This window comes from Streptomyces sp. DH24 (assembly GCF_029813775.1).
GTDB lineage: Bacteria > Actinomycetota > Actinomycetes > Streptomycetales > Streptomycetaceae > Streptomyces.
Map to the genome: position 1 here is coordinate 1 of NZ_JARVKW010000014.1, position 113,735 is coordinate 113,735.

The following is a 113,735-nucleotide window of genomic DNA, read 5'->3' on the forward strand; positions in this document are numbered from 1 at the left end:
ACCCGCTGGAATAGCTCCCACAGCTCATCCGGCACCAGCCGCTCAACAATCCCCACGACCTGTCGCACCTACGACTCGCTCGAGCAGTCGGCCTCGATCCAGGTCGCCTGGAGGTCACGGCAGATAAAGGTGAGTGTGCCGTCCCAGCAGGCGATCTCGTGGCTGCAGCCGTCCCTGTGCGGCAGGACCTCGTCGAGGATCACAGTCCCGAGGCCCGTTCCTCGGTCCTCGTCGGCGGGATCGATGATGAAGCCGGACACCCCTGCGTAGCGGATCAGCAGGTCTTGATCGTGCTTCCAGCAGTTGTGCTGGAACTCGACCTCCATCTCCTCACTGCCGGCGGCCCGGACGGCCCGGAGTGTCAGGTCCTTCACACATCGCCTGCTGCTGAAGTCGTAGTGGCCCGAATCAGTGGCGAAGGCTCTGGCGCCCGGCGGCAGGTCACCGGAGATCGAGGATAGGTGGCTCAGGTAGGGGGCCGGGTCCAAGACCCCTGACAGGTCGCCGACCTGCGCATCAAGATTGATGTACTCCATCGACCTTCGCCCCCACTCATGACTTTCCACTGGCCGACGAATCGTCGCACAGACTCACCAAATGAGATGCCGTCTTAACAGGTCAAGGCCCTGCTGGAGTCCAACGCCGACCTTGGTCGTCGTGTCCGGCGCCGCCGCCTCGAGCAGGTCGGCTCCAGGACGCTGTCCCTGGCAGCTGTCCGGGAGCACGACCTGCTGACGGGCGCCTGAGCAGTTGCTCCGGACCCGCGCGCCTACGACGTACCGGGCGGGTCGCGCAGGATGTCCGTGGTGATGTCCGGCAATGACCTGCCGGTGCGGAGGGCCTCGGCGCGCATGAGGGCGAGGGCGTCCTCAGGGCTGATCCGCCGTCGGGCCGCCAGGGCTCCGACGGCACGCCAGGTGTCGAACCAGTGGGCACGGACCACCTGCTCCGGCTCCCACGCCGGGGCGTCGTTCCCCGTGAGCAGCATCTCGCGGGTGGGCATGAGCGTTGCCGTCACCGCGTCGGCCACGTGGGGCGCCTGCTCCAGGGCGTCCTCATCGAGAGCGCGGGGCCGTGTCGACAGCAGGTCTACCGATCCGAGGACGTAGTCGCCGAAGAACAGGGGGAGCGCGTACACCGAGCCCACTTCCGGGAGCTTCTCGCGCGCCATCGCCCCGAACAGCGGCCAGGGCGTCAGTTCCTGCCGCAGGTCGTCCACGGCCACGGGCTCGCCGGTCTGCGCGGCACTGATGCAGGGCCCCTCCAGCACCGTGAACTGGATCTCCTCCAGCAGCAGGGCGGCATCGTCCGACGCGGCGAGCAGCTGGCGGGAAGGGGTGTCGGTGAGCAACGACAAGGTGGCACCGTCCACGCCGAGTCCCTCGCACACCGCCGCGCACACCCGCCGGGGAACCTCCTCGCCGGGGGTGCCCGCCGCGGCTTCCGCGACCAGCCGCACCGCCTTCGTCGCCTCGGCCGTCATCCGGCCCTCCGCAGCCCTGACGCATGTGCCCCGATGCCCACCGTCACGTGTCTCCCTGTGTCATCCGAGCGGACGGCCACCGCCGCCGACTCACCGCCCCTGTGCCCGCGGCGGACGCCGATCCGCGCATGTCGGGTGCCCTGTGTCGCCGCATGCAAGCCACGTACGGCACATGAGACCTGGTCGACTCGGGGGAGGGCAAGCGGCGGGGCCGCCGCTCCCACGGCTGCCGCAGCCGCAGCAGATGCGGGGGGAAGTAAACGAGCTTGCCAGCTGGTGGTGCCGAAAAGAGGCAGTTGAACGACTCGCCTGCTCACCGGCCCCTGACACCCCGGCACGACCGGACCTCCGGGATCTCCCGGACGAGTCTCCCGCTGGTGTTCCCGATGTGGACTGCTCAGGTCGCTACTGGGGCGGCTCCCGACGACCCGGACCGCCTTGGTCGGGACGGTGACGTCATGGGCTGCGAGGCCAAGTGATCCACCCTGTATTCCACCACTCCGCTGGCAGACGGCCGGCCCCGCCCGCGGTCGGTGCCGCGGCCTTGGCTTCGCCGGCCGGGACGTGACGGCTCTGCGGGCCTCGCTGCTCGGAGCCCAACGCCTCTTCGGCGCCACCTTCGCCTTCTCCTCCCTGGCCACGCCCTTCTTCCTGGGCACCGTGGCGGGCGCGGTGGCCTCCGACCGGGTCCCCGCAGGCATCACCCAAGACGACACCGTCTCCAGCTGGCTCAACCCCACCTCCCTGATCAGCGGGGCTCTCGCGGTGGGAACCGCCGCCCGCCTCGCCGCGGTCTATCTCACCCGAGACGCCTTCACCGCTGCGACCGCGTGGGCCGTCGGTACGGCAACGGCTTGGCGCGCGGGGGGCACCCGGCCCTCGCCGGACGATCCGGCCTTCGCCGTGCTCAACAGCGTGAGCCCGGCTGCGGTGATCGCCCACCTGACGGGCTGGCCGCGCAGGCGGACGCGGCTTGGTCTTCCGTGGCTCACGGACTGCGAAGGGCTTGGCCCGCGGCTTGTGCCGTACTACAACCCGATCCTCTACGTCTCCGGTACCGCGGCCGTGGCAGCCTTGCTCCTGGAGAACGACTCCGCTCCGCGACGCCTGCCGCTGCTGACTACTGCGCTGTTCCCGTCCTCGTCGCCGCCCAGCGTGCGGAACACCGCCGGCTGAAGGCGATCGCGGCGGCCCGCCCCGGCTGGTGGAACCGCCGTCTTGTTGAAGCCGGACATTTCGCTCGACACCACGGCTGATCAACGCCGTGTGGCGCCGATGCCTGGCTGATGAGGCGCTGGCTCGTTGTCGGCCTGCGCGGGGCCGTCGCCGCAGAGCTCCCCGAGCGGCGAAGCCGGCCGGGACTCCCGCCTCAGCGACCTGCACAGCGAGCTGGAGCGAGCACACCTTGCTCTGCCTGCTTCAGCGACCGCCCGGCACGGCCGTGACTTTGCTCATCCCCGGGGTCCTTACAGTTTGCGTGGCTCAGCGTTTCTGGCCGGGTCAGTGATGTCGATGCCCGCCGGAATGAAGCCGCGCTGCCCCTTGGCGGCCAGTTCCTCGAGGTGCTGTTGATAGCGGTCAGGGGTGACGACTTTGACGTTGAACAGCATCCGGGCGTGGTCGACGCCGCAAAGTTCGGCGCACTTCCCCCGGAAGGTGCCTTCGCGGTTGGGGGTCACCTCGAAGGCATTGACATTGTGGCCCGGGAAAACGTCCTGCTTCATCAGGAACGGCAACACCCAGAAAGAATGGATGACGTCACGCGAGGACAGGACGAACCGGACCTCCTCGCCCACCGGTAGCCACAGCGTCGGGCCGGGATTACCGGTCTGCGGGTTGCGGGTGCTGGGGACGCCCACGTCGTAGACACCTTCGGCGCCTTCGGGGAAATCCTTGCTGTACCTGTCCGGAACGATCCTCAGGTCGGGATCGGCGTTCGCGTTGCCCGTATCTGCCTTGCCGTCCACGTTCTCGATGTAGTTGAAGCCCCAGCTCCACTGGAAGCCGACCACGCCGATCGTGTGGGCCGGCCGTTCGGAGAGTGCGAGGAGCTCGGACTCGTCGCGGGCGGTGAAGTAGAAGAGGACCGAGACGGTGATCAGCGGAACCGTGGTGTACAGCGCCTCGATCGGCATGTTGTACCGGGTCTGCGGGGGAACCTCGACCTTCGTCCTGCTGCGCCGGTGGAAGATCGCCGCCCACAGGATCAGCCCCCAGACCACCACTCCCACGGCCAGCGCAGCCGCCCAGGACCCCTGCCACAGGGGAAAGGATCCGCGGAGCCTCCTCCGTTACCGGGGTGGGCATCCCCAGGCGGGGGAAGTCCTTGTACGCACAACTGGTGGCGGTCGCCAGGACCAGGCCCGCAGTCAGTGTCGCTCTCGAGCCTGCATCTCCTCGTCCAAGACTTGGGGTGACAAGCGGCCGGCTGTCATTCCACCCGGATGGCTGCCCTCCAGGAGGTCGTCAAAGCCGTCGCCGATGCATGGAGCTGTTGAGGGAGCTGCTGCGGTAGCGATGATCATCGACCACGACACCGGCTGTAGGCCCGTCAGAGTGGGCGCCCAGCGGGCGGCGGTGCCCTGCTTCCGTTTCGTGGCCTCGCGTTCCTCACGCAGCCGTTCCTCAACCACCTTCTCGCCGCCCGGCCCTGCCAGGCGGGTGAAGGGATGGATCATCTCCTCCTCGGCCGTCTCGTGCACGGCGAGCAGGCGGACGAGGCGGCGAAAGGCGGCCCGCCGCTCGTCCCCGGTGGTCTTCTCCACCTCGTCGAGCAGATTGCGGATGTCGCCGTACTGGCGCCCTGCCGACGGTCACCGAGTGCCCCGGCTGCACTGGTCAACCTCTGTTTGGAGCCGGTCGGGGCAGCTCCACGTCGGGTGCGACGGGCACGGGCACGTCCGCCGGCCGTGTACCAGCCCACCCCCAGCACCACCGCCAGGGCAGCGTCCACCACGTCGCCGCCGTAGTACATCCATTGGGCGCCGCTGTGTAGGTCGGCAGGAGTGAAGTCGGTGCCGGGCGGCGGCAGCGCGTACAGGGTCTTGGCGAGCACCGCGTGCGCGGCGCCGGCGGCCAGCAAGGTGGCACCGCGTACGGCGACACTCCAGCGACGGCGCACCGGATCGAGCTGGCACACGGCGAAGGTGAACACGAGCCCTGCCGCCAGCATGTGCGCGTGCACCACGCCGTGCAGCAACGGCTGGTGCCGCATGGCCGCGAACAGCTCCGTCCGATACAGCAACCAGAGGCCGCCCACGTTCAGCAGAGCCGCCAGCGGTGGGAGGACGAGCCAGTCGACGGGACGGGATCGCGCGAGGACCCGCAGGCGTCTTCGTAACCGGCCGGGCCTGAGGGCTCGCAGGGCGAGGGTGAGGGGGCGGGCCGCGACGAACAGCAGCGGGGCGGCCATGCCGACGACGAGGTGCTGGATCATGTGCCCGGTGAACGGTCCTCCCGGCGCAGCTCCCCCCGACGCCCAGGCCGTACCGACGCCCCCGGCGGTGAACGACACATCCCGCCACCGGGGCCAGGCATCACCACGGCGCCGCAGACGCCCCGCGGCCAGCAGATACGCCACCGCCACCAGCAGCGCGGCCACGACGGTGAGCAGCTGGCCCGTCCCGGGTCCGGTGGCCGGGCCGGGGTGGACGTGCGCGAGTGTCACGACGCCGGCCCGGCCCCGCTGCGGCGGGCCGCACGCAGGGCCAGGATCACGCCGATGAGCAGCAGGACCAGGCCGGCGATGTTCCACGCCCAGTCGTACGGGGTGACGTCCACCCCGTAGCGGATCTGGTGCAGGCGCAGCAGTTTGTGGTCCACGATCCCGTCGAACAGCTGGAAGACGCCCAGTCCGAGGAAGAAGCCCGGCCAGGCGTGGGCCGGCACCAGGGCCCCGCGGCGGCGCAGATCGGCGTAGAGGAAGAACCCCGCGACCAGAGCAAGCAGTTCGGCGGTGTGCAGCAGTCCGTCGGACAGCAGGCCCACGCCGGAGGTGGAACGATCGTAGAAGTGGTGCCACCCCAGGATCTGATGGAAGATGATCTCGTCGACCGAGGCCATGACCGCCGCACCGATCAGCGCGCAGACGGCCATGGACCTGCGGGTCGCGGAGCCGGTGTCCGGTGCGGTGTCGGACCGGGCGGAGTCGCTCATGGCTCTTCCTTCCCGCTGTACGACGACGTCGGCTGGGGATGCCCGGCGCCGGGTACCCGCCAGGACAGGGCCAAGCACAAGTGCACCGGCCCTCAAGGGAGAGGAGAACACGCTTCAGGACAGGGACGGGGAACGCCGCCCATGCCCGATGTCGCAGGAGTTGGAGGCCGGTTCCCGCGCCAACCGGCATCGCAGCGGTCACTCGGCCGGCGGCACAGCGAGGACATGGGTGGATTCGGCACGCGGACGGCCAGTCGTCCGGCCGGGACGCCTGCTGGGCGATCACCGATGCCGGGCGGTGTCTTCCCTACGTCGATGTCGTGGTCTCGTCGCCCTCTCCGGTGTCCGGTTCGGCGCGCTTTTCGGCGCCCGTCTCCAGGTAGCCGGGGTCGTCGCCCGCGACCCGGCCCACGAAGACGTCGTTGGGCGTCGTCCCCGTCGTGCTGTGCCGGTCCGCCGCCTCGGTGTCCGGCTTACCGCCGGTGTCCTCCGGCCGACCCGAACGGACCTCTGCGGAGGGCTCGTTCGTGCGACCCCCCAGGTGTTCGCGGACCCATGACCACGCGGACATGATGCCTCCCGATCAGAAGATGCGTGCGACGTCGACGGCGTGCCCGTGGTGCCCTCGGCACCCAGCGCCGCAGGGTGCCCTCGGCACCCAGCGCCGCACCGGGTTGGTTCACCGTCGTTTGCGGCGCATCGCGACGGCCGCGGCCAGCACCAGAACCCCGGCGAGCCCGGTGAAGACCTTCTTGGCAGTGGCCATGGGCGTGCTCAGTCCGAAGGCGTCGCGCATCCGGTCGTAGAGACCGAGCGGCACCCCCAGGACCGCGTTGCCGGGCGGGCGCCGCGGGATGACGGGGTGGGGATGGGTGGGCGCGCTGCGTCGCACCGTGTCCCATGCCGTGCCGAGCCGGCGCAGCTGCGCGGCGGGCAGCGCTTCCTGCAGCCGGGGCAGCACGAGGTCCTCCTCGTCGCGGATGTCCTGCCGTATCAGCGCGAAGACCCGCCGTACCTTCTCCTCACGCTCGGAAGAACCCGGACTCAGGCGTTCGATGTCGGCGACAAGATCGTTGATCTGCTGGTGTTCCTCCTCGACCCGCAAGGTCAACTCGTGCCCGTCCTCGACCGAGCGCCGGACGGCCGGCCACAGCACGGTCTCCTCGGCGAAGGCATGGCTGAAGACCAGCTGGACGGTCTCCTGCAGGACCGGTTCGCGGTCCTCGCCGTCCGCCAGGGTCTGATAGCGGTCCATCAACCTGTCCATCTCGACATGATCACGGCGTTGCCGGGCCAGCACGCTGCTCGGGCCGCCCAGTTGCTCAACCGTCTGCTCTTTGATCGTCTCGGGCATGGATCTCTCCTCTGCGCAGACCGGCCGCGACGCCCGTCCGCCCCAGCGGCTGTTGACAGTGTCCAGTAGCGGGTACCCCGACGCGGTGTAGCGCACCTTTTGTGGTGTTTCAACACGCTGCTCGGCCCGGCCCGGTCGCCGGGCACGTCAGGTGCCGGTCAGCAGGTCGCCCTCCTGTACTGCTGTCAGGGACAGCGTCTTGTAGCCGACCTGCTCGAACAGCACGACGAGGCGGTCCTCCTCCGTGCGCATCACGGTGCCCGCACCCCACTCCGCGTGGCGCACCCGGTCGTTCGTCTCATAGGGCCCGCCGTGCCCGGGCGGGGGAGCGGCGTCCCGGTGCCCGGCCCCGGCGGCGGGGTGCTCGGCCTCGCGGTCGCACACGTCGCACCGCCCGCACGGTTCGTCGAGCTGCTCGCCGAAGTAGCCCAGAAGGTACTGACGGCGGCAGGTGGGCGTCTCGGCGTAGCCGCGCATCATCTCGATGCGCGAGCGGTCGACGCGCCGCCGCCGCTCGAACTCCCGCGCCGCTCCTTCCGCGGCCTCGTCCGCCGTGCGGCCGGGCAGAGCCCGGACCGCGCGGCGCCTGCCCTCGACGGTCACCGCTCCTGCCTCTTCCAGCAGGTTCAGCAGATCGCTGGTCTTCCGGCGCGACAGGCCGCACAGCCGCGCTGTCCGGCTACGGCTCTGCGGGACGTCCTGGCCGAGCAGCGTGGCCATGATCCGGCGCAGTGCGTCGGCGTCCAGGGCCCGGGCCGTGAGGAACTTCTGCAGGCCCAGGTCCTCGGGGCGGTAGAACAGCACCGCCTCTGCCGGCTCCCCGTCCCGGCCGGCGCGTCCGATCTCCTGGTAGTAGGAGTCCAGTGACTCCGGGACGGACGCGTGGGCGACGAACCGTACGTCGGGCTTGTCGATGCCCATCCCGAAAGCGGAGGTGGCCACCACCACGGCGGGAGCGCCGGCCATGAAGCCGTCGTGGATCCGGCAGCGGTCGGCCGCCTTCATGCCCGCGTGGTACGCCTCGGCGTCCACCCCGTCCTGCCGAAGTCGCCCCGCGTACGTCTCGGCGTCCTTGCGGGTGGCGGTGTAGAGGATGCCCGGAGCGCACGCCTTGGCCGTCCAGCGAGAGACGGCCTCACGTTCGGCGGGGTCGTCGGTGAAGGTGCGCACCGCCAGGTGGATGGTGGGCCGGTCGGTCCCGGTCGTCACGACGTGAGCCTCGCGCATGTGCAGGTGCTCGACGATGTCCGCCCTGACCGGGGCCGCGGCCGTCGCCGTCAGAGCGAGTACCGGCGGGCGGCCCAGTCGTTCGGCGGCCTCGCCCAGGTTCAGGTAGTCGGGACGGAAATCGTGTCCCCAGGCGGAGACGCAGTGGGCCTCGTCCACGACGAACAGCGAGGGGCCCAGTTCCCTCAGCTGTTCCACGACACTGTCTTTGGTCAACTGCTCGGGGGACAGGAACAGGTACTCGGCATCACCGTCCCGGATCGCCCGCCAGCCCCTCTCCGTGTCCGACTCGGGCTGTGCGGAGTTCACGGCCACGGCGTCCGGTGCCGCGCTCTCCCGCAGGCCGGCGACCTGGTCGCGCTGCAGCGCGATCAGCGGCGACACCACGACCGCGGGACCACCGAGCACGACGGTCGGCACCTGATAGATCGCCGACTTGCCGGAACCGGTGGGCATGACGACCAGCACGTCGCGGCCCTCGAGCAGTGCCTCCATCGCCTCCGTCTGCTCGGCGGCCAGGTCGCTCCACCCGAACCGTTCCCGGGCGACCGTCCGCGGACTGCAGGCTCACCTCCAGGACGCCGATGCAGTCGCCGCGGTTGGTGACCGGCGTGATGGCGCGCCGTCCGCCCTGGCCGCCCGGTTCCACCTTCTGGCGCTGGCTCTGCAGGACGCTGTCGTAGACGCTGCCCTGCAGGTCGATCGGCTCGCCAGGGGCCGCGGGCTCATCGCCGGTCAGGCGTACCAGCCGCTGGCCGATGAGGTGGACGAACAGGAAGGACACGGCCTCGGCACCGAACCGCTTCTGCAGGTCGTGTGCCACCACGCCGACGGACTCACCGGGCGGGGCCGCTTCCGCAGCGGCCAGCAACTCGCCCAATTCCAAGATCTCCACCCTTCACAGCAACCTCCTGTCGGTTGCCGCACCTTCTTCCCCGAGTCTGCGCAACCTCGCATATTTTGCCCATTTTGCCTGGTCGGAGCGGCGCTCCAGATCGGTGCGAGCACGTCCCGCCTCCGTCAGGCGGCGTTCGTGGGTGCTCGTGCGGCCGGTGCGTCGGCGGACATGGGATGCAGAGGAAACAGCATGTCGACTGCATGGCGAGCGAACCGGGAACGGGCGGATGCCGCTCCGGTCCACGGTGATTGCTCGACGCGGTGCCGGTGCGGCCCTCGGCCAGGTTTGGTTGCCAGTGGAGGGGGCGACGTCCGATCCCAAAAACTGGCGCCCACGTGCTCGACGAAAGATCATACGGGAACAAGCCTTGGCTCCGCCCAGGTCGATGGAAGGCGGGATGGAAGCTCCCCGTGCACGCCACTTCCGGTCCGTGTCCGGGACGGCGTCCCGGGCGCCTCGCAGTCTGAGCGCCCGAGGGAGGCCGCGTCATCGGATCCGACGCCGCAGCGAGACCCTCATAACTGGCAAGCCGCTGTGAAGGCCACCTCCTGCAGTGGCGTCCTGAGGGTGCAGGCAGGTCTGCGATGGTTACCCCGCCCCTGAGGGGTACCCGCCTTCACGTAATGCACATAACGGGCAAATCGGAGGTCGGAATGGCAACGCATCCCCGGTCGGACATGGAAACGCACCCCGACATCCTCGCCATGCGCAGTCGACATGAGATGGCCGAGCGTGTCGCGAGTACTCCGAGGGCGCAGGCCGTCGAGGCGATGGCCCTGATCACGGGCCTCTACCTGGCGGCCTCACCGTGGATCGCGGGTTTCAACGGCTTTTCCACCCTGGCCGTCAACAACTTGATCGTCGGTATCGCATACGCCGTGATCATGAGCGGTGGCTTTGGTCGGGCATACGAGCGCTCGCACAGCATGGCGTGGGCCGCTTGCGCACTCAGCGTGTGGACGATCTTTGCGCCCTGGGTTGTAGCAGGAGACGTCAGTACCACCAGGACCATAGTCAACAACATCATCGTCGGCGTGATCGCGCTCCTGCTGGCCCTTATGGCCGCCGCAGCCGCCCGCCCGGTGGATCGGTCGTCCGGCGATCACTCATCCCCGCCCAGGTGATCGAGCTGGATCCGAAGGTCGTGGCACCTACCGCTACCGCGCTACCGGGAGCCGCCTGTTGTCGGTGCTTTGGCCCCCGTCAGGCCGCTCCTGGCGGAGGCGGGCTTGCCCGGTCGTCAGCTCCGTAAACAGCGACGAGTTCCGCGTAATCAATCAGCGTCCAGGGCGCCCCGGAGGCTCGGACTGCCACGGCCGGCCGAGCCGTGGTCGGCAAGCTACCTTGAAGCCACCTCTGGCCCTCGCGGGCCACCGAACTTACGGCCCTGCTTCGGTGTGAGTTTCCGACGCCCGCGCGTACGCCCCGGCGCCGGCCTTATGGAACTGCGCATCACCACCGACAGTGTCGGCGTCACTGTGTGGGACAGCGACCTCACGGTCCCCACCGACCGGGGCCGGCCGACCTCGGCAGGATCGGTCAGTACGGCCTCGAGATCGTCATGGCCTTCACAGTGCTTGTCAATCAGCAGGAGCCGGTCGGCAAACGCATCACGCCTTGTCACCATTTTCTCCTGTGCACACCAAGCAGCGCCCTACTGGCGAAAGATCCACGAACACTCGAGCGGCTGGAGCTGCTTCATGACGCGGCAACCCGCATCAGCGGCTCCCTGGACCTCACCCGCAATGCCGAGCAGTTCGCTGTAGCGGCGGCCAGTGGGTGCTGGCCCCGAGAGGGCCATCCGGTCGGTGCGACCTTCCGGATTGGCCACGAAGAAGCCGAGCACCTGCGCAAAGGCACGCCCGGTCTCCTGCCGGATCTGCATCTAATCCGGGCGGAGCTGATGGACGACGCGGAAGGAGCCCCGCTCATGCTGCCCCCGGCCGCCACAGCCCTGACGGTGCTGCCGCCGCTGGTCAGAGGTGGTGTACTGGGGGCGGTAGGACTCTGGCGCCCCGGGGAACGGGCCCCATTCGATCCGGCGGATGAGATCGGCGCTCGGGCCTCGCTGAGCCTCGACAGAGGACTCCGCGGTCAAGGCCCGCACCCAGGCGATCAATCAGCTCGAGGCCGTCCTGGTCATGGCCGACCCCGCTCTACGGGAACGCTTGTCTGGTCTGGGTAACCGCGAGCTGTTCCGCACATGCGCGCGCCTCGGCCTGCGCGACGGCGGGGGCGACGAGGACGCGGTGGCCCGGGCCACCCATATGACCCTGAGCATGCTCGCCGAGCGCATTGAGCAGCTCACCGGGCAGATCGACGAGCTGAACCGACGCCTGACCCGGCGCAACTGCTCGTACCGGTGGGCATCGGCCCGGACAGTGCCGTCACCTTGCTGATCGCCATGGGAGACAATCCCGAGCGGCTGAGCACTGAGGCTTCCTTCGCCGCTTTGTGCGCGGTCAGTCCCATCGAGTACTCCTCGGGCCGCCGGACCTCGCGTCGCCTCAACCATGGCGGCGACCGGCAGGCGAACGCCGCCGTGCACCGCATCGTGTTCACCCGGCTGCGCTTCGATCCCTGCACCCAGGCGTACTACGAACGCCGCACGGACGAGGGCAAGACCCGACGTGAGATCATTCGATGCCTCAAGCGATATGCCGCCCGAGAGGTCTTCAACCTGGTCAGGACGGTATCCACCAAACCCCGTTATAGGGGCGTCCGTGATACGTGAGAGGGTCTGGGGCGTGAGTGAGACAGTGCCGAACACCCTGCAATACCGCTTTGACGGGCCAGAAGACGCTCCCGTCCTGATCCTGGGTCCCTCACTGGGTACCACATGGCACAGGTTGTAGAGACCGTCCAGGGCCGTCTACGCCAGTCCACTACGGGCATGAAATTGCAGGTCGGAGCGTCTTGGTCCGAGAGCGTCTGCCCAGTTGGTGATGGCTGTGTGATACGCGGGTGATATGGCGATGCCCTGCCGAGGCGCGTCCTGGCGGGGAGTCTGCCCGGATCCGTGAGGCATCGAAGCCGCACCGGAGCGCTCCGGTGCGGCTTCGCCGTGAGGTCGAACGTGCTGGCGCGCACGATGCGGTCGGTGCCGCTAAGGAGTCCGCGTGCCTGTGCCACTCTCGGGTGCCTGATTTGCGATCGCACCCGCTCATCCGTCCGTACCGGGGTGCGTTTTTCCCCAGCGCGACCGGGACGCGTGAGTGCGGGAGCGGTTACGGCCGGATCGACTGACTGGCCACCGGCACAGCTGAACTGGCCATCTCGGCCTGTGGCCAGGCCACGGCTGCTTCGCTGTCGCGTGTGAGGTCCATGTGGACGTCGATCCGTGCTCCCGGAACTGTTACGAACGCCGCATCGGGAACCCGCGCGAGAGGGTCCTTGACGTTCATCCAGCCGACGTCGAATGGATGAGCAACAACACCGAAAGCTGGACGGTCACCGTCGAGAAGCAGGACGGGGCTGCCTCCCTGGCGGAGGCGCTGCACGCCCTGATCGCAGAGGATTCCGACCAAGGCGTGCGTATGGGACGGCTTCACTCCAGTTTGCAGCGCGCGGCAGGCGGCGCGCCCGGCTACGTCAGGCTTTACGAGCTCCACGTTTCTCCCGAGTTCCGACAAAGGGGAGTGGCACGAGCTTTGGTCGATGAGTTGTTTGCTCGGGTGCCCGCTCGGATTTTCATACGTTCCTGGACCCGACGAAATTGCTCGCACCGGTGGCCACCGGCCCGGACGGCGCCGTCACCTTGCTGGTCATCATGGGAGACAATCCCGAGCGGCTGAACATGGAGGCGTCCTTCGCCACCCTTCGCGCAGTCGGGCCCAGCTGGAACGCGAGTCCGCTACTTCTGGTGCCGTCTTGGCCCGGTCGGGTGCACGGCGGGGGCGTCCGCCCGCAGCGGGGTACGGCTGTGTCATGAAGGCACTGGTGATCAATTGCACGCTCAAGAAGTCCCCCGAGCCGTCCAACACTGCCGCGCTGGCCGAGGTCGTCGGCGACTGGCTGGCGGAGAACGCTGACGTCGAGGTCGAGTACGTCCGAGCCGTTGATCTCGACATCCACCCCGGCGTGGTCAGTGAAGCCGTCGCCGCAGGCGATGACTGGCCCGCGGTGCATGCCAAGCTGCTGCGGGCGCAGATTCTCGTCATCGCCTCGCCGACCTGGCTCGGCCGGCCGTCCTCGGTCGCCCAGCGCGTCCTGGAACGCATGGACGCCATGCTGTCCGAGACGGACGACGAGGACCGCCCCGTCGCCTACAACCGCGTCGCGGGAGTCGTCGTCACCGGGAACGAGGACGGGGCGCACCACGTGATCAGCGAGATCAACGGCGCTCTGTGCGACATCGGCTACACCGTCCCCGGCCAGTCGTGGACCTACTGGCACCTGGGCCCCGGGCCGGGCCCGGACTACCTCGACGACCGACGCGGTCACGACTGGTCCCACAAGACCGGCCGCGCGATGGCCGCCAACCTGTGCGGCACCGCGCGTGCGCTGGCCGCGAGCCCACTGGGCGCTCCGCCTCAGTGAGCCTTGCCCCGTGGCCCGGGAAGGACGGTGCTGGTCACTGTTTTGAGCCGGGCAGGAAGGAAACTCCGGGAGCAGTCGCGCATATCGGCCCTTGTGGCCGGGTGCCTTCCGTCGGCCGGTCGCCGCGGACGTGAGGAACGGAGGGACGCATGAAGGCTGTCGTGTGGCACGGACTGGGGGAAATTCGCCTGGACGACGTGCCGGAGCCGAAGATCGAAGACGCCCACGACGCGATCGTGCGCATCACGACGTCCGCGATCTGCGGCACGGACCTCCACTTCATCCGCGGCACCATGCCCGGCATGCAGGAGGGCCGGATCCTCGGCCACGAGGCGGTCGGCGTTGTGGAGGAGGTCGGACCGCAGGTGCGCAACCTCCGTCCCGGTGACCGCGTGGTGGTGCCGTCCACCGTCGCGTGCGGCACGTGCAGCTACTGCCGCGCCGGCTACTACGCGCAGTGCGACAACGCCAACCCCGGCGGTTCGCGGGCCGGCACCGTCTTCTTCGGCGGTCCACAGGCCGCCGGGGGCCTGGACGGGCTCCAGGCCGAGTACGCGCGGATCCCGTACGCCCACGTCGGACTGGTCCCGCTGCCGGACACCGTCGACGACGCCCAGGCCATCCTGCTCTCCGACATCTATCCCACCGCCTGGTTCGGGGCGCGGCTCGCTGAGATCGGCGCCGGGGACACCGTGGCGATCGTCGGGGCCGGACCGATCGGACAGGCCGCCATCGCCTGCGCCCGCCTCCAGGGCGCAGGGCGCATCATCGTCGTCGACGGTGTGGGCGACCGGCTGGAGCTGGCCCGCGACCAGCACGCCGAGACGGTCGACTTCAACGCCGAGGACCCGGTCGAGGCCGTGGTGCAGCTGACTGGCGGCATCGGGGCGGACCGGGTGGTCGACGCCGTGGGCGTGGACGCCCAGCGCCCGTCCCACGGGCCGGCGGCCGAAGCCCTGCGCAGTCAGGGCGAGCAGTTCGACCACGAACGGGACGAGGCGGCTCCGGAGCAGAACCCGGACGGAAAGACGTGGTTGCCCGGCGACGCGCCGTCGCTGGCGGCCCGCTGGGCGGTGCAGATGGCGGCCAAGGCCGGCACGATCGGCACCGTGGGGGTCTATCCGCCGCAGGTGCAGCACTATCCGTTCGGCGAGGCGTTCATGAAGAACCTCACGCTCAAGATGGGCAACTGCAACCACCGCCGCTACGTGCCCGAGCTGGTGTCGATGGTCGCCGCAGGCCGGCTCGACCCCACGCCACTGATCACCCGCTGGGTCGGAACCGAGGACGCGCTCGACGCCTACCGGACTTTCGACCGGCGCGAGTCCGGCTGGACGAAGGTGGCCCTCGGGGTCGCGGGCGACGGTTCCGTCGCACCCGGCCTCGGTGAAGCGGCAGGAACGGGAGCGGCGACCACAGCGGGCACGCAGGCCCGGGTGGCGACGGACCACGAGGGCGGGGGTGACCGGTCGTGACGGCGAAAGCGGGCGAGAAGGCACAGAAGACGGGCGACTTCTACTGCGCCAGTTGCAGCGAGAAGGTCCATGTCGAGGAAGGTGACAAGATCCCCTCCTGCCCGAACGGACACAAGGAGTTCGGGACCCGCCGCAACGAACCGGGCAACAAGTCCTGACCGGGCGGAGCGCTGCCGGTGGCCGAGCCACGTCAAGGGCTCCCACCCGGTGACGAGTCCCGGCCGCCCAGTGCCCCGGAGTGCTACACCACCGGCGCCGTCATGGCCCTGGGCGCTTTGACCGGTCGGCTCCTCGACGGGCAGGCCGCTCAGTGCGTACGGGGCCGGTCGTCGTGGCTGCTGGTTCCCGTGTCGCTGTGCCCCTGCGGGATGCCGGGGTCCGGCCGATGCTGTGGGTTTCCGTCGTCGTCGGGGAGGCCGATCAGTTTCTCGACGTCGAAGATCCGTGCGATCGGTACGTCCGTGCTGCTGTGGGCGACGATCGAGAAGGCGATGGTGACGGCGATCAGGGTGAACGCCTCCTCGCCCTGCGGGATGCCGGCCTGCAGCACCAGCAGTCCGTAGACCACCGAGGCGAATCCCTTGGGACCGAACCACGCCGCGGTGACTTTCTCCTTGCGGTTGAAGTCGGTGCCCACCAGGGACAGCAGCAGCGAGGCCGGGCGGATGAGGAAGATGGACAGGACCGCCACCGCGTAGCCGCCGATCGACAGCTCGCCGAAGAGGTGAGGGGTGAGCAGCGCGCCGAAGACCAGCAGCGCCGCGAACTTGGCCAGCTCGGCCAGGGCTCCTCCCAGCGGATCGAAGGCGTCCTTGGCCTGCGGCGCGAGTGCGGCGATCATCGCGCCGGCGGAGAAGGCGGCCAGGTAGGGGTTGGCGTGGGTGAGGTGGCAGGCCGCGTACAGGATGACTCCGACCGCCAGCGGCAGCAGGGGCTGGAGCGCGGGTTCCGCGCCCAACAGGCGGAACCGGACCAGCCAGTGCACGACCAGCGGCAGGGTCACGCCGAAGAGGAGTCCGAGGAGGAGTTCGCCGGCGATCGAGGCGAGACCGACGTCCTCGGCGTGGCCGGCGGGTGCGGCGGCCGCGATGAGGACGAGGACGAACGGCAGCGCGAGACCGTCGTTGACGCCGCTTTCGATGTTGAGCAGTTGCCGCAGCCGGGCGGGGACCTCCTCGCGGCCCACGATGGCCGAGGCGAACACCGGGTCGGTGGGTGCCAGCACCGCGCCGACCAGGAAGGACGTCGTCCAGTCCAGGCCCACCAGAAAGTGCGTCAGCAGCGCGACCCCGAGGAAGGCCAGCGGCATGCCCAGGCCGAGCGCGCGGGCCGGATTGCGCCAGGATCGGCGCAGGGCCGGGAAGGAGACGTGCATGCCGTCGGTGAAGAGCACCGCGAAGAGCGCCAGATCCGCGGTGACCCGGACGATGTCGCTGTCGGGGGTGATGTGGATCAGGCCGAGGAAGCCGTCGCTGACGAGCGCGCCGCCCACCAGGAACAGCAGCGAGGTAGAGAGCACCGACCGGGCGGCCAGCCCGGACAGCAGTACCGCCACCAGCAGCGCCACTCCGAAGACGATGACGAGTACCACCTGAAACGCTCCCCGCTGTCGACCGGCCTGTGTGACGTCGCCCTGGGACAGTAGGTGTCCCTGCCATGGCCTGAGCCTGGTACGCGTACCCGTCGGGGGCTTGCTCATTGCACAGTGCCGTCCGGATCAGCTGTGCCCGGAACGTGGTGACCGCAGGAGCGCGGACCCGGCCCGCAAGGGTCCGTGCCGCGGCGCGCTGACCGGTCCCTTGTTCAGACCGGACGCGGCTCCGAGCGCCGGCCGCGCAGGACGTTCCAACAGAACCGGATGCCTCGGAAGCAGAGAAGCAGCACCGCCAACTGGACGACACAGCCAGCGGCCGCCAGCGCGCCGTTGCCGACGGCGCGCAGGACCGAGCCGGCGAAGGCATTTCCACCCTCTTGTGTCGCGGCCGCCGCCGTACTGATAGGAATCGCCGTCTCCAGCATCCTGGCAAGCAGTGCCGCCGCCGCCAGTCCGGCACCGCCTTGAAGGAGCCTGCCCACGAGACCTCGTTTCGTCGACGGTCCGTGCACAGTGCCCTCCCTGTGTGCGTGCTCAACCACTGTCTCACCTCACCACACGCTGTGCTCCGCAGAACGCCGGGGCGGCTCGGCCCTGATCTGCTGCACGCGCAAGGCGGAACCGCGAGTTCGACCGTGGAGGACCAGCGACGACGTTGCATCCACACGCGGCTCCGCACGCACAGTCCTGCGGTCAGCTGACGAGGACTTGGGTGGAGGACTCTTTCAGCTTCGCGTTCGCCCACCGCATCTGGCGCAGGGTGTCGGGGTGGCAGGACTGGACGGTTGCGAGCAGTTCGGTGTCCTTCAGCCCTTGTGCGGCCTGGGCGAGCATCTCCCAGTCCACCGAGAGCCCGGCTGCCTTGATGTAGACCTCCCGGAGGTCCCTCAGCAGGAGCAGGGCCACTTGCGGTTTCCGGCCGACGAGCTCGCTGGCTTTGTCCCGCAGGCGTTCGGCTGTCTTCAGTTCGTCCACGGGGTCGGGATCGAGCCGGGCGCCGAATCGTTCGCCGATGTCCGCGAGGGTGCGGACATGCCGCTGCGACCAGCGGGCCAGATCCCGGGCGACGTGGTAGATCTCATGGTCGACCTTGTGGCGTTCGGAGACGCGCAGCAGCTCGTGTGCGAGGTCGTTCTCGTCGCGGTGCAGTTCGTGGAGCAGCAGTCCGATCTTCATCGCCCGCCTCCTTCGCCCGATGCAGGCAGATCTTCTTCGGCGCGTGCGTGGTCCCCGCCGGTGGTCACGGGCACGCGTGCGGCTACCGGTGTGGAGGCCGTCGTCGTCGGAGCGGGTGAAGGCCCGTCGGTCGTGGCGACGCGGTGGAGGGCGGCCGCCGCGGTCTTGAAGATGGGCTGCTTGGACGCGGGGTCCCAGTCGGTGAGGGTGAGCTCGTTGGCCGCCCGGCCCGCCCGGCCGGGTTCGTGTCCGGCGTCCGTGTCCCAGTAGCCGTAATGGAAGGGGAGGAACAGCACGCCCTCGCGGATGCCGCTGATGCGCAGCCTGGCCCGGACGCTGCCGCGGGGTGTGGTGACCTCCATCAGGTCCCCCTCGTTCAGTCCTTCCGCGCTCGCGTCTGGGGCTGAGATCTCCACCCACACCTCCGGGGCGGCGGCCTGCAGTTGGGGGGCGCGGGCGGTCTTGGTGCGGGTGTGGAAGTGGTAGAGCGTGCGGCCGGTGATCAGTACGTACGGGAAGTCCTCGCCGGGCTGCTCGTGGGGCGGAAGGAAGGCGGCCGCCTTGAGCATGGCCTTGCCGTCGGGGTTCAGTGCCTTGTACTCGGCGGGTTCGGGCGGGGCGCCGGTGAGCAGGTCCCGGCCGTAGCTCTCGCAGTACTCGGGGTCGCTGAAGAACGCGCCGTCGGCGTAGAGGCGTTCGGTGCCGTCCGGGTGCTCCTCAGAGCACGGCCATTGGATGCCGCCGCGCTCGCGCAGCTTGTCGTAGGTGAGGCCGGTGTAGTCGCACGGCCGGCCGCGGCTGCATTCCTTCCACGCTTCGAAGGCCGATTCCGCGTCGTGCCACTTCACCAGCGGCCGGCCGTCCTTGTCGCGCAGGTCCAGGCGCCGTGCGTAGTCGATGAAGATGTCCAGGTCCGCACGTGCCTGGCCGGGAGGGTCGACGGCCTTCTCCGACAGGTGGACCGTGCGGTCGGCGTTGGTGAAGGTGCCGGTCTTCTCGCCCCAGGTGGCGGCGGGCAGCACCACGTCCGCCAGCTGTGCCGTCTCGGTCAGGAAGAGGTCCTGGACCACCAGGAACAGCCGCTCCTGGGAGAGCACGGAACGGATGCGGCCCAGTTCGGGCAGGGAGACCGCGGGGTTGGTGGCGCTGACCCACAGCATGCGCAGGGAGCCGTCCTCCGCGTACCGCATCATCTGCATGACGTGGGTGGGTGGAGAGTAGTGCGGGATCTGCATCGGGTCGACGTTCCACACGCGGGCCAGGTCGGTCACATGCGCGTCGTTGGACCAGTTGCGGAAGCCCGCGAGATCGCCGTCCGCGCCGCACTCGCGGGTGTTCTCCGCCGAGGGCTGTCCGTTCATCTGCAGCAGGCCGCAACCGGGCCGGCCCAGCATGCCGCGGACCAGGTGCAGGTTGTTGACCTGGACGGCGGCGGCGGTGGCCTGGTGGGACTGGTAGAAGCCCTGGAGCACCGTGGACATCAGCCGCTGCGCGGTGCCCAGCACGCGGGCGGCCTCACGGATCCGGTCGGCGGGCACGTCGCAGATTCCCGCCACGCGCTCGGGCGGGTAGTCCTCGACGCGTTTGCTCAGCTCGTCGAAGCCCACGACGTGGGCGTCGATGTAGTCGTGGTCGATCCAGCCGTTGGCGATGATCTCGTGCAGCAGGCCGTTCATCAACGCCACGTTCGTCCCCGGGCGGGGTGCCAGGTGCACGGTGGCCGCCCGTGCCACCTGCGTCATCCGGGGGTCGACGCAGACCAGGGCGGGCGGGTTGGGCCCTGCCAGCCGGTCCAGCACTCGCGCCCACAGCACGCTCTGCGTCTCGGCCATGTTGTGGCCGAACAGGGCGATGACGTCCGCGTGGTCGATGTCGGCGTAGGAGCCGGGCTGCCCGTCACAGCCGAACGACTCCTTCAAGGCCGCCGCCGCGGTCGCCGTGCACAACCGGGTGTTGCCGTCCACGTGGTTGGTGCCCAGCCCGCCGTGGGCGATCACCCCCAGCGTGTAGTACTCCTCGGCGAACAACTGCCCGGTGGTGTAGAAGCCGATCGCACTCGGTCCCTGCTCCTCCAGGAGTTCCCGGGTCCGTGCCACGACGCGGTCCATCGCGGTGTCCCAGTCGGTCTCCACCAGCCGGCCGTTCTCCCGCACCAGCGGCCGCGTCAGCCGGTCGGCGGAGGCGTTCGCCTGCCACCCGAACAGGTCCTTCGGGCCCAGTCGGCCGTGGTTGACCCGGTCGTGCGCCCGGCCGCGCACCCCGACGATCCGGCCGTCCTTCACCGCGATGTCCATCGCGTCCCCGTTCGAATGCAGGATGGACGCCGACGGCACCCACCGGTCCACCTGCTCAGGGCTCACGCCTTCCGCCAGATGGGTGTCCACCCGCACCGGCCAGGGCATGCCCGGCCCGTATGGCGTCCGGCTTCCCCACGGCTCGGCGATCGCGTCCCTGCGGCCCACGGCCACCATCCCCTTTCACACGTACTGCGCGTCATGCCGGCGCGGCGATGACACGGACGATGGGTACCCGGACCGGACGGGACGATTTCCCGCCAGGAAGAGCTCCCCGGCCCGACGGCCGATGCCGTCACAGCTCCCGGCGCACTCCGGCTTCCTTGATGACGTCGGCGAACTGGTGCCCGGAGGTACCGTCGAAGGCTCCGGCTCCCGAGCCTCGCCGCAACGTCGGCAGTACCGCACGGTGCCTGACGTCCTCGACTTCGAAAGCCAGCGCGGCGTACAGCGCGACAGCGGTGAGCACCAGGCCCGTGACGCCGGCCGCCTCCTTCCACGCCGTGCCGCCGGACAGGTGGTAGGCCCCGGTGAGGAAGAAGCGCAGGGACGACGTGGCCAGGACCACGGAGGCGACGAGTTTGTCGGACCCGCTGGCCGTGACCGGAATCAGCAGCGCGAGCCCGGCCAGCAGGAGCAGCAACCCGGCAGCTTCGCTGGTGGCGCCCGGCGGACCGCTCGCCATGATCGCACCCATCGCCAGCCAGGTGCCGGCCAGCACACCCATACCTGTGGCCGCGACGGCGTCACGGCACAGGAACCCCAGCACGCTCGCCAGCGCCTGCACCGGGAAGACGAAGGCCAGCAGCACCAGCGCGACCGCAGGCGACTGAGCTGCCGGAACCCAGCCGAGTTGCAGCCCCGCCAGTACGAAGGTGCCACCGGACAGCCCCACGAATCCCAAGGGCAGAGGACTGCCCACGGGACGCACGACAACGCGCGAATAAGGCTCTCTCGCCTCCTCCCGCGCACTGTCGGGCCGTTCCCCACCGATACCTTCGGGCCGGGCACCGGGGTGCGCGCCCCCGTTCGCGTCATTGACCATGTCGGGCTCCACGGCGTTGATTCCTGGACTCGTCCTTTCCTACCCTGGATCGACTTATTGCGCCTTATGGGGTTTTTCGGCGGATGGCTCATGCGGTGCCGAGCCGCTTGCCCAGCCGTGGGAGTACCTGGGAAGACGCCGGACCTGTCCGATGGCCCGGAGCGGTGGTCTGCGGCGGGGCTGGTCCATCGGGCGGGTTGCCGGGCTGAAAGGACATGTTCCTTGGACGGCCGGGCAAGCAGACGGGCATGCTGAACGTCCTGCTGACGGTGGTCGGTGCCCTGGAACTTGTGGTGGCGGCGCTCTCCGGGCCTCTCCGGCGCGTTCCGCTGAGCGCGCCGCTCCTGGCCCTGCTGACAGGAATGGTCCTCGGCCCGGAGGTGCTGGGAGCCGTTGATCTGCCCACAGTGGTGGAGGGACACAAGGAACTGCACGAGGTGTCCCGTCTGCTCCTGGCGGTCTCGGTCATGGCCGTGGCCCTGCGCTATCCGTTCCGTGAGGTGCGAGCGCGGGCGAGACCGCTGCTCGTCCTGCTGCTCGTGGCCATGGCCGGGATGGCACTGCTCACCACGGTGGTGTCGGCTGCCGTACTCGGACTCGGACTCGGTACGGCGGCGCTTCTCGGAGCGGCTCTGTGCCCGACCGACCCGGTGCTCGCCTCCAGCGTCGTCACCGGCGAGCCCGCCGAAAAGGGGATTGCCGCCCGCACCCGGCAGTTGCTCTCCTTGGAGTCGGGCGCCAACGACGGGCTCGCGCTGCCCCTGGTGCTCGCCGCTGTGGCGATCGCCGGACCGCTGACGGGGACACGAGCGCTGACCGACTCCCTGTGGCAGGTGCTGGGCGCGCTCGTCCTCGGAGTGGCGGCGGGCTGGCTGGGAGGGAGAGTACTGCGCGTGGCGGAGAGGAGCGGAAGCATCTCATCCGGCCCGCTGCTGGTGTACACCTTGCTGCTGGCCCTCTTCGTGCTGGGCGCGTCCGGGCTGCTGCGCTTCGACGGCGTCCTGGCCGTCTTCGTCAGCGGCCTGACCTTCAATGCGGTCAGTTCGGTGGACGAACGAGCGAGTGAGAACAAGATCGACGAAGCGGTCAACCGCTTCCTCGTGCTGCCGCTGTTCGTACTGCTCGGAGCCATGATCCCCTGGCGTGAGTGGGGGGAACTGGGCTGGTGGCGCGGCATCCTGCTCGTTCTCGGTGTGCTGTTGGTACGCCGTCTGCCGGTCCTGATCGCCCTCAAGCGTCCCCTGTCCCTGTCCTGGCGGGACGCCGTCTTCCTGGGCTGGTTCGGCCCCATCGGGGTCTCGGCCCTGTTCTACCTGACGATGGAAGCCCACCGGCTCGGCGCCGACCCCGGGGTTCTGGCGGCCGGGACACTGGTCATCGTGGCCAGCACCGCCGTGCACGGCGTCACCACAGCTCCCGGCCTGGTCCTTTACCGTAGAACGGCCACCGGAGAAACCGAGAAGATCGTGAGATGAATCCGCACAGGCGTCCCCACGAGTCCACCGCGGGGCCGCAGCGCGTGTCCGGTCCGGCACGACGGCACACGCCTCACCGTCGGCCTCCACGCCCAGACCGGTCGAACCGGCGGCTGGCGAGCCGGACCACGCAGCCGGCCGTGTCTTCCCGGCGACAGGCACGAGGCCGAAAAGCGTTCGAGGCTCGGCCGGGCGGCGCCGGGACGGCTGCCGGCCTGACGGACCGGTCTTCGGACCTTGGTCCTTGTGGAAGGGGCCCTCGTGCCGGGTACCAGAGGATTCGTGTTCTTCGATTCCTGGAACGAGATCTTCCGCGTGTCCTGGAACGAGATCTTCCGCGTGCTCGTCATGGCGGGGCTGGCTTACCCGATCCTCATCGCCGCGGTACGCGCGTCGGGCAAGCGGACCCTGTCGAAGATGAACGCCTTCGACCTGGTGGTCACGGTCGCACTGGGATCGACCCTGGCCACCATCCTGCTCAACCGTCAGGTGGCCCTCTGGGAAGGGGCCCTGGCACTCGGCTCGCTGGTGACGCTGCAGTTCGTCACCGCCTGGGCATCGGTCCGCTTCCGGGGCCTTCGCCGGCTGGTGAAGGCCGAGCCGACCCTGCTGCTGCACGAGGGCCGCTTGCTCCATGAGGCGATGCGACGCCAACGGGTCACACCGGACGAGGTGCGTCAGGCGATCCGCGCCCAAGGGACCGGAGCGCTGGAGCTGGTACACGCGGTGGTCCTGGAGACGGACGGCAGTTTCAGCGTGATCTCCCGCTCGCAACACGGCTCGGGAAGCGCCATGGACGGCGTGCCGCAGCGGCAAACGCGCCACCTCGACGTCGGACAGCAGCCCGCCCATGAGCATGGCGACCGGCATGGACCTGCCTGAACGGGCTCGCCCTGGACGCCGCGGCTCTCCGGAGGGACCTGCGTAGGCAGTACCAACCAGCGGCGCGCGAGCCGCGACCGCGTCGGACGCACCGCGACCGCGGCCGGCCTCGCCGGGACGGGGTACGCGCTGTTTCGTCGCGTCAGGTCCTGAACCGCACGCATCGCTGGTGCTTTATCCCGGGGTATGGGTGCCAGCCGACCGCATGACCGCCGGCCCAGGGAGATGATCAAAGCGTTGGCGCCTGTTCACAGCGTTGGCGCGCCCCCGGTTCCGGGACGCGACGTGAGGGAGCCGATCGCCGCGAACCTTCGGCGCATCGTCTCCACGCCCTCCTCGCCGCCGCCCAGCCCTGCCCCCACGTCTGCGGCCGCCGCCGTTGCCTCCGCTCGCGCCAGGTGCAACGCACCGCGACCGCGATCAGGGCCGAGCGGTGCTGACGGAGCACTCGGAGGTTTGCGGCGTCCGGCGTGGTGTCACCCCTACGTGGACGGAATCAGCCGTCGCTGCACACCACTGGAGGGTTCTTCTATGACCACTGCGGTCAAGGACATGCTCGATACCTATCCTGCCGATCTGGGCGGGGTGGACCGGGAGAAGCTCGCCCGGTGCATCGAGGAATGCATCGCTTGTGCACAGGCGTGTACCGCCTGCGCGGACGCATGCCTGTCGGAGGAGATGATCAGTGAGCTGACCAAGTGCATCCGCACGAACGCCGACTGTGCCGACATCTGCAATGCCACTGCCGCGGTACTGTCCCGCCACACCGGCTACGACGCCAACATCACCCGCGCGGTCCTCCAGGCATGCGCCACCGTCTGCAAAGCCTGTGCCGACGAGTGCGGGCGCCACGCCGACCAGCATGACCACTGCCGCGTGTGCGCCGAAGCCTGCCGCCGCTGCGAACAGGCGTGCAACGACCTGATCGATTCCCTGGGCTGACGTACTCCCCGTCCACTCCGCCGCTGCACCGGGCGGCCGGGGGCCGACTTCGGAGGGCGGCAGCCTGCGCGTCCCCAGGTCCGCCCGGTCGCGTCCGCGCGGACCGCATGCGAGCCGGTCGTAAGTGGCCGGAGGGTCTGAAGGAAGATCCGCGCGACGCGGCGGATGTCCTCGGCCGGGACACGGCAGATCGCGGCCGCGTGCTCGGGCGCGTAGGGCTCGACGACGGCTTCAGTTCGTCGAAGCCGAGGGTGCGCGCCGCGATGTAGTCCTCGTCCAGCCAGCCGTTGCGGATGACCTCGCGGGTCAGGACGTTCATCAGCGCCTGGTTGGTGCCCGGCAACGGCGCCAGGTGGACCCCACCGGTTGCCCGGGCGGCTTTGGCGACCTTGGTCATGCGCGGGTCGACGGCGACGATCTTCGGCGGGTTCGGGCCGTCGACGCGATCCAGGACGCGCATCCACAGCACGGTCTGGGTCTCGGCCATGTTGTGCCCGAACAGGAACACGGCATCGGTGGCCTCGATGTCGCTGTAGCTGCCCGGCTGCCCGGCTGCCCGTCCGAGCCGAAGCTCTCCTTCAGCGCGGCCGCCGCGGTCGCGGTGCACAGGCGGGTGTTGCCGTCCATGTGGGGCGTGCCCGGACTGGCCTTCCCGATCACACCGAGGGTGTAGTACTCCTCCAGGAAGAGCTGGCCGGAGGTGTAGAAGGCGTGGCTGAGTGCTCCCGCGTCGGTGGCCAGCAGTTGCCGGGAACGCTCGACGATCCGGTCCATCGCCGTGTCCCAGTCGCACTCGACCAGCTCACCGTCGGCGTCGCGGATCAGTGGCCGGGTGAGCCGGTCGGTGCGGCTCCACCGCCACGAGCCGTACAAGCCTTTGGGCCCAAGCCGGCCGTGGTTGACGGTGTCGGCGGCGCGGCCCCGGATGCCGACCATGCGGCCGTCCTTGACCGCGATGTCGCAGCCGCAGCCGTTGCTGCACAGCACGCATGCGGACTGCACCCACCGGTCCACGTCCTGCTCGTCCAGCGACGCGTCCAGGTGGGTGTCGACGCGCACCGGCCAGGGCGTGTCCCTTGCGTGCGGGGTGCGTACGCCCCAGACATCGGCGATCCGGTCATTCACAAGCGATCTCTCCCGGCTGGCAGGGAACCTACGGGCGGTCCACAGGTATCCGTTCGTCCACCTCGGCAACTCGCGAGGCTGGCAAAGACCATCGCAACAGCTGTACACGGGATGCCTGACGGACGGCACGCTCCGTCCAGTGCCCGCGCAGTCGGGGAGAGCCGAAATTCCCGCTGTCGGTACACCGTCGGCTCCTTTGCGCTGGCGGAGCGACGGCGGCCGTTTCACGGTGTCACCAAGGGAAACCCACCTTGCACCGATCGAGCCGACGTGCTTCCTGCAGCGGTTCGGCCCGCCGATACCAAAAAGGAGACTGATCATGCCCGCAGGGTCCAGTTCCAAGCGTGAGCGCCAGTACGAGCACATCAAGGACAGTGCCGAGGACCGCGGCGCGTCCAAGGGGCGGGCCAAGGAGCTCGCTGCCCGTACGGTGAACAAGCAGCGTGCCCGCTCCGGCGAGGCGAAGTCGGCGAGCAGCAGCTCGACGAAGGGCAAGTCCCCGTCGCAGCGCGGCGGAGAGAGGTCGGGCAAGTCCGGAAGCGGACCCACCCGGGAGCAGCTCTATCAGGAGGCGAAGAAGAAGGGTATCGAGGGCCGGTCCTCGATGAACAAGGACCAGCTCGCCAAGGCTCTCGGTCGCTGATCGTTCCCTTCGCCGCGCGAAAGCGTGGAGGCGTTTGGTCGGCGTTCGTTGTCGAGTGGCCGCGCGACATACGACATACGGCATACGACGGAAGCTGGGGGCTCTCGAAGCGGCCCAACCGATCATCGGTTCTGCCCTCCCCCGCTCCGGCTAAGGGCGTGAAGTACCGGCTGGGCAGGCGTACTGCCGGAGGGGTGGGTACCCCTCGTTCATGCGTCTCGGGGTTGTGGATGTGGGTTCCAATACGGTGCGGCTGGTCATCGCGGAGCGGGGCGGTGAGAGGCCGCTGCCTGTATACAGCAGTAAGCGGCGGCTGCGTCTGGCCGAACGGGCCGCGGCCGACGGCCGCCTCGGGCGGGATGCGGTCGATGATCTGGCCAAGGCCGTCGGCAAAGCCAAGCAGGAGGCGGCCGACCGGGGCGTGAGCGAGCCCTTCGTGTTCGCCACCGCTGCCGTTCGTGAGGCACCCAATCGGCAGCAGGTGCTGGCCGAGGTGCATGCCCGCACCGGCGTGCACCTGCACGTCATGCCCGGCGTGCGGGAGGCGGAGCTGGCGTTTACGGCCGCCCGGCACTGGATGGGCTGGCGGGCCGGGCCGATGGTCCTCCTCGACATCGGAGGAGGATCCCTGGAGATCGCCGTCGGCCGCGGCCGGATGCCCGACTACGCCGTCTCACTGCCGCTGGGAGCCGGTCGGCTCACGCGAGAACATCTGAATCAGGATGTGCTCCCCGACCCGGCAGCGCTGCGGCTGGTGCGGCGGCGCATCCGCCACGAACTGCGCGATGTGGCCGCCCGCATCCAGTGGGAGGGCCCGCGAACCGCCGTGGCCACATCCCGCACCTTCCACCAACTCGCACGCCTGTGCGCAGCCGGCCTCGACAACATGGCACCCAAGAACGCACCTGGCCGGCTGACCCGCCGCGGTCTGAAGGCCGCAGTGGGCACCCTGGCCGGCCTGACCGCACCCGAGCGGGCCCAGCTGCCCGGCATCTCCCCGGCACGCGCACACCAATCCCTGGCCGGAGCACTCATCGCCCACACCACCATGCGCTTGCTGCACCTGGACCAGGCCGTGCTCTGCCCCTGGGCAGTACGAGAGGGCGTCCTGCTCACTGCCCTCAACGGCAACGGCTCCACTCAGTTGCGCCCGACCGCGCCTCTGCCGCAGCCTGCTGCAGAGCCGGCCGCCTTGCCCGCCTCAGTCGGCTGAAGCCCACAATCAGGCAGATCCACTTGGGTGAGCGCGGCCTGCTTCGAGCGGTCGCCGTGCACTGAGCGGCGCCGTCGCGGCCCTTCCACCGGTGTCGGCCCGAACTCCGCTGTGCCGGCCGGACGACCCGCACCGCGCCGTCGGCCGGCGCGGCCCGCCCGGCAGCTGACGGACGGGCCGCGGCAAGGAGCGCCGTAGAGATCTGTCAGCCCTCCACTCCCGTGGCGGAGTGGGACGCGCCGACCGGCTTGGACTCCGGTGACCCGCGCTGCCTGAGGTAGATCGCGAGGATCGCCATCGAGGCGACCGCCAGCAACTCGGACTGCCAGTTCTGCAGGGTCCGACTCCAGAAATCCGCGGAAGACAGGTACTGGCTCCAGCTGACCGGAGCTTGCAGCTGGCGCAGCTGCTGCTCGTTGTAGGCGGCGACGCCGGCGATGGACTGGGCCAGCCAGGACAGCAGGAAGATGCTGCCCATGACCAGGCCGAGGGAACGGGAGTAGATCACCTGACGCCAGCCCTTGGCGGCGGCCCAGCGCGGGGAGTCATCCCGTGCGTGCTCGCCGACCATCTGGTCCCGGTCGGATTCGGTGCCGGACCGGTCGAGTTCCTTGGACTCCGGTGAGCCCCGCTGCAGCAGGTAGACGGTGGCGAAGATGTAGAGGAAGAACTGCAGGTACTCCGACTGCCAGTTCTCAGTGACGTCGACGGCGAAATCCGATGTGGTGAGGTAGGCGCCGAAGGTCAGGGGCGCCATGCCGTCGGTCCTGAGCTGGTTGTTGAACTCCGCATGTCCTGCGACGGCCTGGCCTGCCAGGCAGATCAAGAATGCCGCCATGAACAGCAGGCCCAGACTGTTGTGGCGGACAAAGCGACGCGCCCGACGCGCGGCCGACGCCGTGTTCTGCCCGGGGACCGGTGCCTTGTCACTCATCGGCGCATCAGCCCCAGCGCCATGAAATACGCCAATCCGGCCGCAATCACCAAAACCGTTCCTGCAAACAACGTCTTCATGGCCTTCTCACCCGCCCTTGATTTCGCACTGGTACGGCTGGTCGGCACGTGGCCGGCAACCTGCCGCGGTCACCTTCCAGCCCGCGGGGAATCGCGCCAGGAAAACAGTGTCGTGCTCCAGGACCACCCGGGCCTGGCCGCCGTAGACGTCCACCGTCCGTACCGCTCCGGCCTGTGGCAGCTGCTGCTCGCTCATGGCCCGCTCACATCGGCTTCTGGCCGACTGCTCCAGCTCCTGGCGGGTGGAGGGGGCGAGAGCGGCACACGCGCGGCCGTTCCGGCCGGCCTGCAGCGCGGTCTCGAAGCGGGTGACTTCCTCGGTGACCTGGTCCCGCCGCTCGGAGGAAGCTGCGCAGGAGGTGAGAACAGCAATCGCCAGTATCCCCGCGGCGATACCCGAGCCATACCGTCGTCTCGGCATCCCGTCTCCTTCGTGCCCCCAACCGGTCGGACCACCCGGTTGATCATGTGCCGAGCGTGTACCCGCGTCGTGGGCGCGCATCCGGCCACCGGCAGGGAAATGAGCCAGCAGGCCGGCGCAACCCCGAGCCGGTCAGGTCCGGCTTCCTCCCGGCCGAGCCGGAAGGCACATCTCAGCAAGGAGGCCGAAATGGTCGCTCGCCCACACGCCTTCCACCGGTTGCGTGAACATCCGCTCGCATCGCTCGACCTCAAGCGTCGGGCCGTGGTCATCGCAGCGCACCATCACATAGTCGATCCGCCGCCCCTCCTCCCTGGGCATGTCGCCTTGCTGGACGAGTGGATTGTCCGGGGAGAAGGTGTGACCGGGATCGTCCGGGTGCGCGGCCTCCCACGCGTCGCGGTAGCAGACGCTCATCTGGTCCAGTGACTGCCGGCCCTGCCAGAACCGCACGCTGGCACTGTCGGGTGCGGCATCGAAGTCCCCCAACACCACCGCATGGCGGCATCCCCCACCGATCATGCTTTCCACCAGGCGGGCGGCCGTCACCGCCTGTCTCTCCCGCTCATGCTCATGACCACGCGGCCAGCTGGGCTTGTGATGCGCCACCACGAGCGGGCCGAAGGGAGCGGGGACAGCCACCTGCGCGACGACGACACCGCACCACGGCGCCGCCTCGATCCGTCCCGTCTCCCGGAAGGCGTCCTTCTTGACCGTGCCGAACGGCCAGCGACTGGCCAGCACGGCGCCGACGCCGCCGCGCGACCAGCGTGGGTGCGCAACGACGTGCCAGCCCTCGCCCAGCACGTCCCGCACGCCGTCGTACTCGGCCGATCTCACGATCTCCTGCACAGCGATGACGTCCGGCCGCGCCTGGGCGATGCCTGCGGCCAGCACCCGCCTGCGGTCTCCCCAGTCGGCGTGGCCGGCATCCAGGACGTTCACCGTCATCATCCGCACCCGGCGTGACGTCGACGACTCAGCCACCGCCGTCGGCCGGTGATCCATTCCGGCCGCCTCCTTCCGCCAGCCATCGCCGCAGTCCAGTCCTTGTCACCGGCACGTCAGCTGCTCCAGGCCGGTCGAAGCTCGCGCAGCGACGGCCCGGACAGCGGAGAAGCCGGCCAACACGTCATCCGGCTGCCAGCAGCCAGCACAAGCGGGACCGGTTACGACAGCCGCCCCGCTATCACAGCGCCCGGCCTCAAGACCTCACCACGCCGTGATGACCGCAGCTCTACGCAGCCAGCGTCTTGTCCTTCACGCAGCCGCCGACACGGCCGGCACTGTACTGCTCCATCAGCGCATCCGCGGCGAGCAGAGCCTCCTCGACGGTTCGGGACCCGGTCATCACACACAACGTGTAGGTGGCGTCGTCGAGTGCCTGGCTGGTCACACCGGTGGGGCGCACATCGTGTTCGATACGCGCGGAAGCGAACTGGGCCAGTGCAGCGCGCAGCTGCGGCTCGGTCGGAGTGATCATGGTGACGCCTCTCCCCTCAAGGCCCATCCCCCAGTTCGGCTGACCGCGCTGCGCGAGGACCTGGCTGTACGGCCGGTTACATGGGTTGCCTCAGCTGACTACCGGGCACCTCAAGCCACCTACAGGTCCCCCGCATCGGGCCAGTCATGCCACCGAGCCTGCCGGGCCAGCGGGGCGCCAGGGGTCGCGGGGCGCCGGACGAGAGGGTCGCTGGAAGACAGAGGGCGCTGGACGCTCAAGCCTGCTGGTGCCGGGCACCGTCCCCGCCTGGAGATGAATGGCGACACGTCTGCTGTCGGCCCTGGCAAGCGGGTCAATGTCCGGTGGCCGCACTGTGATGAACCTCAGGGTGCGCCGCTCGCCACCGTTACTGCGGCGGGGCCCCAGAGGATGGGCGGCCAGGGCTCGGGCCGTGCCGTACAGATTCGCCGCTATGGCCCGGCCGGTCTTGTGGGCCCAGTCGTGCCCCCCTGATCGTCGATGTATTCCGGCCCGGGGCCGGGACCGGGGTGCCAGTACGTCCACGACTGTCCCGGGACCGTGTAGCCGATGTCGCACAGGGCGCCGTTGATCTCACTGATCACATGGCCCGCAGCGTCCCTGCGGCCCACGGCCACCATCCGGCTTTCACACGTACTGCGCGTCATGGCTCTCTCGCCTCCTCCCGCGCGCTGTCGGGCCGTTCCCCACCGGCAGGGCAGGGGTACGTCGGATCCGCAATCCGTGCCCGCGTCCAGTCTGCGGGGTCGGGTGGGCAAGACCACGCCGATCTGTGGCATCAGGCCGCCGGGGCAGGGGTACGACGGGTACGGCGTCAGGAAGCGGCAGCCCGCTAGCCAGGCATGCATTCGAGGAGTCCGTGTTGCTGTTTCCGTGCCACCGCCTCACCGAAGACCAGATCGTGATTCAGATCGACGACGCCATCGATTTCAACACGGAGGACGTCGCCCACGGGCACCTCTGCGGGGAGATTTCGCGGTCGGCCGCCCGCACCGTGATCATCGATGTGCAAACGCCCTTGGTCACCGCCACGGCTGTCAGTGTCCTGCTGCGTACCCGGCGATTCGCCCAGAGCCGTGGAGCCGTGTTGTGTGTGGTGGCGCGTCGATCGCTGGCCCGCAGGGTCTTCCGCGCAACTGGTGTCTGCCGATACCTGCGTGTGGCAGCCACACTGCCCGGCGCCGTGAGACTCGCCCGCGGGTGCCGGCCCCTCTCGGAACCGCCGACCCGGCAGGGTGACGGTGCCCTGACTTGAGATGCTCGCCGTGTGCGCCGGCTTGCGGACCGGCGAGGGACGGTTTCGGCTGCTGAACGTGCTCGACGGTCTGACGGTCGACGCGGCGGCCCTCAACGCGGGTGTGGGGCGGAGCCTCGGGGGACACCGACCTGGCCGAGGACCAGTAGGTCATCGATCTCAACGTCGGCGCGACAGTGCGGCTGGCCTGACCAAACTGTTGCTGCGAGCCATGGTGACGCGCGGGGCGGGCGACTTCTTCGAGCGGGCGGACATGGCGGACGACACCCTGAGCCACCGGGGACTCGCTGTACTGGGAGATGCTCGCCCAGGCCGCCCAGGCCGCCCAGGCCGCCCAGGCCGCCCAGGCCGCCCAGGCCGCCCAGGCCGCCCAGGCCGCCCAGGCCGCCCAGGCCGCCCAGGCCGCCCGAGCCACCCGGGACGACTGGCTTCTCACCCTTGCCGGGTACTGCCGCCCGCAGACCCTCCGATAGACGCGCTGGACCAACACCATGATCAAGAACCTTGGCCCGCAGATCTCCTGACCAGCCTGTAGCTGCATTGATCACGAGCGTTGTGACCGCTGGCCGGGACACCGTCGACTCCACCCGGTGCGTTCCATCGGCACGCTGCCGGGCTTCTGGGGGTCCGACCCCGTCGGGGTGTCCGTGCTCCTCGGACGTCAGCCCACGTAACGGCGGGCGGACGAGCGCCGCTGCGCCTTTTCCAGCACCCGCATCCGTGTCTCGACCTGCGCCGGCAGCACCCGCCGCTCGCGCAGTACCCACGGCCACGCGGCCGCAGCCTGTGCGAAGGCACGCAGCGACACGGTGTCGCGGGGCACCGTACGGGCCAGGTGCAGGGTGCGGCGCAACGCGGGACCGGCCGGGCGGCGCAGCCAGGTGAACCACAGCGTGTTGCGGATGCCGTGCGCCCGGCGCAGTGTCGCGTCCCTCATCCGGGACGGCTGATGGTGGATCGTCAGGTGATCGGCGTACGTCAGCCACCACCCCTGGGCGGCCAGGTCGACGGCGAGCAGCTCCTCCTCGCCGCCCAGCCACAACCGGGGGTGGAAGCCGCCCGCGGCCCGGAAGGCGTCGGCGCGCAGCACGGTCGCGGCGGCCAGGAAGGAACCGAGCGCCGGACCGGGCAGCCACTCGGGACCGGGTACGGGCGAGTCGCGCAACTCCTCGACGATCGGGTCCTCCACGCCTTCGGGCTCGACCAGGATGCGGGCCGTGACGGTGGCGAGCGCCGGATGCCGGTCGAGCAGGTCGGCCGCACCGGCCAGGGAGCCGGGCGCCCACCACGAGTCGTCGTCGCAGAACGCCACGTAGGGCGTACGCACCTCGCGGACCGCGAGGTTGCGGCCGACGGCGCCGAGGTTGCGGCCGGGGCACAGCAGCCGTACCCACGCGTGGTGGCGGGCGACCGCGTCGGCTGTGCCGTCGGTGGAGGCGTTGTCCACGACGATCACCGGTGGCCGCTCGGGCAGTCCGGCCAGTCGTTCGAGAGTGCGCAGCAACTCGGTGCGGCGGTTGTGGGTGATGACGACGACGGTGGTGCGGGGGTCGGTCATGCATGTGCTCCGTCCAGCGTGCGGGCGGCCCGCTCGAGGTGCGGGGGCAGGGGCTTGCGTGCGCGCAGGGCGGCCGGCAGGCGTACGAGAGTCTCGCGCAGGGCCTGCCGGGCGGCCGGGGCGCGCAGGGCGTCGCCGGCCAGGCCGCGGGTGCGGGCGAGGGCGTGCGGCAGGGGGCGGCGCAGCCAGGAGGTGAGAACCTCGTTGCGGAGCATCCTGGCAGGGCGGCCGGTGCGGGGCGCCGGGTCCGGGTGGTGATGGGCGATCACGTCCGCGCAGTGGGTGACGCCCCAGCCGCGTGCGGCGAGGTCGTAGGCGAGCAGGGTCTCTTCGCTGCCGAAGAACAGCAGCGGGTGGAAGCCGCCCGCTTCGAGGTATGCCTCACGGCGCACCACACAGGCGCAGGCGAGGAAACCGAGGACCTGCGTGCCGGGCAGGTCCTTTGCCGGGCCGAGTGGGGAGGTGGCGAGGACGTCGTTGAGCGGGTCGGGTTCCTCGGCGGGGCCGACGAGGGTGCGGGCGGAGATCAGGCCGAGCCGCGGGTGGGTGTCCATCAGCCCGGCCGCGCGGCCTAGGGCTCCGGGGGCCCACCAGGAGTCGTCGTCGCTGAAGGCCACGTAGGGGGTGTCGAGGGCGCGGGCGCCGTGGTTGCGGGCGATGGCGCCGTGGTTGACGGGCAGCGCCAGTACGCGGACCTCGGGGAAGTCGCGGGCGAGCATGGCGCGGGTGTCATCGGTGGAGGCGTTGTCGACGACGAGGATCTCCGGCCGCTCGGGCAGGGCGAGCAGGCAGCGCAGGGTGCGGGCCAGTCTCTCCGAGCGGTCGCGGGTGGCGATGACGACGCCCGTGGGTGTGTGGCTCATGACGTGTGAAGGAGGTGATTCAGGGCGTCCAGCACGTGCTCGCAACCGATCCGCAGCAATGCCGGGTCGGGGTGGCGGCCGTGCGGGTCGCCCTGCGGGCCGGGGTGCCACAGCACGTGGTGGCGCGGGTGCGCAGGCGGGCCCCAACGGCTGGGCGGGACCGGGCCGAAGAGGGTGACGCTGGGGACGGCGTGGGCGACCGCGAGGTGGGCGATGCCGGTGTCACCGCTGACGACGGTGCGGGCGCCGGCGACCAGGGCGGAGAGCCGGTCGAATGGAAGGCCGCCGCCGAGGACGTCGGTGTCGGGCAGGCCGGCCTGCTTGGCGAGCCGCGCCACCAGATCATCCTCATTCGCACCGCCGGTGACCACGACCCGGTGGCCGCGCCCGCGCAGAGCGGTGGCGACTGTTGCGTAGCGGTCGACGGGCCAGCATCGGGAGGGGGCGCCGGCGCCGGGATGCAGCACGACCGCCGCAGGGGCGGGGGAGAGGCCCGCAGGGTGGGGCAGCAGCAGGTCGGTGGGGTCGGCAGGGATGCCGTAGAACTGCAGGAAGCGGCACCAGCGGTCCCGTTCGTGCTCCTCCGCCCACCACGGCGGTCCGTCGATCTCCGGGGTGTCCGGGTGGGCGAAGGCGAACAGGCGCCGCGGGGACAGTGTCTGGAGCAGGCGGTGGCTGGGCGGTCCGTTGCCGTGCAGGTCGACGGCGATGTCGGGCGGGGGACCGTCCCAGTCGAGGCCGCGCGGTACGGCGCGCCCGGGAGCGGAGGCGGGCAGCAGCCGGTCGACGGCGCCCGTCGCCGCGGCGACCGGCGCCAGTTCGGCCGGGGCGGCCAATACCAGTTCGTGGCCGGGGAAGGCCCGGCGCAGGGCGCGCAGCGCCGGCACGCCGGCGAGGAGGTCGCCGAGGCCGAGGGCGCGCAGGACGAGCAGGCGGGGGCGCGTCATCGGGCTCCCTCCGCCGCCCGGGTCATGAGCGTCGTCGAGGACCGCCCGTCGAGGTACGGCAGCAGCACCGCCTGTCCGCCCCATTCCTGCAGCAGCGCCGCCTCGGGCAGGTCCGCGCCGGTGTAGTCGCCGCCCTTGACCCAGATGTCGGGGCGCAGGTCGGTCAGCAGCCGTTCCGGGGTGTCTTCGTCGAACACGGCCACCGCGTCGACGCATCCCAGGGCGAGCAGCACACGGACCCGGTCGGCCAGCGGGTTGACGGGGCGGCCCTTTCCCTTGCGGCGCCGTACCGACGCGTCGGAATTGGCGCAGACGACGAGGCAGTCGCCGATGCGGCGGGCGGTCTGAAGCAGGCCGACGTGCCCGGCGTGCAGGAGGTCGAAGCACCCGCCTGCCGCGACGACGGTGCCGCCGGCGGCCCGCACCCGGTCGATCACCGTCCGCGGGTCGGGAGCCGCGTCCGCGCCGTCCTCACCCGGCGGCCGGGGACGCGCCTCGGACCCGGGGGCCGCCTCATCGGGTACGGCGCCCGCGCCGCCCGCGGCGACGAACCCGCTCGCGGCGACGACGGCGGCCTCGACGGCTTCGCCCACCAGCGTCCCGTCGGCCAGCTGCCCGGCCGCGGTGGCGGCGAACCGGTCGCCGGCACCGCAGGGGTCGCCGTGGTGCGCGGCCGGCGCCGGGACGAGCAGGGGATGGTCACCGTACGAGAGCAGAGCACCGTGCGTTCCCATGGTCACCGCCACGGAGGTCGCGCCCCAGTGCCGTACGAGTGCGGCGGCCTCGCGGGCGACGGCGCGCAGGTCACTGCCCGGCGCGCCGCCGGAGTCCGGTGGTCCGGCGGCCTCGGCGAACGTGCGTGCCTCAGACCGCGCCGGCGTCACCAGCCGGGTGCCGGGCACCGGCGGCCCACCTCGCGGATGCGGGTCCCACACCACCGGCGGATGCCCGGCCAGGATATCGCGCAGGGCGTCCGCCGCGCCCCGGCCGTAGTCGGAGACCAGCACGGCCGGGGCCGATCGGACCGTCTCGCGGGCCTCGTCGGTGGCCCCGCGGGCGCGGCCGTCACCGCGGTCCAGCCGCACCACCGGGCGGCCCTGTGCCAGCACACGGGTCTTCTCCGACAGGGCGCCGGACAGCGGCAGACCGATCACCCTCACCCGGCCGTCGAGCAGCCGGCGCAACTCCTCGCTCGCCGGGTCGTCGCCCATGCCGGTGATCAGGGTGACGTCCCGGCCGTCCGCAGCCGCGAGGCACGCCGCGAGGGCGGCGCCGCCCGGCCGTGCCCGCCGTCCCTGCTCGGTGACGACCGGTACGGGCGCGTCGGGGGCGAGCCGGTCGGCGGTGCCGCTCAGGTCGCGGTCGAGCAGGGCGTCGCCGACCACGACGAGGGGGGTCTTGCCGGAGCGTGCCACAGTCACCTCTTGATCCTCTCCAGCGCCGCGTCGAACGCAGCGCACACCATGTGCACCGCTACCAGGTGGAGTTCCTGGACGGTGGCCGCCGTGGGCGCCTCCACGCACAGGGCTTCGTCGCTGCCGGCCAGCAGCGGGTTGGGGGCCGGTCCGGTCAGTGCCCACACGTTCAGGCCCGCAGCGCGCCCTGCGTCGGCGGCCGACAGCAGGTTGGCGCTGGCGCCGGACGTGGACAGCAGCATCAGCACGTCGCCGGGACGACCGTGGGCGCGTACCTGGCGGGCGAACACTTCGTCCACGCCGTAGTCGTTGGCGATGGCGGTGGTGCTGGAGGTGTCGGCGTGCAGGGCGATCGCGGAGAAGGCAGGGCGGTCGTCGCGGTAGCGGCCGACGAGTTCGGCGGTCAGGTGCTGGGCCTGGGCCGCGCTGCCGCCGTTGCCCGCGGCCAGCAGCCGGCCCCCGCCGGAGAGCACCTCGGCGAGCAGCCCGCCCCAGTGCTCGGTGAGAGGAGCCCGGCCACGGAACCGGGCCAGGGCGTCCAGGAGTTCGTCGCAGTGCGTGACGACGGACGATTCGGCGTGGGTGCTCATCAGGCGACCTCCGTACGCAGTTCACGGCCCACGGCGGTCTGCCGGTAGACCTGTTCCACTCCGTCCGCCACGCGCTGCCAGGTGTAGCGGGCGAGTACACGCTCGCGGCCGGCCGCGCCGAAGCGGTTACGCATGCGGTCGTGCCCGAGCAGATCGCGGACGGTGGCGGCGATCGTCGGGGCGTCGCCCGGCGGCACGAGCCGTCCGGTGCGGCCGTCGGCGACGGTGTCCCGGTGACCACCGACGGCGGTGGCGACGACGGGTGTACCGCAGGCCATGGCCTCCAACGGGACGATGCCGAACGGTTCGTACACGGGAGTGCACAGGACCAGGTCCGCGCTGCCCATCAGCGCGGGCATCCGGCGCGGGTCGACGGCACCGAGCAGCCGTACCCGGTCGGCCACTCCTTGCTCCTCGGCCAGTTTCAGCAGCCGTCGGGCTTCGGGCTCGGCGTGCAACCGGTCGGAGGGCGGGCCGCCGGCGATGACCAGTTCGGTGTCCGGGATCTGGGTGAGGGCGCGGATCGCCTGGTCGTAGCCCTTGCGGGGGACCAGTCGGCCGCAGGCGAGCAGCCGGTGCCGCTGCTCCCGCCCGGGAGCGTCGGCGGTGTCCGTCCGAGGGTGGAAGTGGTCGGTGTCGACGCCGCACGGCACCACGGACACCCGGCTGGAGGACACGCCCATAGCGGCGAGCTCCTCCTGCTCGTCGGTGCAGGTGGCCAGGATCCGTTCGCAGGTGAGGCCGATGTGCCGTTCGATGCCGACGCGTTCGGGCGGGCTGGTGTCGTCCTGGCCCTGGTGGCGGCGCTTGACGGTGCCGAGGGCGTGGAACGTCTGGACCACGGGGATGCCGTACGGGTGCGCGCCGATCCGAGCGGCCATACCCGACATCCAGAAGTGGGCGTGCACGACGTCCGGCCGGCCCCGCCGCCAGGCCCGGGTGAGGTACGCGCCGAAGTCGGGCATGTGGGGCAACAGTCCGTCTTTGGCAATCACCTCGGGCGGTCCGGCGGGCACGTGCTCGACGACGGCACCGCCGGGCAGCGGCACGCGGTCGGGCAGATCGGCCGCGTCACGGCGGGTGTACACGGTGACGTCGTGGCCGCGACGCGCCAACTCCTCGCTGAGCCGTGCCACATACACGTTCTGGCCGCCGGCGTCGACACCGCCGAGCGCGGCGAGAGGGCTCGCGTGCTCGGACACCATGGCGATCCTCATCGGGTCACCTCCTTCAGCAGCCGCTCCCAGTCGTCCAGGAAGCGGGACAGCCCGTAGCGGGCCAGTGCCGCCGCCCGTGCGTCCTCGCCGACCGTGCGGGCGTGCAGCGGGTCGGTGATGAAGTCGCGGACGGCGTCGGTCAGTACGTCGATGCGGTTGGAGACCACACCGGCGCCGGTTGGTACGGCCTCTGTGACCTCGGTGGTGGCGAGGGCGACCACGGGCATGCCGAGGTGCATGGCCTCCAGCAGGGACAGCCCGAGGGAGGTCCAGCGCACGGGGTGTGCGTAGACGCGGCGGCGGGCCATCTCGGCGTGCAGGTCGTGCTGGACCAGCTCGTACGAGCGGCAGCGCTCGGGTGGAATGCGGAGGTGGTCGGCGAGGCCGTCGGTTTTCATGCCGAAGACGTCCAGCGGGGCGGCTTCGGCGAACGTCGGCAGCAAGTCGGTCCCGGTGGTACGGCCGCGCCGGATCGGCTCGTTGACGGCGACGGCCGCGTGCGGGATCTCTCCGGTCCACAGGGGACCGGGGTCGACGATGCCGTGTTCGATGACGGTGGTCTCGGCACTTCCGGCGTCCCACATCAGGCGGTTGAAGTGGGTGACGTGGACCAGCGGCACACCGGGCAGGTCGCTGACCGGATGCCGGGGGTCCGGTACTCCGGGAGAGCCGTGGGGAGCGTTGTGCTCCAGGTACACCATGGGCGGGCGGCGGCCCAGCCACTGTTCCACGAGGGTGTACTCGTGCGGGCGTTGAAGGATCACGACGTCGATGTCGGCGTCCCGCAGCCGTTCCGGCGGGAGTTCGATCACCGACTCCGGCCAGTCGAAGGTGCGGGCGCGGCCGAGTCCGTCGGGTCCGCGGTCCGGGGTGACGGGGACGACGTAGGTATGCGGGCCCTGTACGAAGGCCGTGGTCCACGACCCGTGGACGTGCCAGATCAGGATCCTCATTCCACGACCATCACTTTCTCCACGGCGGCCACCACATCCTCCGCGGTGACGGACTGCAGGCATGGATGGCCGGGCACCGGGCAGTCCCGGGCGCGGCTGTCCGCGCAGGGCGCGTCCTGGTCGCCGAGCAGCATGTGCGGGACGCCGTAGGGGTACCAGCGTTCCGCGGGGACGACAGGGGCGAACAGGGACACCACCGGGGTGCCGACGGCGGCGGCGAGGTGGGCGGGGCCGGTGTTGCCGGTGACGACGGCCCGCGCGCCGGCCAGCACGCCGGCCAGTTCCACGGCGTCGGTACGGCCGCCGAGGTCGAGGCCGTGGTCACCGGCGACGTACGCGGTCAGCTCGCGCTCCCCGGGACCGCCGGTCACCACGGCCCGGTGCCCGGCCACCGACAGTTCACGCACCGCCTCGGCGCACCGCTCCCGGCTCCAGGCCCGGGCGGGCACGCTGGCCCCGGGGTGCAGTACGACGTACGGCTCCGGTCCGGTCAGCCGGAGGGCGTTGGGCGGGTGCAGCACGCGCAGTCGGCCGTCGTCGACGCGGGGGAAGCCCGCGGCCTCGGCGAGGTCGAGGGCGGCCTCCGCCTCGTGGGCGTGCGGGGCGCGGTGGTGGCGCACGTCGAGCAGGGAGCCGGGGTAGTCGTCGCTGTCGGCGGCGATGAAGCCGACGCCGGCCAGGCGCAGCAGCAGGGCGGCGGGCAGCGGCGACTGGTGGAAGGAGGTGAGGATCAGCGCGGTGTCGGCGTCGATGGTGTCGACGAGCAGCTCGACCTCGCCGCGGCCCACGGGCGGGGGCGTGAAGCCCACCCACGGCGCGTCCCAGACCAGGATGTCGTCCACGCCCGGCAACATGCGGGCGGCAGGGGCGCCGGCCGGTCCGCACAGAACGGTGACGTGGTCGGCCCGGGCCGCGACGGCACGGATGGCCGGTCCGGCGAGCAGCATGTCGCCGAAGCTGTCCAGGCGGGTGACCAGGGCCCTCATCGGATGCTCCCGGTGATCTCGTGGGCGGCTGTGACAGGCCGCCGGCCGACTGGAAACCGTCCGGACGGCCGCTGGGACAGCACGGTGCGCACGGCCGTCGACAGGTCGCGTGCCACGTGTTCGGCAGCCGCGATCTCCTCCGGCCGGGTCTGCGCGGTGGGGACGAGGACACCGAGGGCACCGGCCCGGCTCGCGGCCTCGACGTCGGCTCCTATGTCGCCGATCACGGCGATCCGCTCCGTCGGAGTGCGCAGCCGGTCGGCGGCCCGGAGGATCATGCCGGGCCGGGGTTTGCGGCAGTGGCAGCCGTCGTCGGGGCCGTGCGGGCAGACGGCCCACATGTCGAAGGGGCCGAGCAAGGCGTCGATCCGCTCGTTGACACGGCGGACGTCGGCGGTGGAGAGCAGCCCGCGAGCGATGCCGGACTGGTTGGTGACGACGCCGGTGCCGATGCCGCGGGCGCGCAGCGAGTCGAGTGCCTCGCGGGCGCCGTCGACCGGGCGGACCAGATCGGGCTCGCCGTTGTAGGGGACGTCGTGGACGAGGGTGCCGTCGCGGTCGAACAGCACGAGGTCGATCTCGTTCACGACGTCACTTCCTGCCAGGGGGCGGCGTCTCGGTGGCGCCACAGCCCGCTCAGCCGGTGCCAGGTGGCGGCGGGCGGGATGAGCACGCTCGTGACGACCATGGTGTTCACCTCGTCGCGGGTGCGCGGTCCGGGCGCGATGCGTGCCCAGGTGAACTCGCCGGTGCCGGCGGCCCAGCCCAGTGCTGCGGCCGCGGCGGCCCGGCGGTGCCCGGTCAGGGCGAGGACGCCGGCGGCCAGACCCGCGGCCGTGATCGCGAGATGCCTGCGCAACCGGCCGCGCGGCGCCTCGGCCCGCTGCCACCAGTCCGGCCCGTGCAGGCGCCGCATCAGGGCGTCGTCGGCGTTGCCCCGCTGGGCACGCAGGGACACCCAGCGGCCGGCCGGCCGCACAGGGTGCCGGGTGGTGCGCCGGCCCTGCCCGATGCTCCAGCCGGCGTCCAGCATCCGCAGTGCGAGGTCGGCGTCCTCGCGGAACGCCCGCCGGAATCGCTCGTCGAAGCCGCCGGTCTGCTTCAAAGCTTCGGCGCGGTACGCCATGTCGGCGGTGATCCAGCGCGCCCGGGCCAGTTTGGCGGTGCCGCGCTCCCAGTCGGTGGGCCGGCGCTCCCCCGGCAGCGGTACGGTGATGACGCCCTGCACACCACCGGTTCCGGGACCGGCCTCCGCGAGGTCCTGGGAGAGCTGGTCGCACCAGTGCGGGCCGACCTGGACGTCGTCGTCGAGGAAGGCGACCCAGGGCGTGTTGACCGCGCGCAGTCCGGCGTTGCGGGCGGCGGCGGGTCCGCGCCCTCCGCTGTGGATCACCAGGGCGCGCTTGCGCAGATCGCCGAGGACGCCCAGCGAATGATCCAGCGCCGTGGCGTCCGGCTCCGGGCGGTCGTCGACGAGGACGATCTTCTCGGGCTTCGGACCGGTCGCGGCGGCGAGCGCGGCGAGGCAGTCGGCGAGCGTGCCGCGCACCAGCGTGGGGATGACGACGGCGTAGGCGGTCATACGTCAGGCCCTCCCGAACATCGCGCCCCGGCGCACCGCGTACGGCCCGATCGCCAGCAGGTCCACCGGTGCTGAGCCGAAGCACTCCAGGGCGTCGCGCGGATCGTCGACCATGGGCCGGCCGGCGGTGTTGAGGCTGGTGTTGACCACGACGGGCACCCCGGTGCGCTGCTCGAACGCGGTCAGCATGCGCGCCACGAGCGGCTCCTGAGAGGCGTCGACGGTCTGGATGCGGGCGGTGCCGTCCACGTGCACCACGGCCGGGATGCGCTCACGCCACTCCGCGGCGACGTCGTGCACGAACAGCATGTACGGGCTGGGCAGCGGGCCACCGGAGAAGATCTCGTGGGCGCGTTCGGTGAGCACCATGGGCGCGACGGGCCGGAACTCCTCACGCCCCTTGACCCGGTTCAGCCGTTCCAGGTTCTCCGCCCGGCCCGGGTGGGCCAGCAGGGAGCGGTGCCCGAGAGCGCGCGGCCCGTACTCGCTGCGGCCCTGGAACCAGGCGACGACGCCGTCCCGGGCCAGTTCCCCGGCGACGGTCTCGGCGATGTCGGCCGGCTCCTCGAACGGGACCCCCGCCTCCTGGAGCCAGGCGCGGATCTCCTGGTCGCTCCAGCCGCGGCCGAGGGCGGCGCCGGACATCGGCTCCGGGTTCTCGGCCAGGTGCAGGGCGCCGCCGAGCGCGGTGCCGGCGTCCCCGGCGGCGGGCTGCACCCACACGTTCCGGTACGGGCCCTTCGTTGCGATCTTCGAGTTGGCGACGCAGTTCAGCGCGACGCCGCCGGCCAGGGCGAGGGTCTCACCGCCGGCCTCGCGGTGCAGCCAGTGCACGAGTTCGAGGAGGACCTCCTCCAGGACGGCCTGCGTGCTCGCGGCCAGGTCGGCGTGCTCCCGGGTCCACGGTTCGCCCTTGGCACGGGGAGGGGCCAGGGCGGCCCAGTCGACCCCGTGGGCGCGGAAGCCGCCGTCGCCCGTGGCGTGCACGTACTGCCGCAGCCGGGCCAGGTGGCGCGGGGTGCCGTAGGAGGCGAGCGCCATCACCTTGTACTCGTCACTGCTGCGCAGGAAGCCGAGGTGCTGGGTCAGGTCCTCATAGAGCAGGCCGAGGGAGTCGGGCAGAGGCTGGGTGAAGAGCGTGTCCAGCTTGCCGTCGTCGTAGCGCCCGGCCAGGTGGGACGCGCACTCACCACGCCCGTCCAGGACGAGGACCGCGCTGTCGGGATGCGGGGCGGCACGTCCCGCGGAGGCGGCGTGCGCGACGTGATGGGGGACGAAGACGACCCGCTCGGGGTCGAGGCCGGGCAGGGCCTCGGCGAGGAACTCGGGGGCGCGGCGGGCGTAGTCCTGGCGCAGCGGGTCGAAGGGGTCGTCCAGGTCCATGTCGGCGGCGGGCCGGGCGAGCGCGGGGTCGTAGGAGTAGGTGACCGCGTCCAGCTCCTCCGGCCGGACACCGGCGTGTTCCAGGCACCAGCGGGCGGACAGCTCCGGCAACTCCCACGCCGAGAACGGCAGCGGGCGTTTGCCGTGCTTGCGCCGGCTGAAGCGCTCCTCCTCGGCCGCCGCGACCGTACGTCCGTCCACGACGAGGGCGGCGGCCGGATCGTGGAACAGGGCGTTGATACCAAGAATGCGCATGAAGGGTGCTCCGTCCCGGACGGCATGCAGGGGCGCTCTGGCCTCGCGGGTCCCGCACCGCAGTCATCTCAAACACTTGGAGGCAGCTCGCCCGGAAGCCCTCGCGTTCGTTCCTCTCCGTGACTGTGCGGGCGCAGGACCCTCCTTTGGACCGGAGCTGCGTTCACACGGCGAGCGTTACTTCAGGCAGCCATCGAGCGCGAGAACCAGTCGACGGTAAGGGCCAGGCCCTGGCTCCAGCCGGTCCGGGGCCGCCAGCCCAGGCGTTCGAGGGCGAGCCGGGTGTCGGGGCGGCGCCGGGCGGGATCGTCCACGGGGCGGTCCACGAACCGGATCCGGGAGGCGGATCCGGTGAGCTCGACGATGCGGCGGGCCAGTTCCAGCACGGTGATCTCCTCGCCGCCGCCGATGTTCACGGGGCCGGTCTCGCGGGAGGCGGCCAGGGCGAGGACGCCGGTGACGGTGTCGTCGACATAGCACAGGGAGCGGGTCTGGCTGCCATCGCCGGCGACGGTGAGCGGCATCCCGTCCAGAGCCTGCGCGATGAAGGTGGGTACCGCGCGGCCGTCGCCGGTGCGCATGCGGGGGCCGTAGGTGTTGAAGATGCGCACGATGGCGGTGTCGGTGCCGTGCACCTGACGGTGGGCGGTGACCAGGGCCTCGGCGAAGCGCTTGGACTCGTCGTAGACGCTGCGCGGCCCGATGGGATTGACGTTGCCCCAGTACGTCTCGCGCTGCGGGTGCTCCAACGGGTCGCCGTACACCTCGGAGGTGGAAGCGAGGACGAGGCGCGCGCCGTCGGCGCGGGCCCGCTCCAGGGCGTTGCGGGTGCCGGTGCTGCCGACGTCGAGGGTCTCCAGGGGGAGCCGCAGGTAGTCGGCGGGCGAGGCGGGACAGGCGAAGTGCAGCACCAGGTCGAACCTGCCGGGCAGAGCCGCGAGGGCGTCGGGGGCGGTGGCGTCGGCGCACACGAAGCGGAAGCCGCGGTACCGCTCCAGTTCGGAGACGTTGGCCCGGGATCCGGTGACCAGGTTGTCCACGCACACGACCTCACTGCCAGCCTCGGCCAGCCGTGCGCACAGGTGGGATCCGACGAATCCCGCTCCGCCGGTCACCAGGGCCCTGCGCCAGGGGTGTCCGCTCACGGGGTCCCTCCTCGCTCTCGCGTCGACTCGGATGTCGGTGTGAGTAGCCGGATCGGGTTGCCGCATGCGTGCGGTTGTGCCGGCTCGGTGACCGCGCGTCGCTTCGGTGGCCCCTGAACGACCACACGGGGTCCGTAGCGTGCCGACCGGCCGGCACGACTCCGCGCGTCTGCGGGCGGACCGGGGCCTCCACCGAACCGGAGCCGACCCATGCCACGGACGGTGTCGCCCACTTCGCCGGGGCGGACGGGCCGACATGCGCCGTCCCCTCTGCTGTGGCCACGATGTACCTGCCGGCCGACCCGGTACGACGGGCCTACCGGAGGACCGTCAGGACAGCGAGGAGACCGCCATGGCGAGCATCAGCCCGATCGACCTGCAGAAGGCACTCAAGGGCGCCGAGTACCCTGCCAGCCGCGACGACCTGGTCACGCTGGCCAAGGACAACGGTGCGGACGACACCCTCGTGGAGAAGCTCGGCGATGCCCCCGCGGACGAGTTCGACGGCCCGAACGATGTCCAGAAGGCCGTATTCGGGAACGAATAAGCCCGAACGGCTGTCGAGGACGCCGGTGGTGGGCCGCCGACCCCCTCGAAGGATGGGATGAGGGCCGGCGGGCCGGCGCAGCCGGGCGGAGAGACGGTCCGCCGCTCCGAGGGCACCGACGGTGGGCCGTAGCCGGACCACGCGGGATGAGACCCGCGTGCCGGGTTCGTCGTGTGTCTCTCGCCCTGCTTCGGGCACCCGGCCCGGCAACGGACCGAAGGAGGAAAAGTGCAGCTGTCTTTCCTGCAACCGCTCTTCGACCGCCCGGGCCCGTGGGCCACCGTGTACTTCGACCCCGCCCAGAACGACGAGTCGGGTGCCAAGCGGCGTGAACTGTCCGTGCGCGAAGCGTGCCGGACGCTCGAGGAGGAGGGTGCCGACGCCGCGACGACGGAAGCGGTGCGCGACGCCCTCCTGCGGATCGAACCCGCGGAGGACCCGGCGGGCCGAGTGGTCTTCGCGGCCGGGGGCGAGGTGGTGCTCAGCCACCGGCTCTCCCGCCCGCCGCAGCGGCCGATCGCCTCCTGGGCCTCGCTGCCCCGGCTGACGCCGCTGCTGGAACTGGCGGGTCAGGACCCGGTCTGCCTCGTGGCGTACATCGACCGGACGGGTGCCGACTTCGAGCTGCGCGGGGCGGCCGGCCCGCGGTCCGCGGGACAGGTCGAGGGGCAGCAGCACCCCGTGCATCGCACGGCTTCGTCCGACTGGTCCGAGCGGCACTTCCAGCTCAAGGTCGAGAACACCTGGGAGCGCAACGCCGGTGAGATCGCCGAAGCGCTGAGTGCGGTCTACGAGGAATCCGGAGCCGACCTGGTCGTCCTGGCCGGTGACCCCCGCGAGCGGCCGGCCGTGCACGAGAGGCTCCCCGAAGCGGTCCGCCGGGTCACAACGGAGACCGAACACGGCGGTCGCGCCGCGGGGTCGGCCTCCGCTGCGCTGGAGGAGGCCATCGAGGAGGCCCGGCGGCGGTACACGCGTCACCGTGTCGAGGAGGCGCTCGACCGCTTCCGTGCCGGCCGCGTGGGCACCGACCGGCCCACGGAGGCGGTGGAAGGCATCCCGGCGCTGGTGGAAGCGGCCCGGGAACACCGCATCGACACGCTGCTCGTCCGGCCCGACGGACCGGAGCTGGACCGTGAGACGTGGGTGGGCGCCCGGCCCGACCAGGTCGCGGCGCGCCGGAGCGACGCCCGGACGCTGGGGGTGAGCGATCCGACGGCAGTACGCGCGGACGACGCGTTGCTACGCGCAGCCGCCGTCACGGCCGCCGACGTACTGGTCGTCCCCCCGGCGGACGAGGACGACACGGAAACCAGGGACATTCCTACGGGCGGCCTGGGCGCTCTTCTGCGCTGGACCTACGAGACGACTCCGGCGTGACGGCGACACAGCCGAGAATGCGAGGTGTGGAGACATGACGGAACGAGGCAGCAACCCGATCAGTCCGCGTACCGACGACGAGATGAAGCACGAGCTGGAAGGACACCTGCGTTCCGGCCGGCCGACCCACGTGGAGGAAGCGAGCGCCCCGGAGCCGCCGGCGGACGATGACATCCGGGTGGACCCGGGCGGACCGGTTCCCCCTCCAGGCGAGGAACGCGACCGGGCGCGCGCCGAGGCGGAGGCGGATTCCCTGCGTCTCGAACTGGCACGCCACCTGGACCGCACGGTCTTCCCCGCCGACCGGCGGTCGGTGCTGGAGGCCCTTGAAGCACACCACGCACCGGACCCGGTGCTGGAGGCGGCGCGGGACCTCCCGGAGGACGATGGCACGTACACCAACGTGACCGAGATCGTCGAGGCACTCGGCCACCGACCCACACGGTGACGACGAGAAGCCGGCGGACGGCTCCCGCGCGGCGCGGGTCACGCACGGGAGCTGAGACGCCGAGAAAGAAGTGGTACAGCCAGGCCCCCGCGGTGCCGACGCTTGGTGGTGTCTCGGCTTAGCTTGCACCGCAAACTTCCCTCGGTCCGGGGTTTTTGGCAGATGGCTGCCGTGCCACGAAGCCCAGGTCATCCTGCGTTCCACCGGTGGACTCTATGGAGATGGCTGTGGCGGACATGGCTCAGCGTCCCGCCTGCCGGTGCAGTTCCCACGCCTTCTCGCGCAAGTCCGCGTCGAGGAGCAGGTCCGCGGCCGTGCAGGCCAGCGCGCCGGTGACGGCGACGAGCACGTCGCGGGCCCGCGGAGAGGCGGCTGCCGCGGCGAACTCGGGGGTGTGGTCGGACCCGTCATTCATGATGGCGACGAAAGGGTGGATGGCGGGCACGCGTGTACTGACGTTGCCGATGTCCGACGACCCCAGGTAGACGCCCGGTGCGGGCGGCGTCAGCTCGATCCCCGCCTCGGACAGGCGTTCGGTGAACGTCTCGGACAGCGGGCCGCTGTCACGGAAGTGCTCGTAGCGGAGCGTGGCCCGTTCCACCTCGACACGAGTGCCTGTGGCGTGGGCGACGCCCTCGGCGGCGGCGCGCAACTGCCCGGTCAGGTCCTCCAACTCCTCGTTCGTCGCCGCGCGCAGGCCGAACAGCCCCTCCGCGTACTCAGGGACGATGTTGGTGGCCTTGCCTCCGTCGGTGACGATTCCCTGGATGTGGGAGGCCGCCGGCAGACGCCTGCCCAGGGCGGTCAGGACGTTGAACAGCTCGACCAGCGCCAGGAGAGCGTCGACGCCCTCGGTCGGGTTGCCGGTGGGGTGCGCGGCGCGGCCGTGGAAGGCCACCCGGTACTGCACCTGCGCGGTCAGCGGGGCCCGCGTCCAGTCGTACACGCCCGGGTGGAACATCAGCGCGGCGTCGACGTCGTCGAACACGCCGGCCTCCACCTCCAGGACCTTTCCGCCCCCGCCCTCCTCTGCCGGCGTCCCGACCGCCATCACCCGTCCGGCCGAGGCGTCCAGCACCGTGTCCAGCGCGAGCGCCGTTCCCAGACCGGCGGCTGCGATGAGGTTGTGCCCGCAGGCGTGGCCGAGGCCAGGCAGGGCGTCGTACTCCAGCAGCAGTGCCACGGCGGGGCGGCCGTGGCCCGAGCGGGCGGTGAACGCGGTGGGCATTCCGGCCGCCCCGCGCTCGACCTCGAAACCGGCGCTCTCCAGCGCATCCGTCAGCAGCGCCGCGGCCCGGTGCTCGGAGAAGGCGTGCTCGGGGTGAGCATGCAGCTCCAGGGCGGTCTCCCAGACAAGATGCGCCCGTTTCGCGACCTCCGCGCGCAGTCTCTCGTGGACGTCGGCATGCACAGCGTCGCCGGAAGGCGTACGGGTCACCTGGCCTCCTCGGATCAGGGTGCGGTCGTCGGTCTTCGCGTCGTGCACCCTCGGGTGCCGTCAACCGGGCGTCGGCACACCTCCGGGTTTCAATCCGGGACATCGGTGCAACACGTCCGGTGCGCTCTCGAACGACGCGGAGCGACGACGCCGTGCCGGAAACGGCCGGCGGAGGACGACCGCTGGGAGGAACGATGGATCACTCGCGGGTACCCGTGCTGGAGGCGCTCGAGGAGTTCCGGCGTCGTGGGGACGTGGTCTTCGGCCCGCCGGGGCACAAGCAGGGCCGAGGCGTGGACCCGCGGGTGGCGGACATCGTCGGGCTCGACGTGTTCCGGTCGGACGTACTGTCCCTCAACGGATTGGACGACCGCCGTCAGTCCCAAGGAGTGCTCGGTCAGGCCCAGGAACTGATGGCCGACGCGGTAGGGGCCGAACAGGCGTCCTTCTCCACCTGTGGCAGCTCCCTGTCGGTCAAGACCGCCATGTTGGCCGTGGCCGGCCCCGGCGAGAAACTGCTGTTGTCCCGCAACGCGCACAAGTCGGTGATCGCGGCCGTCGTCGTCAACGGTGTGGAGCCGATCTGGGTGCACCCGAAGTTCGACGCCGAACGGCACCTGGCACACCCGCCGGAGCCCGAGGACGTCCGGCGCCGCCTTGAGGAGCACCCGGACGCGAAGGGCATGCTGCTGATCACTCCCACCGACTGGGGCACCTGTGCGGATGTGGCGGGCGTGGCCCGGGTCTGCCACGAGTTCGACGTCCCGCTGATTGTCGACGAGGCGTGGGGGGCCCACCTTCCGTTCCATCCCGGGCTGCCGGCCTGGGGCATGGACGCCGAGGCCGACCTGGTGGTCACCAGCGTCCACAAGATGGGCGGGGCCATCGAGCAGAGCTCCGTCTTCCACCTCCAGTACGACCGGGTGTCGCCGGAGGCCCTCAAGCAGCGGGAGGACCTGCTGGGCACCACCAGCGCCTCCTCCCTGGTCTACGCGACCCTCGACGGCTGGCGCCGTCAGATGGTCGAACACGGACACGATCTCCTGGAGGCCGCGCTGCACCGTGCGGAGCGCATCCGGTCGGCCGTCGGCGATCTGCCCGGCTTGCGGCCCATGGGCGGGGAGGTCGTCGAGGAAGGGTTCGCCGCCGCGTTCGACCCGCTGAAAATGGTGATCGACGTACGGGAACTGGGCATCAGCGGCATGCAGGCGGCCGAGTGGCTGCGGGCGAACCGGCGGGTGGACGTCGGCGGCTCCGACACCTGCCGGATCAGCGCGTCCATCACGCACGCCGACGACGACGAGACCGAGAAGGTCCTGCTGGACGCCCTGCGCGCCCTGGTCGAGGGCGCCGACTCCATCGAGAAGCAGCCGCCGGTGCGCCTGCCCGAGCCCTCATCCCTGGAACTGGAGCAGGCGATGCTGCCGCGGGAGGCGTTCTTCGCCCCGGTGGAGCACGTGCCCGCCGAGCGCGCGGCGGGACGGATCGCCGCGGAGATGATCAGCCCGTACCCGCCGGGGGTGCCCGTCGTCGCTCCCGGTGAAGTCATCACCGACGAGGTGTTGGACTACCTGCGCAGCGGTGTCGAGCATGGGGAGTCCGGACGCGGCCGACCCTTCGCTCAAGACGCTCCGCGTGGTGGCGCGGGACTGACGACGGTTGATCGAAGACGGCGCCTGCCCACCACCCGGCCGCGCGAAAGGCTCGGGTGCGCGGGCGTCAGCCCAGGGAGGCGAGCAGGTCGTTGCACGCCTCCTCGCAGCGGCGGCACGCCTCGGCGCAGACGCGGCAGTGCTCGTGCTGCTCGGCGTGGCTCGCGCACTCGTCACCGCAGGCTTTGCAGACGGTGGCGCACGCCGTCAGGACGGCCCGGGTGACGTTGGCGTCGTAACCCGTGTGGCGGGAGAGGACGGCGGCCGTGGCGGCGCAGATGTCGGCGCAGTCGGCGTCGGTCCTGATGCACTTGGTCAGTTCGGCGACCATTTCCTCCGACAGACACGCGTCCGCGCACGCCGTGCACGCTTGAGCGCAGGCGACGCACTCCTCGATGCAGCGGGCGAGCTTCTCACGGTCCACACCGCCCAGGTCGGCAGGGTAAGCGGCGAGCATGTCCCGGACAGCAACGTTCATGTGAGTCTCCAGTAAGTGCGGTGGCAGTGGGAACCCGAATGAGCCCCGACCCTTGACGCGTAACACCGAACGACGGTGGGGAAACCCGCCCGGACGCGAAGGCGCCCATGGCGGCGAGCCCCAGTTCGCGAAGGCCGACCTCGGGAACGGGCGCCACCTGTCCTCACCAGGTATGCGCTGTCGCCTGCAGTAGGCTGACGGGGACAAGGTGTTCCGGGCTTCCCGTCTTCATCAGCCACCAGCAGGCCCAGGCCCCCGACGAGGGCGACGGACGGACGCGGGCAGTCCCCTTTTGAGGGGAATCGACCGTGGCGGCGTACGAGGACCCGGCCCGCATACTGACCGCCCTGACCCGGGCCAGTCACCTGTCGACGTTCGAGGACCTGCCCGCCCTGGTGGCCGCCCACGCCACCCGGGCGGGCCTGGGCAGGGTCGGCATCTTCCTGGCCGACCTGCAGCAGGACGTGCTGCGTGAACTGACCGGCCGCGGTCTGGACGCCGGGCACGGGGGCGAGGAGCTGCGCATCGACGCCACCCTCGCGGGCAGGGCCTTCCAGCAGGGTCTGGGCGGTGCCGTGTCCGACGGCCGGGGACGGCACTGGGTGCCAATACTGGACGGCACCGAGCGTCTGGGCGTCCTGCGGGTGGATGCCGTACCGGCCGGGGGAGCGGACGGGAAGGCGAGGGAGGATCTGGCCTCCCTGCTGGGCCTGCTGCTGGTGTCCAAGCGCGCTTACAGCGACTCGTACGCCCGGCTGACCCGCACCCGGCCCATGAGCCCCTCGGCCGAGATGCAGTGGACCCTGATGCCGCCGCAGGTGTTCTCGAACGGCAGGGTAACGATCGCCGCGGCCATGGAACCGGCCTACGAGACGGCAGGTGACGCCTTCGACTACGCGCTGGCCGGTCAAACCGTCCATCTGGCTCTGTTCGACGCCATGGGACACGACACGGCCGCCGGGCTGACGGCGAACCTGGCCGTCGCCACCTGTCGCAGCCACCGCCGTCGGGGCGCCGGCCTCGCCGAGACCGGCACCGCCATCGAAGCGGCGCTCATGGAGCAGTTCCACCGTGCCCGCTACGCCACCGGCGTCATCGCCGACCTCGACCTCGACACCGGACATCTGAGCTGGGTCAACTACGGTCACCCGCCACCGGTGCTGATCCGGGGCGGCCGCTGGACCACCATCCTGAAGTGCCCGCCCACGCATCCTCTGGGTACCGACCTCGGCCTGACCCCCACCGTCTGCCGGGAGCAGCTGGAACCCGGTGACCGGCTGCTGTTCCACACCGACGGCATCACCGAAGCCCGCGACGCCAAGGGGCGCATGTTCGGACTCGACCGTTTCGTCGACTTCCTCGTCCGCCATCACGCGGACGAGGTCTCGCTTCCCGAAACCCTTCGCCGCCTGGTCCACTCGGTCCTCGACTACCACGACGGTGTGCTGGACGACGACGCCACCGTCCTGTGCTGCGCATGGCACGGCCCCGGGAGCCAGGGCGCCGCCGTGTGAGCGACCGCCCGGTGCCACGGCAGCCGCCACCGGGGTGGTGGTGACGGGGGAGTAGCGTGGGAATGCGAACGCCATGCCCTACGGCCACGACTCATGCCGGTCGGTGGCCGCATCGGAGTCCCTTGCGGATCTGGAGTCCGTCGGCCCTGGTGACACAGCGAACGACCGATCTGCGACCGAGGCTCAGCTCCCGGATCACCGCGAAGGGATACCAGATGAACGCCGAGGGCCCGTACGACAGCGGCCACATCACCCGGTGGCTGCTGGAAACCGAGTCCGTGGAGGACTTCCTCCAGACCCTGGCCGACACCGCCCTGGAACTGGTTCCCTGCGAAGGCATTGGAGTGACGCTGGAGCGGGACGGCCGGCCCCTCACGGTGGTCAGCGCGGGAATCGCGGCCCCCAAGCTCGACGAGAAACAGTACGGTCAGGACAACGGCCCCTGCCTTCAGGCCCTGCGCAGCGGTAAGGAAATCACCGTCGGGGACATGCTGGACGAGACCCGGTGGGGCGACTATCCCGCCTATGCCGCCTCCTGCGGTGTTCGCTCCTCCCTCTCCCTGCCAATCGCCGCCCACACCGACACCGCGGGCGCGCTCAACCTCTACGCCGACCCGCCCGACGCGTTCGCCGACACCGACCTCGCAGCTCTGCGCGCCCTTGCCCTTCAGGCGAGCGAGGGCATCGCCCTGTCCCAGCGGATCAGTGACGCCCAGGAGTCCGCCGACCAGATGCAGACCGCCATGCGGTCGCGCAGCGTCATCGACCAAGCGCTCGGCATCATCATGGGCCAGCGCCACTGCACCGCCGACGAAGCGTTCGGCATCCTGCGTTCCGCCTCCCAGCACCGCAACGTCAAACTCCGGGACGTGTGTGTCCAGTTGGTCACCAGTGTCACCGGGCGCCCTCCCGTGGACCCTGGCTTCAGGCGCCGCGGCTGAAAGAGGCCCGGGGGAAAGGGTGGCGGTTTCTAGGGGTCGTCGCAACACGTGGTCGTGTTGATCAGGCCGTGAGCAGTTTATGCAGGCGCTCGGCTGGGGTTTCCCGGCCGAGCGTTTTGCGTGGGCGGCCGTTGAGTTCCGCGGCGACGGCCGCCAGGTGCTCGCCGGTGTGGATCGACAGATCGGTGCCCTTGGGGAAGTACTGCCGCAGCAGACCGTTGGTGTTCTCGTTCGAGCCACGCTGCCAGGGACTGGCCGGGTCACAGAGGTAGACCGGGACGTCGGTGGCGATGCTGAAGCTCTTGTGGGTGGCCATCTCGGCGCCCTGATCCCGGGTGAGCGAGCGGACCAGGTGCCCGGGCAGCGTCCGGACGGTGTCCACCAGAGCGTCCCGGACGTGTTCGGCGCTGCGGCCGTCAGGCAGGTGCAGGAGCATCACGTAGCGGGTGGCACGTTCGACGAGAGTGCCGATGGCCGAGGTGCCGTCCTTGCCGATGATCAGGTCGCCTTCCCAGTGGCCGGGCACGGCCCGGTCTTCGGCCTCGGCGGGACGTTCACTGATCATGACCACGGGGTCCCGGGAGCGGGGCTGCCGGCTGCGGGTCTGCCGCCGGGGCTTGCGGCGGGTGCGTCCCGAGCGCAGTGCGCTGGCCAGCTCACGGCGCAGTTCCCCGCGGCCCTGGACGTAGAGGGCCTGGTAGACCGTCTCGTGGGCCACGTGCAACTCCGGCCGGTCGGGAAACTGTGCCTTCAGAGCGTGGCATATCTGTTGCGGGCTCCACCGGCGGTCCAGGCCGGCCTGGACGAAGTCCCGCAGCTCAGGAATCCGGTGGATCTTCCGCGGCTTGGGGCGGGGGCGGCGGCTGTCCGCGCGGGCCCGAGCGGCGTAGGGCCGGTAGTGCCACTGACCGGTGGTGCCCGTGGTGCGGTTGCGGCGGATCTCGCGGCTGATGGTGGACGGGCTGCGGCCCAGCTCGGCGGCGATGGCCCTGATCGGTGCTTTCTCCCGTACTCGGTCAGCGATGTAGAGCCGCTCGTCCTGGCTCAGGCACCGCTGCGAGGAAACCGAAGGCGGCGCCACCGGACGAACCGGTGGCGCCGCCTTGTTTCGGCCGGACGGTCTGCGTCCGTTGCGCCAGCGCCTGCCGGTCTTCGAGTTCACCCCGACGATCCGGCACGCGTCCTCGTTGCTCACGCCCTGCTGCATGAGCTGGAAGTATGCAGCTCGCTCAGCGGACAGCTTCTTGCGGCCCTGAGGGCTCCGCACCTTCCGAATCTCGAAGTCCATCGCATCCCCTGAACTGGGGTGTTGCGACGACCACTAGCACGGAAGGGTCAGTTCCGGCCGAGGGCCCTGGCGAGCTGGTCCTTGTTCATCGTGGACCTGCCCTCGACGCCCTTCTTCTTCGCCTCCTGGTACAGCTGGTCCCGCGTCGGGCCACCGCCTGAGCTCCGCCGCGCGAGGAACCGGACTTCTCGCCGGCGCGTTGGGACGGTGACTTGCCCTTCGTGGAGCTACGGCTGGCGAGCTTCGCCTCGCCGGACTGTGCACGCTCCTTGTTCACGGTTCGGGCGGCGATTTCCTTGGCCCGGCCTTTGGACGCCCCGCGGTCCTCGGCGCTGTCCTTGATGTGCTCGTACTGACGCTCCCGCTTGGGACTGGAGCCTGCAGGCATGATCGTCTCCTCCTGCTGTCGGCCGTTCGCACGTCCCGGCTTGATGAGTGCCGGAACGGGCTGCCCGCGTTGCGGCGGCCAAACGGCCTTGACGGCGGGCCCTCCCGATGGCACCGCGCGAACGTTGATCCGCTGATGTTCACTCCCGGTGACCTCCAGGTGATGCGAAGCGCCGGGATGCCGCGTCACTTCAGCCGGCCTCGGTGGGGAGGCGACCGGCTTGTGCCTCACCAAGTGGTGCCGGCTTTTGGCCGAGACGCTCGCGCGGGACGCGTCGTTCCTGCAGTTGGGTGAGCAGGACGCCTTCTCGCAAGGCCCATGGGGAGAGGGTGACGTGAGCGATGCCGAGCACCGCATGGCGGCGTGCGCGATGATCGCACCGGTCAGGCACTGGCGTGTGCGGGTGGAGGAGATACCTGGCAGTTCGGCCCGTGCGGGCGCGGGCAGCTCGGCCAGGCGCCGCAGACCGGCCTTGAGATCGTGCCGGTCCAACTGGTCCGGAACCAAGGTTTCTTGCCCGCCAGTAGCCGTCCCGCACAGCTTGCCGAGCTTGTGAAAGGTGCGTGAGGTCGCCACGGCGGTGCGCGGCCCCTCCCACTGCATCCGGGCGGTGACGTCGCGCAGCTCGTGACGGACGTGACGCCGTATCCTGCTGAGCTGTTCGGGTGTCGGGGTGGCGTCTTGATCCAGATGCTCCCGTGTCAGGCGGGCGACACCGAGCGGCAGGGAAACGGCGAAGTCAGGAGTACGTCCCCGGCCGGAGGCTATTTCGAGAGAGCCGCCGCCGATGTCGAGCAGAACTATGGGCCCGGCTCGCAGGCCGATCCAGTCGCGCGCGGCCAAGTCGCCGGAAAGGACATGCACGCCCAGGCCGGTGCGCGCGCGTACCTCGGCCAGGACACACTGCTGGTTGGTAGCGTCCCGGACGGCGGCGGTCGCCACGGCGAGCGGTTCGGCCACTCCCAGTAGGCGGCCTCCCGGCGCATCCCGATGATCGTTTCCACGAGCTGTTCCACGACGTCCGAGGCGAGTCGGCCGTCGCCGGTGCACTTCTCCGCGAGCCGCAGTCGCCGCTTACTGCTGTGCAACGGCAGCGGAACGCCACCGCGTCCGTGGGCGACGACCAGCCGCACCGTGTCCGATCCCATCTCCACCACCCCGAGTCGCATGTGTGGTGAGTAACCGGCGACGGTCCTCGTACGCCTGTGCAAGTGCTCGAGAGGCTTTCTACAGCCGTGAAGGGCGAGCGCATCGGGGACCGGGTGATCCGCCGTCGTCGATCACGCCGGCGTGAGGCCGCCGGACCAGGAGTGGCCCGTCGACGGCTCGCGGCCGGATCAGGCTCTCAGCCTGTGAGAGGCGTCTTGTCCGCCCACTGGGCCCAGACATCTGGTGGCGCGCCGCGATGAGGGCGGAGGCGATGTCACGCGTACCGGTGGACACGCACAGGGTGTAGCTGACGTCGTCCAGGCGCCGCCGGGCTTCCTCACCGCCGCTCTCGGCGTGCAGCGCGCGCAGCGCCTCGTACTGCTCGACCAGGTTCTTCAACACGGCCGGGTGGGCCATCAGCATCGGGGGTCTCCCTTGGTCGCCGCCACTCGCTCGGGTCGCACACGGACCTGGGTGCCCCGAGCCCCGGCCCGCAGTCTCACGTCTTGTGGGACAAGGGGCCGGGGCTCGGGACAGGGGCGACGTCAGTCGGTGGACAGCGCCTGCAGCAGATCACCGACCTGGGGGTCGGGCAGGGAGCGGGCGACATCGGCCTGGGCGACCATGCCGACCAGGTCATGCCCGTCGATCACCGGCAGGCGGCGCACCTTGTGAGCGGACATGGTGCGCAGGATCTCCTGCACGTCGTCGTCGGCACCGATGGTGACGGCCTCACCCTGGGCCAGTTCCCCGGCCGGACAGGTGGCCGGGTCCTTGCCGGCACCCAGGACCTTCACCACGATGTCCCGGTCGGTCAGGACACCCTTCAGTTTGTTGTCGGTGCCGCAGATCGGCAGGGCGCCGACCCCGAGGTCCTTCATTTTGCGGGCCGCGTCCAGCACCGTCTCTTCGGCACCGACGCATTCGGCTCCGCCGGTCATGATGTCTCGCGCCTTGGTCATGGACTCCTCTTCTTCGGTGTGCCGCCTCCCGCGCGCGGGAGGGAGGGGCGGCGGTTGAACTGATGCGACCTGTGTTCCCGAGTGCCAGGGCTGGTAACGGGCACTTTCCTGCTCTTCCGCTCACCGCGTGCGTGCGCAGCCTGCGAGTGACGGTCGTGCGACCGTCCCCCAAGGCGTGGCACGGGGCGCGGCGGTTACCCGTCCGTCATGACTGACACACGGCCACTCGCCCTGATCACCGGCGCGTCCAGCGGAATCGGCCATGAACTGGCCCGGCAGTTCGCGCACCACGGCTACGACCTGGTGGTGAACGCCGAGGACGAAGCGCTGGAGTCCGCCGCCCAGGACCTGCGGGAGTCGGGAGCGGAGGTCCGCGCGGTGCGCGCCGATCTCCGGACCGGCGAGGGGCGCTTCCGCCTCCTCGACGCGGTCGACGGACTGACCGTCGACGTCGCCGTCCTCAACGCCGGGGTGGGCCGGGGCGGCGCCTTCGTGGACACCGATCTCGCCGACGATCAGGAGGTCATCGACCTCAATGTCACCGCGACCGTGCGGCTGGCCAAGCCGCTCCTGCGGGCCATGGTGGCGCGAGGAGCGGGACGGCTCGCCTTCACCTCGTCCGTCGCCTCGACGATGCCCGGTTCCTTCCAGCCCGTGTACAACGCGTCCAAGTCGTTCGTGCAGTCCTTCGCCCAGGCACTGGTGGAGGAGGTGAAGGACACCGGTGTGACGGTGACCGCCGTCATGCCGGGACCGACGGATACGGCCTTCTTCGACCGGGCGGGCATGGCGGACGACACGCGGATCGGCACCATGAAGAAAGACGATCCGGCACAGGTGGCCGAGCAGGCGTTCGAAGCAATCGTGACGGGTGAGACGAAGGCCGTGGCCGGGTCCTTGAAGACCAAAGTACAAGGGCTGGCGGGAAAAGTGCTGCCCGACGGGGTCAAGGCGGCGGCCCACCGGCGACTGGCGAAACCGGGAACCGGCAAGGCCCCCGAACAGCCCTCCTGAGGGGCGGACGGGCGTCGCCGCGCCCGCCCGAGGTATCTGCTCCGTCGGCGCCGAGTCCCCCTGGCTTCCGTTGCCTGACGGGAGAGCACCGGCCTCTGACGGGCGGGTAGGGCGACGTCGGCGGTACGCAGCGCTCGGACCGGCGTACCGCAGGCCGGTCCGAGGAAGAACCGCTGGCGGGAGGCTCGCCCGCTCAAAGGTGCGCAGCTCACACGGGTGTCGGCGTGCGCTCACTCGTCGTCCGCACGTCCTGTACGGCGAAGCCGCTGCGCACTCGCGCCGGGATACGCCGCAGGGAAATCCTCAGGTCCTGGTCGGGGACGGCGTAGTCGAGATCGGCAAGACGAAGCGCGAGCGCTTCGAGCAGTCCGATGGTCAGCCCTTCCCCGGGGCAGCGGTGACCGGTGCGTGGCTCGCCGCCGCCCTGCGGGACCAGTTCGTCACGCTCGACCGCGTGCTCGAGGAACCGCTCGGGGCGGAAGACGAACGGGTCGCCCCACAGCTCCTCGTCATGGTTCTGGCCGAAGACGTCGAGCAGCACCATCCCGCCGGCCGGCAGCGAGACTCCCCGCCAGGCCAGATCGCGGATGGCCAGGCCGCCGAGGAACGGGGCGAACGGGTAGAAACGGCGCACCTCGTGCGCGAACGCGGTGGCGTAGGCGGGGCCGCCGCGCAGCCGCTCACGCAGGCCGGGTTGCAGATGCAGCGCGTGCGCCGTGTAGGCGACGAACCAGCAGACCGCGACGGTGGGGCGCAGGACGTTCAGCAGCTCGACCGCGGCCGTGTGCGGGTGGAGCAGTTCGCCGTCGGCCTCGCGGTGCTCGCACACGGCGGCGAGCACCGATCCGTCAGGGGCGGCTGCCTCGCCGGCGCGCATGTCCTCGATGAGCTGGGTGAAGCGATGCTCCTGGCGGCTCCGGGCACGTCGCGCTCGCCACTGTCGTGGCCCGGCGGTGGCGAAGCCGTCGACCATGGCGACCAAGTCGCGGGCAAGGTCCTTCGGCTCTTCGGTGTCCTCGCCGAGCGGAACGCCCGCCCAGCGGCACACGCCGCGGGTGAGCACCACGCTCGCTGCGTCGAACAGCACGGTCTGCTCGGCCTCGCCCCACTGCCGGACCGCGTCGTCCCACACGGCCGTCACGTGCTCGACGAGACCGGCGATCCGGTCGGGGCGCAGCAACGGCAGGAAGAACTCCTTGCGGGCGCGGTGCGCATCGCCGTCGAGCGTGTGGACGGCGTCATGACCGAACAAGGTGCTCAGCACAGGCCCCGGCAGGGCGCCGCCGCGGCGTACGTTCCCTTCGTCGTAGAAGAACCGCACCGCTTCCGGTCCGCGCACGACGAGCGCCGGCTTGCCCAGCACCCGAGTGCGAGCCACGCCGTCGGGGCCTTCCCGCAGCACGCTGGGCAACCAGGAGTAGCCCTGGACGAGAGCCGGCAGGGAACGGTCGATCAAGGGTGCGGTCGGCATCTGCATGGCCACCGGGTGCCCGCGCCCGCAGCCGGGACACGTCGTGGTCGATACAGGAAGGCGAACAGTGAGGCGCCGGAGGCGTGGGCTGGCCGGTCCCCCTGGGTGGACTGAAGCGCGCTCTGTGCGTGCGCGCCGGTGACACCGTCCCCGCTGATCGGTATGCCGACGCCCTCGCGCTGGGGGCGGGCGTGGATGCATCGGCGGGCCAGATCGCGGACCCTCCCTCTATGGACAGCACAAGCCGCGGCCCGAGCGTGTGACACCTCCTTGGGGGAGGTGTCACCTCCGAGCAGGTGGAGCGGCGGAGCGAGCGTCTGCGCGGTGGCGAAGGAGTGCCGCATCGGCTCCGCGGTCCCGGCACGCCAGCGTTCGAGCGCGACGTACGGACCCGCGCACAGGAACAGGCGTTCCACCGCGTCTCCGACGGCGATGCTCAGCCCGGGGGTGAAATCCGGATGGGCCGCCAGGTCGGCCTCGAGTATCAGCATGTCAAGGTTGGATCGAAACTCCGCGTCGCCCACCGGGGAGCCGTCCGCCATCTTCCAGCTGGACACCGGTCTCCCGGGAGGGTCCGTACCCGCACAGCATCGATGGGATGGCCACTCTCATGCGGGTACTGAGGCCCGGTCCTGGTTGGCGACGAGCGAAACATAGACCGTGATCGCCGGTTGGCCAGACCGGCGATCACGGCAATCCTTGATCGTGCATCGTCGCTACGAAGCGGCGCGGGCACCGCTCAGTGGGATCACGGTGGACGAGTGGCTCGATCAGTGGTTGTCCATGAAGAACAGAAGACCTGGAAGAAAGTACTGCCTACAGCTACACCATGACCCTGGCCCGGGTCCGCGGAAGGCTCGGGCACATCAGGCTCCAAGACCTCACCGAGGACCACGTCGAGGCATGGATGCGATGGGCGCTCCAGGAAGGGCGTGGGCGGGGAGGGAAGCCGGGCACCGGCCTGGGGGCAACCTCGGTCGAGATGTCGCTGGCTCGGCTGAAGGAGGCACTTGATCGGGCAGTGACACGGGGCCTGGTCCGGGTGAACGTTGCTCGTGAGGTGACCGTTCCGCGTAAGGCGCGCAAGGCAGAGCGAAGGGCCAGGGCCGCAGTGCCGCCGTGGAGCGTCGCGGAAGTGCGCGCCTTGGTTCGTGCGATCGCAGGTGACCGTCTGCAGGCACCCTTCCTCCTGGCTCTGATGGGTCTTCGGCCGGCGGAGATCTGTGGCATGCGCTGGGCGGACATCGACCTGGACGAAGCCACGGTGTCCATCACCAACACCCGGACGGTCATGGGGAACGACATCGTGGTGGAGAAGGACGCCAAGTCGCTTGCCGGTGAGCGGCAGCTTCCGCTGCCGGCTCCGGTTGCGGCTGCCTGACCGCGTTCCGGGCTGCTCAGGCAGACGAGAAGACAGCGGCGGGTCAGGGGTACGAAGACAGCGGCTACGTTCTCGTGGACGCTCGGGGCAGGGCGCTCAACGGACGGCAGCTGCGTGAGCGGGCCTACAAGGTCATGGACCGCAGCGGGCTGCGTCGGGTCCGTCTGTACGACGCCCGTGCAAGTTGCCTGACATACCTGGCGAATCACGGGGTCCCCGACCACCTCCTCGCCCGGTGGGCCGGTCACGCCGACGCCCGGACCACGAAGCGCTGGTACGTGAAGCCGGACGTGGAGGACCTGCGGCCGGCGGCGGACACGTGGGGAGGTCTGGCGAGTGAATCCGCCCCCGTTTACGAAGAGAATGTGAGATGTGGGAGCGTGAACGGGTGAGTGAGAAGAACGTCGACAGCATGCAATACCGCTTTGACGGGCCGGAACAGGCCCCGGTCCTCGTCATGGGGCCGTCCCTCGGTACCACATGGCACATGTGGGACCGCCAGGTTCCCGAGCTGGCCAAGCAGTGGCGGGTCTTCCGGTTCGACCTGCCCGGACACGGCGGTGCGCCCGCCTACCCGGCGGGTTCCGTCGCCGACCTCACCGCCCGGCTGCTCATCACGCTCGACGGGCTCGGCGTCACGCGGTTCGGCTACGCGGGTTGCGCGCTCGGCGGCGCGGTGGGCGTCGAGCTGGCGCTGCAGCACCCCGAGCGGCTCGCCTCGCTCGCGCTGATCGCCGCCTCGCCCCGCTTCGGCACGGCCGACGAGTTCCGCCAGCGCGGCGTGATAGTGCGGACGAACGGCCTCGACCCGATCGCCCGCACCTCACCGGACCGCTGGTTCACGGGCGGGTTCGCCGCCGCCCAGCCCGCGATCACCGAGTGGGCCGTGCAGATGGTCCGCACCACCGACCCGGGCTGCTACATCGCCGCGTGCGAGGCGCTCGCCTCCTTCGACGTGCGGTCCGAGCTCGGCCGGGTCGGCGTCCCGACGCTCGTCCTCGTCGGCTCGGAGGACCAGGTCACCGGCCCCGCCGAGGCCCGCACCCTGGTCGCCGGCATCCCCGACGCGCGGCTCGCCGTCGTACCCGGCGCCTCCCACCTGGTCCCGGTCGAGCAGCCCGCCGCCGTCACCGACCTGCTGGTCCGGCACTTCTCCACCGCCTGGCAGCCGGCCTACGACCACAGCACCGGCCAGATCGCCATCCCCGCCGCGCCCGCCAAGCCCGTGCTGGCCGCGCCGCCGCCGCAGCAGGCGCCGATCGCCGAGATCGCCCCGGCCGTCGCACTGCCGCAGCAGGGCCGGCCGGACCCGTACGACGCCGGGCTGAAGGTGCGCCGCGAGGTGCTCGGCGACGCGCACGTCGACCGGGCGCTGGAACAGGCCGACGACTTCTCCGGGGACTTCCAGGAGTTCATCACCCGGTACGCCTGGGGCGAGATCTGGGACCGGCCGGGCCTGGACCGGCGCTCGCGCAGCTGCGTCACCCTCACCGCCCTGGTCGCCGGCGGGCACCTGGAGGAGCTCGCCTTCCACGTCAGGGCGGCGCTCCGCAACGGCCTCACCCCGAGTGAGATCAAGGAGGTGCTGCTGCAGGCGGCGGTCTACTGCGGCGTACCGGCGGCGAACAGCGCGTTCAAGGTGGCCCAGCAGGTCATCCGCGAGGAGACCACCCCGCAGGACTGAGCATCCGCGGCGGCGGCGCGACAGGATGGGGGCCATGAAGCTCACGAAGAAGTCGCACGCCTGCGTCCGCCTGGAGAAGGACGGGCAGACGCTCGTCCTGGACCCCGGAGGATTCAGCGAGGAGGACGCCGCGCTCGGCGCGGACGCCATCCTCGTCACCCACGAGCACCCCGATCACTTCGACGAGTCCCGGCTGCGCGCCGCCATGGAGAACAACCCGACCGCGCGGATCTGGACCCTCCGGGCCGTCGCGGACCGGATCTCCTCGGCGTTCCCGGGCCGGGTGCACGTCGTCGGCCACGGCGACACCTTCACCGCCGCCGGATTCGACGTCCAGGTGCACGGCGAGCTGCACGCGGTGATCCACCCCGACCTGCCGCGCGTCACCAACGTCGGATTCCTGGTCGACGGCGGGAAGGTCTTCCACCCCGGCGACGCGCTCACCGTCCCGAACCACCCGGTGGAGACGCTGCTCGCGCCGGTGCAGGCCCCCTGGAACAAGATCGCCGAAGTGATCGACTACGTCCGGGAGGTCCGGCCGCAGCGCGTCTACGACATCCACGACGCCCTCCTGACCGACCTGGCCCGCCCGATCTACGACCGCCACCTGGGCACCCTCGGCGGCGCCGGGCACACCCGCCTCACGCCCGGCGCCTCCGCCGACCTCTCGGCCCCCGGGAGCCCGGGGTCTCCGCCGACCTCCGGGCCCCCGGGAGTCCGGCGCCTCCGCCGACCTCCAGGCACCCGGGAGCCCTCCGCCCCCGCCGCCCTCCCGGCGTCGGAAAGGGCCCGGACGGGGATGTCGGACCCGCCCGGTAGGTTGTGGGGCATGCGCATCGCGACCTGGAACGTGAACTCGATCACCGCCCGCCTGCCGAGGCTCCTGGCCTGGCTGGAGAGCAGCGGCACGGACGTGCTGTGCCTCCAGGAGGCCAAGGTCGCCGAGGAGCAGTTCCCCTTCGAGCAGCTGCGCGAGCTGGGCTACGAAGCGGCGGTGCACGCCACCGGCCGGTGGAACGGCGTGGCGGTGCTCTCCCGCGTCGGCATCGAGGACGTCGTCAAGGGCCTGCCCGGCGACCCCGGCTACGACGGCTCCGTGGAGCCCCGCGCCATCTCCGCGACCTGCGGCCCGGTCCGCGTCTGGTCGGTCTACGTGCCCAACGGGCGTGAGGTGGACCACCCGCACTACGCGTACAAGCTCCAGTGGTTCGAGGCGCTGCGCGCGGCGGTCGCCGGCGACGCGACCGGCAGCCGCCCGTTCGCGGTGCTGGGCGACTACAACGTGGCACCGACCGACGACGACGTCTACGACGTGGCGGCCTTCGCGGGCGCCACGCACGTCACCCCGGCCGAGCGCGCCGCGCTCACCTCCCTGCGCGAGGCGGGCCTGTCCGACGTGGTCCCGCGGCCCCTGAAGTACGAGCAGCCGTTCACGTACTGGGACTACCGCCAGCTGTGCTTCCCGAAGAACCGCGGCATGCGCATCGACCTCGTCTACGGCAACCAGCCGTTCGCGAAGGCCGTCAAGGACGCGTACGTGGACCGCGAGGAGCGCAAGGGCAAGGGCGCCTCCGACCACGCCCCGGTCGTCGTCGACCTCGACGTGTAGCCCGGCGCGGTCAGCCCGCGAGCAGCCGCAGGTCCACCGACTCGGCCAGCGCGGCGAGCCCCGCGTCGCCCGGGTGCAGATGGTCCCCGCTGTCGTACGCGGGCAGGATGCGGGACGGCCGCTGCGGGTCCCGCAGCACCGCGTCGAAGTCGAGCACGCCGTCGTACGCGTCGCTCTCCCTGATCCAGGTGTTCACGGCGACCCGCTCGGCGTCCACGGCGGCGGTGCAGCGGGTCTCGCCCTCGCACGGCAGGATCGTCGCCGCCAGCACCCGCAGTCCGCGCCCGTGCGCCCGGTCCGCGATCTGCCGCAGGCCCGCCACGACGTCCTGCGCGGACGCGCCCCAGCGCAGGTCGTTGATGCCCTCGAAGACGACGACCGTACGGGCCGACGTCTGCGCGAACACGTCCCGGTCCAGGCGGTGCACGGCGCTCACCCCGGCCGTGTCGGAGGAGACCCCGTCGCCGGGGTAGCGGTCGCCGACCACACGGTTGCCGGAGATGCCCTGGTTCAGGACGCCGTAGCGCGGGACGGTGTGCTGGCCGAGCAGCCGGGTGGCGAGCACGTTCGGCCAGCGGCGGTTGGCGTCCGTCGTGGAGCGGTCGCCGTCGGTGATCGAGTCGCCCAGCGCGACCACCGACCCCGGCCCGCCGCCCACGTCGAGACCGGTCAGCAGCGGCCAGCTCGTCAGCACCGAGGTGAACGCCGCGGCCGAGCCGTCGGCCGCGTGGTCGCCCGGCACGCTCAGATACGACCGCTGCGCCGCGAGCCGGTGCAGCGGCGCCGCGGGCACCGTCCCCGGCAGATGGAAACTCACCAGCAGGTTCGTGTCGGCGGGCACGTCGAAGTCGAGGGGATCGCTGTACGCCTGCGCCCCGGCCGGGATCTCCACGCCCGCCGCACCCCCGAACGCCAGCGGCACCGGCGCCCGGCGCGACGCGGCGCCCTCCGCCTGCACCGCGACCGTCGCGCTGCCGATCCGCACCGGCGCCCCGGCGAAGGTGTTGTCGAACCGCACCCGCACCCGGGGGCCGCCCGCCGAGGTGTGCACGACCAGCCGCAGGGTACGGTCGGTCCACGGCCCCACAGTCGGGTAACCGCCCGTCGACGCCGCCCAACTGCCCGTCCACCCCGCCGAGTCGGCCCGCACCGACAGCGCGAACACGTGCAGCGCGGGCGAGTCGGGAAGCCGGACCGAGGCGACCTGCCGCCCTGGGGCGATCGGTACCGTCACGACGTACAGCCGCGCCCGCTCGGCGAGTTGGCCGTCCGGCGTGTTGACGTGCGGCAGGGCCACCGCCTTCGTGGCGAGCGGGCCGGTGCGCCAGTCGGGGGCGGTCAGCCGGTAGGGGGCACGGCTGCCGTCCGCGTACGAGACCGTGCCGGAGCCGCCCACGTCGGCGCCGGCCGTGCCCGCCACGAGGAACGCGAGCGCGTCACCGCGCCCGGTGACACGCACCTGCTGCCCGGCGGCCCGCACGTTGTCCGCCTCGCCCGCCTGGCGCCGGGGCCAGGTGAGCCGGGCGCCCTGCACGTCGAGGACGCGGCCGGGCGTCCACCCCGCCGCCGCGAGGTCCCGCGCCGACAGGGAGGCACCGAAACCGTCGAAGTCCGCCTCGCCCGGCCGGGCGTCGTCACTGACAGCCGTGTTGTCGAACAGCCGCTCCAGCGGGAGCGGCCCGGATCTCTCCGCCGGCACGGCGTGCGCGGCGGCCCCCGGCACGAGCACCGTCAGCAGGGCGAGAACGACCGCGGAACTCCACAGACCTCGGCGCACGGCCGCTCCTCCCGTTCCCGCCGCCCGGGGTGCGGCGCGACCCGTCGCGGCGGAAAGCCGCACCGCGAAGCTAGAGAGACCCTCGCGACCCGTCAACGCACCATGCGCGAAGTCGCCTCGCAGCAGCCGCGAAGCCACCTTCCGTCCGCCTCCGCGTCACCCCGGCGTCGCCGGGCGCCGGGAAGCGACCGCCGCGCGCCTGTGGTGTGTTCGCCGGTACGAATGACACGCTGGAGGGATGAACATCCCTTTCCTGGGCCGGCGCGCGAAACCGGGGGTCCCCGACCCCGCGGGCATCGCCGAGCTCCTCGCCGAGTGTGAACTGCTGCGTTCCCTGGCGTCCCGGGAGAGCGTCCGGCTCGACGACTCGGCCGCCTCGCTGGAGGCGCTCGACCAACTGGTCCCGCGCTGGCGGGACGACGAGGAGGTGCTGTCCTGGCTCGGCAACGACGCCGGGCTGTACCTGGGCACGGTGATCGTCCGCACGGTGCCGGGAGCCGCCTGGGAGATCCGGTCCGACGGCCAGCCCGTCGTACGGCTCGCCTCCGGCCGCGAGTTCGACGTCGTGGACTACGGGCACGAGTGGGCCGCCAACGGCGTTCCCGAGCTGTCGCAGCTGTACGCCGAGGTCGCGGAGGCGTGAACCCCTGGCCCGGGCTGCGACGTAAATACGGCTAATGGCCGACAGGTGCGTGTCGCACCGCGACGTGGATCTTGCCTGGATACGTTGCGGCCACCACCACACAGCTGAGAGTGAGTAGGGCTGAGTATGGCCGTCGATCCGCTGATCGAGCTGCGTGACGTCAACAAGCACTTCGGAGAGCTGCATGTCCTGCAGGACATCGACCTCACCGTCGGCAGGGGGGAAGTGGTCGTGGTCATCGGCCCCTCGGGGTCGGGGAAGTCGACGCTGTGCCGGGCGATCAACCGGCTGGAGACCGTCGAGTCCGGCACCATCCTGCTCGACGGGCAGCCGCTTCCCGACGAGGGCAAGGCGCTGGCGCGGCTGCGGGCCGACGTCGGCATGGTCTTCCAGTCCTTCAACCTGTTCGCCCACAAGACCGTTCTGCAGAACGTGTCCCTGGGACAGGTCAAGGTCCGCGGGCGCAAGAAGGAGGACGCCGACCGGCGCTCCCGCGAGATCCTCGACCGGGTCGGAGTCGCCGACCAGGCCGACAAGTTCCCGGCACAGTTGTCCGGCGGGCAGCAGCAGCGGGTGGCCATCGCCCGCGCGCTCGCCATGGACCCCAAGGCGATGCTGTTCGACGAGCCGACCTCGGCGCTCGACCCGGAGATGATCAACGAGGTGCTGGAGGTGATGCAGCAACTCGCCCGCGAGGGCATGACCATGGTCGTCGTCACCCATGAGATGGGCTTCGCCCGGTCCGCCGCCAACCGCGTGGTCTTCATGGCCGACGGCCGGGTCGTGGAGGACCGCAGCCCGGACGAGTTCTTCACGAACCCGAGCAGCGACCGCGCCAAGGACTTCCTCTCCAAGATCCTCAAGCACTGACCGGCGTGCGGACGCCGTGCACCACGTTGGTCCGGGGGACCGGACCGCCCCGGCACCCCTCGACTACGATGGGTCCTTCGTCCCGGAGACGGCGGCGGGGGTGGGGACGCTCCCACCGGTCCCGTCCACCGCCTGCGGGACGACCGAGGCCGCGGGACCACCGCGGTCGGACCGGGGACACTGCTGCCGGGTGAGGGGTACCCTCACGACCCCTCGACCGCAGGGGGCAGCAGTTCACATGAGCCAGGCCCGCCCGGCGGCAGCCGGAGATCACTGCTCGCGCGGTGGACGCGACCCGTACCACGGGGTGTTCGCCGGTGAGGAGAAGGTCAGCTGCGCGCCGGACGGGTTGTGCTCGAGGCAGAGCGGGACGGCCGTGTCGACGACCTGGGCCGACCGGCTCGCCGAGGCCGAGCGGCCCTCGTCGCCCAACTCCGCGACGAGGGCCGCTCCCCTCGGTCCCGACCACCGCGCCGACCCTTCTCAGGACGCCCGGTGCGAACTCGGCTTGGCAGCCGCCGGCAGGGGCGCCTGCGCCGTCCGTGTCACGTCCCCGACGAGTTCGACGACGTCCGGGCCGTACGCCTGCGAGTTGACGACCTTCAGCAGCAGCACGAAGGGGCCCGAGCCGTACTTGCGGGCCAGCCGTTCGTGGTTGCGGGCCAGATAGCGGGTCGCCGCCTGGTTGGTGACCGCGCGCTGACCGCAGAACAGGAACACCGGCCGCGTCTCACGGCGGTCACCGGCGGTGAGCCGGGCCAGCAGCACGTACTCGGTGACGCCGGGCTCCATGCGGTAGCGCTCGCTGCCGATCTGGAACGCGCCCCGGTCCGGGCCGGGTTCGGGATCGACGTTGACCCGCACGCCGGGCAGCATGGCCGCCATGTGGGCCGTCATCCGCCGGTTGGAGGCGGGACCGCCCAGACAGAACTCGGTCCGCTCGCCGAAGCCCTGATGGACCGTGTCCTGCGTGACCACCTGGACGTGCGCGCCGCAGTCCTTGACCAGCGCGGACAGCTCCAGCAGCGCGAACACGTCGATCCGGTGCACGGCCGGTTCCGCCGCAGCGGGATCGCGGTTGACGACGAGCAGCGACTCGGAGTTCTCCGGAAGCCCGAAGAACGCCTGTTTACGGCGCAGCTTCCGCTTCCACAGGTACGTACGGGCGATCCAGCCCAGGGCGGCGCTGATGCCCGCGGCCACCACGCCCAGCACGAGGTTGCGCACGTCGTCATTCATGGGCGCGCATGGTAGCGGGCCACGGCAAACCCGTGTTCGACCGCGGGGTGGTCCACCGGGGCGTTCACGCAATGAGCCACGGGGCCGAGGCTCCTGACGAGGCGACGGCGGGTGAACTAGGCTGCGCGGACTGCCTGTTCCCTGGAGGTGCGGATGCGTCGCCCTGTCGCTCGGAATCTGACGGTCCTGGTGGTCTCGGCCGCCGTGGTGTCGGTGGGTGCGGCCGCACCGCCCGGCGCCCCGGCCGCGACGCCCACGAAGTCACCGGTGGCCGTCGGGTACGGCGGCGCGGTCGCCAGCGTCGACCCGGACGCCTCCGCCGCCGGCATCGAGATCCTCAAGAAGGGCGGCAACGCCGTCGACGCCGCCGTCGCCACGGCCGCCGCGCTCGGCGTCACCGAGCCCTACTCGGCCGGCATCGGCGGAGGCGGCTACTTCGTCCACTACGACGCCAAGTCCCGCACCGTGCAGACCATCGACGGCCGCGAGACCGCGCCCCTGACCGCCGGCTCCGACCTCTTCCTGGAGAACGGCAAGCCGATCCCCTTCGCCGAGGCCGTCAGCAGCGGCCTCGCCGTCGGCACCCCCGGTACGCCCGCCACCTGGCAGAAAGCTCTCGACAAGTGGGGCAGCAAGGGGCTGCGCAGCGTGCTGAGGCCGGCCGAGCGACTCGCCCGCGACGGCTTCACCGTGGACGACACCTTCCGCGCGCAGACCGCCGCCAACGAGACCCGGTTCCGCTACTTCCCCGACACCGCCGAGCTGTTCCTGCCGGGCGGCGAACTGCCCGTCGTCGGCTCCACCTTCAAGAACCCCGACCTGGCCCGCACCTACGCCGAGCTGGGCCGCGAGGGCGTCGGCGCCCTCTACCGCGGCGACATCGGCGAGGACGTCGTCGCCACGGTGAACGAACCGCCCGTCGTCCCGGCGTCCGGCTGGAACGCCCGCCCGGGCGAGCTGTCCGTCAAGGACCTGGCCGCCTACCGCGCCAAGTTCCAGGCGCCCACCAAGACCGCGTACCGCGGCCTCGACGTGTACTCCATCGCGCCCTCCTCCTCGGGCGGCACCACGGTCGGCGAGGCCCTCAACATCCTGGAGGGCACCGACCTCTCCAAGGCGAGCGACGCCCGGTACCTGCACCGCTTCATCGAGGCCAGCCGCATCGCGTTCGCCGACCGGGGCCGCTGGGTCGGCGACCCGGCCTTCGAGGACGTACCGGCGAAGGAGCTGCTGTCCCAGCGGTACGCCGACTCGCGCGCCTGCCTCATCAAGGACGACGCGGTGCTCACCAGCCCCGTCGCGCCCGGCGACCCGCGCGACCCCGCCGACTGCGACGCCCGTGGCACGGCGGCCCCGACGACGTACGAGGGCGAGAGCACCACCCATCTGACGACCGCCGACAAGTGGGGCAACGTCGTCTCCTACACCCTCACCATCGAGCAGACCGGCGGCAGCGGCATCACCGTGCCCGGCCGCGGGTTCATCCTCAACAACGAGCTGACCGACTTCTCCTTCGCCCCGGCGAACCCGGCCGTCCACGACCCGAACCTGCCCGGACCGGGCAAGCGCCCGCGCTCGTCCATCTCGCCGACGATCGTGCTGGACCGGCACGGCGAGCCGGTCGTGGCGCTCGGCTCGCCCGGCGGCGCGACGATCATCACCACCGTGCTCCAGACGCTCACCGGGTTCGTCGACCGCGGCCTGCCGCTCGTGGAGGCGATCGCCGCCCCGCGCGCCAGCCAGCGCAACGCCGCGCAGACCGAGCTGGAACCCGGCCTGTACGACAGCGCGTTGCGTACCCGGCTGGAGGCCATCGGGCACTCCTTCCGCGCGAACCCCGAGATCGGCGCGGCGACGGGCGTGCAGCGCCTGCCGGACGGCAGGTGGCTGGCCGCGGCCGAGAAGACGCGGCGCGGCGGCGGCTCGGCGATGGTGGTGCACCCGGCACTCCGCTGACAGCCGGGGGTGCCGCGGCCCGGCGGGCTCGCCGGGTCCGACGCCATGACGGCCGGCCGCGTCACACCGACGCGGCCGGCCGGTCCGTACGGAAGTCCAGGCGGCCGTCCGCCACGTCCACGGTGAGCCGGTCGCCCTCCGCGACGCGCCCGTCGAGCAGCAGCCGCGACAGGTGGTTGTCGACCTCGCGCTGGATGGTGCGGCGCAGCGGCCGGGCCCCGTACTCCGGCTCGAAGCCACGGTCGGCCAGCCAGTCGACGGCCGCGTCCGTGAACTCGACCGTGATGCTCTGGGCGTGCAGCATGCGGCGGGTCTGCTCCAGCAGCAGCTCCGTGATGCTGTGCAGCTGGCGGCCCGTCAGCTGACGGAAGACCACGATCTCGTCGATGCGGTTGAGGAACTCGGGCCGGAAGTGCTCCCGCAGCGGGCGCAGCACCTGCTCGCGCCGTGCCTCCTCGTCCGCCTCGGCGCCACCCGCCGCGAAGCCCAGGGTGCCGCCGCGCCGGGGGATCGCCTCGGAGCCGAGGTTGCTGGTCATGACGATGACGGTGTTCGTGAAGTCCACGGTCCGGCCCTGCGAGTCGGTCAGCCGGCCGTCGTCCAGCACCTGGAGCAGGATGTTGAAGACGTCCGGGTGAGCCTTCTCCACCTCGTCCAGAAGGAGCAGCGAGTACGGGTGCCGCCGCACCACCTCGGTGAGCTGCCCGGCCTCCTCGTGCCCGACGTAACCGGGCGGGGCGCCGACCAGCCGGCTGACCGTGTGCCGCTCCTGGTACTCGCTCATGTCGAGGCGGACCATGCGGTCCTCGCTGCCGAACAGCGCCTCGGCGAGCGCCCGGGCCAGTTCCGTCTTGCCGACGCCGGTCGGTCCGAGGAACAGGAAGCTGCCGATGGGCCGGTCGGGGCTCGACAGCCCCGCGCGGGAACGCAGCACCGCGTCCGCGACGACCCGGACCGCCTCGTCCTGCCCGACGACCCGCTCGTGCAGATGCTGTTCCAGGCCGAGCAGGCGGTCCTTCTCCTCCTCGGTCAGGCTGCTCACCGGGATGCCGGTCTGCCGGGACACCACCTCGGCGATCGCCTCGGCGTCCACCACCAGGTTCAGCCCTTCGTCGGCCTCGCCGTCGCCTGCCTCGGCGATCCGCGTCCTCAGCTCGACGATCCGGTCGCGCAACTGCGTGGCCTGCTCGTAGCTCTCGGCGGCGACCGCCTGGTCCTTGTCCCGCACGAGCTGTTCGACCTCGCGCTCCATGGCCCGTACGTCCGTGCCCTTGGTCCGGGCCCGCAGCCGCACCCGGGCGCCGGCCTGGTCGATCAGGTCGATGGCCTTGTCCGGCAGCCGCCGGTCGGTGAGGTAGCGGTCGGACAGCTGCACGGCCGCGACCAGCGCCTCGTCGGTGTAGCGGACCTGGTGGTGGGCCTCGTAGCGGTCCGCGAGGCCGCGCAGGATCTCGATCGCGTCGGCCGTGGTCGGCTCGGGCACCAGGATCGGCTGGAAGCGGCGGGCCAGCGCCGCGTCCTTCTCGATCCGCCGGTACTCCTCCAGCGTCGTCGCCCCCACGATGTGCAGCTCGCCGCGGGCCAGGGCCGGCTTCAGGATGTTGCCGGCGTCCATGGAGCCGCCGCCCTCGCCGCCACCGCCCGCGCCGACGACGGTGTGCAGCTCGTCGATGAAGATGATCAGCCGGTCGGAGTTCTCGCTGATCTCACCGACGATGGTGTTCATCCGCTCCTCGAAGTCGCCCCGGTAGCGGGTGCCCGCGACGACGCCGGTCAGGTCGAGGGTGACCACCCGGCGGCCGGCCAGCACGTCGGGCACGTCGCCGTCCGCGATCCGCTGGGCCAGCCCCTCCACGACGGCGGTCTTGCCGACGCCCGCGTCGCCGATGAGCACCGGGTTGTTCTTGCCGCGCCGGGACAGCACCTCGACGGTCTGCTCGATCTCCTTCTCGCGCCCGATCACCGGGTCGATGCGGCCCTCCCGGGCCAGCTCGGTGAGGTCCCGGCCGTACTTGTCCAGGGTCGGCGTGGACGTCAGGCGGGGCCGCTCGGCGCGCGGCGGGGCCGCCTCCGGCGCCTCGGGCGGCATGCCGGGCGACGCGAACCGGGCCGCGTTGAGGATGTGCCCGGCGGCCGAGTCCGGGTTCGCGGCCAGGGCGCTGAGCACGTGCTCGGGACTGATGTACCCGGTGCCGCTGGTGCGGGCCAGTTCGTGCGCGTCCAGCAGGGCACGCTTGACGGCCGGCGTGAGCGACAGGGAGGTCGGGGGCGGCACCTCGCCCGGCGGGTACTGGACCGGGCCGGACCGCTCGTCGATCTCCGACGCGAGCGAGTCGGGGTCCGCGCCGGCCCGGCTGAGCAGGCTGCGGGTGGGCTCCGCGGCCAGCGCCGCCCGCAGCAGGTGCTCGGTGTCCAGGTCCCGGCTGCCGTGCTCGGCGGCGTACTGGGCGGCGCCGCGGACGAGCTCCCGGGCCGGCTGACTGAGCAGCCGGCCCAGGTCGATCTGCCGGGGCCGTGGTCCGCCGAAGAAGCGGGCGAGGAATTCCCCGAAGGGGTCCGAGCCGAAGCCCTCGGGTGTGAAGCCGCTGGTCATTGGCCTTCCGTTCCCTCTCGACGTGCGGTGCGCTGCCACGTTCCCGAGCCGGGTACACCGGGGGGCGAGTTCTTACTCACCTTGGCACGGGAGGAAGCCGGGGGCACTTCCGAGTGGGGAGGAGGAAGGGCGGCCGGCCCCGGGCAGCCGGGAGGGCGCCGGCGTCGGCGCGGGGGAGCGGCACCTCGGTGCGGCCAGGGTTCCTCCGGGCCGTGTCCGCGCAGCGGCGTCGCGCGCCGACGTCACTTCACGGACCGTCCGGGCCCCGGCCGCCGTGCCGTCAGGGGTCAGTCCGACTGCCGTGCCGTCAGGATCCTGGGGCCCGCGTGCGTGATGGCCACCGTGTGTTCCACGTGGGCCGCCCGGGAGCCGTCGTTGGTGCACAGGGTCCAGCCGTCGGGCGCCGTGTGGTAGGCGTCCGTGCCGCCCGCGATCAGCATCGGCTCGATCGCCAGGACCATCCCGTGGCGCAGCTTGAGTCCCCGGCCGGGGCGGCCCTCGTTCGGCACGGGCGGGTCCTCGTGCATACGCCGGCCCACGCCGTGCCCGCCGAAGTCCTCCATGAGGCCGTACCCCGCGCCCCGGCACACCGAGCCGATCGCGTGCGCGATGTCACCGATGCGGTTGCCGACGACGGCCGCCTCGATGCCCGCGGCGAGCGCCCGCTCCGCGGTCTCGATCAACCGCAGGTCGGCGGGGCGCGGCGTACCCACCACCAGGCTGATCGCCGAGTCGCCGACCCAGCCGTCCAGCTCGGCCCCGAAGTCGACGGAGAGCAGGTCGCCGTCGCGCAGCCGGTAGGCGGTCGGGACGCCGTGTACGACCGCGTCGTTCACGGAGGTGCAGAGCACCGCCGGGAACGGGGTGAGCGCGAAGGAGGGCCGGTAGCCCAGGAACGGCGACGAGGCGCCCGCCTCGCGCAGCACCTCGTGTGCCAGCGCGTCCAGCTCCAGCAGGGAAACGCCCACGTCGGCGGCCTGCCGTACGGCGGTGAGCGCGCGCCCGACGACCTGGCCCGCCGCGTGCATCGCGTCGATCGATGTGTCTGTCTTCAACTCAACCATGCCAATTACTATACCGGTATTAGAATGGCGGGCATGGTGCGCACCCCCTTGACCCCGGAAGAGCACGAACGCGGCGAGCGGCTCGGCCGGCTGCTCCGTGAGGCGCGCGGCGACCGCAGCATGGCGGCGGTCGCGGCGAGCGCCGGTATCTCCGCCGAGACGCTCCGCAAGATCGAGACCGGGCGGGCGCCGACGCCGGCGTTCTTCACGGTCGCCGCGATCGCCCGGGCGCTCGGCCTGTCGATGGACGACCTCGCGGGGCGGTGCGTGCTCGTCGAGGTCTGACGCGCGGCTCCGACGCGGGGTGCCGCCCGTGCGGTATGCCGTCTGGGTCCGGCATGCCGTCGGCATCCGGCATCCGGCATCCGGCATTCGGCATACGGGGTGCGGCATTCGGCATACGGGATGTGGCATGCGACATCGCGACATGCGACATGTGGCATACGGCCTACGGCCTACGGCATCCGGCCTCGATCCGACATGACGTCACATGACCGGCACAGGGGATACGAGCAGCCCGCACTCCCCTGGAAAACTCCGCGTAGCGACCCTGTAACACGGAGGGTGTTCGCTACGGACCGGAGTGCTCCAGTCAGGCGGGAGTCGGACGATGGCCGTGGACCAACTCCCCGGACGGGTGCGGGAGTTCGTGAACTATCTGGACGCCCTGCTGGCGCGCCTCGACCGGACCGACGGGTGGTGCGGGGTGTTCTGGCAGCGCGACCCGGACGGCATGCGCGCCTGCCTCGACGGACGTGAACTGCCGCCCTGGGACGTCGTGGAGGCCCTGCTCCAGGACCTCGCGGCGCGGTACGGGCCCGCTGCCGCCGCACCCGAGCGGGACCACGCCCGAGCCCTGCACGCCGCCGCGCTCGTCGCCCACGACGCCCGGCCCGGCGCCCGCGACGCCCTGAGCGACCGGCTGGACGTCATGCTCCGCGAACAGCGGTACGCGGCGGAACGGCAGGCCGAACTGACGAGGCGGCTGAACACCGTCGGCACCCGCGAGGAGGCCGACGCCCTCCGCCTCGACCTCGCCTGGGCCCGCGACGACCACGACCGCGCCACGTCCCGCTGCACGGAACTGCGCGCCCGCATCGCCGACCTGGACCACCGCGCGAATGCCGCCCGGCTCCACCCGGGAGTGGAAGGCGCCCGCACCCTGCGAAGGGTGACGGACGACCGGCCGGACGGCGGCACGGACCACGCGGAGCCGGACGAGCATCCGGACGACGGCACCTACCGGGCGGGGCTCGAGGAAGGGCGACCGGACGACGGCATCCACCGGGCAGGGCTCCGGGAAGGGCGACCGGGCGTCGGCGCCGACCCGCGGGGCGCACACGGCGAGCGGGTGACCGCCGCCGCCCGGGTCCCGGCCCAGCAGCCTCCCGTGTCCCGTGCCCTCGCCGGACCCCGGGCTTCCGCCGAGCCTCCCGCCGCCCCCGAACGGCGCCGCAAGCGCCGTGGCGGCGCACGGTTCGCCGGGGTCGAGGAGGAGGACGCCGCGCCCGTCGTCGCACCGCCCCACGACGGGCCCGCCGCGCCCTCCGTGCCCGCGCCCGCCACTCGTGGCCGTACGCCGCGCGGGGCGCGGTTCGCCGGGGCCGCCGAACCGGCCGAGGCGCCGGAGCCGGCGGTTCAGCCGGTGGACGAGGACGGGCTGCGGGAGGTCGAACGGGCCGTCGCGGCGCTGGCCCGGCTGCGGGCCGAGGGACGCAGCGGCGAGGCGCACGCCCTGCTGGTCGAGGCCGCCCACTGGCCCGCCGCCCGCTTCCCGGCCCTCGCCGCCGGGCTGCGCCGCGCCGGGCTCGACGCCGACTGGGTGACCCTGCTGTGGGAGGCGGCCTCGCTGCCCGCGGACCGGCTGGTCGCGGCGGCCGACGCGCTGGTCGCCGCGGGCCGCGAGACCGACGGCCGGCAGATCCTGCGGCAGGGCGTCGTACGCCCCGCCGACGAGATAGGAGCCGCCGTGCTCGCGCTCACCGCGGAGGGCCGGCGGCGCGAGGTGCGGGCGCTGCTCGACGCCTACGTGCGCATGCGCGTCCCGGAGGAGTCCGTCCGCAGCGTCGACCCGGACCCGGTGACCCTCGTACCGTTGCTGCTGGAGGCCGCCCGAGGCGTCTCCGACGAGCGGTACTGGGACCTCGTGCACGCGCTGCGGGTCGCGGGGCACGCCACCTGACCGGCGGCGCGGCTCGCCCACCGGAGTGTGAAACGCGCCGGCCCGCGCGGGTTGACGGCGATGGTCTTGGCAAGCCCGTCCCGGAGGCTTACGTTCGAGCCTCTACGGCCCTGCTCTACGGGCGTAGAGGCTCTGACGTCCCGTCGAAGGAGCAGCTCATGGCCAACGTCGTACGCGCCGCTCTGGTCCAGGCCACCTGGACCGGCGACACCGAGTCCATGGTGGCGAAACACGAGGAGCACGCCCGTGAGGCCGCCCGGCAGGGCGCCGAGGTCATCGGGTTCCAGGAAGTCTTCAACGCGCCCTACTTCTGCCAGGTCCAGGAACCGGAGCACTACCGCTGGGCGGAGCCTGTGCCGGACGGGCCGACCGTGACCCGGATGCGGGCGCTGGCCCGCGAGACCGGCATGGTGATCGTCGCCCCGGTCTTCGAGATCGAGCAGTCCGGTTTCTACTACAACACCGCGGCCGTGATCGACGCCGACGGCTCCTACCTCGGCAAGTACCGCAAGCACCACATCCCGCAGGTCAAGGGCTTCTGGGAGAAGTACTACTTCAAACCCGGCAACGCCGGCTGGCCCGTCTTCGGGACGGCCGTCGGCAAGGTCGGCGTCTACATCTGCTACGACCGCCACTTCCCGGAGGGCTGGCGCCAGCTGGGCCTCGGCGGCGCGCAGTTGGTCTACAACCCGTCGGCGACCCACCGCGGTCTGTCGTCCCACCTGTGGAAGCTGGAACAGCCGGCGGCGGCCGTCGCCAACGAGTACTTCATCGCCGCGATCAACCGCGTCGGCCAGGAGGAGTACGGCGACGACGACTTCTACGGCACGTCGTACTTCGTGGACCCGCGCGGTCAGTTCGTCGGCGACGTCGCCAGCGACAGCAAGGAGGAACTGGTCGTGCGCGACCTCGACTTCGGCCTCGTCGAGGAGGTCCGGCAGCAATGGGCGTTCTACCGGGACCGCCGCCCCGACGCGTACGAAGGGCTGGTGCGGCCGTGAACCGTGACCTGCTGGGCCGCCACCGCTCCGTCCTGCCCGACTGGCTCGCCCTCTACTACGACGAGCCCCTGGAGATCACGCACGGCGAGGGCCGCCACGTCTGGGACGCCGACGGCAACCGCTACCTCGACTTCTTCGGCGGCATCCTCACCACGATGACCGCGCACGCCCTGCCCGAGGTCACCAAGGCGGTCGGCGAGCAGGCCGGCCGGATCGTCCACTCCTCCACGCTCTACCTCAACCGGCCCATGGTCGAACTCGCCGAGCGCGTCGCCAAGCTGAGCGGCATCCCCGACGCCCGGGTCTTCTTCACCACCTCCGGCACCGAAGCCAACGACACCGCGCTGCTGCTCGCCACGACCCACCGGCGCAGCAACACGATCCTGGCCATGCGCAACAGCTACCACGGCCGCTCCTTCAGCTCCGTCGGCATCACCGGCAACCGCGGCTGGTCCCCGACCTCGCTGTCCCCGCTGCAGACCCTGTACGTGCACGGCGGCGTCCGCACCCGCGGCCCCTACGCGCATCTCGGCGACGCCGACTTCGTCGCGGCCTGCGTCGACGACCTGAAGGACCTGCTCGGCCACACCCGGCCCCCGGCCGCGCTGATCGCCGAGCCGGTGCAGGGCGTCGGCGGCTTCACGTCCCCGCCCGACGGACTGTATGCGGCATTCCGTGAAGTGCTGAACGCATACGGAATCCTGTGGATCGCCGACGAGGTGCAGACCGGCTGGGGCCGCACCGGCGACCACTTCTGGGGCTGGCAGGCACACGGCCAGAACGGTCCGCCGGACATGCTCACCTTCGCCAAGGGCATCGGCAACGGCATGTCCATCGGCGGAGTCGTCGCCCGCGCCGAGATCATGAACTGCCTGGACGCAAACTCCATCTCCACGTTCGGCGGCACCCAGATCACCATGGCGGCCGGCCTCGCCAACCTCACGTACCTGCTGGAACACGACCTGCAGGGCAACGCCCGGCGCGTCGGCGGCATGCTCGTCGAACGGCTGCGGGCCGCCGCCGCGCACGTCCCGCACGTGCGCGAGGTGCGCGGACGCGGGCTGATGATCGGCATCGAACTGACCAGGCCGGGCACCGACGAGGCCGACCCCGAGGCCGCCTCGGCCGTGCTGGAGGCCGCCCGCGACGGCGGCCTCCTCATCGGCAAGGGCGGCGGACACAACACCAGCGCCCTGCGGGTCGCCCCGCCCCTGTCACTGACCGTCGCGGAGGCCGAGGAGGGCGCCGCGATCCTCGAACGCGCTCTGAGAAGCCTTCGGTAACCCGCACCGCCGAGCGAGGGACACCTGCCATGACCACCGCCTCGCAGCTCTGGGAGCCCCTGGAACCCGCCCTGTCGGTGCGGCAGGTGCTCACCCTGGAACGCGTCCTGGCCGGGGAACCCGAGGTGGGGGCCGGCGCCGGCCAGCTCGACCGGCCGGTGCGCTGGGTGCACGTCGCCGAGGCGGCCGACGTCGGCGTGATGCTCAGCGGCGGTGAGATGGTGCTGACCACCGGTGTGCTGCTCGCCGGGGACGAGGAGAAGCAGGCCGAGTACATCCGCTCCCTGCACCGGGCCGAGGCCGCGGCCGTCGTCCTCGGACTCGGCCGGGCCTTCCCCGCCCCGCCGGACGTGATGCGCCGGGCGGCCGAGCGGTGCGGGCTGCCGCTGGTGGTGCTGCACCGGCCCTTCCCGTTCGCGGAACTGACCGAGGAGGTGCAGTGCCGGCTGGTACGGCGGAAGTTCGCCGCGGTCAGCCTGTCCGAGGCCGTCCGCACCGAACTCACCGCGCTCATCACCGCGGGCGCCCCGTTGCAGCGCCTGCTCGACGAGGTCGCCCGGCACAGCGCCTGCCCCGTCGTCCTCACCAACCTCGCCCACCGCGTCCTCGCCACGGCGGGGGAGCGGCCCGCCGTGGACGACGTGCTGCGCGACTGGGACCGCATCGCCCGGCAGGCGTGGGGGCACCACCCAGGCCGTCCAGGCACTGGGGGAGGCAGCGCCGGCGACGGCTGGATCCGCGCCGAACTCGTCGGGCGCGGCGAACGCTGGGGCCGCATCGTGCTCTGCGGCCACCGCGGCGACGGCACCACCGGACGGCTGCTCGCCGACCGCGCCGCCGAGGCCCTCGTCCTGCACCGCATGCTCGGCGGCAGCGCCGCGGCCAGCTGGGAGGAGCAGTCCGCGCAGAGCCTGCTCACCGACCTCGTCAGCGGCGTCGTACCGGCGCGGCAGTTGCTGCCCCGGGCCCGGGCCGCCGGACTGCCCGTGAACCGGCGGGCGTTCGTCCCGCTCGTCGTGCGCGAGCGGGCACCGGACCGGCTGGACCGGGTGCTGCGGCTGCTGGGGCTGCCGGGGCTGGCCGCGCGGCTCGCCGACGGGGCCACCGCCGTGCTGCTCAGCCTCGCCCGTGACCAGGACGCCGAGGCGCTCACCGCGCACTTCGCGGCCCGGCTGCGCTCCGAGCCGGGCGCTCCCGCCCCGGTCGTGGCGGCCGCCGACACCCGCGTCGCCTGGGACGACGTGCCCGCCGGGCTGCGCGAGGCACGGCACGTCGCGGACGCCGTGGCCGACTCCTCGGGCGTCCTCGACCTGCCGGCCGTCGTACGCCTCAGGGACGTCCATCTGCGGGGCCTGATACGGCTGCTGCGCGACGACCCGCACGTGCAGTCCTTCGCCGAGCGGGAGCTGGACGGGCTGCTGTGCGGGCCCGACGAGGACCTGCTGGAGGACCTGCTGTCCGTGCTGCGGACCTATCTCGCGACCGGCCGCAACAAGTCCCGCACCGCGCAGCTCCACCACGTCTCCCGGCCCGCGCTCTACCGCCGTCTGGAGGCGATACAGGCCAGGCTCGGCGTCGACCTCGACGACTTCGAGCAGGCCGCGTCCGTGCACATCGCCCTCCTCGCGCACGACGCGCAACAGGGGTGAAACCTTCAACGACCAGGGAAAACGGCGGTGAAACATGAGCCGAGCGCGGAGTGACACGGTGACACGCCGCACACCCGCAGACGTGACACCGTGCCACTCAGAGCACGCTTTCGGACTTCCTAGGCTCGCCGGACACCGAGCGACCGGAGGTCCCGATGAGCCGAGTGATCCGTGCCGCCGTCTTCCAGACCGCCTGGACGGGCGACAAGGAATCCATGATCCAGGCCCACGAGCAGGCGGCGCGCGACGCGGCCGCCCAGGGCGCCCAAGTGCTGTGCTTCCAGGAGCTGTTCTACGGCCCGTACTTCTGCCAGGTGCAGGACCCCGCGTTCTACGAGTACGCCGAACAGATCCCCGGCGGCCCGGTCGTCGAGCGGTTCCGGGCGCTCGCCCGGGAGCTGGGCATCGTCCTGGTGCTGCCGATGTACGAGGAGGAGCAGCCCGGGGTCCTCTACAACACCGCCGCCGTCATCGACGCGGACGGCTCCTACCTCGGCAAGTACCGCAAGACACACATCCCGCAGGTGCGGGGCTTCTGGGAGAAGTTCTACTTCCGCCCCGGCAACAGCGGCTGGCCCGTCTTCGACACCGCCGTCGGCAGGATCGGCGTCTACATCTGCTACGACCGCCACTTCCCGGAGGGCTGGCGGGCGCTGGGCCTCGCGGGCGCGGAGATCGTGTTCAACCCGTCGGCGACCTCGCGCGGCCTGTCCGGCTACCTGTGGCAGCTGGAGCAGCCGGCGGCGGCCGTCGCCAACGAGTACTTCGTCGGCGCCATCAACCGGGTCGGCGTCGAGGAACTCGGCGACAACGACTTCTACGGCACCTCCTACTTCGTCGACCCGGAGGCCCAGTTCGTGGGCGAACCGGCGAGCGACAAGGAGACCGAACTCGTCGTCCGGGACCTGGACATGGCCAAACTGCGCGAGGTCCGCGACCGCTGGCAGTTCTACCGGGACCGCGCGCCGGGCGCGTACGGGCCGCTGACGGCACCGTGAACGCCCCAGGGGCGCGGGGCCGTGTCCGATGCGCGGCCCCCGCCGCGCGGCGGCGGTCAGCCGCACCCAACCCGCACGTTCACACCGCGAGGAGCGACCACGCATGAGCAGCCGTACCGTCATCCGCGGTGGCCTCGTCGTCACCGCGTCCGACGAGATCCACGCCGACGTCCTGATCGAGGACGGCCGCATCGCCGCCCTCGCCGCCTCCGGCACCCCGGCCGCCGAGACCTTCACCGCCGAGCGGACGATCGACGCCACCGGGAAGTACGTCATCCCGGGCGGCGTGGACGTCCACACCCACATGGAGCTGCCGTTCGGCGGCACCTTCGCCTCCGACACCTTCGAGACCGGCACCCGCGCCGCCGCCTGGGGCGGCACCACCACGATCGTCGACTTCGCCGTGCAGAGCGTCGGCCACTCCCTGCGTGAGGGCCTGGACGCCTGGCACGCCAAGGCGGAGGGCAACTGCGCGATCGACTACGGCTTCCACATGATCGTCTCCGACGTGAACCAGGAGACCCTCAAGGAGATGGACCTGCTCGTGGAGGAGGGCGTCACCTCCTTCAAGCAGTTCATGGCCTACCCCGGGGTGTTCTACTCCGACGACGGGCAGATCCTGCGCGCCATGCAGCGCTCCGCCGAGAACGGCGGCCTGATCATGATGCACGCCGAGAACGGCATCGCGATCGACGTGCTCGTGGAGCAGGCCCTCGCCCGCGGCGAGACCGACCCGCGCCACCACGGCGAGGTGCGCAAGGCGCTGCTGGAGGCCGAGGCCACCCACCGCGCCGTCAAGCTCGCGCAGGTCGCCGGGGCCCCGCTGTACGTGGTGCACGTGTCCGCCATGGAGGCGGTCGCCGAACTGGCCCGGGCGCGCGACGAAGGGCTGCCCGTCTTCGGCGAGACCTGCCCGCAGTACCTGTTCCTGTCGACCGACAACCTCGCCGAGCCGGACTTCGAGGGCGCCAAGTACGTGTGCTCCACGCCCCTGCGGCCCCGCGAGCACCAGGCGCGGCTGTGGCGGGGCCTGCGCACCAACGACCTCCAGGTGGTGTCGACGGACCACTGCCCGTTCTGCTTCACCGGCCAGAAGGAGCTGGGCCGGGGCGACTTCTCGAAGATCCCCAACGGTCTGCCGGGCGTCGAGAACCGCATGGACCTGCTCCACCAGGCCGTCGTCGACGGGCACATCTCCCGCCGCCGGTGGATCGAGATCGCCTGCGCCACCCCGGCCCGGATGTTCGGCATGTACCCGAAGAAGGGCACCGTCGCGCCGGGCGCCGACGCCGACGTCGTCATCTACGACCCGCACGCCGAGCAGGTCATCTCCGCCGCGACCCACCACATGAACGTGGACTACTCGGCGTACGAGGGCCGCCGGGTCACCGGCCGCGTCGAGACCGTCCTGTCGCGCGGCGAACCCGTCATCACCGAGCGGGAGTACACCGGCCGGGCCGGTCACGGCGTCTACACGCCCCGCTCCACCTGCCAGTACCTCAACTAGGAGGAGCGCCCATGGACTTCGGACTCGTCCTGCAGACCGACCCGCCGGCCTCGCGGGTGATCAGCCTGATGAAGCGCGCCGAGCGCAACGGCTTCACGCACGGCTGGACCTTCGACTCCGCCGTGCTGTGGCAGGAGCCGTTCGTGATCTACAGCCAGATCCTCGCCAACACCACGAAGCTCAAGGTCGGCCCCATGGTGACCAACCCGGGCACCCGCACCTGGGAGGTCACCGCCTCCACCTTCGCCACCCTCAACGACATGTTCGGCAACCGCACCGTGTGCGGCATCGGCCGCGGCGACTCCGCGATGCGCGTCGCGGGCCGCAAACCCAACACCCTCGCCCGGATCAGCGAGGCGATGAAGGTGATCCGGGCGCTCGGCCGGGGCGAGGAGGCCGACCTCGGCGGCACCGTCGTCAGGTTCCCCTGGATCAGACCCGGCGCCCAACTGCCCGTGTGGATGGCCGCGTACGGGCCGAAGGCGCTGAAGATGACCGGCGAGGAGGCCGACGGTTTCATCCTCCAGCTGTCCGACCTGTATCTGACCGAGTACATGGTCAGGGCCGTGAAGGACGCGGCGGTGGCGGCCGGCCGCGACCCCTCCGCCGTGACGATCTGCGTCGCCGCGCCCGCCTACGTCACCGACGACGACTCGCCCGAGGCGCTCGCGCACGCCCGCGACGAGTGCCGCTGGTTCGGCGGCATGGTCGGCAACCACGTCGCCGACCTGGTCGCCAGGTACGGCGAGCACTCCGGCCAGGTGCCCGGCGAACTCACCGACTACATCAAGGCACGCGAGGGCTACGACTACTCCCACCACGGGCGCAGCGGAAATCCCGACACCCGGTTCGTGCCGGACGAGATCGTCGACCGGTTCTGCGTCATCGGCCCGGCCGAGAAGCACATCGAGAAACTGAAGGCACTGCGGGAGCTGGGCGTCGACCAGTTCGCCGTGTACGACATGCACGACGCGCAGGAAGCCGTCATCGACGCCTACGGCCAGAAGATCATCCCCGCCGTCAACGCCTGAGCCGTTCCCCTCGGTCGAGCTCACCCGGCATCCACCCAGCCCCCCGCCCTCTGTCGCCCCGGCCCTCCCCGCTCCCCCGGGGAGGGCCGGGGGGAACCGGACCCGCCACGGCCTTTCCCGACCCACTTCTCCGATTGGCCTGCCCATGACCGACACCGCTCCCACGGCCATACCGCCGGCCACCCAGGTCACCCTCGCCGACGGGCGGGTGGAGATCGCGCCGGACGCCCCGCAGCCCAGCGGCCCGTACGCCAACGAGGACCTGCTGCCCGTCCCCGCCCGCAAGCGGACCTGGACCACGTACAACTTCTCCGCGCTGTGGGTCGGCATGGCCCACAACACGGCCTCCTGGACCCTGGCCTCCGGTCTGATCGCCGTCGGCATGGACTGGAAGCAGGCGGTGTTCACCATCGCCCTGGCCAACGTGATCGTGCTGGTGCCGATGCTGCTCACCGGGCACGCCGGACCCAAGTACGGCATCCCCTTCCCGGTGTTCGCCCGCGCCTCCTTCGGCATCCGCGGCGCCAACCTGCCCGCCGTGGTACGGGCGTTGGTGGCGTGCGGCTGGTTCGGCATCCAGACCTGGATCGGCGGCGAGGCGATCTACTTCCTCGCGGGCAAGCTGATCGGCGACGGCTGGACGAACGCGGCGCAGTTCGGCGGCTACGCCTGGACCATGTGGCTGTCGTTCGCGATCTTCTGGGCGATCCAGGTCGCCATCATCTACCGGGGCATGGAGACGATCCGCCGCTTCGAGAACTGGGCGGCGCCCTTCGTGCTCGTCGGCGCGTTCGTGATGCTGTGGTGGATGAGCGAGAAGGCCGGCGGCTTCGGCCCGCTGTTCGACCAGCCCTCCCGGCTCGGCTGGGGCCCGGACTTCTGGACCCTGTTCGCCCCGGCGCTCATGGGCATGATCGGCTTCTGGTCCACACTGTCCCTGAACATCCCGGACTTCACCCGGTACGGCAAGAGCCAGAAGGCGCAGACCTGGGGGCAGTCGCTCGGCCTGCCGACCACCATGACGCTGTTCGCGTTCCTGTCGGTGATGGTGACCTCCGGTTCGCAGGCCGTGTACGGCGAGGCGATCTGGGACCCGGTGAAACTCGCCGCCAAGACCGACAACCCCGTCGGGCTGCTGTTCGCTCTGGTGACCGTCCTCGTCGCCACCCTGTCCGTGAACATCGCGGCCAACCTCGTCTCACCGGCGTTCGACTTCTCCAACGTCGCGCCGCGCCGGATCAGTTTCCGCACCGGCGCGCTCGTCACCTGTGTCCTCGCCGTGCTGATCTTCCCGTGGAAGCTGTACTCCGACCCGGAGGGCTACATCTTCACCTGGCTCGGCCTGGTCGGCGGGCTGCTCGGCACGGTCGCCGGCATCCTCGTCGCCGACTACTGGATCCTGCGCCGCACCCGGCTCGACCTCGTCGACCTGTACCGCACGGGCGGCCGCTACTGGTACGAGGGCGGCTGGAACTGGCGTGCCGTCGTCGCGTTCGCCGTGGGCGGCGTCCTCGCCATCGGCGGCGCCGACTTCCATCCGCTGATCGACGGACGGCCGATCCCGGCCCTGGCCGGCCTGGCGGACTACGGCTGGGCGGTGGGCCTGGGCACCTCGATGGTGCTGTACCTCGCGCTGATGCTCCTGCGGGGCAGGGGCCGCACCGAGGTCTGAGCCACGGCGGCAACGGCGGGGCCCCGCGGCGTCAACCGCTCGGCGGGGCCCGGCCGTTGCCCGGCGGGCCCGAGCCGCCTAGCCCTTCTCCAGCGCGGCCACCGCGTCCTTCGCGGCCTTGATGGCGCCCTTGTTGATCTCGTCCGTCGAGGGCGCCTTCTTGGACTCGAAGTCGCTGCCGTTGTACGTGATGACCACCAGGGCGTTGGAGGCGCGGACCACCACCGTGCCCTCACGGGTCTGCTGCCCGTCCTCGGTGACGAGGTTCACCACCGAGTAGGCCTCGTCACCGAGACCGGGCACCTCGCCGCCGCCGCTGTTCTCCGAAAGGTGCTCCTGGTAGGCGTTCTCCGCCTTCTCGTCCGACGCCGAGACCTCGTAGGAGACGTCGAGCCAGCGGTACTCGTAGCCCTTGAGGGCGTTCCAGGAGCAGGTGCGGCGCAGATCCGCGTCCGTGGACGGGATCTCCTTGCCGCCCGCCTTGGCGCCGGGGACCAGGGACTTGACCGTCTTCTCGGCCACGGCGGAACACGGCGCCGGGGCGGCGCTGTACGTCTTCGACTCCGCCTCCGTCGCGGGGGCGGACGCCGACTGCGACTGCGGGACGGCCGCCTCGTCCGGCCCCTGCTCGGCGGCCGGGGTCGCGGCGAGCGGACCGGTCGACAGCGCCCAGCCCGCGACGGCGAGCACGACCACCGGGGACAGTCGCGCGGTCAGGGCGAGCGGCAGAGGAAGAGAACGCACGGCGCACTTCTCGTGGGGGACGGACGGTGCGGAGGTGGTCCGCACTGCGGACGGGACGACAGTGTCACACGACTCCAGGTGGTGCGGAAGGGCCAACTCGCTCCGTGCCCGGGCGGTGACACGGCATGCGCACCCAGCGCGGCACAATGTCCGTAGTTTCACGATTTACCCGGTTGGGTGGCCTCGGAGGCGGGCCCGTACCCGGTGACGGGTGCGGGTGCGGGCGGTCGGGCAGGGCACGGAGCGGGACCACGCGAAAGGTGGTCCGGCCTCGCCCCGCGGGCGCATGCCGCGATGAGTCCTGGAGCCTCCGGCGGTCGTACTGCCGAACTCGCTACCGAGGAGGAATTCTGATGCGCACCGTGACCTATTCGATGAACGTCTCACTCGACGGCTACATCGTCGGGCCGGACGGCGGCTTCGACTGGACGGCGCCCGACGAGGAGGTCTTCCGCTTCTGGATCGACGATGTCCGGCAGGTCGGCGTCCACCTGATGGGACGACGGCTGTACGAGACGATGCTGTACTGGGAGACCGCCGACCAGGAACCGTCGCTCGACGACGCCGCGCGCGAGTGGACCGCGCTGTGGAAGCCGCTCCCCAAGGTGGTGTTCTCCACCACGCTGTCGGAGGTGCGGGGCAACGCCCGCCTGGCCTCCGGCGGCCCGGCGGAGGAGATCGAGCGGCTGCGGGCCGAACCGGGGGAGGGCGAGATCGCGATCGGCGGCGCGACCCTCGCCGCCGAGGCGGCCGCACTGGGGCTGATCGACGAGTACCGGGCCATGGTGTACCCGGTGCTGGTCGGCGGCGGCATCCCGTTCTTTCCCCGAGGCGAGCGCCGGGTGGACCTCGAACTCGCCGGGACCCGCACCTTCAGCTCGAACGTCGTCTACCTCCACTACCGCGTGGCGCGCTAACCGGCTCGCCCGCCGGGCCCCGGGCCGGACCCGCGCGGTGGCGCCCGCCGAGCGACGCCCCGCGCCCCCCGCTGCCCTGAAGTCGTGAACCGACGCCGCTGAGGGGCGCCTGCTGCGGCCGACCGCTGTGTGGAACCGGGGCGAGCCGCCAGGCCCGAAGCCGGTGTGAGCGAAGGGGCGGCGCCGGAGTCCTCCGCTGCCGCCCCTTCCCGCTGCCAGCCCGCGTGTGTCAGGAGCCCGACATGGCGTCCCCGAACATGGGGTCCTCCCCGGAGTTCCCGATTCCCACGGACTTCGCGCCGAAGCTCACCGAGCCGGTGGCCGTGATGCCGCCCGTCGAGCCGCGCAGGACCCACACGGCGCCGTCGTCGCTGTTCTCGCCGCCCGCGCCCACCGACAGGTCGGCACGGCCGTCCTTGTTGTGGTCGGCGAGGTGGATCGCGTCGCCGAACAGGTCCGACGACTCGTTGGCGCCCGGGACGCCGGAGGTGCCCTGGTTGAAGGACTGGGCGCCGGTCCCCGTCAGGCCGGAGGCGCCGCCGCGCAGCACCCAGACGTTGCCCGCGTGGCTCGCGGAGCCGATGGTCTCGAAGTTCGCGCCGACGGCCAGGTCCGGGTAGCGGTCACCGTTGACGTCGCCGACGGCGAGTGTGCCGCCGAACGAGTCGTGGGACTCGTCCGCTCCCGGCACGCCCGCGGTGTCCTGGGTGAAGACGGCGCTGCGCGTGGTGTCGACGCCCGCCGCACCGCCGTGGAACACGGTGGCGTAGCCGCCCTTCGCCGTCTGGTCCGTGACGGAGACGAAGTCGGAACCGACGACCAGGTCGTCGTGCCCGTCGCGGTCGAAGTCGGCCGCGACGAGCGCGCCCGCGTACCCCGTGCCCACGGCCGTCTGGAACGTGGGCCCGCTCGCGGCGCCCAGGTGGACGAAGTTGCCCGCGGCAGACCCCACCACCACGTCGTCCGCCCCGTCGTTGTCGAAGTCCCCGGCGGTCAGCTGGACGGCGCCCCGGGGGTACGCGCCGGACTCGATCCGCGCGTCGAAGCGCAGCTTCCCGGCCGCGCCGCCCGACTTGGTGAAGCCGCCCTTGAAGATCCAGACGTCCTTGCCGGTGGAACCGACGGCCAGATCGGTCTTCCCGTCGCCGGTGAAGTCGCCGACCGCGAGGGACTGGCCGAACCGGTCGTGGCCCGAGGCGTTCGGATCGCTGACCGTCGTGCCGCCGGACAGGCCGGACGAGCCGCCCCACAGGATCGTGACCGACCCGCCGTCGGCGTCGCTGCCGACGTCCTCCAGCGGTGAGCCCACGACGAGATCGCCGTAGCCGTCGTTGTTGAGGTCCCCGTGCGCGAGTTCCGTGCCGAAGCGGTCGGAGGTCTCCGAGGCACCCGGCACGCCGGAGGAACTCTGCGAGGTGGTCTTGTGGCGCGAGGCGCTGATGCCGCCGGCGGAACCGTAGTTGACGACCACGGCGCCCGCCTTCGCCTTCCCGTTCGCGACGGCACCCGGCGCGCCGGTCGCCAGATCGCGGTAGCCGTCACCGTTGAAGTCGTCGGCGAGGCCCGACGCGGCGGCACTCGCGCCGCCCGGCAGGGTGATGAGCAGACCACCGGCCAGGGCCGCCGCGGCGACGGCGGCGCCCAGGACGACGGGACGACGGGAGCGCTTGTGGGGGGACCGGGACATGAATTCCTCTCCGAGACGTACGTGCGGGCGCAGAGACGACCTCCGGTGGGCCCGAAGGGTTGTACGGGAGGCGGGCCCCGAGGGGTGGAGGTGAAAGGAGGGACTCCCGGTGCCGACGAGGTCGCGCACGGTGGCGAGGCTCGACCACCGGGCTGTCCGGCCGGCCGGACAGGAGGGCTGGGGAGAGGGCTGTTCCGGTCCGGCTCCGGCTCCGGCCGTGATCTGTGCCGGATCTAGTAGCCGGTTGTGCCGTCGAGCATCTCGCGCAGGATGTCCAGGTGGCCGTTGTGGCGGGCCGTCTCCTCGGTGAGGTGGTGCAGGATCCAGCGCAGATCGACGCGGACGCCGTTGCGGACGGTACGCCGGGCTTGTCTGTCCAGGTCGTTCCCGGCGACCAGTTCGCGGTAGCGGGTGCTCTGTTCGGCGTATTCGTCGAGCAACTGCGTGAGCGGGAAGTCGACGGCGATACGCATCTCGCGGTCCGGGTCCTCCTCGGTCCAGGGGCCCCGGTCTTCCTCGCCGAGGAAGACCACCTGGAACCAGTAGTACTCGACCCAGCGGAGGTGATTGATCACTCCGCTCATGGTCATCAGCGGTGAGCCCGGCAGGAGCGCCTTGCGTGCGTTCTCCGCGGAGACGCCTTCGCATTTGACGCGGGCGGTGTCACGCGCGTAGTCGAGAAACGTGGTGAGCTGCGTGCGCTCGTCCCACGCCGGCGGTGTGTCATCGATTCTGGTCATCGCGCGAAGCGTCCCCGATCACCGCGACCGATGTCGAGGCAATTACCGACGGCCCCGACCTGCTTCACCCAGCCCGGTCGACGAACCGATCGACCCGCAGCCTGTGCGGTGGCTTCGGCCTCCGGCGGGGCGGGCGACTGTTCACGGCGCGAGCGGGCACGCGGGTCACAGCGGGCGCGCGGTGCGCGTCCCGCTCCACCGTCGAGACCTGAGGAGTCCCCATGATGATCGTCGGCGTGATAGGCGCCTGTGTCGTCCTGGCCGTGCTCGCCTTCCTGCTCCCCCGGCTGTCCCGGCACCCGCAGAACGGCGCCCAGCGCGCGCTCGGAGCCGGTTCGCGCACCGGGTCCAAGGCCCCCGGCCCGCTGGGGCGCCTGCTGAGCAAGCCGTTCAGTTCCAGTTCGCGTGCCGTGGGCCGCAGCGGCTCCGCCGGCCGGCGGGCGCGCCGGCGCCTGCGGTTCTGACCACCGGGAGAGGAAGGAGTGGACGTGCCCGAGGACGAGCTTCTCGACGGCCTGGCGGTGAACGAGCGGCGGCCCGAGAAGCCGATCCTGCTCAACGCCGACGGCACCCCCATCGAAACCTGGCGGGAGAACCATCCCTACGACCGCAAGGTGCGCAGGGCCGAGTACGAGCGGCAGAAGCGGGTCCTGCAGATCGAGCTGCTGAAGATGCAGCGCTGGGTGAAGGACACCGGCCAGCGGGTCGTCGTGCTCTGTGAGGGCCGGGACGCGGCCGGCAAGGGCGGCACCATCCAGCGGTTCACCGAGCGGCTGAACCCGCGCGGCGCCCGCGTGGTGGCGCTGGAGAAGCCCACCGAGCGGGAGGCGGGCCAGTGGTACTTCCAGCGTTACGTGGCGCATCTGCCCGCCCGGGGGGAGATCGTCTTCTTCGACCGCTCCTGGTACAACCGGGCGGGCGTCGAGCGGGTGATGGGCTTCTGCACGGAGGAGGAGCACCAGCTGTTCCTCAGGCAGGCGCCGATGTTCGAGCAGATGCTGACCGACGACGGCATCCTGCTGGTGAAGTTCTGGTTCTCCGTCTCACGGGCCGAGCAGCGCACCCGTTTCGCCATCCGCCAGGTCGACCCGGTGCGCCGCTGGAAGCTGTCGCCGACGGACCTGGCCTCCCTGGACCGCTGGGACGAGTACACGACCGCCAAGGTCGAGATGTTCCGCGCCACGGACACCCCGCACGCCCCCTGGACGGTGGTGAAGAACAACGACAAGCGGCGCGGCCGGCTGGAGGCGATGCGCAGACTGCTCGACCTCTGCGACTACCCGGCCAAGGACCACGCCGCCGTGGGCAAGCCGGACCCGCTGATCGTCGGCTCCGCCGACACCCTGCTGGAGCCCGGCGAGGAACCCGCCGACCTTTCCCCCACCCCGCTGGCCGGTGACCACGACGGTCCGGGGACCCACCCCGGCCGGGAGGACGGACGACCGGGAGGAGTCGCATGAGCGCGCAGGACCGCGGCGGCACGGGACGGGAGCCGGGGCCCGGCACCCCGGCGGCCGACGCGCACCTGGAGATGCTGCTGCGGCTGGTGGAGGCCCAGCCCGGCGCCGCCGTCGCCGTGACCCTGACGACCGTGGGCGGCATCGTCAGCGGCAGCCTCGTCGCCGGCCGGGTCTGGGCGGAGCGGTGGGAGGAGGTCGTCGCGCGGGCCGTCGGCGACCAGGACCACGCCGAGCAGGTCGTCCTGTTGCCCCGCGCCGTGCAGAACGCCCTCGACCCCACCGGCCCCGGCGGCCTGCACGACTTCGCCCACTTGATCGACGTCACGTTCCTGTCCGCGCCGGGCGCGCCCACGTCCCCGCTGTGGCGCGGCCGGGTGAGCGACGTCTCCGGCTGGTCCCTGGGAGCCCCGGCGTAGCCCGGTCGCCCGGGGACGGTCAGAGGAAGCGGCGGACGGGCCTCACGGCCAGCTCCGCCGCCCGCTGGAGGGAGGCCCGGCGCTTCCAGCGGCTCAGGTCGATGGTGACGCTGCGGGTGACGTCCTCGTCGTAGTGCCCGTCCAGGGTCGCGGTGAAGGTCTCGTCGAGCACGGCGAGCATGACCTCCTCGTCGTGGTCCATGGAGCGGCGGTTGAAGTTGGTCGAGCCGATCAGGGACGCCACCCCGTCCACGGTGATGATCTTGGCGTGCATCATCGTCGGCTGGAACTGCCGGACCCGCACACCCGCGTCGAGCAGGTCGGTGTAGAGGGCCTGTCCGGCGAGCCGGCAGGCGCGCTGGTCGGAGTGCGGGCCGGGCAGCAGGATCTCCACCTCGACGCCCCGGCGGGCGGTGGCGCACAGCAGGTCGACGAAGTACCGGTCGGGCGCGAAGTAGGCGGTGGCCAGGCGGAAGCGCTCCTCGGCGGAGGTCAGCATGAGGCGGATGAGCGTCTGCATGTCCTGCCAGCCGATGCTCGCCGAGCCGCGCACGACCTGGACGATCGCGTCGCCGTGCCGTTCGTGGCCGGTGAAGCGGTCCCGGTCGTCGTACAGCTCGTCGTGGCACTCGGCCCAGTTCTGCGCGAAGGCGGCGGCTATGCCGTCCACGGCCGGTCCCCGCACCTCGACGTGGGTGTCGCGCCACTCGCCGGGGTGGCGGGCGTCGCCGCACCACTCCTCCGCGATGCCGACGCCGCCGGTGAACGCGGTGTCCTCGTCGACGATCAGGGCCTTGCGGTGGCAGCGGTGGTTCTGCTTGAACGGCGAGACCCAGGCCGGCTTGCGGAACCAGGCGACCTGCACCCCCGCCGCGTCCATCTCGTCCAGGAGCCGCCGCTCTATCTGGCGGGCGCCGAAGCCGTCCAGCAGCAGCCGCACCCGTACGCCGTCCCGGGCCCGCTCGGCGAGCGCCTCGGCGAACTGGCGGGCGATGTCGCCGCGCCAGTAGACGAAGGTCATCATGTCGATGGTGTGCCGGGCCGCCCGGACGGCGCCGAGCATCGCGGGGAAGATCTCGTCGCCGTTGCGCAGCGGGGTCAGCAGGTTGCCCTCGGTGGCGGCGATGCCGATCAGTCGCTCCATGCGGCGCCGCAGCCGCCGCTTGCGCTGCTCGGCGGCGGCCTCCTCCACGGGGCGCGCCGCGGCCTGTTCCGCCACCGGTCCTCCACTCTCCTGCCACACCGCGCACGCGGCGACGGCACACCTTACGGCAGGCCCCCGGCGCCCGGGCCATCCGGTCCCGGGCCGGCTCCGCGGCCGGGCGCCGCGACGCCGCCCCACCCTGTGTGCGCACCGCGCGCGCCGAAGACGATGTACGCCGCCCACATCGCGCCCGCCCCCCGCGCGAGGCGCTCCGCGGGTACCTGCTCGGCTCGCATGCCGTGACCGTGCCGGCACGACCGGTACTGCCCATCAGGGCTCGAAGCCTCGGTCCGGGAACAGGAACGGGCCGCCTCGCGCTCCAACCCGGCCCTGAGTGGCCTTCTGCATCTCGACCACTGCGCCCACTTCCTGTCTGAGGCAGGGAAGAAGGGGCGCACGGCGATCGATAGCCTGCTGGGGGAGCGGGCGGAGGAGAGCTCTGGCCCGAACTCCCCAGATGCTCCCCAGGACCGGTCCTGAGCGCCGACCGGTCCGGCCGATGTGCGGAAACAGCGAGTTGAGAGGCCGTATGTTCACCACCCGCCCCACCCTCCAGGGCACCTTCGGCATGGTGTCCTCCACCCACTGGCTGGCCTCCCAGTCGGCGATGGCCGTCCTGGAGGACGGCGGCAACGCCTACGACGCGGCCGTCGCCGGCGCGTTCGTGCTGCACGTCGTCGAACCCCACCTCAACGGGCCCGCCGGCGAGGTGCCCATCCTGCTCGCGCCGGCCGGCGGCGAGGTGCGGGTGCTGTGCGGGCAGGGCGTCGCCCCGGCCGGGGCGAGCGCCGCGCACTACCGCGGCCTCGGCCTGGACCTCGTCCCCGGCACCGGCCCGCTCGCCGCCGCCGTGCCCGGCGCCTTCGACGCCTGGCTGCTGCTGCTGCGCGACCACGGCACGAAGCCCCTCGCCGACGTCCTCAAGTACGCCGTCGGATACGCCGAACACGGCCACGCACCCGTGGAACGCGTCGGCGAGACCGTCGAGACCGTACGGGAACTGTTCGAGACCGAGTGGACGACCTCCGCCGAGGTGTACCTGCCCGGCGGCCGCGCGCCCCGCCCCGGCGAACTGCTGCGCAACCCGGCCCTCGCCGCCACCTGGCGCCGGCTGCTCACCGAGGTCGCCCACGCCGGCGACCGGGAGGCCCAGATCGACGCCGCGCGCGAGGTGTGGCGGACCGGTTTCATCGCCGAGGCCCTCCTGCGGCAGGCCGCGCGTCCCACCCTGGACACCAGCGGCGAGCACCACACCGGCACGCTGACCGGCGACGACCTCGCCGCCTGGTCCGCCGGCTACGAGGCACCGGCGACGTACGACTGGAACGGCTGGACCGTGTGCAAGGCCGGCCCCTGGAGCCAGGGCCCCGTCCTCCTCCAGCAGCTCGCGCTGCTCCCGCCCGAACTGCCCGAGTACGGCTCCGCCGACTACGTCCACCTGCTGATCGAGGGCTGCAAGCTCGCCATGGCCGACCGGGAGGCCTGGTACGGGGACGCCGCCGACGTCCCCCTCGACGACCTGCTGTCGGACGAGTACAACGCCGTTCGGCGCTCTCTCGTCGGGCAGCAGGCGAGCCAGGAGCTGCGGCCCGGCAGCCCCGGCGGACGCACCCCCAGGCTGTGCGCCCACGCGCGCGTGACGACACCCCCCGGCGCCGCCCTCGACGCGCTCGGCGTCGGCGAACCCACCGTCGCCAAGGCCTCCACCTCCCCGGTGCCCGGCGAACCCGGCGTGAGCGCCGACGGTCTCACCCGCGGCGACACCTGCCACATCGACGTGGTCGACCGCTGGGGCAACATGGTCGCCGCCACCCCCAGCGGCGGCTGGCTCCAGTCCAACCCCGTGGTCCCCGAGCTCGGCTTCCCGCTCGGCACGCGCCTGCAGATGACCTGGCTGGAGGACGGCCTGCCCAACACCCTCACCCCGGGCCGCCGCCCCCGCACCACCCTCACCCCGTCGATCGCGCTGCGCGACGGCGTGCCCGTCATGGCGTTCGGCACACCCGGCGGCGACCAGCAGGACCAGTGGCAGACCCACTTCTTCCTCGCGGTCGCCCTGCGCTCCCCGGTCCGCGGCGGCCTCGACCTCCAGGGCGCCATCGACGCCCCCAACTGGCACAACGACAGCTTCCCCGGCTCCTTCTACCCGCGCGGCATGCGGCCGGGCAGCGTCACCGTGGAGTCCCGGCTCGACCCGGCCGTCGTCGGGGACCTGCGGCGCCGCGGGCACGACGTGAGCGTCGGCGAGCCCTGGTCCGAGGGAAGGCTGTGCGCGGTCGCGCGGGACCCGGAGACGGGCGTGCTCTCGGCGGCGGCGAACCCGCGCGGGATGCAGGGCTACGCGGTGGGCCGCTGAGGCAGGCGGCGCCAGGTTCACCCGGGCCGGGCCCCGGTCGACGGCCGCCCGGTGTCCGATCTGGGCGTTCATGGCGATTCCACTCGGAGTACACGGGCCGGGTGGGGATTGTCAGCGGTGCGTGCTCTCATGGAGGCATGATCGAAGACAAGGAAACCATCGAGGAGTTTCTCGCCCGCCGCTCGACCGACGTGGAGGAGGCGATCCGCAAGGCCGCCGCGGCCGAGATCATGCCGCGCTTCCGCCAGCTCGCCGCGCACGAGGTCGACCAGAAGAGCGGCCCCCACGACCTGGTCACGGACGCCGACCGCAAGGCCGAGCTGTACCTGACGGAGGCGCTGTCCGCGCTGCTGCCGGGCTCCGTCGTGGTCGGCGAGGAAGCGGTGCACGCCAACCCGGCGTCCTACGAGGCCATACGCGGCGACGCGCCGGTCTGGATCGTCGACCCGGTGGACGGCACCCGGCAGTTCGTGCACGGCGACACCGGCTTCTGCACACTGGTCGCGCTCGCGCTGGGCGGCGTCGTGCAGGCGTCGTGGACCTACGCCCCCGCCCGCGACCAACTCGCCACCGCCGTGCGGGGAAGGGGCGCCTTCCTCGACGGGCAGCGGCTGCACGCGGGAGCTCCTGAGCCCGGCCGGGACCTCCAAGTGGCCACGTCCCACCCGGACTACACGACCGAGGAGCAGAAGCACGCCCTCCTCGGCCTGCGCACCGAGGGCGTCGCGCCGCGCGACTGCGGCTCGGCGGGCCTGGAGTATCTCGCCCTCGCTCGGGGCGAGTCGGACGCGACCGCGTTCTCCTGGGAGGCGGCATGGGACCACGCGGCGGGTCTCCTCCTCGTCGAGGAGGCGGGCGGTGCCCACCTCACGCGCTCGGGCCGGCCGTTCCGCATCACCGGCGGCAACGACCTGCCGTTCACGGCCGCCCGCGACGAGGCGACGGCACGACGGGTGGCGGGTCTGCTGGCGCGGGGCGCCTGACCGGGGCGTGGCCACGGCGCGAGGGGTGGCGGGTCTGCCGGCGCGGGGCGCCTGACCGCGACGCGTCACCGCGGAGGGGCAGGATGGCGACGCCGCCCGGAGCACCAAAGGGCCGGAGCGCACGGCCCTTCGGCGGGCCAGGGATGCGGAGCGCTCCGCTCCGCCCGCGGGGCCACCCGCGCGCCACGGCCGCCGGTGCCCGGGCCTATCCTGATCCCCAGTGGCCATCGGCTGACGAAGGGGTCCGAAGGTGCCGTCGATGCTCGATGCGGTCGTGGTGGGTGCGGGGCCGAACGGACTGACCGCTGCCGTGGAGCTGGCCCGCCGCGGATTCGCGGTCGCCGTCTTCGAGGCGCGGGACACCGTCGGCGGGGGAGCGCGCACCGAGGAGCTCACCCTGCCGGGCTTCCGGCACGACCCGTGCTCCGCCGCACATCCCCTCGGCATCAACTCGCCCGTCTTCCGCACCATGCCGCTGGAGCGCTACGGCCTGGAGTGGCTGCACGCGCCGCTGCCCATGGCCCACCCCTTCCCGGACGGCACCGCCGCCGTGCTGTCCCGGTCGGTCGGCGAGACCGCCGCCTCCTTCGGACCGCGCGACGCCGGCGCCTACCGCAGGCTAGTCGCACCCTTCCTCACCAAGTGGGACACCCTGGCCCGCGACTTCATGTCCCTGCCGCTCACCGCCCTGCCCCGCGACCCGGTCACCCTCGCCCGTTTCGGACTCGTCGGACTGCCCCCGTCGACCTGGCTGATGCGCCGCTTCCGCGACGAGAAGGCGAAGACGCTGTTCGCCGGGCTCGTCGCCCACGTCATGGCCCCGCTCGGCGGCTTCGCGACCGGCGCCGTCGGCCTGGTCTTCGCCCTCGCGGCCCACGCCCGCGGCTGGCCCGTGGCCCGCGGCGGCTCCCAGTCGATCTCCGACGCCCTCGCCGCCCACCTCAAGGACCTGGGCGGCACGATCCACACCGACTACGAGGTCAAGCGCCTCGACGACCTGCCGCCGGCCCGCGCGTACGTCTTCGACACCTCGCCCACCGCCCTCGCCCGGATCGCGGGCCTCGGCGGCTACTACGACCGCTACCGTTACGGACCCGGCGTCTTCAAGATCGACTACGCGCTGGACGGGCCGGTGCCGTGGACCGCGCCGCAGGCCCGGACCGCCGGCACCGTGCAGATCGGCGCGGACAGCGCGGAGATCGGCACCGCCCTGCGCGCCGCCTCCCGCGAGGGCCGCGCACCGGACGCGCCGTTCCTCATCACCGTGCAGCCCAGCATCGTCGACCCCGGCCGCGCACCGGAGGGCAAGCAGGTCTTCTGGGCGTACGGCCACGTCCCGAACGGCTGGACCGGCGACCTGACCGACGCCGTGGAGCGCCAACTGGAGCGTTTCGCCCCGGGCTTCCGCGACCGGGTCCTCGCCCGCGCCACGGCGGGGCCGCCCGAGATCGCCGCCCGCAACGCCAACTACGTCGGCGGAGACATCGCCTCCGGCGCGGTCTCCGGACTCCAGATCATGCTGCGCCCGAAGCTGTCGCTGTTCCCGTACAGCACGCCCCACCCGGCCGTGTTCATCTGCTCCTCGGCGACCCCGCCGGGCCCCGGCGTGCACGGCATGTCCGGTCACAACGCGGCGAAGGCCGTCTGGCGGCACCTGCGCCAGACCTGACGGCGCCCCGGCTGTTCCCCACGGCCGGTGTCCCCACGGACGGTTCCCCACCGCCGATTCCCCGCTGCCGGTTCCCGACTGCGCCGCCGGTGCCGACCACGGCGTTCGCCGGGCACGTGGGCCGAGAAGCCGAGACATGTGCGGCCTCCGCCGGACAAGTCGACCCCTACCGGCCTGTCGATCCATCAGGACCCCACAAAGTCCGACAGCATTATTGCTCCGGTTGTGTTCGAGTCCTAGGGTTACGGAGGCTCAGCAGCCACCTGGTCACCCACAGTTGTGCTCGGTCTCGACGTCAACTTCTCTCCCGCCGCAGTGTGCCGAGGGCCGGCCCGACGTGCCCTCCGCCCGCGCGGCGCACTGCTCGCCAGAGGAAGGCCACGGTCATGCCGCACCCACACGTGTCACCCGCCGACCGGCCCGCAGGACCCGCCGGGGCGGTCGTCAGCCGCCGCCGTCTCCTGGAGGGCGGAGCCGCCCTGCTCGGCGCGCTCGCCCTGTCCGCGTCCCCCGCCGCGGCGCGTCCGGCCGGCCCGCGCGCCGCTGCCGACGACGCCACCGCGTGGAACGACTTCGGGGTCTTCCGCCTCGGCACCCAGCCCCCGCACACCACCCTGATGCCGTACGCCGACCTCGCGCAGGCCCTCGCCGCCGACCGCACCCGCTCCCCGTACCGGCTCGACCTCGACGGCACCTGGAAGTTCGCCTACGCCGACCGGCCCGACGACCGCGACCCCGACTTCCACCGCACCGACGTCGACGACAGCGGCTGGGACACCATCCCCGTGCCGTCCGTCTGGCAGGCGCACGGCCACGACACACCGATCTACGTCAACATCACCTACCCGTACTGGGGCCCCAACGGTCTCGGCGAGGACCCGAGGCCGCCCGCCGCGCCGACCCGCCGCAACCCCGTCGGCCAGTACCGGCGCACCTTCACCGTCCCCGCCGGCTGGTCGGGACGGCGGACGTTCCTGCACTTCGAGGGCGTCAAGTCCGCGCACTACGTGTGGATCAACGGCGAACTGGCCGGCTACGACGAGGACTCGTTCACGCCCTCCGAGTACGACATCACCGACCACCTGAAGCCCGGCACCAACCAGATCGCCGTCGAGGTGTACCGCTACGCCGACGGCGACTGGATGGAGGACCAGGACATGATCCGGCTGAGCGGCATCTTCCGCTCGGTGTACCTGTACTCCGCCCCGGCCGTGCACCTGCGCGACTTCAAGCTGGACACCCCGCTCAGCGGCGACTACAAGGCCGCCGAACTGGCCGTCACCGCGAGCGTCCGCGACCTGGGCGGCAAGGGCGCCGGCCGCTACACCGTGGAGACCCAGCTGTACGACGCCGACGGGCACGCCGTGTGGTCCCGGCCGCTCCAGCAGCGCGTCGACGTCGGCTCCGACCGCGCCGGCGAGGACGTCACCGTACGCGGCACCAAGGCCGTGACCGCGCCCCGGCTCTGGTCGGCCGAGCACCCGCACCTCTACACGGCCGTCCTCCGGCTCCGCGACCCCGCCGGCCGCGTGATCGAGACGCTGTCGCACCGGATCGGCTTCCGCGAGTTCGCCCTCAAGGACGGGCTGATGCGGATCAACGGCAAGCCGGTGACGTTCCGCGGCACCAACCGCCACGAGATGCACCCCGAACGCGGCATGGCGCTCACCCGCGCCGACATGGTCGAGGACATCACCCTCATCAAGCGGCTGAACATGAACTCGGTCCGCACCTCGCACTACCCCAACAACCCGCTGTGGCTCGAACTCGCCGACGCATACGGCCTGTACATCGTCGACGAGACCAATCTCGAAACCCACGGCATCCGCGACGAGTACCCCGGCGACCACCCCGACTGGACCGAGGCCTGCCTGGCCCGAGCCCAGAACATGGTCCACCGCGACAAGAACCACGCCTCGGTCGTCATCTGGTCGCTCGGCAACGAGGCGGGCGGCGGCAGCACGTTCGTCGCCATGCGCGACTGGATCCGCTCCTACGACCCCAGCCGCGTCATCCAGTACGAGGGCGACGACCGTCCGGAGATCAGCGACATCCGCTCGGAGATGTACGACAGCCCCGCGCGCGTCGAGCAGCGCGCCAAGGACACCTCCGACACCCGGCCGTACGTGATGATCGAGTACTCCCACGCGATGGGGAACTCCAACGGCAACTTCAAGAAGTACTGGGACCTCGTCCGCCGATACGACGTCCTCCAGGGCGGCTGGATCTGGGACTTCGTCGACCAGGCGCTGTACTGGCCCACTCCGGCGCGTACCCGGCTCACCGAGTCCGGGCCCGGCGCCCTGCGCGGCGAGATCCTCGCCCCGAGCGGCACCTTCGACCGCCGGGAGGGACTGAGCGGCGGCACCGTGTTCGCCCGCGACGCCCGCCTCGACCTCACCGGCTCCCTCACCCTGGAAGCCTGGATCACCCCCCGTGTGACGGGCTACCACCAGCCCATCGTCGCCAAGGGCGACACCCAGTACGCGCTCAAGCAGAACAACCGGAACCTGGAGTTCTTCATCCACTCCGGCGGCCAGTGGATCACCGCGACCTGGGCCCTGCCGGACGACTGGACCGGCACCGAGCACCACGTCGCGGGCGTCTTCGACGCGGACGCCGGCACGCTCACCCTGTATGTCGACGGCGCGGCGAAGGCCACCCGTACCACCACCCGGCGGCCCACCAGCAACACCGCGCCCCTCGCGCTGGCCACCGACGCCGACAACTGGACCCGGGAGTTCAGCGGCACCGTCCGCCGGGCCCGCGTCTACGCCCGGGCGCTGAGCGCCGCCGAACTGGCCTCCGACGGGCGCGGCCCCGGCGACGAGGGCGTGCGGTTCTGGTTCGACGCCGCCACCGTCACCGTCAGCGAGAAGCGATCCGGCGGGAAGCGGTTCCTCGCGTACGGCGGCGACTGGGGGGACAACCCCAACGACGGCAACTTCGTCGCGGACGGCATCGTCAGCGCCGACCGCGGTCACACCGGCAAGGCCGCCGAGATCAAGCAGATCCACCAGGAGATCAACGCCGAACCGGCCTCCGGAACGCGGCTCACCGCCGGGCGGGTCACGCTCGTCAACGAGTACCTCTTCACCAACCTCCGTGAGTTCGACGGCAGTTGGGCGCTGGTCGCCGACGGCGAGACCGTCCAGCGCGGCAGGCTGAGCCGGGCGCAGCTGGACGTGGCGCCGCTGTCCCGCAAGGAGATCACCGTTCCGTACCGGCTGCCGGCCGACCCGGCCCCGGGCGCCGAGTACTTCCTCCAGCTCTCCTTCACCACCAAGGAAGCCACCCCCTGGGCGAAGTCCGGCTTCGAGGTGGCCAAGCGGCAACTCCCGGTCGACGCGGGCAGTCCGCCGGTCCGTCCCGTGCCCCTGGCGAGCGTCCCCGCCCTGCGCCACGAGGAGTCCGAGGAGGCGGTCACGGTCCGGGGCGACGGTTTCACGGTGACCGTGGACAAGCGCGGCGGCACGATCACCTCGTACGAGGCCGGCGGTGCCCGTCTGATCACCTCGGGCCCCGCGCCGAACTTCTGGCGGGCGCCCACCGACAACGACAAGGGCAACGGCCAGCACACCCGCAACCAGACGTGGCGCGACGCGGGCGCCCGGCGCGAGGTCACGGACGTCGGCGTGCGGACCCTGCGGGGCAAGGCCGTCGAGATCAAGGTGACCGGTACCTTGCCGACCACCACGGAGTCGACATACAGCACAACGTATACAGTCTTCGGCAACGGTGAGATCAAGGTCGACAACAGCCTGCATCCGGGCGCGGCCACCCTGCCGTACATCCCCGAGGTCGGCACCCTGCTGTTCCTGCCGGGCCGGCTGGAGCACCTGCACTACTACGGACGCGGCCCCGAGGAGAACTACTGGGACCGCAACAACGGCACCGACGTGGGCCGTTGGTCCGGCACGGTCGCGGACCAGTGGACCCCGTACATCCGGCCGCAGGAGAACGGCAACAAGACCGACGTCCGCTGGGCCGCGCTCACCGACCGCGGGGGAGCCGGCCTGCTCGTCGTCGGCGAACCGCTCGTGGAGATCAACGCCTCGCACTTCACCCCGGAGGACCTGTCCCTCGGCGCCCGCCACGACTACCAGCTCACGCCCCGCGAGGAGGTCGTCCTGCGCGTCAACCACCGGCAGATGGGCGTCGGCGGCGACAACAGCTGGGGCGCCCACACCCACGACGAGTACAAGCTCTTCGCCGGCCGCGACTACACGTACACCTACCGCCTGCGGCCCCTGACGGACGTGGAGCGGGCCATGGCTGAGTCGCGCCGACCGACGGCGACGGACTTGACCGACTAGCGCCCCGCCCGAGGGCGGTCCGGTCCGGTCTCCGGCCGGGCCGCCCTCGCGGCCGGTGACACCCGGACGCCGTGCCCCATCGGCGAGTCACAGCCGCAGGGCACGACGGCCGGGTGCCACCCGGAAGGTGCCACCACGCCGGGACGTCACCCGGAGGCGCCACCACCCGAAAGCGCCACCACCCGAAGGCGCGACTCCAGGGCGCGACTCGAAGGCGTCACCCGGTGGGCTCATGGGGTGGGCTCATTCGGCGACGTCGCTCAGGCCCAGGCGCAGGTGCTCCACGTGGTAGACGGCCTGGTCGAGGAGTTCGGCGACGTGGTGGTCGTGCAGCGCGTACACCACCGACCGGCCGCGGCGCTCGCCGACGACCAGGCCCAGGTTGCGCAGCAGCCTGAGCTGGTGCGAGCACGCCGACTGCTCCATGCCCACCTCCGCCGCCAACTCGGTGGCGGGCAGCGGCCCTTCGCGGAGCCTGGCGAGGATCAGCAGCCGGGACGGCGTGGACAGGGCCTGGAGCGTGGTGGCGACCTTCGCGACGTTGTCCGCGTCGAGGCGGACCCGCTCGGCGGTGTCCTGCGCGGGGGTTGCTGCTCCATGGCCCATGGCGGACATCCTACTCACCACACATGAACGAATGAATGTCTCTTCATGTGTTCCTGTATGGTGGCCCGCGTGTCCACGACTCTCGCCCCCAACCCCGTCCCCGCGGCCGAGCGTCCGGCGCCCCGGCGCCGTACCCGCGTACTCGCCCTGCCCGAGGCCCGCTGGGCGCTCGCCGCGACCGTCGCCTTCCTGCTCGGCCTGACCCTCGACCTCGGCGGTGCCCCGGCCTGGGCATACGGTCCGCTGTATGCGGTCGCCTACGTCGCCGGCGGCTGGGAGCCGGCCCTGGAGGGCCTGCGGGCGCTGCGCGACAAGACCCTGGACGTCGACCTGCTGATGATCGTCGCGGCGCTGGGAGCCGCCGCGATCGGGCAGGTCCTCGACGGCGCCCTGCTGATCGTCATCTTCGCCACCTCCGGCGCCCTGGAGGCCCTGGCCACCGCCCGCACCGCCGACTCCGTTCGCGGCCTGCTCGACCTCGCCCCGGCCACCGCGACCCGGCTGACCGGCGACACCGAGGAGACCGTGCCCACCGCGTCCCTCGCCGTCGGCGACCTGCTGCTGGTGCGCCCCGGTGAGCGCATCGGCGCCGACGGCCGCGTCACGGACGGCACCAGCGAGGTCGACCAGGCGACCATCACCGGCGAGTCGGTGCCGATCGTCAAGCGCGCCGACGACGAGGTCTTCGCCGGGACCCTGAACGGCACCGGCGCCCTGCGCGTCCGCGTCGAGCGCGACCCCGCCGACTCCGTCATCGCCCGGATCGTCGCCCTGGTGGAGGAGGCCTCCCGCACCAAGGCGCCGACGCAGCTGTTCATCGAGAAGATCGAGCAGCGCTACGCCGTCGGCATCGTCGCCGCCACGCTGGCGGTGTTCGGCGTCCCGCTTGCCTTCGGCGACGACCTCACGGACGCGCTGCTGCGCGCCATGACCTTCATGATCGTCGCCTCGCCCTGCGCGGTCGTCCTCGCGACGATGCCGCCCCTGCTGTCCGCCATCGCCAACGCCGGCCGGCACGGCGTGCTGGTCAAGTCCGCCGTCGCGATGGAGCGCCTCGCCGAGATCGACACCGCGGCCCTGGACAAGACCGGCACCCTCACCGAAGGCACCCCCGAGGTGACCGCCGTGCGGCCGGCGCCGGGCTCCGGGCTCGACGAGGACGCGCTGCTGGCACTCGCCGCGGCGGCCGAGTACCCGAGCGAACACCCGCTGGCCCGCGCCGTCGTGGCCGCCGCCCGCGCCCGGGGCCTGCGCCCGGCGCCCGCGCGGGACTTCACGGCCCTGCCCGGACGAGGCGTCACGGCCGTGGTCGGGGGGAGCGTGGTCGAAATCGGCCGGGCGGACGCTCCCGAGGGAGACGAGACGACCGTCCGGGTCACCCGCGACGGCACACCGGTCGGCACCCTCGCCCTCTCCGACCGCGTCCGCCCCGACGCGCCCGCCGCCACCGCCGCGCTGGCCGCGCTCACCGGCGCGTCGCCCGTCCTGCTGACCGGTGACAACGCCCGTGCCGCCGCCCGGGTCGCCGCGGCGACCGGGATCACCGATGTCCGCGCGGAGCTGCTGCCGGAGGACAAGGTGAAGGCGGTATGCGATATTCAGAACACCGGACGCAAAGTCCTGTTCATCGGCGACGGTGTCAACGACGCCCCCGCCCTCGCCGCCGCCCACACCGGCGTGGCCATGGGCCGCGCCGGCTCCGACCTGGCGCTGGAGACGGCGGACGCCGTCGTCGTGCGCGACGAGCTGACGGCGGTCCCGGCGGCCGTACGGCTGTCCCGCGCGGCCCGGCGCCTGGTGGTGCAGAACCTGGTCATCGCGGGGACCTTCATCACCGTGCTCGTCGCCTGGGACCTGATCGGCCACCTCCCGCTGCCGCTGGGCGTGGCCGGTCACGAGGGCTCGACGGTCCTGGTCGGCCTCAACGGCCTGCGTCTGCTGCGCGAGTCGGCGTGGCGGCGCGCGTCCACGGGCTGAGCCGCGTCAGCACCGCGTAGGTGCCCGCCGCCACGAGCATGCCGACCGGCAGGGACAGGTCGACGCCGCCCGCGGCGGCGGCCACCGGGCCCTCGTACAGGGTGTTCACGCACAGCGCGGAGGCGGCGGCGCCCACGGTGAGGGCGATCGCGCCGGCCGGGTTGACGCCGCCGGTGTACCAGAACGGGCTGTCGCGGCTCTCGTCCGTCAGCGCGGGACCGTCGTAGCGGTTGCGGCGCAGCACGATGTCCGTGGCGTACACGGCCATGGCCGGGCCGAGCAGCACGACGGTCAGCTGGAGCACGTTGTTGACGGTGTCGAGGAAGTTGGAGACGAGCAGCCCGTACAGGGTCAGCGCGACCGCCGCGACACCGTCCACGACGACGCTGCGGGAGCGGCGGATGCGGATGCCGACGGCCTGGATGGCGAGCCCGGCGCTGTAGGCGGTCAGGGCGTTGATGGCGATCGTGCCGAGCACCAGGGCCAGCAGGAACACCGGCGAGAACCAGCCCGGCAGGATCCCCTCCAGCCCGCTCTGCGGGTCCGTCATGTCGACGGCCGTGGCGGCGATCGCGCCCAGCGAGCAGACCAGGACGCTCGGCACGAAGCCGCCGAGCGCCGTCCAGCCGACGACCGCCTTCGCCGAGGTCGTGCGCGGCAGGTAGCGGGAGAAGTCGGCGCTGGTGGTGTACGACAGTGGGCCCGCGCCGATCAGGGTGACCCCGGCGACGAGCACGGCCCACAGGCCGACGCCGGTCGGCGGGTCGGCGGGCGTGTAGGAGAAGTCGGCGTGCCGGACCACGCTCTGGCCGACCACGGCGAAGGCGGCCGCCAGGGTCAGCGTGATCGGCAGGTACAGCTTCATGATCAGGTCGTGGCCGTAGACGCTGATGGCCAGCGTCAGGACGGCGATGACCAGTACGACGGCGATCCGCACCCCGGTGGTGGCCGTGCCGCCGGCCTTCTCGACGAGGGCGAAGGCGGCGGTCGCGGCGGCGGCCAGGTTGAGGGCGAAGTAGCAGACGGAGATCAGCCAGCCGACGATCGCGTTGTTGACGCGGTTGCCGCGGATTCCGTACATCGCCCGCGTGATCACCTCGCTCGGCGCGCCCGCGGCCGGGCCCGAGGCGGCGAGCAGTCCGGTCAGCAGCCAGAAGAGGTTGCCGGCCACGATCACGGCGAGGGCCTGCCACAGGGTCAGCCCCATCAGGACGAGGGCGCCGCCGATCACCAGGCTCAGGTAGTTCACGTTCGCCGCCGCCCAGACGGAGAACAACTGCCGGGCCCGGCCGTGTCTTTCCTGGTCGGGGATGTGGTCGATGCCGTGCGCCTCGACGCGGGTCGCCCGCGGCGCGGGCGGTGGCGCCCCGTCCGCGCCGCGTGTGTCCGGATGCCGGTCGTCGTACGTGGACGCCATCGAGTCCTCCGCGTGCTGGGTGGGCGACCTGTTGCTTATTGGGCGCACACTCAATAGCATCCCCGTCATGTCGTCAAGCGTTCAGCGCAAGCGAATCCGTAAGTCGCCAGCCGAAAGAAGTGCGGAAATCGTTGCCGCAGCCGCGAAAGTTGCGCTTTCCGAAGGTCTGGAGTGTGTGACGCTACGGCGCGTCGCCGAGGACCTCGATGTGCGCCCGGGGCTCATCAGCCACTACTTCCCCTCGGCCGAGGACCTCGTCGCCGAGGCGTTCGGCAGTGCCGCGAGCGCCGAGCTCGACGCCCTGCTGCCCGCCGAACACCCCGACGGCACACCGACGCAGCGGCTCGCGGAATTCTTCGCGTACACCACGGGCCCGGCGTACGACGACATGAGCCGCCTGTGGATCAACGCCCGGCACCTCAGTCGCTACCGGTCCGTCCTGCGCGACCGGGTCGCCCGTCAGGAGGCCGCGTGGCGCGGGCGCCTCACGGGACTGCTCAGGGACGGCGTCGAACGGGGCGAATTCCGCACCCCCGACCCGGAACTGACGGCCATTCAGATCCTGGTGGTGCTCGACGGGCTCGGCGTGCACGCCAACACCGACACCGGCGGCCACCCCGAGGCGGTGACCCGCATGGCCGTCACGACGGCGGAACGCGAACTGGCGCTGGAGCACGGCGTCCTGACCCGCCTCGCCGAACAGGACGCCGGGCCCGCCGCCCCGCCCGCCTGACCCCGGCCCGCCTCGACCGTCCTTCCCCCGCCTTCCCGTCCCGCACCCCTCAGGAGCCGCCGTGCGCCCCCGTCTCGTCCTGCTGTCCGCTCGTCTGCTCGACCCGGGCACCGGCGCCTTCCTCCCGCACACCGCCCTGGCCGTGTCGGAAGGACGGATCGCCGCTCTCGGCGACGACCGCGACATGCGGGCCCTCGCCGACTCCGCCACGACGGTGATCGACCTCAAGGGCGCCGTGGTGACGCCCGGCCTCGTCGACGGCCACGTCCACCCGGTGCACGGCGCCGAACTCACCCACGGCCTGGACCTCTCCGGCTGCACCGACCTGCACCAGGTACGCGAGGCCCTGGCGCGCGGCGTGCGCGACCTGGCCCCCGGGGCGTGGCTGCACGGCTGGGGCCTCGACCCGAACGTCTTCGGGGACCGGCCCGTCGAGTCGGCCGCCCTCGGCCCCGTGCTCGACGGCGTCCCCGCCCTGCTCCAGCTCTTCGACGCCCACTCCACGCTGGCCAGCCCCCGCGCCCTCGAACTCGCCGGCGTCGACGGCCCGCGCAGCTTCGACCAGGCCGCCGAGGTGGTCTGCGACGCCGCCGGCCGCCCCACCGGGCTGCTCCTGGAGGACGCCGCCTGCGAACTCGTGGAGCGCGCCGCCCCGCGGCCCACCCGCGCCGAGCGCCGCGCCCGCCTCGCGAACGCCCTGCGCGGCATGGCCGCCGCCGGCCTCACCGGCGGCCACGTCATGGACGCGAACGGCGACAGCCTCGACCTGTACGCCGAACTGGACGCGGCCGGCGAACTCCCGCTGCGCCTGCGCATCGCCCCCTGGTGCCAGCCCGGCACCGGCGCCGACGGGGTCCGCGAGCTGATCGAGCAGCAGGGCGCGGGCGGCAGGCTGTGGCGGACGGCCGGCGTCAAACTCTTCATGGACGGCACCATCGACAACGGCACCGCCTGGCTCGAACGCCCCGACTGCCACGGCGAGTCCACGCACGCCTTCTGGCCCGACCCCGAGGCCTACACCGCCGTCGTCACCGAACTGCACCGCGCCGGGGTGCCCACCGCCACCCACGCCATCGGCGACGCGGCCGTGCGGCACGCCCTCGACTCCGTCGCGAAGGCGCGGGCGGCGGGCCGGAGGACAGCGGGGGAGAGGACGGCGGGGGAGAAGGAGGTGCGGCACCGGATCGAGCACATCGAGACCGTCCCCGACGACACGGTCCGCCGCTTCGCCGGACTCGGCGTCGTCGCGTCCATGCAGCCCACCCACTGCTGCGACTTCACCCGCGCCGACCACACCGACAACTGGTCCCGCCGCCTCGGCGAGGAGCGCGCCGCGCGCGCCTGGCGCTGCCGCGACCTGTGGGACGCGGGCGCCACCGTCGTCCTCGGCTCCGACTGGCCCATCGCCCCCTACCCGCCGCTCGGCGTCATGGCGGGCGCCCGCCACCGCCGCCCCAGCCGCGACCTCACGCAGCCGCCGCACGGCCCCGAGCAGGCGCTCACCGCACTCGAAGCGCTCCGGGCGGTGACCGTCAACGCCGCCGTCGCCGCGAGGGAGGAGGACCGGGCCGGCCGGCTCGCCGTCGGCCACCGCGCCGACCTCACCGTCCTCGCCGACGACCCCCTCACCACCCCCGCCACCGACCTGCCCGACCTCCCCGTACGCCTGACCGTCCTGGACGGCCGGGTCACCCACCGCGACCCGGGGCTGTGAGCCGGCCCCGGCGGAAAGGCCGGGCCGGGGCGCGGAGAATCCCAGGCCCGGCGAGGTCGATGTCGGATTCTCGCCAGCCACCGGGCCGCCGGCCGCCGATGCTGGACGCATGCAGAAGGCGATGCACACCGACACCGAACGCTGCGTGCGCGCCGTGCGGTCGAAGGACGCGCGGTTCGACGGCTGGTTCTTCACGGCGGTCCTGACCACCCGGATCTACTGCCGTCCCAGCTGCCCGGTCGTGCCGCCCAAGCCGGAGAACATGACGTTCTACCCGAGCGCGGCGGCCTGCCAGCAGGCCGGGTTCCGGGCCTGCAAACGCTGCCGCCCCGACACCAGCCCCGGCTCCCCGGAATGGAACCAGCGGGCCGACCTCGTGGCCCGCGCCATGCGGCTCGTCGCCGACGGCGTCGTGGACCGCGAGGGCGTGCCCGGCCTCGCCGCCCGGCTCGGCTACAGCACCCGCCAGATCGAACGGCACCTGCTCGCCGAGCTGGGCGCGGGCCCCCTCGCACTGGCCCGTGCCCAGCGCGCCCAGACCGGCCGGCTGCTCATCGAGACGACCGGCCTGCCGATGGCGCAGATCGCCTTCGCCGCAGGCTTCTCCTCCATCCGCACCTTCAACGACACCGTCCGCGAGGTCTTCGCGCTCGCCCCGACCGAGCTGCGCGCCCGCGCCCCCAAGACCCCCGGCGGCACCCCGGGCGCCCTGTCGCTGCGGCTGCCGTTCCGCGCGCCCCTCAACCCCGACAACCTCTTCGGCCACCTCGCCGCCACCGCCGTACCCGGCGTCGAGGAGTGGCGGGACGGCGCCTACCGGCGCACCCTGAGGCTGCCGTACGGGCACGGCATCGTCTCCCTGGCTCCGAGGCCGGACCACATCGCCTGCCGCCTCACCCTCACCGACCTGCGCGACCTCACCGTCGCCATCAGCCGCTGCCGCCGCATGCTCGACCTGGACGCCGACCCCGTCGCGATCGACGGCCAGCTCCGCACCGACCCGGTCCTCGCCCCGCTGGTCGACAAGGCGCCCGGACGCCGGGTGCCGCGCACGGTCGACGAGGCGGAGTTCGCCGTACGGGCCGTGCTCGGCCAGCAGGTCTCCACGGCCGCCGCCCGCACCCACGCGGCCCGCCTCGTCACCGCGCACGGCGAGCCGGTCGAGGACCCCGAGGGCGGCCTCACCCACCTCTTCCCGTCCGCGGAGGCGCTGGCCGCCGTGGACCCGGAGACGCTGGCGATGCCGCGTACCCGGCGCACCACCCTCACCACCCTCGTCGGCCGGCTCGCCGACGGCTCGCTGCGACTTGGCGTCGAGAGCGACTGGCCGCGCACCCGCGCCGAACTCCTCGCCCTGCCCGGCTTCGGCCCCTGGACGGCCGACGTCGTCGCGATGCGCGCCCTCGGCGACCCCGACGCGTTCCTGCCCACCGACCTCGGCATCCGCCGCGCAGCCCGGGACCTCGGCCTGCCCGCCACCCCGGCCGCGCTCACCGCCCGCGCGGCGGCCTGGCGGCCCTGGCGGGCGTACGCCGTGCAGTACCTGTGGGCGACCGACAGCCACCCGATCAACTTCCTCCCGGTCTAAGGACGTTCCGTGTCACAGAATCGACAGCACACCGTGGTCGACAGCCCGTACGGCCCGCTCACCCTGGTCGCCGAGGACGGCATCCTGTGCGGCCTCTACATGGAGGCCCAGCGCCACCGCCCCGCCGAGGAGACCTTCGGCGTACGCGACGACACACCCTTCGCCGAGGCCGGGGAACAACTGGCGGCCTACTTCGCGGGCGAGTTGAAGGAGTTCACCCTTCGACTCCGCCTGAACGGCACCCCGTTCCAGCGCCGCGTCTGGGACGAACTGCGCCGCATCCCCTACGGCGAGACCCGCACCTACGGCGAACTCGCCGGACTCCTCGGCGCGCCCAGGGCCTCCCGTGCCGTCGGCCTGGCCAACGGCAGGAACCCCATCGGCGTCGTCGTGCCCTGCCACCGCGTCGTCGGAGCGGACGGCGGCCTCACCGGATACGGCGGCGGCCTGGAACGCAAGCGACGCCTGCTGGACTTCGAGCGGGGCGCGGGACTCTTCTGAGCCCGCGGTTCCAGGGAGTGGGGCCTACACTGCCGCGAGCTCTCCCAGCAGCCGGGGCAGCGCCGTCCCGATCGGCTCCCGGACGACCTCGTCGGCGAGAGCGTCGTACGGCGTCGGCTCGGCGTTCACGATGACGAGCCGGGCGCCGTGGTCGGCGGCGATCCCGGCCAGCCCCGCGGCCGGCTGCACCTGGAGGCTGGTGCCGACGGCGAAGAACACCTGGCAGGCCTTGGTGACGGCCAGGGCCTCGCCCAGCACCACCGGGTCGAGCCGCTCGCCGAACATCACCGTCGCGGACTTCAGGATGCCGCCGCACGCCAGACACGGCGGATCGGGCTCCCCGGCCTCGACCCTGGCCAGCGCGTCCTCCATCGGCCCGCGCGCACGGCACTTCGTGCACACGAAACTCCGTGCGCTGCCGTGCAGTTCGAGCACCTTGCGGGCGGGCGTCCCGGCGAGCTGGTGCAGCCCGTCCACGTTCTGCGTGATCACCCGCACCGGCACCCCGGACCGCTCCAGCTCGGCCACCGCACGGTGCGCCGCGTTGGGCTCCGCCCGGAGCGTCCGGTTCTGCCGCCGCATCTGCCAGGACCGCCGCCGGATCTCCGGATCGCCCATGTAGTACTCGTACGTGACGAGCTTCTGCGCCTCCGGGTCCCGCTGCCACAGCCCGTTCGGGCCGCGGTAGTCGGGGATGCCGGAGTCGGTGGAGATGCCCGCGCCACTGAGGACGGCGACGAGAGGCTTGCTCATGGCGACGAGAGTAGGCGCGGACCGCCGAAGCGGCCACCGCATACCGGGTCCGCGCGGGCGCCGCGGGTGCTAGCGTCCGGGACATGGCAAAGATCACCGTGTCGCTGGACGCCGAACTCGTCGTGGAAGTCATGGTCCTCGCGGGCGTCGGCAGCCCCCAGGACGCCGTCGAACTCGTCGTCCGGGACTACATCCAGCGCGGCCACCGCACCGAGGCCCGCGTCGCCGAGCGCGACGAGGCGCTGCGCGAGGTGGACGTCAAGCCCCAGGAACCCCAGGGCTGACCGGGCGGGTCAGCCGACCGGACGGCCGTTCTCCAGCTCGACCGTGCCCGCGCCCGAGTCGAGGACGTCCAGCGCGGCCAGCACCCGCCTGCCGAGCGAGCCGAGCAGATGGCCGGGGAGCTCGTCGCGCGACACGAGCCGCCAGGACAGCAACTCCTCCTCCTGGAGCCGGATCGCCTTGAGGTCGTCCTCGTCGAGCACCCCGCCGTCGTACAGGTACGCCACCAGCGGCGGCCGGCCGACGCCGGGCACCCAGTCGACCGCGAGCAGCCGCCCCGGCTCCCGGTCGAGACCGATCTCCTCGGCCGTCTCGCGCCGCGCCCCCTGGCGCGGGGTCTCGCCGTCGTCCGACTCGACGGTCCCGCCCGGCAGCGCCCAGCCCTCCCGGTAGTTGGGCTCGACGAGCAGCACCCGTCCCTCGGCGTCACGGAACAGCGCGGCGGCACCGGCCAGTACACGGGGCAGGGACGCGATGTAGGCGGCGTAGTCTCCACTCGTGGTCATCCTGGAAGGGTAACGACCGCGGACTCGGCCAGCCGCAGCGTCCGGCGGGCCAGGTCGCTGATCCGCGCCCCGTCGAAGCCGAACACCGCGCTGCGGACCGTGTCCCGGAGCGGTTCCGTCCACTGGGCCGGGATGCCCCGCGCGCCCGTGAGGACGCCCGCCACCGAACCGGCCGTCGCGCCGTTGGAGTCCGTGTCCAGGCCGCCGCGCACCGTGAGGGCGATGGTCCGGGTGAAGTCGCCGTCGCCGTACAGCAGCCCGGCCGTGAGCACGGCGGCGTTCGGGACCGTGTGGATCCAGCCCAGCCCGGCGGTCTCCCGGCCGACCGTGGTGAGGGTGTCCTCCCAGCTCATCCGTGCGTCGTGGAGCGAGGTGACCCGGCGCACCGTGCGGGCCAGCCGGCTGCTCGCCGGGATCACCGTCAGCGCCCGGTCCAGGGCCTCCCGCACACCGCCCGCCGTGAACGCCGCCGCGATCAGGGCCGCCGCCCACATCGCGCCGTACACACCGTTGCCGGTGTGCGACAGCACCGCGTCCCGGCGCGCCAGCCGGGCGGCACGCACCGGGTCGCCGGGGCAGGTCCAGCCGAAGACGTCGGCCCGGATGAGCGCGCCGATCCACTCCTGGTAGGGGTTGTCGTACGTCGCCGTCAGCGGCGGCCGCAGCCCGCTCGCCAGGTTCCGGTACGCCACCCGCTCCGCCGTGAACGTCTGCAGGTACGGCAGCCGCAGCAGCCACAGCTCGCCGACCTGCTCCGTGCTGAAGCCGAAGCCGCGGGTCTCCAGCAGGTCCAGGCCGAGGATCGCGTAGTCGATGTCGTCGTCCCGGCAGCTGCCGCGGATCCGCCCGCGCACGCACGCCCGCCACTCGGGACGCAGCTCCCACGCGTCGCCGTCGCCGCCCGGCGGCTCGGGCAGGTAGTCGGTGAGCGGCAGGGCGGACGCCTCCCGCAGATAGCGGTCGATGCGGTCCCGGGTCCACAGATCGCCCCGCTCCACCGGCTTGCCGAGCATGTTGCCCGCGATCCGGCCCAGCCAGCCCCCGAGGATGCCGTCGGCGAGATCCGGCGCGGTGCCCACTGGAGTCATTCTTCCGGTCTACCCGATTCGCCCGGACCGCACCACGGCCGCCGCCGGGGGTTCCACCGGGCCCGGTCCGGGGTCTTCCGGCGCTGGTCCAGGGACTGGGCGGGGAATGACGGCGGGGGCGTCCTCCGGTTAAGGTCACAGCGGCGCGACTGGCTGTTACGTGCACACGGATGCGCGAGGCCCGGAGAGCAAGGGGAAGACGAGTGGCGGACGCTGCAGGGACTGACACCGCGAAGGGCCGGCCGGCCCGGCGGGTGCTCATCGCCGCGGACAAGTTCAAGGGGTCGCTGACGGCCGTGGAGGTCGCGGAGCGGGTCACGGCCGGACTGCGCCGCGTCCTGCCGGACCTGGAGGTGGCGGCGCTGCCCGTGGCCGACGGCGGCGACGGAACGGTGGCCGCCGCGGTCGCCGCCGGGTTCGAGCGGCGCGAGGTGCGCGTCACCGGGCCCCTCGGCGACGAGGTCACGGCGGCCTTCGCGCTGCGCGGCGACACGGCCGTCGTCGAGATGGCCGAGGCCAGCGGGCTGCAACGGCTGCCGGCCGGGGTGTTCGCGCCGCTCACGGCCTCCACGTACGGCTCCGGGGAACTGCTGCGCGCCGCCCTCGACGCGGGCGCGCGGACCATCGTGTTCGGCGTCGGCGGCAGCGCCACCACCGACGGCGGTGCCGGACTGCTGGCCGC

At 71.8% G+C, this 113,735-nt stretch carries 98 protein-coding genes and 12 pseudogenes (1 of these 110 running past the window's edge); 54 read left to right on the top strand and 56 right to left on the bottom strand.

The features are described 5' to 3' along the window. Positions 1–68: 68 nt before the first annotated feature. Positions 69–536 carry a hypothetical protein gene (locus QC282_RS13610; protein WP_279549577.1) on the bottom strand — a complete coding sequence of 156 codons (468 nt, stop codon included), beginning with the start codon at positions 534–536 and terminating at the stop codon, positions 69–71. 233 nt (positions 537–769) lie between these two features. After that, positions 770–1,483 carry a GAF and ANTAR domain-containing protein gene (locus tag QC282_RS13615; protein ID WP_279549578.1) on the bottom strand — a complete coding sequence of 238 codons (714 nt, stop codon included), beginning with the start codon at positions 1,481–1,483 and terminating at the stop codon, positions 770–772. 564 nt (positions 1,484–2,047) lie between these two features. Between QC282_RS13615 and QC282_RS13620 the strand changes: the two genes are divergently transcribed. Further along, on the top strand, positions 2,048–2,659 hold the full coding sequence (locus QC282_RS13620) for a hypothetical protein (protein WP_279549579.1): 612 nt from the start codon (positions 2,048–2,050) through the stop codon (positions 2,657–2,659). Between the two features lie 290 nt (positions 2,660–2,949). Here QC282_RS13620 and QC282_RS13625 read toward each other — a convergent pair. From QC282_RS13625 to QC282_RS13660, 8 genes and pseudogenes are all read right to left on the bottom strand, one after another. After that, positions 2,950–3,856, bottom strand: a pseudogene (locus QC282_RS13625) (cytochrome c oxidase subunit II). A 224-nt stretch (positions 3,857–4,080) separates the two neighbouring features. Next, positions 4,081–4,284 (bottom strand): annotated as a pseudogene (locus QC282_RS13630) (hemerythrin domain-containing protein); the annotation flags it as partial. A gap of 119 nt (positions 4,285–4,403) precedes the next feature. Then, a pseudogene (locus QC282_RS13635) lies at positions 4,404–5,237 on the bottom strand (cytochrome c oxidase assembly protein); the annotation flags it as partial. Next, entirely contained in the window at positions 5,147–5,638 is a 492-nt protein-coding gene (locus QC282_RS13640; RefSeq protein ID WP_279549580.1) for a DUF2243 domain-containing protein, read from the bottom strand. The gene QC282_RS13640 and the pseudogene QC282_RS13635, both read right to left, overlap by 91 nt. Before the next feature lie 307 nt (positions 5,639–5,945). Continuing rightward, the gene (locus QC282_RS13645; RefSeq protein ID WP_279549581.1) at positions 5,946–6,209 is read right to left on the bottom strand and encodes a hypothetical protein; all 264 of its coding nucleotides are present in this window, start codon (positions 6,207–6,209) and stop codon (positions 5,946–5,948) included. A gap of 108 nt (positions 6,210–6,317) precedes the next feature. Further along, positions 6,318–6,992: a hemerythrin domain-containing protein gene (locus QC282_RS13650; protein ID WP_279549582.1), complete on the bottom strand. Its 675-nt coding sequence runs from the start codon at positions 6,990–6,992 to the stop codon at positions 6,318–6,320. A gap of 147 nt (positions 6,993–7,139) precedes the next feature. Further along, a pseudogene (locus QC282_RS13655) lies at positions 7,140–8,768 on the bottom strand (RecQ family ATP-dependent DNA helicase); the annotation flags it as partial. Position 8,769: 1 nt separating this feature from the next. After that, positions 8,770–9,114: pseudogene (locus tag QC282_RS13660) on the bottom strand (serine/threonine-protein phosphatase); the annotation flags it as partial. Positions 9,115–9,770: 656 nt separating this feature from the next. On the opposite strand from QC282_RS13660, the gene QC282_RS13665 reads away from it, so the two are divergent. After that, complete coding sequence (locus QC282_RS13665) at positions 9,771–10,241, top strand: SPW repeat protein (protein ID WP_279549583.1); 471 nt, start codon at positions 9,771–9,773, stop codon at positions 10,239–10,241. A 530-nt stretch (positions 10,242–10,771) separates the two neighbouring features. Here QC282_RS13665 and QC282_RS13670 read toward each other — a convergent pair. After that, complete coding sequence (locus QC282_RS13670; RefSeq protein ID WP_279549584.1) at positions 10,772–11,002, bottom strand: hypothetical protein; 231 nt, start codon at positions 11,000–11,002, stop codon at positions 10,772–10,774. A 256-nt stretch (positions 11,003–11,258) separates the two neighbouring features. Between QC282_RS13670 and QC282_RS13675 the strand changes: the two genes are divergently transcribed. Together QC282_RS13675 and QC282_RS13680 are read left to right on the top strand one after the other, a co-directional pair. Further along, on the top strand, positions 11,259–11,516 hold the full coding sequence (locus QC282_RS13675; RefSeq protein ID WP_279549585.1) for a hypothetical protein: 258 nt from the start codon (positions 11,259–11,261) through the stop codon (positions 11,514–11,516). Next, entirely contained in the window at positions 11,480–11,851 is a 372-nt protein-coding gene (locus QC282_RS13680) for an IS110 family transposase (protein ID WP_279549586.1), read from the top strand. The genes QC282_RS13675 and QC282_RS13680 overlap by 37 nt, the downstream gene beginning before the upstream one ends. Positions 11,852–12,344: 493 nt before the next feature. On the opposite strand, the gene QC282_RS13685 is transcribed toward QC282_RS13680, so the two are convergent. After that, complete coding sequence (locus QC282_RS13685) at positions 12,345–12,728, bottom strand: hypothetical protein (protein WP_279549587.1); 384 nt, start codon at positions 12,726–12,728, stop codon at positions 12,345–12,347. Here QC282_RS13685 and QC282_RS32405 point away from each other — a divergent pair. The 4 genes from QC282_RS32405 (at position 12,624) to QC282_RS13700 (ending at position 15,289) form a co-directional block, all read left to right on the top strand. Continuing rightward, a complete protein-coding gene (locus QC282_RS32405) occupies positions 12,624–12,911 on the top strand; it encodes a GNAT family N-acetyltransferase (protein WP_369293050.1) in 288 nt (95 codons plus the stop codon). The two genes, QC282_RS13685 and QC282_RS32405, sit on opposite strands and share 105 nt — an antisense overlap. 133 nt (positions 12,912–13,044) lie before the next feature. Then, positions 13,045–13,656 carry a flavodoxin family protein gene (locus QC282_RS13690; protein WP_279549588.1) on the top strand — a complete coding sequence of 204 codons (612 nt, stop codon included), beginning with the start codon at positions 13,045–13,047 and terminating at the stop codon, positions 13,654–13,656. Between the two features lie 149 nt (positions 13,657–13,805). Beyond that, positions 13,806–15,131: a glutathione-dependent formaldehyde dehydrogenase gene (locus tag QC282_RS13695; RefSeq protein ID WP_279549589.1), complete on the top strand. Its 1,326-nt coding sequence runs from the start codon at positions 13,806–13,808 to the stop codon at positions 15,129–15,131. After that, positions 15,128–15,289 (top strand): hypothetical protein, encoded by a 162-nt coding sequence (locus QC282_RS13700; protein ID WP_279549590.1) that lies wholly within the window; start codon positions 15,128–15,130, stop codon positions 15,287–15,289. Before QC282_RS13695 ends, QC282_RS13700 begins: the two co-directional genes overlap by 4 nt. Before the next feature lie 149 nt (positions 15,290–15,438). Here the strand turns inward: QC282_RS13700 and QC282_RS13705 are convergent, their stop codons facing one another. The 5 genes from QC282_RS13705 to QC282_RS13725 all read right to left on the bottom strand — a co-directional run bounded on the left by QC282_RS13705 (position 15,439) and on the right by QC282_RS13725 (position 21,240). After that, a complete protein-coding gene (locus QC282_RS13705) occupies positions 15,439–16,722 on the bottom strand; it encodes a sodium:proton antiporter (protein WP_279549591.1) in 1,284 nt (427 codons plus the stop codon). Positions 16,723–16,934: 212 nt separating this feature from the next. Then, positions 16,935–17,207: a hypothetical protein gene (locus QC282_RS13710; RefSeq protein ID WP_279549592.1), complete on the bottom strand. Its 273-nt coding sequence runs from the start codon at positions 17,205–17,207 to the stop codon at positions 16,935–16,937. Between the two features lie 211 nt (positions 17,208–17,418). After that, entirely contained in the window at positions 17,419–17,901 is a 483-nt protein-coding gene (locus QC282_RS13715) for a hypothetical protein (RefSeq protein ID WP_279549593.1), read from the bottom strand. Further along, complete coding sequence (locus QC282_RS13720) at positions 17,898–20,372, bottom strand: nitrate reductase (RefSeq protein WP_279549594.1); 2,475 nt, start codon at positions 20,370–20,372, stop codon at positions 17,898–17,900. The genes QC282_RS13715 and QC282_RS13720 overlap by 4 nt, the downstream gene beginning before the upstream one ends. 118 nt (positions 20,373–20,490) lie before the next feature. Beyond that, positions 20,491–21,240 carry a GPR1/FUN34/YaaH family transporter gene (locus QC282_RS13725; RefSeq protein ID WP_279549713.1) on the bottom strand — a complete coding sequence of 250 codons (750 nt, stop codon included), beginning with the start codon at positions 21,238–21,240 and terminating at the stop codon, positions 20,491–20,493. A 215-nt stretch (positions 21,241–21,455) separates the two neighbouring features. Here QC282_RS13725 and QC282_RS13730 point away from each other — a divergent pair, with 215 nt between their 5' ends. The 3 genes from QC282_RS13730 to QC282_RS13740 all read left to right on the top strand — a co-directional run bounded on the left by QC282_RS13730 (position 21,456) and on the right by QC282_RS13740 (position 24,539). After that, positions 21,456–22,715: a cation:proton antiporter gene (locus tag QC282_RS13730; protein WP_279549595.1), complete on the top strand. Its 1,260-nt coding sequence runs from the start codon at positions 21,456–21,458 to the stop codon at positions 22,713–22,715. 282 nt (positions 22,716–22,997) lie between these two features. Beyond that, the gene (locus QC282_RS13735) at positions 22,998–23,597 is read left to right on the top strand and encodes a DUF421 domain-containing protein (RefSeq protein WP_279549596.1); all 600 of its coding nucleotides are present in this window, start codon (positions 22,998–23,000) and stop codon (positions 23,595–23,597) included. 531 nt (positions 23,598–24,128) lie between these two features. After that, positions 24,129–24,539 carry a four-helix bundle copper-binding protein gene (locus tag QC282_RS13740; protein WP_279549597.1) on the top strand — a complete coding sequence of 137 codons (411 nt, stop codon included), beginning with the start codon at positions 24,129–24,131 and terminating at the stop codon, positions 24,537–24,539. Positions 24,540–24,712: 173 nt separating this feature from the next. Here QC282_RS13740 and QC282_RS13745 read toward each other — a convergent pair. After that, positions 24,713–25,664: pseudogene (locus QC282_RS13745) on the bottom strand (molybdopterin-dependent oxidoreductase); the annotation flags it as partial. 319 nt (positions 25,665–25,983) lie between these two features. Between QC282_RS13745 and QC282_RS13750 the strand changes: the two are divergent. After that, positions 25,984–26,307: a plasmid stabilization protein gene (locus tag QC282_RS13750; protein ID WP_279549598.1), complete on the top strand. Its 324-nt coding sequence runs from the start codon at positions 25,984–25,986 to the stop codon at positions 26,305–26,307. A 211-nt stretch (positions 26,308–26,518) separates the two neighbouring features. Continuing rightward, entirely contained in the window at positions 26,519–27,520 is a 1,002-nt protein-coding gene (locus tag QC282_RS13755) for a Ppx/GppA phosphatase family protein (protein ID WP_279549599.1), read from the top strand. 205 nt (positions 27,521–27,725) lie between these two features. Here QC282_RS13755 and QC282_RS13760 read toward each other — a convergent pair whose 3' ends face one another. From QC282_RS13760 to QC282_RS13780, 5 genes and pseudogenes are all read right to left on the bottom strand, one after another. Further along, positions 27,726–28,454 carry a DUF6766 family protein gene (locus tag QC282_RS13760; protein WP_336621071.1) on the bottom strand — a complete coding sequence of 243 codons (729 nt, stop codon included), beginning with the start codon at positions 28,452–28,454 and terminating at the stop codon, positions 27,726–27,728. An 87-nt stretch (positions 28,455–28,541) separates the two neighbouring features. After that, positions 28,542–28,955 carry a hypothetical protein gene (locus tag QC282_RS13765; protein ID WP_279549601.1) on the bottom strand — a complete coding sequence of 138 codons (414 nt, stop codon included), beginning with the start codon at positions 28,953–28,955 and terminating at the stop codon, positions 28,542–28,544. Positions 28,956–29,087: 132 nt separating this feature from the next. Then, entirely contained in the window at positions 29,088–29,963 is an 876-nt protein-coding gene (locus tag QC282_RS13770; protein WP_279549602.1) for an endonuclease/exonuclease/phosphatase family protein, read from the bottom strand. A gap of 229 nt (positions 29,964–30,192) precedes the next feature. Further along, complete coding sequence (locus QC282_RS13775) at positions 30,193–30,438, bottom strand: DUF5133 domain-containing protein (RefSeq protein WP_279549604.1); 246 nt, start codon at positions 30,436–30,438, stop codon at positions 30,193–30,195. Positions 30,439–30,822: 384 nt separating this feature from the next. Then, a pseudogene (locus QC282_RS13780) lies at positions 30,823–31,037 on the bottom strand (flavodoxin family protein); the annotation flags it as partial. 260 nt (positions 31,038–31,297) lie between these two features. On the opposite strand from QC282_RS13780, the gene QC282_RS13785 reads away from it, so the two are divergent. Together QC282_RS13785 and QC282_RS13795 are read left to right on the top strand one after the other, a co-directional pair. Further along, positions 31,298–31,693 carry an STAS domain-containing protein gene (locus tag QC282_RS13785; protein ID WP_279549606.1) on the top strand — a complete coding sequence of 132 codons (396 nt, stop codon included), beginning with the start codon at positions 31,298–31,300 and terminating at the stop codon, positions 31,691–31,693. A 299-nt stretch (positions 31,694–31,992) separates the two neighbouring features. Further along, positions 31,993–32,166: a hypothetical protein gene (locus QC282_RS13795; RefSeq protein ID WP_279549607.1), complete on the top strand. Its 174-nt coding sequence runs from the start codon at positions 31,993–31,995 to the stop codon at positions 32,164–32,166. A gap of 188 nt (positions 32,167–32,354) precedes the next feature. On the opposite strand, the gene QC282_RS13800 is transcribed toward QC282_RS13795, so the two are convergent. From QC282_RS13800 to QC282_RS13855, 12 genes are all read right to left on the bottom strand, one after another. Beyond that, on the bottom strand, positions 32,355–33,251 hold the full coding sequence (locus QC282_RS13800) for a glycosyltransferase family 2 protein (protein WP_279549608.1): 897 nt from the start codon (positions 33,249–33,251) through the stop codon (positions 32,355–32,357). After that, the gene (locus QC282_RS13805; protein WP_279549609.1) at positions 33,248–34,114 is read right to left on the bottom strand and encodes a glycosyltransferase family 2 protein; all 867 of its coding nucleotides are present in this window, start codon (positions 34,112–34,114) and stop codon (positions 33,248–33,250) included. Before QC282_RS13805 ends, QC282_RS13800 begins: the two co-directional genes overlap by 4 nt. After that, complete coding sequence (locus QC282_RS13810) at positions 34,111–35,061, bottom strand: glycosyltransferase family 9 protein (RefSeq protein WP_279549611.1); 951 nt, start codon at positions 35,059–35,061, stop codon at positions 34,111–34,113. The genes QC282_RS13805 and QC282_RS13810 overlap by 4 nt, the downstream gene beginning before the upstream one ends. Then, a complete protein-coding gene (rfaE2, locus tag QC282_RS13815; RefSeq protein ID WP_279549612.1) occupies positions 35,058–36,482 on the bottom strand; it encodes a D-glycero-beta-D-manno-heptose 1-phosphate adenylyltransferase in 1,425 nt (474 codons plus the stop codon). The genes QC282_RS13810 and rfaE2 overlap by 4 nt, the downstream gene beginning before the upstream one ends. Continuing rightward, positions 36,479–37,066: an SIS domain-containing protein gene (locus tag QC282_RS13820; RefSeq protein WP_279549614.1), complete on the bottom strand. Its 588-nt coding sequence runs from the start codon at positions 37,064–37,066 to the stop codon at positions 36,479–36,481. The genes rfaE2 and QC282_RS13820 overlap by 4 nt, the downstream gene beginning before the upstream one ends. Beyond that, entirely contained in the window at positions 37,066–38,283 is a 1,218-nt protein-coding gene (locus QC282_RS13825) for a glycosyltransferase (RefSeq protein WP_279549615.1), read from the bottom strand. The genes QC282_RS13820 and QC282_RS13825 overlap by 1 nt, the downstream gene beginning before the upstream one ends. Next, positions 38,280–39,236 (bottom strand): glycosyltransferase, encoded by a 957-nt coding sequence (locus QC282_RS13830; protein WP_279549616.1) that lies wholly within the window; start codon positions 39,234–39,236, stop codon positions 38,280–38,282. The genes QC282_RS13825 and QC282_RS13830 overlap by 4 nt, the downstream gene beginning before the upstream one ends. After that, on the bottom strand, positions 39,233–40,222 hold the full coding sequence (locus QC282_RS13835; RefSeq protein ID WP_279549618.1) for a glycosyltransferase family 9 protein: 990 nt from the start codon (positions 40,220–40,222) through the stop codon (positions 39,233–39,235). The genes QC282_RS13830 and QC282_RS13835 overlap by 4 nt, the downstream gene beginning before the upstream one ends. Further along, positions 40,219–40,809, bottom strand: coding sequence for an HAD family hydrolase (locus tag QC282_RS13840; RefSeq protein ID WP_279549620.1), 591 nt, complete (start codon positions 40,807–40,809; stop codon positions 40,219–40,221). The genes QC282_RS13835 and QC282_RS13840 overlap by 4 nt, the downstream gene beginning before the upstream one ends. Beyond that, positions 40,806–41,804, bottom strand: a complete 999-nt coding sequence (locus QC282_RS13845) for a glycosyltransferase family 2 protein (RefSeq protein WP_279549622.1) — start codon at positions 41,802–41,804, stop codon at positions 40,806–40,808. The genes QC282_RS13840 and QC282_RS13845 overlap by 4 nt, the downstream gene beginning before the upstream one ends. 3 nt (positions 41,805–41,807) lie before the next feature. Further along, the gene (locus tag QC282_RS13850) at positions 41,808–43,442 is read right to left on the bottom strand and encodes a carbamoyltransferase C-terminal domain-containing protein (protein ID WP_107479326.1); all 1,635 of its coding nucleotides are present in this window, start codon (positions 43,440–43,442) and stop codon (positions 41,808–41,810) included. A gap of 182 nt (positions 43,443–43,624) precedes the next feature. Then, positions 43,625–44,587: an NAD-dependent epimerase/dehydratase family protein gene (locus tag QC282_RS13855; protein ID WP_279549623.1), complete on the bottom strand. Its 963-nt coding sequence runs from the start codon at positions 44,585–44,587 to the stop codon at positions 43,625–43,627. Positions 44,588–44,939: 352 nt separating this feature from the next. Between QC282_RS13855 and QC282_RS13860 the strand changes: the two genes are divergently transcribed. From QC282_RS13860 to QC282_RS13870, 3 genes are all read left to right on the top strand, one after another. After that, a complete protein-coding gene (locus QC282_RS13860) occupies positions 44,940–45,134 on the top strand; it encodes a DUF2795 domain-containing protein (RefSeq protein ID WP_073935361.1) in 195 nt (64 codons plus the stop codon). 228 nt (positions 45,135–45,362) lie between these two features. After that, a complete protein-coding gene (locus QC282_RS13865) occupies positions 45,363–46,514 on the top strand; it encodes a Vms1/Ankzf1 family peptidyl-tRNA hydrolase (protein WP_279549624.1) in 1,152 nt (383 codons plus the stop codon). A gap of 34 nt (positions 46,515–46,548) precedes the next feature. Beyond that, the gene (locus QC282_RS13870) at positions 46,549–46,962 is read left to right on the top strand and encodes a DUF2795 domain-containing protein (protein WP_279549625.1); all 414 of its coding nucleotides are present in this window, start codon (positions 46,549–46,551) and stop codon (positions 46,960–46,962) included. Positions 46,963–47,203: 241 nt separating this feature from the next. On the opposite strand, the gene QC282_RS13875 is transcribed toward QC282_RS13870, so the two are convergent. After that, positions 47,204–48,400: an amidohydrolase gene (locus tag QC282_RS13875; RefSeq protein ID WP_279549626.1), complete on the bottom strand. Its 1,197-nt coding sequence runs from the start codon at positions 48,398–48,400 to the stop codon at positions 47,204–47,206. A gap of 194 nt (positions 48,401–48,594) precedes the next feature. Here QC282_RS13875 and QC282_RS13880 point away from each other — a divergent pair. Beyond that, positions 48,595–50,053: pseudogene (locus tag QC282_RS13880) on the top strand (aminotransferase class I/II-fold pyridoxal phosphate-dependent enzyme). A 66-nt stretch (positions 50,054–50,119) separates the two neighbouring features. On the opposite strand, the gene QC282_RS13885 reads toward QC282_RS13880, so the two are convergent. Continuing rightward, entirely contained in the window at positions 50,120–50,530 is a 411-nt protein-coding gene (locus QC282_RS13885; RefSeq protein ID WP_279549627.1) for a four-helix bundle copper-binding protein, read from the bottom strand. A 308-nt stretch (positions 50,531–50,838) separates the two neighbouring features. Here QC282_RS13885 and QC282_RS13890 point away from each other — a divergent pair, with 308 nt between their 5' ends. Together QC282_RS13890 and QC282_RS13895 are read left to right on the top strand one after the other, a co-directional pair. Then, positions 50,839–52,044 carry a PP2C family protein-serine/threonine phosphatase gene (locus tag QC282_RS13890; RefSeq protein ID WP_279549628.1) on the top strand — a complete coding sequence of 402 codons (1,206 nt, stop codon included), beginning with the start codon at positions 50,839–50,841 and terminating at the stop codon, positions 52,042–52,044. A gap of 215 nt (positions 52,045–52,259) precedes the next feature. Further along, entirely contained in the window at positions 52,260–52,985 is a 726-nt protein-coding gene (locus QC282_RS13895; RefSeq protein ID WP_279549629.1) for a GAF and ANTAR domain-containing protein, read from the top strand. A gap of 61 nt (positions 52,986–53,046) precedes the next feature. On the opposite strand, the gene QC282_RS13900 is transcribed toward QC282_RS13895, so the two are convergent. The 5 genes and pseudogenes from QC282_RS13900 to QC282_RS13920 all read right to left on the bottom strand — a co-directional run bounded on the left by QC282_RS13900 (position 53,047) and on the right by QC282_RS13920 (position 56,772). Continuing rightward, positions 53,047–54,273, bottom strand: coding sequence for an IS30 family transposase (locus QC282_RS13900; protein WP_279549630.1), 1,227 nt, complete (start codon positions 54,271–54,273; stop codon positions 53,047–53,049). 47 nt (positions 54,274–54,320) lie between these two features. Next, positions 54,321–54,661 (bottom strand): annotated as a pseudogene (locus QC282_RS13905) (plasmid stabilization protein). A gap of 411 nt (positions 54,662–55,072) precedes the next feature. Then, positions 55,073–55,711, bottom strand: a pseudogene (locus QC282_RS13910) (hypothetical protein); the annotation flags it as partial. Positions 55,712–56,047: 336 nt separating this feature from the next. Then, a pseudogene (locus QC282_RS13915) lies at positions 56,048–56,233 on the bottom strand (DUF5133 domain-containing protein); the annotation flags it as partial. 122 nt (positions 56,234–56,355) lie between these two features. Next, entirely contained in the window at positions 56,356–56,772 is a 417-nt protein-coding gene (locus QC282_RS13920; protein WP_189232012.1) for a CBS domain-containing protein, read from the bottom strand. Between the two features lie 207 nt (positions 56,773–56,979). Here QC282_RS13920 and QC282_RS13925 point away from each other — a divergent pair, with 207 nt between their 5' ends. Then, entirely contained in the window at positions 56,980–57,786 is an 807-nt protein-coding gene (locus QC282_RS13925; RefSeq protein WP_279549631.1) for an SDR family oxidoreductase, read from the top strand. A 208-nt stretch (positions 57,787–57,994) separates the two neighbouring features. Here the strand turns inward: QC282_RS13925 and QC282_RS13930 are convergent, their stop codons facing one another. Continuing rightward, positions 57,995–59,263 (bottom strand): cytochrome P450, encoded by a 1,269-nt coding sequence (locus QC282_RS13930; RefSeq protein WP_279549632.1) that lies wholly within the window; start codon positions 59,261–59,263, stop codon positions 57,995–57,997. A gap of 823 nt (positions 59,264–60,086) precedes the next feature. Here QC282_RS13930 and QC282_RS13935 point away from each other — a divergent pair. The 5 genes and pseudogenes from QC282_RS13935 to QC282_RS13955 all read left to right on the top strand — a co-directional run bounded on the left by QC282_RS13935 (position 60,087) and on the right by QC282_RS13955 (position 63,931). Next, positions 60,087–60,638 carry a hypothetical protein gene (locus QC282_RS13935; protein WP_279549633.1) on the top strand — a complete coding sequence of 184 codons (552 nt, stop codon included), beginning with the start codon at positions 60,087–60,089 and terminating at the stop codon, positions 60,636–60,638. Further along, a complete protein-coding gene (locus tag QC282_RS13940) occupies positions 60,635–61,030 on the top strand; it encodes a tyrosine-type recombinase/integrase (protein ID WP_279549714.1) in 396 nt (131 codons plus the stop codon). Before QC282_RS13935 ends, QC282_RS13940 begins: the two co-directional genes overlap by 4 nt. Beyond that, entirely contained in the window at positions 61,009–62,322 is a 1,314-nt protein-coding gene (gene pcaC / locus QC282_RS13945; RefSeq protein ID WP_279549634.1) for a 4-carboxymuconolactone decarboxylase, read from the top strand. Before QC282_RS13940 ends, pcaC begins: the two co-directional genes overlap by 22 nt. A 34-nt stretch (positions 62,323–62,356) precedes the next feature. Further along, a pseudogene (locus tag QC282_RS13950) lies at positions 62,357–62,989 on the top strand (MBL fold metallo-hydrolase); the annotation flags it as partial. A 162-nt stretch (positions 62,990–63,151) separates the two neighbouring features. Beyond that, complete coding sequence (locus QC282_RS13955) at positions 63,152–63,931, top strand: exodeoxyribonuclease III (protein ID WP_279549715.1); 780 nt, start codon at positions 63,152–63,154, stop codon at positions 63,929–63,931. 10 nt (positions 63,932–63,941) lie between these two features. On the opposite strand, the gene QC282_RS13960 is transcribed toward QC282_RS13955, so the two are convergent. Next, complete coding sequence (locus tag QC282_RS13960) at positions 63,942–65,708, bottom strand: SGNH/GDSL hydrolase family protein (protein ID WP_279549635.1); 1,767 nt, start codon at positions 65,706–65,708, stop codon at positions 63,942–63,944. Between the two features lie 238 nt (positions 65,709–65,946). Here QC282_RS13960 and QC282_RS13965 point away from each other — a divergent pair, with 238 nt between their 5' ends. Continuing rightward, positions 65,947–66,351 carry a DUF6278 family protein gene (locus QC282_RS13965; RefSeq protein WP_279549637.1) on the top strand — a complete coding sequence of 135 codons (405 nt, stop codon included), beginning with the start codon at positions 65,947–65,949 and terminating at the stop codon, positions 66,349–66,351. 126 nt (positions 66,352–66,477) lie between these two features. Then, positions 66,478–67,221: an amino acid ABC transporter ATP-binding protein gene (locus QC282_RS13970; protein WP_279549638.1), complete on the top strand. Its 744-nt coding sequence runs from the start codon at positions 66,478–66,480 to the stop codon at positions 67,219–67,221. A gap of 483 nt (positions 67,222–67,704) precedes the next feature. On the opposite strand, the gene QC282_RS13975 is transcribed toward QC282_RS13970, so the two are convergent. Further along, positions 67,705–68,460 carry a hypothetical protein gene (locus QC282_RS13975; RefSeq protein WP_279549639.1) on the bottom strand — a complete coding sequence of 252 codons (756 nt, stop codon included), beginning with the start codon at positions 68,458–68,460 and terminating at the stop codon, positions 67,705–67,707. 153 nt (positions 68,461–68,613) lie between these two features. Between QC282_RS13975 and ggt the strand changes: the two genes are divergently transcribed. Further along, entirely contained in the window at positions 68,614–70,416 is a 1,803-nt protein-coding gene (ggt, locus tag QC282_RS13980; protein WP_279549640.1) for a gamma-glutamyltransferase, read from the top strand. Positions 70,417–70,477: 61 nt separating this feature from the next. Here ggt and QC282_RS13985 read toward each other — a convergent pair whose 3' ends face one another. Together QC282_RS13985 and map are read right to left on the bottom strand one after the other, a co-directional pair. After that, positions 70,478–73,009 (bottom strand): ATP-dependent Clp protease ATP-binding subunit, encoded by a 2,532-nt coding sequence (locus tag QC282_RS13985; protein WP_279549641.1) that lies wholly within the window; start codon positions 73,007–73,009, stop codon positions 70,478–70,480. Between the two features lie 287 nt (positions 73,010–73,296). Next, positions 73,297–74,073, bottom strand: a complete 777-nt coding sequence (map, locus tag QC282_RS13990; RefSeq protein ID WP_279549642.1) for a type I methionyl aminopeptidase — start codon at positions 74,071–74,073, stop codon at positions 73,297–73,299. A 33-nt stretch (positions 74,074–74,106) separates the two neighbouring features. Between map and QC282_RS13995 the strand changes: the two genes are divergently transcribed. From QC282_RS13995 to QC282_RS14035, 9 genes are all read left to right on the top strand, one after another. Then, entirely contained in the window at positions 74,107–74,358 is a 252-nt protein-coding gene (locus QC282_RS13995; RefSeq protein WP_279549643.1) for a helix-turn-helix transcriptional regulator, read from the top strand. A 325-nt stretch (positions 74,359–74,683) separates the two neighbouring features. After that, a complete protein-coding gene (locus QC282_RS14000; RefSeq protein WP_279549644.1) occupies positions 74,684–76,255 on the top strand; it encodes a hypothetical protein in 1,572 nt (523 codons plus the stop codon). Between the two features lie 158 nt (positions 76,256–76,413). After that, positions 76,414–77,256 carry a nitrilase-related carbon-nitrogen hydrolase gene (locus QC282_RS14005; protein WP_279549646.1) on the top strand — a complete coding sequence of 281 codons (843 nt, stop codon included), beginning with the start codon at positions 76,414–76,416 and terminating at the stop codon, positions 77,254–77,256. Continuing rightward, positions 77,253–78,539, top strand: coding sequence for an aspartate aminotransferase family protein (locus QC282_RS14010; RefSeq protein WP_279549647.1), 1,287 nt, complete (start codon positions 77,253–77,255; stop codon positions 78,537–78,539). Before QC282_RS14005 ends, QC282_RS14010 begins: the two co-directional genes overlap by 4 nt. Before the next feature lie 29 nt (positions 78,540–78,568). After that, positions 78,569–80,188, top strand: a complete 1,620-nt coding sequence (locus QC282_RS14015) for a PucR family transcriptional regulator (RefSeq protein ID WP_279549648.1) — start codon at positions 78,569–78,571, stop codon at positions 80,186–80,188. Positions 80,189–80,343: 155 nt separating this feature from the next. Beyond that, positions 80,344–81,186, top strand: a complete 843-nt coding sequence (locus QC282_RS14020; protein WP_279549649.1) for a nitrilase-related carbon-nitrogen hydrolase — start codon at positions 80,344–80,346, stop codon at positions 81,184–81,186. Between the two features lie 103 nt (positions 81,187–81,289). Beyond that, complete coding sequence (gene hydA / locus QC282_RS14025) at positions 81,290–82,693, top strand: dihydropyrimidinase (protein ID WP_279549650.1); 1,404 nt, start codon at positions 81,290–81,292, stop codon at positions 82,691–82,693. Positions 82,694–82,704: 11 nt separating this feature from the next. After that, complete coding sequence (locus tag QC282_RS14030; RefSeq protein WP_279549651.1) at positions 82,705–83,724, top strand: TIGR03842 family LLM class F420-dependent oxidoreductase; 1,020 nt, start codon at positions 82,705–82,707, stop codon at positions 83,722–83,724. A gap of 145 nt (positions 83,725–83,869) precedes the next feature. Then, positions 83,870–85,396: an NCS1 family nucleobase:cation symporter-1 gene (locus QC282_RS14035; protein WP_279549652.1), complete on the top strand. Its 1,527-nt coding sequence runs from the start codon at positions 83,870–83,872 to the stop codon at positions 85,394–85,396. A 78-nt stretch (positions 85,397–85,474) separates the two neighbouring features. On the opposite strand, the gene QC282_RS14040 is transcribed toward QC282_RS14035, so the two are convergent. Continuing rightward, on the bottom strand, positions 85,475–86,140 hold the full coding sequence (locus QC282_RS14040; RefSeq protein ID WP_279549653.1) for a hypothetical protein: 666 nt from the start codon (positions 86,138–86,140) through the stop codon (positions 85,475–85,477). A gap of 353 nt (positions 86,141–86,493) precedes the next feature. Here QC282_RS14040 and QC282_RS14045 point away from each other — a divergent pair, with 353 nt between their 5' ends. Beyond that, on the top strand, positions 86,494–87,057 hold the full coding sequence (locus QC282_RS14045) for a dihydrofolate reductase family protein (protein WP_279549654.1): 564 nt from the start codon (positions 86,494–86,496) through the stop codon (positions 87,055–87,057). 229 nt (positions 87,058–87,286) lie between these two features. On the opposite strand, the gene QC282_RS14050 is transcribed toward QC282_RS14045, so the two are convergent. Next, complete coding sequence (locus QC282_RS14050; RefSeq protein ID WP_279549655.1) at positions 87,287–88,744, bottom strand: FG-GAP-like repeat-containing protein; 1,458 nt, start codon at positions 88,742–88,744, stop codon at positions 87,287–87,289. Positions 88,745–88,977: 233 nt separating this feature from the next. Continuing rightward, complete coding sequence (locus QC282_RS14055; protein ID WP_279549656.1) at positions 88,978–89,484, bottom strand: DinB family protein; 507 nt, start codon at positions 89,482–89,484, stop codon at positions 88,978–88,980. Between the two features lie 221 nt (positions 89,485–89,705). Between QC282_RS14055 and QC282_RS14060 the strand changes: the two genes are divergently transcribed. The 3 genes from QC282_RS14060 to QC282_RS14070 are packed head-to-tail and all read left to right on the top strand — an operon-like array spanning position 89,706 to position 91,360. Further along, the gene (locus QC282_RS14060) at positions 89,706–89,948 is read left to right on the top strand and encodes a DUF6411 family protein (protein WP_279549657.1); all 243 of its coding nucleotides are present in this window, start codon (positions 89,706–89,708) and stop codon (positions 89,946–89,948) included. A gap of 24 nt (positions 89,949–89,972) precedes the next feature. Beyond that, entirely contained in the window at positions 89,973–90,944 is a 972-nt protein-coding gene (ppk2, locus tag QC282_RS14065; protein WP_279549658.1) for a polyphosphate kinase 2, read from the top strand. Continuing rightward, positions 90,941–91,360 carry a hypothetical protein gene (locus QC282_RS14070; RefSeq protein ID WP_279549659.1) on the top strand — a complete coding sequence of 140 codons (420 nt, stop codon included), beginning with the start codon at positions 90,941–90,943 and terminating at the stop codon, positions 91,358–91,360. Before ppk2 ends, QC282_RS14070 begins: the two co-directional genes overlap by 4 nt. 19 nt (positions 91,361–91,379) lie before the next feature. Here QC282_RS14070 and QC282_RS14075 read toward each other — a convergent pair whose 3' ends face one another. Continuing rightward, the gene (locus QC282_RS14075) at positions 91,380–92,579 is read right to left on the bottom strand and encodes a phosphatidylserine/phosphatidylglycerophosphate/cardiolipin synthase family protein (protein ID WP_279549660.1); all 1,200 of its coding nucleotides are present in this window, start codon (positions 92,577–92,579) and stop codon (positions 91,380–91,382) included. A 514-nt stretch (positions 92,580–93,093) separates the two neighbouring features. On the opposite strand from QC282_RS14075, the gene QC282_RS14080 reads away from it, so the two are divergent. The 4 genes from QC282_RS14080 (at position 93,094) to QC282_RS14095 (ending at position 101,888) form a co-directional block, all read left to right on the top strand. Then, a complete protein-coding gene (locus tag QC282_RS14080; protein WP_279549661.1) occupies positions 93,094–94,920 on the top strand; it encodes a gamma-glutamyltransferase family protein in 1,827 nt (608 codons plus the stop codon). Positions 94,921–95,057: 137 nt separating this feature from the next. After that, positions 95,058–95,903 (top strand): inositol monophosphatase family protein, encoded by an 846-nt coding sequence (locus tag QC282_RS14085; protein ID WP_279549662.1) that lies wholly within the window; start codon positions 95,058–95,060, stop codon positions 95,901–95,903. Positions 95,904–96,162: 259 nt separating this feature from the next. Continuing rightward, on the top strand, positions 96,163–97,572 hold the full coding sequence (locus tag QC282_RS14090; RefSeq protein WP_279549663.1) for an NAD(P)/FAD-dependent oxidoreductase: 1,410 nt from the start codon (positions 96,163–96,165) through the stop codon (positions 97,570–97,572). A gap of 386 nt (positions 97,573–97,958) precedes the next feature. Next, positions 97,959–101,888: a glycoside hydrolase family 2 TIM barrel-domain containing protein gene (locus QC282_RS14095; protein ID WP_279549664.1), complete on the top strand. Its 3,930-nt coding sequence runs from the start codon at positions 97,959–97,961 to the stop codon at positions 101,886–101,888. Between the two features lie 243 nt (positions 101,889–102,131). Here the strand turns inward: QC282_RS14095 and QC282_RS14100 are convergent, their stop codons facing one another. Continuing rightward, positions 102,132–102,494: a metalloregulator ArsR/SmtB family transcription factor gene (locus QC282_RS14100; RefSeq protein WP_279549665.1), complete on the bottom strand. Its 363-nt coding sequence runs from the start codon at positions 102,492–102,494 to the stop codon at positions 102,132–102,134. A 57-nt stretch (positions 102,495–102,551) separates the two neighbouring features. Here QC282_RS14100 and QC282_RS14105 point away from each other — a divergent pair, with 57 nt between their 5' ends. Then, on the top strand, positions 102,552–104,471 hold the full coding sequence (locus tag QC282_RS14105) for a heavy metal translocating P-type ATPase (RefSeq protein WP_279549716.1): 1,920 nt from the start codon (positions 102,552–102,554) through the stop codon (positions 104,469–104,471). Here the strand turns inward: QC282_RS14105 and QC282_RS14110 are convergent. Next, positions 104,416–105,888, bottom strand: a complete 1,473-nt coding sequence (locus tag QC282_RS14110; RefSeq protein WP_279549717.1) for a cytosine permease — start codon at positions 105,886–105,888, stop codon at positions 104,416–104,418. The genes QC282_RS14105 and QC282_RS14110 overlap by 56 nt on opposite strands. A gap of 67 nt (positions 105,889–105,955) precedes the next feature. On the opposite strand from QC282_RS14110, the gene QC282_RS14115 reads away from it, so the two are divergent. The 4 genes from QC282_RS14115 to QC282_RS14130 all read left to right on the top strand — a co-directional run bounded on the left by QC282_RS14115 (position 105,956) and on the right by QC282_RS14130 (position 110,424). Further along, entirely contained in the window at positions 105,956–106,621 is a 666-nt protein-coding gene (locus QC282_RS14115) for a TetR/AcrR family transcriptional regulator (RefSeq protein ID WP_279549666.1), read from the top strand. 61 nt (positions 106,622–106,682) lie between these two features. Beyond that, entirely contained in the window at positions 106,683–108,335 is a 1,653-nt protein-coding gene (locus QC282_RS14120; protein WP_279549667.1) for an amidohydrolase, read from the top strand. 121 nt (positions 108,336–108,456) lie between these two features. Then, complete coding sequence (locus QC282_RS14125) at positions 108,457–109,923, top strand: AlkA N-terminal domain-containing protein (RefSeq protein WP_279549718.1); 1,467 nt, start codon at positions 108,457–108,459, stop codon at positions 109,921–109,923. A 9-nt stretch (positions 109,924–109,932) separates the two neighbouring features. Further along, positions 109,933–110,424, top strand: a complete 492-nt coding sequence (locus QC282_RS14130) for a methylated-DNA--[protein]-cysteine S-methyltransferase (RefSeq protein WP_279549668.1) — start codon at positions 109,933–109,935, stop codon at positions 110,422–110,424. A gap of 24 nt (positions 110,425–110,448) precedes the next feature. Here QC282_RS14130 and QC282_RS14135 read toward each other — a convergent pair whose 3' ends face one another. Next, positions 110,449–111,177 (bottom strand): Sir2 family NAD-dependent protein deacetylase, encoded by a 729-nt coding sequence (locus QC282_RS14135; RefSeq protein WP_279549669.1) that lies wholly within the window; start codon positions 111,175–111,177, stop codon positions 110,449–110,451. An 83-nt stretch (positions 111,178–111,260) separates the two neighbouring features. Between QC282_RS14135 and QC282_RS14140 the strand changes: the two genes are divergently transcribed. Further along, positions 111,261–111,461 carry a type II toxin-antitoxin system VapB family antitoxin gene (locus tag QC282_RS14140; RefSeq protein ID WP_279549670.1) on the top strand — a complete coding sequence of 67 codons (201 nt, stop codon included), beginning with the start codon at positions 111,261–111,263 and terminating at the stop codon, positions 111,459–111,461. A 9-nt stretch (positions 111,462–111,470) separates the two neighbouring features. Here the strand turns inward: QC282_RS14140 and QC282_RS14145 are convergent, their stop codons facing one another. Beyond that, entirely contained in the window at positions 111,471–111,965 is a 495-nt protein-coding gene (locus tag QC282_RS14145; RefSeq protein ID WP_279549671.1) for an NUDIX hydrolase, read from the bottom strand. Then, entirely contained in the window at positions 111,962–113,053 is a 1,092-nt protein-coding gene (locus tag QC282_RS14150) for an ADP-ribosylglycohydrolase family protein (protein WP_279549672.1), read from the bottom strand. The genes QC282_RS14145 and QC282_RS14150 overlap by 4 nt, the downstream gene beginning before the upstream one ends. Before the next feature lie 254 nt (positions 113,054–113,307). Between QC282_RS14150 and QC282_RS14155 the strand changes: the two genes are divergently transcribed. Next, a protein-coding gene (locus tag QC282_RS14155) for a glycerate kinase (RefSeq protein ID WP_279549719.1) crosses the window boundary here: on the top strand, positions 113,308–113,735 show its start. Its footprint extends 691 nt past the window's final position; only the first 428 of its 1,119 coding nucleotides appear in the window; its start codon is at positions 113,308–113,310; its stop codon lies beyond the right edge, outside the window.

Excerpts from the sequence above, each read along its gene's own strand:
- QC282_RS13610 (WP_279549577.1), bottom strand. The coding sequence starts at position 536 with ATGGAGTACATCAATCTTGATGCGCAGGTCGGCGACCTGTCAGGGGTC.
- QC282_RS13615 (WP_279549578.1), bottom strand. The coding sequence starts at position 1,483 with ATGACGGCCGAGGCGACGAAGGCGGTGCGGCTGGTCGCGGAAGCCGCG.
- QC282_RS13640 (WP_279549580.1), bottom strand. The coding sequence starts at position 5,638 with ATGAGCGACTCCGCCCGGTCCGACACCGCACCGGACACCGGCTCCGCG.
- QC282_RS13645 (WP_279549581.1), bottom strand. The coding sequence starts at position 6,209 with ATGTCCGCGTGGTCATGGGTCCGCGAACACCTGGGGGGTCGCACGAAC.
- QC282_RS13650 (WP_279549582.1), bottom strand. The coding sequence starts at position 6,992 with ATGCCCGAGACGATCAAAGAGCAGACGGTTGAGCAACTGGGCGGCCCG.
- QC282_RS13665 (WP_279549583.1), top strand. The coding sequence starts at position 9,771 with ATGGCAACGCATCCCCGGTCGGACATGGAAACGCACCCCGACATCCTC.
- QC282_RS13670 (WP_279549584.1), bottom strand. The coding sequence starts at position 11,002 with ATGCAGATCCGGCAGGAGACCGGGCGTGCCTTTGCGCAGGTGCTCGGC.
- QC282_RS13675 (WP_279549585.1), top strand. The coding sequence starts at position 11,259 with ATGGCCGACCCCGCTCTACGGGAACGCTTGTCTGGTCTGGGTAACCGC.
- QC282_RS13690 (WP_279549588.1), top strand. The coding sequence starts at position 13,045 with ATGAAGGCACTGGTGATCAATTGCACGCTCAAGAAGTCCCCCGAGCCG.
- QC282_RS13695 (WP_279549589.1), top strand. The coding sequence starts at position 13,806 with ATGAAGGCTGTCGTGTGGCACGGACTGGGGGAAATTCGCCTGGACGAC.
- QC282_RS13715 (WP_279549593.1), bottom strand. The coding sequence starts at position 17,901 with ATGAAGATCGGACTGCTGCTCCACGAACTGCACCGCGACGAGAACGAC.
- QC282_RS13720 (WP_279549594.1), bottom strand. The coding sequence starts at position 20,372 with ATGGTGGCCGTGGGCCGCAGGGACGCGATCGCCGAGCCGTGGGGAAGC.
- QC282_RS13725 (WP_279549713.1), bottom strand. The coding sequence starts at position 21,240 with ATGGTCAATGACGCGAACGGGGGCGCGCACCCCGGTGCCCGGCCCGAA.
- QC282_RS13730 (WP_279549595.1), top strand. The coding sequence starts at position 21,456 with ATGTTCCTTGGACGGCCGGGCAAGCAGACGGGCATGCTGAACGTCCTG.
- QC282_RS13740 (WP_279549597.1), top strand. The coding sequence starts at position 24,129 with ATGACCACTGCGGTCAAGGACATGCTCGATACCTATCCTGCCGATCTG.
- QC282_RS13750 (WP_279549598.1), top strand. The coding sequence starts at position 25,984 with ATGCCCGCAGGGTCCAGTTCCAAGCGTGAGCGCCAGTACGAGCACATC.
- QC282_RS13755 (WP_279549599.1), top strand. The coding sequence starts at position 26,519 with ATGCGTCTCGGGGTTGTGGATGTGGGTTCCAATACGGTGCGGCTGGTC.
- QC282_RS13760 (WP_336621071.1), bottom strand. The coding sequence starts at position 28,454 with ATGAGTGACAAGGCACCGGTCCCCGGGCAGAACACGGCGTCGGCCGCG.
- QC282_RS13765 (WP_279549601.1), bottom strand. The coding sequence starts at position 28,955 with ATGCCGAGACGACGGTATGGCTCGGGTATCGCCGCGGGGATACTGGCG.
- QC282_RS13770 (WP_279549602.1), bottom strand. The coding sequence starts at position 29,963 with ATGGATCACCGGCCGACGGCGGTGGCTGAGTCGTCGACGTCACGCCGG.
- QC282_RS13775 (WP_279549604.1), bottom strand. The coding sequence starts at position 30,438 with ATGATCACTCCGACCGAGCCGCAGCTGCGCGCTGCACTGGCCCAGTTC.
- QC282_RS13795 (WP_279549607.1), top strand. The coding sequence starts at position 31,993 with ATGCTCGCCCAGGCCGCCCAGGCCGCCCAGGCCGCCCAGGCCGCCCAG.
- QC282_RS13800 (WP_279549608.1), bottom strand. The coding sequence starts at position 33,251 with ATGACCGACCCCCGCACCACCGTCGTCGTCATCACCCACAACCGCCGC.
- QC282_RS13805 (WP_279549609.1), bottom strand. The coding sequence starts at position 34,114 with ATGAGCCACACACCCACGGGCGTCGTCATCGCCACCCGCGACCGCTCG.
- QC282_RS13810 (WP_279549611.1), bottom strand. The coding sequence starts at position 35,061 with ATGACGCGCCCCCGCCTGCTCGTCCTGCGCGCCCTCGGCCTCGGCGAC.
- QC282_RS13820 (WP_279549614.1), bottom strand. The coding sequence starts at position 37,066 with ATGAGCACCCACGCCGAATCGTCCGTCGTCACGCACTGCGACGAACTC.
- QC282_RS13825 (WP_279549615.1), bottom strand. The coding sequence starts at position 38,283 with ATGAGGATCGCCATGGTGTCCGAGCACGCGAGCCCTCTCGCCGCGCTC.
- QC282_RS13830 (WP_279549616.1), bottom strand. The coding sequence starts at position 39,236 with ATGAGGATCCTGATCTGGCACGTCCACGGGTCGTGGACCACGGCCTTC.
- QC282_RS13835 (WP_279549618.1), bottom strand. The coding sequence starts at position 40,222 with ATGAGGGCCCTGGTCACCCGCCTGGACAGCTTCGGCGACATGCTGCTC.
- QC282_RS13845 (WP_279549622.1), bottom strand. The coding sequence starts at position 41,804 with ATGACCGCCTACGCCGTCGTCATCCCCACGCTGGTGCGCGGCACGCTC.
- QC282_RS13850 (WP_107479326.1), bottom strand. The coding sequence starts at position 43,442 with ATGCGCATTCTTGGTATCAACGCCCTGTTCCACGATCCGGCCGCCGCC.
- QC282_RS13860 (WP_073935361.1), top strand. The coding sequence starts at position 44,940 with ATGGCGAGCATCAGCCCGATCGACCTGCAGAAGGCACTCAAGGGCGCC.
- QC282_RS13870 (WP_279549625.1), top strand. The coding sequence starts at position 46,549 with ATGACGGAACGAGGCAGCAACCCGATCAGTCCGCGTACCGACGACGAG.
- QC282_RS13885 (WP_279549627.1), bottom strand. The coding sequence starts at position 50,530 with ATGAACGTTGCTGTCCGGGACATGCTCGCCGCTTACCCTGCCGACCTG.
- QC282_RS13895 (WP_279549629.1), top strand. The coding sequence starts at position 52,260 with ATGAACGCCGAGGGCCCGTACGACAGCGGCCACATCACCCGGTGGCTG.
- QC282_RS13900 (WP_279549630.1), bottom strand. The coding sequence starts at position 54,273 with ATGGACTTCGAGATTCGGAAGGTGCGGAGCCCTCAGGGCCGCAAGAAG.
- QC282_RS13920 (WP_189232012.1), bottom strand. The coding sequence starts at position 56,772 with ATGACCAAGGCGCGAGACATCATGACCGGCGGAGCCGAATGCGTCGGT.
- QC282_RS13925 (WP_279549631.1), top strand. The coding sequence starts at position 56,980 with ATGACTGACACACGGCCACTCGCCCTGATCACCGGCGCGTCCAGCGGA.
- QC282_RS13930 (WP_279549632.1), bottom strand. The coding sequence starts at position 59,263 with ATGCAGATGCCGACCGCACCCTTGATCGACCGTTCCCTGCCGGCTCTC.
- QC282_RS13935 (WP_279549633.1), top strand. The coding sequence starts at position 60,087 with ATGACCCTGGCCCGGGTCCGCGGAAGGCTCGGGCACATCAGGCTCCAA.
- pcaC (WP_279549634.1), top strand. The coding sequence starts at position 61,009 with ATGTGGGAGCGTGAACGGGTGAGTGAGAAGAACGTCGACAGCATGCAA.
- QC282_RS13955 (WP_279549715.1), top strand. The coding sequence starts at position 63,152 with ATGCGCATCGCGACCTGGAACGTGAACTCGATCACCGCCCGCCTGCCG.
- QC282_RS13965 (WP_279549637.1), top strand. The coding sequence starts at position 65,947 with ATGAACATCCCTTTCCTGGGCCGGCGCGCGAAACCGGGGGTCCCCGAC.
- QC282_RS13970 (WP_279549638.1), top strand. The coding sequence starts at position 66,478 with ATGGCCGTCGATCCGCTGATCGAGCTGCGTGACGTCAACAAGCACTTC.
- QC282_RS13975 (WP_279549639.1), bottom strand. The coding sequence starts at position 68,460 with ATGAATGACGACGTGCGCAACCTCGTGCTGGGCGTGGTGGCCGCGGGC.
- ggt (WP_279549640.1), top strand. The coding sequence starts at position 68,614 with ATGCGTCGCCCTGTCGCTCGGAATCTGACGGTCCTGGTGGTCTCGGCC.
- QC282_RS13985 (WP_279549641.1), bottom strand. The coding sequence starts at position 73,009 with ATGACCAGCGGCTTCACACCCGAGGGCTTCGGCTCGGACCCCTTCGGG.
- map (WP_279549642.1), bottom strand. The coding sequence starts at position 74,073 with ATGGTTGAGTTGAAGACAGACACATCGATCGACGCGATGCACGCGGCG.
- QC282_RS13995 (WP_279549643.1), top strand. The coding sequence starts at position 74,107 with ATGGTGCGCACCCCCTTGACCCCGGAAGAGCACGAACGCGGCGAGCGG.
- QC282_RS14000 (WP_279549644.1), top strand. The coding sequence starts at position 74,684 with ATGGCCGTGGACCAACTCCCCGGACGGGTGCGGGAGTTCGTGAACTAT.
- QC282_RS14005 (WP_279549646.1), top strand. The coding sequence starts at position 76,414 with ATGGCCAACGTCGTACGCGCCGCTCTGGTCCAGGCCACCTGGACCGGC.
- QC282_RS14015 (WP_279549648.1), top strand. The coding sequence starts at position 78,569 with ATGACCACCGCCTCGCAGCTCTGGGAGCCCCTGGAACCCGCCCTGTCG.
- QC282_RS14020 (WP_279549649.1), top strand. The coding sequence starts at position 80,344 with ATGAGCCGAGTGATCCGTGCCGCCGTCTTCCAGACCGCCTGGACGGGC.
- hydA (WP_279549650.1), top strand. The coding sequence starts at position 81,290 with ATGAGCAGCCGTACCGTCATCCGCGGTGGCCTCGTCGTCACCGCGTCC.
- QC282_RS14030 (WP_279549651.1), top strand. The coding sequence starts at position 82,705 with ATGGACTTCGGACTCGTCCTGCAGACCGACCCGCCGGCCTCGCGGGTG.
- QC282_RS14035 (WP_279549652.1), top strand. The coding sequence starts at position 83,870 with ATGACCGACACCGCTCCCACGGCCATACCGCCGGCCACCCAGGTCACC.
- QC282_RS14045 (WP_279549654.1), top strand. The coding sequence starts at position 86,494 with ATGCGCACCGTGACCTATTCGATGAACGTCTCACTCGACGGCTACATC.
- QC282_RS14050 (WP_279549655.1), bottom strand. The coding sequence starts at position 88,744 with ATGTCCCGGTCCCCCCACAAGCGCTCCCGTCGTCCCGTCGTCCTGGGC.
- QC282_RS14055 (WP_279549656.1), bottom strand. The coding sequence starts at position 89,484 with ATGACCAGAATCGATGACACACCGCCGGCGTGGGACGAGCGCACGCAG.
- QC282_RS14060 (WP_279549657.1), top strand. The coding sequence starts at position 89,706 with ATGATGATCGTCGGCGTGATAGGCGCCTGTGTCGTCCTGGCCGTGCTC.
- QC282_RS14070 (WP_279549659.1), top strand. The coding sequence starts at position 90,941 with ATGAGCGCGCAGGACCGCGGCGGCACGGGACGGGAGCCGGGGCCCGGC.
- QC282_RS14080 (WP_279549661.1), top strand. The coding sequence starts at position 93,094 with ATGTTCACCACCCGCCCCACCCTCCAGGGCACCTTCGGCATGGTGTCC.
- QC282_RS14085 (WP_279549662.1), top strand. The coding sequence starts at position 95,058 with ATGATCGAAGACAAGGAAACCATCGAGGAGTTTCTCGCCCGCCGCTCG.
- QC282_RS14090 (WP_279549663.1), top strand. The coding sequence starts at position 96,163 with ATGCTCGATGCGGTCGTGGTGGGTGCGGGGCCGAACGGACTGACCGCT.
- QC282_RS14095 (WP_279549664.1), top strand. The coding sequence starts at position 97,959 with ATGCCGCACCCACACGTGTCACCCGCCGACCGGCCCGCAGGACCCGCC.
- QC282_RS14100 (WP_279549665.1), bottom strand. The coding sequence starts at position 102,494 with ATGGGCCATGGAGCAGCAACCCCCGCGCAGGACACCGCCGAGCGGGTC.
- QC282_RS14105 (WP_279549716.1), top strand. The coding sequence starts at position 102,552 with ATGGTGGCCCGCGTGTCCACGACTCTCGCCCCCAACCCCGTCCCCGCG.
- QC282_RS14110 (WP_279549717.1), bottom strand. The coding sequence starts at position 105,888 with ATGGCGTCCACGTACGACGACCGGCATCCGGACACACGCGGCGCGGAC.
- QC282_RS14115 (WP_279549666.1), top strand. The coding sequence starts at position 105,956 with ATGTCGTCAAGCGTTCAGCGCAAGCGAATCCGTAAGTCGCCAGCCGAA.
- QC282_RS14125 (WP_279549718.1), top strand. The coding sequence starts at position 108,457 with ATGCACACCGACACCGAACGCTGCGTGCGCGCCGTGCGGTCGAAGGAC.
- QC282_RS14135 (WP_279549669.1), bottom strand. The coding sequence starts at position 111,177 with ATGAGCAAGCCTCTCGTCGCCGTCCTCAGTGGCGCGGGCATCTCCACC.
- QC282_RS14140 (WP_279549670.1), top strand. The coding sequence starts at position 111,261 with ATGGCAAAGATCACCGTGTCGCTGGACGCCGAACTCGTCGTGGAAGTC.
- QC282_RS14145 (WP_279549671.1), bottom strand. The coding sequence starts at position 111,965 with ATGACCACGAGTGGAGACTACGCCGCCTACATCGCGTCCCTGCCCCGT.
- QC282_RS14150 (WP_279549672.1), bottom strand. The coding sequence starts at position 113,053 with ATGACTCCAGTGGGCACCGCGCCGGATCTCGCCGACGGCATCCTCGGG.